The sequence below is a fragment of the Aneurinibacillus sp. XH2 genome, from assembly GCF_001439585.2.
Classification (GTDB): Bacteria; Bacillota; Bacilli; order Aneurinibacillales; family Aneurinibacillaceae; genus Aneurinibacillus; species Aneurinibacillus thermoaerophilus.
In genome coordinates this window covers 1,162,501-1,277,843 of record NZ_CP014140.1, presented here as the reverse complement: position 1 = coordinate 1,277,843, position 115,343 = coordinate 1,162,501, and the positions used below count along the sequence as shown (strand labels likewise).

The window sequence follows — 115,343 nt, the reverse complement described above, 5'->3', positions numbered from 1 at the left end:
CGCAAGCTTTTACATCACCTAAGCTGTTTCATCCACGCGCTTCTGCCGCTGAATACGATCCGACCGCTTCCGCTGCAACGAATGCAGCCGTAGCTTCTCCAGATTATATAAAAAGCATGAAGGAAACGGTAGATGCAATAAAAAAAGAAAATCCTTCTCTGCAGAATAAAATCCCTGCTGATCTTGTAACAACGTCTGGTTCAGGTTTTGATCCTGACCTATCACCGGAAGCTGCGAAAGCACAAGTACCACGCATCGCCAAAGCAACCGGGTTAAGCGAACAGCTGCTGCTTTCCTTGATCGACAAGCATACGAAAGGGCGGCAGCTTGGTATATTTGGAGAACCCCGCGTCAATGTATTCGAGTTAAATCGAGATTTACTTGCACAAAGCAAATAACTTACAACAAAGCCGCCTCTACTAATCTAGAAGCGGCTTTTGGAGGTTTTTATACCATGAAAACATCGGCTAAAAAAAGAAGGGAAACGCCAGAAGAACTTCTGAAACGGATTGAAAAAGAATCCAGAGGCTATTTAAAAATCTTTATCGGGGCAGCCCCTGGTGTTGGCAAAACCTATATGATGCTACGCGAAGGAAACGAATTACTAAAAAAGGGCGTCGATATTATTATTGGTGTTATTGAAACACATGGCCGAGCTGCAACTGCAGCACAAATCGAGAACCTTCCTATTTTCCCACTGAAGAAAGTGGATTATAAAAACAAACAGTTAAAAGAGTTCGATTTAGAAGGAATTTTAGAAAGGAAACCGCAGTATGTGATTGTCGATGAGCTTGCGCATACAAATGTACCAGGTTCAAAAAATCAAAAACGCTATGAAGATGTCATGGAATTGGTGAAAGCCGGCATAAATGTGATGACTGCGGTTAATATTCAGCACTTGGAGAGTTTAAATGATACTGTAGAGCAGTTAACGGGGATAAAGGTACGGGAACGTATTCCGGACTGGATGTTGAACGAGGCCAATGAAATCCAATTAATTGATACCCCACCGGAAACATTACGCGAACGCTTAAAAGCTGGTCTCATTTATCAACCAGAGAAAATAGAACAGTCACTGAAAAATTTCTTTCGTATTGGCAACTTGAACGCATTGCGAGAAATCGCGTTACGCGAAGTAGCAGATGACGTCGACGAACGTCTCGAATCATATAAACTTGAAAAAGGCATTAATGGAATGAAAGGGGCTAATGAAAAAATTCTCGTCTGTGTTAACTATAGGCCAAATGCAGAACGTCTCATTCGACGAGGATGGCGTATTGCGAGTCGCTTAAAATGTCAGTTATACATTTTAAATATTCCGCTTGTTCCCGTTCATAAAATGGATGAAGCAACAAGAAAGCAACATCGATTGCTTGAAAAACTTGCAAAAGATCTTGATGCCGAATTCCATATTCGCGCACCGGGTGGTCGAAAACCGGAGCAGCTTATTATTGAATTTGTAGAGGAAAAGGGTATTACACAGGTTGTTCTTGGTCAGTCAGCCCGCTCTCGCTGGGAAGAAATTATAAAAGGCTCCATCGTTATTAAAATTATGAAAGGTACAAAACATGTCGATATTTTAATCGTAGCCGATGGGGTTGATCATCGGGAATAAAATTTAGTGATGAACGAATCATTATACCAATGCCCAAGTTATTTTTGTTATCCGGGGAAAGTTTGCAAAAAATAGTATTTTTATTTGAAAATCCACTTCACCTTCCTATTTGGGAAATGTGAAAATTTGGGCTCAACTTATATTTGCCTACAGCATAATCTGAATCGTGACTGTTACACAAAATAAAAAAGGAGTTAGATAGTATGTATCCTCAATCCCCTTATCAAATGTAACCATACTATTCACAGCCTTACCATTCTATAAGTGCTTTAAAAAACGAGACATTAAGCATGATTGAACCCTTTGTAAGATATGGCTTACAGGAAGCGAAATTCACATCGCATGCTCATGCCTTAAGAGAAGTAGCAGCTATTAGCTATTTATTAGGAAAAGGATATGATCCAAGAACAGCTCACCGAATAGTCGAATCATGGGAAGTATCGGATTGAGAGCATACCATTGTCTTTTCGTCGAGTTTTACGCAATAGTTACTTTAAAAAATAAAGTATAATCAAATGCAGTATAGGTTCTTGTTTTTTCACCTTGGGTGAAATTACTATTTTGCAAAACGCTCAATTAAAAACCGGCATCATGGAATTATCCAAGATGCCGGTTTTCTTGTTGCTTTACTTACGAGCAACGGGAATAGCCGCATGCTTCGCAATGTTTGCAGCCTTCTTCCGCCACAAGCGCCGCGGCGCCGCACTCAGGGCAAAGATCAAGTCCTTCGCGATAGACATCGCCGTCTTCATCGCGCTCCGGTGCATTCATCGGTACATCATTTGTGGATGCAACTGATTCATCACTATTTTCTCCGTCAAGATAGAACTCAATCGCTTTCGCCACCGCGTCCGGAATCGAATCTACGCGGTTTGCACCAAAGCCAACCGCACCGGAACCCCCGATCCCTTTAAGGTGCTTAATCAGCAGACGCGCTTTGTTACCGTCCGGCAGTTCACCGAAACGCAAGAAGAGCGTAGACACGCGGCCAAGCGCTTCGGACATCGCAAATACGTCGCTTCCCGCTTTGCCTACATTTACGATTACTTCAAACGGCGCTCCGTCCACTTCATTTACCGTTATGTAGGCTTTACCGAGCGGAGTCTTCATTTTGTATGTCGCGCCTTTTAGCTTAAGCGGGCGGCGGCGGTAATCTTTCGTCGGCGGTACTTCATCTACGTCTTGAGCCGGAGCGGCTTTTTCTGCTTTTGATTCCCGAGCCGTTTCTTTCTTTCCTTCTTTGTTTTCATCTTTCGTTGTTAGAACTTGCACGTCACGGCTGCCGTCACGGTAGATAGTGACGCCTTTGCATCCGAGATCGAAAGCGAGCTCATACAATGCTTTTGTATCTTCAATCGTAAAGTTGGCCGGCGCATTTGCTGTTTTGCTGATGGAGCTGTCCACCCATTTCTGGATAGCGGCCTGCACCCGTACATGGTCTTCGGCAGATAGATCCATCGCGCTGACAAAGTAATCCGGTAGCGTATCGGAATTGTTTTCTTCCATCCATTTTTTCGCGATCGGTACATACTGTTTGTCGAAACCAAGGCGGCTTTGACGGTAATATTCGAAGGCATAGAAAGGCTCAATGCCTGTCGAAGTTCCTACCATCGTTCCTGTACTGCCGGTCGGAGCCTGTGTTAAAACTGTCACGTTGCGCATGCCACGCTCCCGTACCGCATTGCGTACTTCTTCATCAAATTGCTTCATGAAGCCGCTCTTAAGGAACAGCTCCGCGTCGAATGCCGGAAAACTTCCCTTTTCCGCCGCGATTTCTGTAGAAGCAAGGTACGCTTCGCGCGCGATAAAGTTATACAGCTTGTCCAAGAATTCGAGCGATTCCGGGCTGCCGTAGCGAATTTTTAAGTGGATGAGCATTTCTGCCAGCCCCATCGTGCCAAGACCGATACGTCGCTCTTTTTTCTGGTTCGCTTCATTTTCTGGGAAATGATACGGCGTTGCATCAACGACATTGTCAAGGAAACGTACAGAATGACGCACTGTTGTTCTGAGATTTTCCCAGTCTACATCGCCGTCTTTCGTGAATTTTGAAAGATTAATCGCAGATAAGTTACATACACCCCATGCAGGAAGTCCTTGTTCTCCACACGGATTTGTACAAATAATGGGGTTAAAGTACCAGCTGTTAGACATCTGGTTATAGTATTCCATAAATACAACGCCCGGTTCGGCTGATTTCCATGCCGACTCAATAATGGTGTGCCACATGTCGCGGGCGCGGACTTTTTTGTACACGCGTACCGGTTTTCCGAGTTCTTCCCACTTTTGCAGGTTTCCATCCCAAATTTCATCGTATTCCGGATCGGTCGTATCCGGGAATTTCAGCTCCCATTCCAAATCTTCTTTAACAGCTTTCATAAAACCGTTACTGATGCAAACCGACAGGTTAGCGTTTGTAATCAGGCCCATGTTCTGCTTGACTGTAATGAACTCAAGCACATCCGGGTGCCAGTCATTCATCATAAGCATTAAAGCCCCACGGCGCGAACCTCCCTGTTCAATTAACCCGGTCGTATAGCTAAACAGACCACCCCAGGACACGGAACCGCTCGAAGAACCGTTTACGCCTTTTACCTGGGCGCGACGCGGACGAAGCGAAGACAGGTTAATGCCGACGCCGCCCCCGCGGGACATAATTTCCGTCATCTGAGTGAGCGTCTCCATAATACCGCCCCTGCTGTCGTGCGGAGACGGAATCACGTAGCAGTTATACAGCGTTAGCTCATCATTCGCGCCAGCGCCCGCCGCGATCCGGCCACCCGGAACAAGCTTCCAGTCATCAAGAAGCGCGCGGAATTTCTTTGTCCATTCTTTTCTCTTCTCCGGTGTTGTTTCCACGGACGCGATCGTCTTCGCCAAGCGCTCCCACATCTCTTCTGGCGTACATTCCAACGTCCGCAGCGCTTTGTCCGCTTCTGTCACCACCATCTCCCCGTTACGCAGTCTAACATGAATGGTATCGCCTTCACGCTTTTCTACAACCCCGACTTCTTTTTTCGGGAACTTCGGATCATCTTTCGTCAAAACAAGTACAGTGTCGCCGACCTGTACATTGTCTGGATTCGGATCTTTTAACGCGTAGCGGTCGAGGAAAATTTTTTCACTTAACCCTTCAAGCTTCGTTTTTCCCGCTGTTTCGGTTGTTGCCTCCATTTTTTATCCTCCCATTATGTGAAATATAAATTGACCAAACTTCTCATGTCTGATACATTTGACTAGTGCCCTCTTAGTCTAAACCAACCTTTACTATTACGTCAATATATTGAGTTTATGTTTAGATTTTACCACAATATATAGTTAATTTCCTATCTTTTTGGTAAAAAGCGTTCGACAAATTTTTTTATGTAAAATCTTTTATAAATTTCTATTTCCTCCATTGTTTTACAAGAAACAGGGAGGGTTACAAAGCATACAAAGCATTTTTCCAGTGCATGCAAAAAGGCGAAAAAACAGCAGGGAGCGGTATGACGTTTCGCTATAATATAAACTGAGGCTTTCTCAAAAGGGGAAGTGAGGAAGTTTTCTATTACTCGAAACGCTATATTTAGATTTATTGGCAAAAATGAATATTTATATGTAGGTATTGTTTCATACTAAAGGGGCTGGCTCATGACTTTTGAGACAGCCCCTCCAAGCGGCCGTTACAGGCCGCTTTTTTCTAGCGTTTGAAATTCCATTCGTCACACCCGTATTTCTCGCGCGCCAGTTGTTCAGCAAGCTCCGCTTCCTCAGCCGTTAACGTATCGTCCACCAATTCTACACCAAACCCCTTGGCAAACCCTTCCCGAAACGCTTTCCGCGCCTCAGCAAGCGTCACCGGAGTCTTACGCACCTGATTAATCGCCACCGCCTTGTCGGCAAAATTTTTTTTAAGACGGTCTCGTACACGCTCATTCGGATGACGTATAATATCGAATAACATATCGATATCTATATCCAGCAAAATTGAGCCGTGCTGCAAAATAACCCCCTTTTGCCTTGTTTGCGCGCTTCCAGCCACTTTCCTCCCTTCCACGACCAATTCATAAGAAGAAGGGGAGTCAAAGCACGCAGCTGAAGATGGGATGGCAAACTTTGCATCGTCCGGATGAACCATATCTGCCTGAAGCCCTAGCAACCGAAACCCTTCCAGCAATCCTACGCTGATCACACGGTACGCGTCGGTTACGCTGGACGGCATGGCCGGGTGGGATTCAGACACTACGACACTGTATGTCAGCTCCTGATCGTGCAGCACGGTGCGACCGCCCGTCGCCCGGCGTACAAAGCCTAGACCATATTCGCGCACTTTATCCAAATCAATTTCCTTTTCTGCTTTTTGAAAATAACCAATCGATACGGTTGCCGGATTCCAGGTGTAAAACCGGAGCGACGGCTTCGTTTTGCCTTCGCTATGTACAATAAGCACCGCTTCATCAATCGCCATATTCATCGCAGGTGAATGTACCCCCGTATCAATAAAACGCCACTGTTCCATTTCTTTTGCCCCTTTCCGATGTTCCTCCTTACTTATTGTAGCATATTCCACAAATTCTCTCGCTTTGTTCTATTGTTTGGAAAACACCGGAAGCCGATTGAATAATTTCCCGTTTGAAAAAATAAAAGTTGAGGTAAGATATGTACATGAAAAAATTCCGAGAGTATCACAAAGGGGGAATTGCGCGATGAGGGATTTGTGTATTTATTGCGGCGAAGAGCTGGTACTCTGGGAACGAAACCGGAGCTATTGCTCCAAATGCCGGGAGGCGGCCGAAGTCGTATACGCCGATGATACGTATTATGATGACGATGAGTTACGTCATGACGACTACTACATTGATGAGTATGAAGAATTTCGCTACAAAAGATAAGCGACGATCGTTAGTGCAACAAAAAAGGAGGCCTGCTGGTCTCCTTTTTATTCTTTTACATATCCTTCATCTTCTGTATAGTCTTCCAGCAAATCTGGATTGCCTAATACAGATACGACGCGGGCGTCATCCAGCATATCTTCGTATTTTTCATGTAGCGGATCCTCTGTATTAACCCCGATATAGTTGCCCTCCATATCCGCAAGCAAAAAGCCTTCAATCTCTTCCACATAGCCGACCGATTCTTCCGATTCCACATACATATCATTATAATCCAGGCGCGCCTGTTCCCCGAAATCAGAAGGGGTATCCGAAGTACCGTATCTCGCCACTTCTTGCATCGCATCTTCCGCATCATAAAACGTGGCATCCCACGTATCATAGGCGTACGCGGCAAACGGCGGGGCAAGTATATCCTCCTCCGCCGGACGACGGCGCGATACATACTCCTCTTCTGCATGCTGCACGCAGCGCAGCGCGGTCGGCAGCACCTCCAGCCGCTCGTACGGGATATCGGCACCGCATACTTCACACATACCGTACGTCCCTTTATCCATTGCCGTAAGCGCTCGCTCTATGTCGTGTATTTCTTCCTCGCTATGTTCATGTAATGCAATGTCTTTGCCTCGCTCAAACGTTTCGCTACCATGATCGGCCGGATGGTTGTCATAGTTGGACAGATCACCCACTGTTTCCTTCATGGCCGCCCGTCCAATACCATATGCATCATCCGCTTCAAGGCGTTTTTTTATATCCTGAAGCTGGGTCTCGAGCATGGAACGAAAATGAGAAAGCTCCCGGTCTGTTAACATCCCAGAGCATCTCCTTCCTGTCTAGAAATGTAAGCCACCCAACCGCGGCCCTTCTGAATCATAGTATCTGCACTCCGACATACAAAATACCACCCGTGCCGCAAAGGCAGGGTGGTATTTCTTACATTACATATCCAGCAACCCATTTATTCCTTTGTGTACCGCAATACAGGCTTGCGCGCGGCGAGCACCTCATCCAAGCGACCGACCACCGTATTATGTGGCGCCTCTTGTACGATTTCCGGCGTCTCTTCCACCTCTTTTGCAATCTGAATCATCGCTTCAATAAATTCATCGAGCGTTTCCTTCGACTCCGTTTCCGTCGGCTCAATCATGAGGCATTCTTCTACGATAAGCGGAAAATAAATCGTTGGCGGGTGATAGCCGAAGTCAAGCAGACGTTTTGCAATATCAAGCGTACGCACGCCCAATTTTTTCTGCCGCTTGCCTGAAAGAACGAACTCATGCTTGCAGATATGATCAAATGGCAGGTCATAATATTTTGCCAATTTGCGCATCATATAATTTGCATTCAAAACCGCGTGTTCGGACACAAGACGCAGCCCTTCCGGCCCCATCGTGCGGATATACGTATACGCACGTACGTTAATGCCGAAATTTCCATAATACGCCTTAACGCGGCCGATCGATTGCGGGCGGTCAAAATCAAGGCGATACATATCGCCTTCCTTGACCACAAGCGGCTTCGGCAAGAACGGAATCAGCTCTTTTTTCACGCCAACTGGACCAGACCCCGGGCCGCCACCTCCATGCGGCGTAGTGAACGTTTTGTGCAAATTCAAATGCACAACGTCAAATCCCATATCGCCCGGACGTGCCTTGCTGAGAATAGCATTCGCATTCGCGCCGTCATAATACAGAAGGCCGCCTGCTTCATGCACAACTTCCGCGATCTCTACAATGTTTTTCTCGAAAAGACCGAGCGTGTTCGGATTCGTGAGCATCAGTGCTGCCGTATCCGGGCCGACCACCTGGCGCAACGCCTCAATATCCACGAATCCATTCTTATCGGAAGGAACGGTTACGGTCGTAAAACCTGCTACGCTTGCGGACGCCGGATTTGTGCCGTGTGCTGAGTCTGGAACAATGACTTTCGTCCGATTCTCACCCCGGCTTTCGTGATAGGCGCGGATAATCATCAAACCGGTCCACTCACCCTGCGCCCCCGCCGCCGACTGAAGCGTAACGGCATCCATACCGGTAATTGCCGCCAAATCCCGCTGTAGTTCATACATCAGCTGTAGCGCGCCCTGTACCGTCTCTTCCGGCTGATACGGATGGATACATGCAAACCCCGGATAACGGGCCACATCTTCATTAATTTTCGGATTGTATTTCATCGTGCAGGAACCGAGCGGATAAAATCCGGAGTCAACGCCATGATTGCGTCTGGAAAGCTCCGTATAGTGGCGCATGAGCTGCAATTCACTTACTTCCGGCAGTTCCGCCGGCTTCTCGCGCAAATATTCTCCCGGAATGGCAGACGCAACATCGACTTCCGGCACATCGCACGCTGGAAGCGAATAGCCCACACGACCCGGTTTGCTCATCTCGAAAATCAACGCTTTATCTTTCGCAAGCTCCGTTCTCGGCATTGTTTTAAGCATAGCGCCCTCCCTCCAATCCTTTCACCAGTCGGTCAATTTCTTCTTTCGTTCTTAATTCCGTTACAGCAATGAGCATATGCTGTCCAAGTTCCGGATAATCGCGCGACAAATCAAAACCGCCGATAATCCGTTCCTTCAACAACTCTTTATTGATCTCGCATACCGGACGCGGTGTTTTGATAACAAACTCATTAAATACCGGGGAGCTGTACGCCACTTCGTACCCTTCCAATTTTTCGATTTCCCTTTTCGCATATTGCGTTTTCTGTACATTCAAAAGGGCCATCTCCTGTACACCCTGCTTGCCGAGCGCGGTCATTGCCACCGCCGCCGCCAGCGCATTCAATGCCTGATTCGAGCAAATGTTAGATGTCGCTTTCTCCCGACGAATGTGCTGCTCGCGCGCCTGCAACGTCAATACAAAACCACGGCGCCCGCGTTCATCTTTCGTCTGGCCGACAATCCGACCCGGAATCTGACGCATCAACTCTTTTTTCACTGCGAAATAGCCGCAATGCGGTCCGCCGAAAGCCATCGGAATCCCGAACGGCTGTGCATCACCAACAACCACGTCAGCTCCGAACTCTCCCGGCGGCTTAAGGATGCCCAGCGCAAGTGGATTGGCGCTTACAACGAACAGCCCGCTATGTTTGTGTGCAATTTGCTCAATGCTTGCCAGCTCTTCGATTCCACCCAAAAAATTTGGATACTGTACAAGAACAGATGCCGTATTCTCATCAACCGCTTTCGCAAGCTCATCCAAATCAGTCAGTCCATTTTTCAAGCCAACTTCGACCACTTCCAGCCCCTGGCCTTTCGCGTATGTCCGCAAAATAGAACGGGCTTCCGGATGCACGGCGCGGGAAATGACAACTTTTTTGCGCTTCGTTTTACCGGCCGTCATCGCCGCTGCTTCCGCTAGCGCGGTCGCTCCGTCATACATGGACGAATTCGCTACTTCCATGCCAGTTAATTCGCAAATCATCGTCTGAAATTCAAAGATAGCCTGCAATTCACCCTGGCTAATCTCTGGCTGATACGGCGTATAAGCGGTATAAAACTCCGAGCGGGAAATCACATGGTTCACTACACTCGGAATATAATGGTCGTACGTGCCAGCGCCAAGGAAGCAGACGTAATCGAGCGCATTTACGTTTTTCCCTGCCAGTCGACTCATATATTTGGTTAGCTCCGCTTCCGGAATGGCTTCCGGAATGTCAAGCTCTCCTTTAAAACGCACCTCTTCCGGAATATCAGAGAAAAGCTCCGCCACATCTGAAATGCCGAGCTCCGCCAGCATTTCCTGACGATCGGCTTCCGTAGTTGGAAGGTATCGGTATTTCACGACTTACTCCTCCTCTTTGATAAACGCTTCGTACTGTTCTGCTGTCATCAATTGCTCAAGTTCTTCCGGATTGGACATTTTTACAATAACCATCCAGCCTGCGCTATACGCATCGTGATTGATTGTTTCTGGCGCTTCTTCCAGCGCACCATTTACTTCTACCACTTCTCCACTTATCGGCGAATAAATATCGGATACTGCTTTAACCGATTCGACGGTACCCATGCTCTTGTTCGCTTTCACAACAGCACCTTCTTCCGGCAGTTCGATAAATACGATATCGCCGAGCTGTTCTTGGGCAAAATGCGTGATGCCGACACGTACCCGTTCTTTATCGAGCACCTCTACCCATTCATGTTCGTTGCTGTATTTAAAAGCTGCTTTTACTTTGCTCATACTTACATCCTCCGGGTTTCTTTGTTTATTTTTTGTCTTATATTTTGGGCCGCTTATAAAACGGCGTGCTAACGACTTTAGCTTTGAGGCGTTTGCCGCGGATTTCTACGTCCACTTCCGCACCAAGATCGCTATACTCCCGCTTAATCAGCGCAAGTCCGACATTTTTCTTCAGCGTCGGCGACTGTGTACCGGTGGTTACTTCCCCGATTTTTTCTTCTCCCGCATACACCGGGTAGTGCGAGCGCGGAATCCCCCGTTCAATCATTTCGATGCCAACCAGCTTACGCGGTGCTCCGCTTTCTTTTTGCCGCTTCAACACCTCCTGGCCGATAAATGGAACCGGCTTGTCAACCTTAACCGCAAAACTGAGCCCAGCTTCAATCGGGCTAATGTCTTCGCTTAACTCCTGCCCGTACAGCGGCAAACGGGCTTCAAATCGCAGCGTGTCCCGCGCTCCAAGCCCGCACGGCAAAACGTCATCTCCGCCCACTTCCAGGATGTTCTTCCATAATACGCGCGCATCTTCCGGTTTGACATATATCTCGAAACCGTCCTCTCCTGTATATCCGGTGCGGGATACAAGCGCGCATACACCTGCTAGTTTCACCTCTGGCTTAAAGTGAAAGAAACGGATTTCAGATAAATTGGTATCTGTGAGTTTTTGGAGCACCTGTTCGGCCATGGGCCCCTGTAAAGCGAGCTGGGCCGTTTCATCTGATATATTACGCAAAATCATGTCGCCTTCCGCGTGCTGCTGCATCCAGGCTACGTCTTTCTCGATATTGGCCGCGTTAATGACCAGCAAATAATGATCTTCGCTCAACTTATATACCAGCAAATCGTCGACCGTACCACCGTTCGGATAACACATAATAGAGTACTGTGCTTGGCCTACGGCTAGCTTCGAAGCATCGTTTGTCGTGATTTTCTGTATGAATGCGAGCGTATCCTTCCCTTTCACTTCCACTTCGCCCATGTGCGACACATCAAACAGGCCCGCTTTTGTACGTACCGCTTCGTGTTCTTTTTGAATGCTAGAAAACTGGACAGGCAGTTCCCAACCACCGAAATCAATCGTTTTAGCCCCGTATTCCCGGTACAAGGGGTAAATAGGCGTTCGTTTTAAGGCTGACATCGTGTATAAGACCTCCCTTGTTTGTCGCTGGCTAATTAAGAAAAGCTCGCAGGCATTGCCACTCGCCCTTTTTCCATAAAAAAGGACAGAAATAGGGTATCATCCCCATCTCTGTCCTTTGTACCTGAGAGCTACCCGGCTTCTCAAAGCGCCGGTTTCCCCTTTGGTGGCCCGCTCAAAGCGCGAGCTCTCTCCAGAGGCGCGTCCCGCAGAGGTACTTTTGCCTGAGAGATTGATAAGGTGGGTTTGCTCCTTCGGCGACGCATCAAGCGCGTTCTCTCCCTCTGCTTTCATCCGCACGATATTTTATTATTGGCAAAAATCAAATATGTAATCCTTTTCTATGGTACCATGAATTTTAAAAAATGCAATGCTTTTTTTGATAAAATCTTAACAAAAAACAAAAAACAGCTATAAACATTTGTTTTTAAAACAAAAAAATAATATATCTCTTCTAAAAACATGAGAAAAGTGATGTAAACTCGAACATTATCATTCTTTCTTGTTCTCCGTTCCACACGCTTCTCTTCTTTGGAAATAAATAGGCAATGGAAACACCCCACGCGCCTTTCTCTTGTATTACGGTATAAACCGAAATTTGAAAAACTTACTTCTTCAACTCCCTCACCTAACAAAAAATGGAACGCACAAGCCCCGTTTCTTCTGGTGCATCTATTTCTTATTACGTCTCGGCTCGAAGACACATGTATATATAGGTTCCGTCTTGGTTAATACGATGCAATCGCCTTCCACCTCGATCTCAATCGTTCCATATCCCAGAATTTCTTGAATCTCCGGTGGCAGTACTAAATTCCCCTGTTCATCGATCCGGCCAAGCAACGGTTTTTTTTCCATTGATATGTGTGTCCCTCCTTATGGCCTGAAAGTTTCAACTGCTCCCACCCACGCTAATAGTAAAGGTAGGGAGAGCCTGTGCAATTTTAGTTATTCTACCTTTCTTATCCATTATTTCATCTCTTTCTTGCGGATTCAACACCTAAAATATAAGCCTTATATCCTGTTACTATAGAATTATTTTACTAAATCTCAGCGGAGAGCGGAGGAAAAAGTAAATAAAAAACCTTATTATAAAAGTATCCAAAAACCCTTTGTATAAGAAAAAGGAGGGGGGATAGACAGATGTTGTCAAACTGCGCCGCATGCGGCAAAGTATTTATGAAATTTTCAAAACCCGTATGTCCCGACTGCGCAAGCAAAGAGCTGGATACTGCGAAACGCATTCGCGATTATTTAAAGCAGAAAGAAAAACGGAATGCTCCCCTAATCCAGGTTTCTCAAGATCTTGACATTCCGGTTCGTTATATCGAGTACCTGATTCGCCAGAAATACTTTGATCTTGCACGCTACCCAAACTTACAATACCAATGTAAAAACTGTGATACGCTCATCTCATCCGGTGAATATTGTGCAGCATGTGCTGAAACATTGCGTAATCATTTGCTCAGCGTACAAAAAGACAAGACAAAATCCGATAAACAAAACGACGAGTCCCACGAAAATTTCTATAGATCACGGCTATAACTTTCTCGCTTCAGCATACACATGTACAAATACACTCTCTACTATGTGTATGTAACGGATGTGAGGAAATGAAATCGACAATCGCGGGACAGAAAACTTGGTATAATTTTTTATTATTATTTCTGCTCTATATGAATCTCGTGCTTTCTTTCGGTCTCGTGTACTGCGCGCTTGAATGGCTGGGACTTGGGTTTATTCTTGATCATTACGCCTCAGCAGCGCATCAAAACCAATGGTATGACCGGATTACCCGGTCCTTTTATTTTAGCGCGATAACACTTCTCTCCGTCGGGTATGGCGACTTAAGTCCTTTTGGTCTTGCGCGCGGCGTCGCAATGATCGAAGCGATGGTAGGATATGTGCTGCCGGCCGCCCTCGTCATTCGATATGTTATTCCTCCGATCGCTCCCCCTAAACGGTTTCGGCTTCCATCTCACCGCAAGCCGGAAAAGTAAAAAGACGAGGCATGCCAAAGCTTTTGCCCCGTCTTTTTGCTTTAATGAACGTTCAGCTTTTTAAAGTTTCCACCTTTTACGTTATGGATTGAGCCGACTGCAAGAAACGCCGCTTCATCTATATCTTCGATGATCGCTTTAAGCTTTGCTTCTTCCAGACGGGTAATTACGCAGAAAATGACTTTTTTATTGTCCCCTGTATATCCGCCTTCCCCATTCAAATACGTAACGCCCCGGCCCAAGCGCGCGAGCAAGGCCTCACCGATTTCTTCATATTTATCGCTAATAATCCACACCGAACGCGATTCATCCAACCCTTGGATTGTCACATCGATCATTTTAAACGCGATATAATACGCGATCAGCGAATACATAGCGCGATCCCAGCCAAATACAAATCCGGCGCTACCCAAGATAAAAATATTGAAAAACATAACCGTTTCCCCGACAGAAAACGGCATTTTTTTGTTAAACAAAATAGCGACAATTTCTGTACCATCAAGCGAACCACCGTAACGGATCACCATTCCCACACCGATGCCCAAGATGATTCCGCCAAACACAGCCGCAAGCAACGGATCAGCCGTCACTTTCTGAACCGGATGGAGAAGCGTTGTACCTAACGACATCACTGCAACGCCCAGCAATGTGGATATGGCAAACGTTTTTCCAATTTGTTTATATCCGACAAAAAGAAATGGAAGATTAAGAAAAAATAAGAAAATGCCCAGCTTAAGTCCTGTCAAATGTGAAAGAATAATAGAAACACCAACAATTCCTCCATCAATAATATTGTTCGGTACAAGGAAAATTTCCAGCCCGACCGATACGAGAGCAGCACCCAGTATGATAAACAGGGCACGTTTTAAAATTTTGGGTGTCGAAAGTCGTTTGTGCGTGCGCTTGTGTGCTTGAATATACTCCACGAATTTCCTCCTAATACGTAAATTTTTTCACTTATATTATACCAAAACTGCACTCAAAAAAGCACATAAAATACAGGCTTTACTCACATGGGTCTGACAAAAAGAAATGGAGGATGAGTGCCGGTAACTTGTATAAATGTTTGCCTTTTTGCGCATGCTACATTTGCGTATGCATCGGAAAAAAGAGGGTGGATTTCATATGACAGACATCCCTGTTTCTTTTCAAAGAGACTGGATTGACGGATTGAAGGCGAGAATGGCAGAAGACGGACCTTGGCACCATAGAGAATTGTACCGCCTGGCATGGGAAGCGGCGCGAGCAAGCGCGGTGCATGACTTCAATGAATTGCAGTGCCTGCGTCATCTGCCACATTTTACGCCCCTGCCGCATCAAATTGAGACGGCGCAAAAGGTCATCTGCGATATGCATGGCCGCGCCCTGCTTGCAGATGAAGTAGGTCTCGGAAAAACCATTGAAGCTGGTCTTGTATTGAAAGAATATATAGTACGCGGTCTGGTCAAAAAAGCGCTAATTCTCGTGCCTGCTTCGCTTGTCGTGCAGTGGGTGCGCGAACTAAATAACAAATTTTTGATCTCAGCGGCGGCGCAACGCAAAGAATACATGTGGACTCAATATGATATTCTTGTCGCTTCGATTGATACGGCAAAACGCCCGCCTCACCGCGATATCGTGCTCAATCAATCGTATGACCTGGTTATCGTGGATGAAGCGCATAAATTAAAGAATAAAAACACAAAAAACTACCAATTTATCCAGGAACTCAAAAAGAAATATTGTCTGTTGTTGACCGCCACTCCGATCCAAAATAAACTTGACGAATTGTACAACCTGATTACGCTCCTAAAGCCGGGTCATCTCGGGCAATCAGCGCAATTCCAGCAAAGCTACGTCCAAGGAAAACGTCAAGTAAAAAACAACGAGATGCTAAAAAAAGAGTTAAAAAAAGTGATGGTTCGCAACCGGCGCGCCGATGGCAAAGTCGAATTTACAGCCCGCCACGTCATCACCGTGCCTATCGAACTGTCGCCGGAAGAAAAGCATTTATACGACAGCGTAACCCGCTTTGTACAAGAACAGTATCATAGCGAAGGCAGCGGGTACAAAAACCCGCTCGCGCTTATTACGTTGCAGCGCGAAATTTGCAGCAGCCGGGACGCGGCGCTTGTCACGCTGGTTAATATGCACAACCGTGCGCCCGAAGATTCGCCATTGCGCCAGGAAATCCGCAGACTGCTGGATATTCTTAAGCAAGTGACCACCCATAGAAAAGCGGAAAAAGTCATCGAAATTATCAAGGAAGCGGATGATAAAATTATTATCTTTACCGAATATCGGGCAACTCAACAGTATTTGCAGCATATTCTCGCCCAGCATGGCGTAACGTCCGTTCTCTTCCGCGGCGGCTTTAAACGGAGCAAAAAGGATTGGATGAGCCAATTGTTTGAACACCGAGCTCAAGCGCTAATCGCTACAGAAGCGGGCAGTGAAGGCATTAACCTGCAATTCTGCAATCGGATTATCAATTATGATATGCCTTGGAATCCAATGCGTGTTGAACAGCGGATCGGCCGCGTACATCGCCTCGGGCAGACGAGAGATGTTTATATCTACAACTTGGCTACCCAAGGAACCATCGAGGAAAAAATTCTCCATCTGTTGTATGAAAAAATCAACCTATTCGAAATGGTGATCGGTGAACTGGAAACAATCATCGACCGTCTTCATTTACAGAAGTCATTCGAGAAAAATGTCATTGATATTCTTCTATCTTCACAATGCGAAGGAGAGTTGACAATTAAGATGGACAATTTAAGCCAGGTCATCCAATCGGTACGCGAATCGGTTCAACCGGCCGTGCCGACAACCGATGCATGGAAAGGAGGGGTGCTACCTTGAACCAAGCCCAGGTCCGTTCTTTTCTTGAGCGATATTTCGCCGCCCATCAAGCCCATTATGTCGAACAGCATCCTGCCTATTTCAAAGTAGAACTTCCAATCGAGGTTGATAAAGATCTGGGAAACCGTCCTTTCTATTGGACGTACGTGGAACGGCTAAACCTTGAGCCGCAGCCAATGTGCATGACGTTTATCTTCGATAATGCCTCGCTTCCTGAAGGGGTGAACGGGGAGGATATTACCTTCGGCTCACCGCGGTTGCAGCAATTCTTCGCCTCCGCACAACGCCATGGCCGTTATATCCGCCTGTATGAGCACACTGATCCTCCGAACGGCTCTAACTTACATTTTGCCCTAACTCCATGGCTCGGCATCAACTACAAAATTTCCTTTATTTGTGATCGAAAAAAAGATCGGCTCCTTTCGCTCGGAATAAACCTTATACACGGGCAAATCAAAGAAAACTTTTTCGACTATCTTGAGGCGCGTAACATCCTTCCCGTATTGCCGGATTACGCTTATACCATGCGTCCGATTTTCAGCATTGATTCAGCCGTCCAGCATCTTGAGCGGCACGTGCAAACAGCCATTGACGCAGAAGATAAAACATGGGCCTGCGAAGCCCGCTCACGTCTTGCGGCCGAACTTGCGCAAATCGAACACTTTTACGCAAGAAAAACAGCAACCGAAGATGAAAATGAAGAACCTGTATTGAATCATAAAGAAAAACGAGCGGAAGAACTACGCTGGCAATACGAGCCACGGATTGAGGTAGAAATTATTAACGGCGGAGTGTTTTATCTGTCCCATACACCCGCGCCCCCCGCATGAAAACCCGGGCGCGGCATAGTTACGCGCCCGGGTTTTTACCTCTGTCTTGCCTTCGCTTCCGGTGAAACAACATGCCAAACGCCAGCGGCAGCACTCCGAACCAGCGATACATCCACGCTTCTTTCGGCTTTTTTACCCGCTGCTCCTTCGGCGTCTCCAGATACTCGACAAAACGTTTGGTCAAATATCGCACATATTCCTGTGAAGACATGCGCACACGCCTCCTCAATATCACTTGTTACTTATAGCGTGTCCGTTTCCCCCCGTTTTCAATCGTTCTGCGTCAAAAATCGCCGAAACGCCGGATGTGCCCATAGTTCGTCCACAATCTGAGCCACGCTTTTTCCATCGGTCACAAGCTGGACAGGGGCAAAATCGTACAATCCTTCACGTTCCTGCATAATGCGCCTGACATTCCGCTCTACATCCCCCGCAAGCAACGGCCGGGTCGCATCCGCGTGCAACCGGGCTACAATCGTTTCCGGTGTCGCGCGCAAAGCAACAGCAAGACCATGGCGGACAATCAATTCCACATTTTGCTTCCGGGTTACTACCCCGCCTCCAGTCGTCACTACCTGCGGAATCGAACCGTTCAATACCTGGGCCAACATCTTCGTTTCCAGCGCTCGAAACCCTTCTTCGCCCTGCTCCCTGAAAATATCCCGGATTTCCTTTCCGGTAGCTTCCACGATGCAATGATCAACATCTACTTGCTTCCAGCCAAGCCGCTTGGCGATAGCCTGGCCAACTGTCGTTTTCCCGGTTCCCATAAACCCAATCAGGATAATCTGAGTCGTCAATCTTATACTCACTCCACTTCGTCATGATTCCTGTTTTTTTATCAACCGTACACCATAAACGTGTACGGTGCGCATAAGCAAATGGAGCGCTTCCTACCGCCAACAACCAAAGTTCTTTCGTTCCCCACGGTTCCATTAATACTTTCACAGTTACGTCTCCTATCTGATACTCGCGCTGCGAAAAATCCTGCAAATTCTGAAGCGCTTCCTCTATTCTCAAATACAGCCCTGCTTCTGTAGCATAATGCATCTTCATTCTTTCCTCATCGTTGCGCGGTATTTGCCGCAACGTGCTAAAGACAGACAAATGATGCAGTACAATCAAGCATAAAATCTGCGTATAAACAAGCACAATAAAAAAAGCGGAACCGCGCGAATTGCCGAAACTTTTCAGCATTATATCACTCCATTCCGGCAAATTCTACCCTTTTTCCGATAAAAATGCTTCCTTTCCACTCGGCTTCCCCATTTTTCAATTCGAGGTGAAAGCGGCACCCTTGCTGCTCTGCTTCAAAGTCAAACTTTTTCACATACTGAGCCAAAAAAATATACCCATCTTTCATTTTTCGGACGACTTTATTCCCGACCTGTTGATAAACAATATCGTTCCCCTTCTCGTCCTTAAACCATAACTGATTGTTCTTTTTGTGGAAACGATCGCAGCGCCGAATTTCTTCCTCCGCATAAGCGAAAAATCCGCGCGCTTCCGCCTCCAATATGGCCGCCGCTTTTGCTTTTGCAAACTGCCGCTGCGCTTCGACAAAAGACAAAGAGGCTGCGATCAAAACCAGGCAACAAACAACGGATGCAACCAGTGTTTCCATTAAGGTAATCCCCCGATTGTCGCGGACGGTGTTCCAGGCTTGACGGGCACGAAACGGTAACCAGTAAACCGAACATACCTTCTTCCTAAGCGTCTGCTTTCCCACCGTACTTCCACCTCACATTTTTCCACCCGGTTCGTTACCCTGCCCGGGATCAGTCGCATTTCGTAAAGTGTACCGCGAAACTCTTGGCTTGTTCCGGTTATCGTCAGCCCCGCCTTCCATTGTTCAACAAGCGAATACGCGAACAAATAACCTTGCGTTTCATACATTTTCTCTTCCCGTTCCCTCGCGGTGTAATACAGCGCTTCATGGACAAAGAGAATGACTGCGGACAGTAACGCCATTGCCAGCAGAGCTTCGATATACGTAAATCCTCTTTCGCGCACCTTCGCTTCTCCCTTACTTAACCGTGCTAACCGCAACACGACCGCTAGCCATATACACCGTAAGCCGTTTTTTCATACCATCTGGATAAACAAGATAAAAACTACCTGCCTGCCCTACGTGCCCCAGTTCATTAAAAACGATGGTTCCGTTATTAAAATTAGAGTATATCGTAAATCCCCGGGGCACATTAACGATCCTTCTTCCCATCTGCCAACTTCGCCTCACTACATACTGGTTGTAATCAATAGAAAACTCTATCTTGACCTTTCCCCGCTGGCTTAACGCCTCGTTTGCAGCATATATGATATCCACGCTCAACTTTTCCATAAAACACTGTCCTTGAAGTCGCTGTACCATCTGCAAAAATGAAGGCACGGCTAATGAAAGCAATACGGCCCAGATCGCAAACACGATCGTAACCTCGATAAGACTGAAACCTTGTTCATTTCGCCGTCCCGTGTTTATCACACGTCACCGTCACTTTCTTCTCAGCGGATGAAACCTCCACTTTATACTGCCCTTTAGCAGGACATTTTGGCTCCTCATGCAGATATCCTTTCGCCACCAATTCGCCCAGCGCGTTCGCAGCTGGCGGATATTCGTTTCCATTCTCAATCGCATAGGCTTCCAAAGCCGTAAGGATTAACCGTTGGTTTGCTTCGCAACTACGCGAATACGCATTGGCAACAGCGCTTTTGTAATTGGGAAACGCGACCATTAAAAACGCTCCGATAATCGCGACAACAATCAAAAGTTCAATTAAAGTAAACCCGGCTTCCTTCTTTTTTGCGCGTCCCGAAAGCACGGCTCTTTCCTCCTTTGGCTCTATTTCAGTTCGCCCATCATTTGCAACACCGGCAAAAAAAAGGACAAAACAACGATAAGCACAACTCCTCCGACCAACAATAGAATAAGTGGCTCTAACCATCGCATTGTTTTCTCTACCTGTTGTCTTATCTGCCTCTCCATTTGTTCACTATAAAACAATAAACATTCGGCTACCTTCCCCCCTTCTTCCCCGAGTTCAACATAACGCACCAGTTCTGAAGTGAAGCAGCTATGGAATTGCAGGGCACGGCTGAGAGGATGGCCGCGCTTTAGCTCTGCCTCAATCTGCTGCATGATGTTTCTAACGAATAGCCAGGGCGCTTTCGCCTGAAACAGCTGACAAACTTCCAGCACGGAAATGCCCGCCTCAAGCAAAAGCCCACCTTGCAATGCAAAATAGTGAGTGATTTTCAATTTGAGCCAATAACGCAAAATAGGCACACGCAACATGAAAAACATAAGTGACTCTCTCTTCCAAAACAGCCAAATGACGCCCGTCCCCAATGCCGCCCCTCCCATAACGGCTATGCCGGATGCCGGCAAAACGGAGAGCACGCGGATAAACCATCCTGTTAGCGGCGGAAGCGGAAGATGCATCGTATCGTATATGGAGAACAAATGAGGCAAAGTAATATGAAGCAAAAACCAAAGACATACGCAGGATAACACCAGCAAAAGCAAAGGATAGCTGACAAGTTGACACAGCTGATGTTTCCAGATAGCGCGCCGCCTGTAATAACGCGCAGCGAACGCTAAGCTAGAATCGTAGCGACCGTGTTGCTCCCCAGCAGCCACAAGGGAAAGAAATAAAGGCGGAACGTTTATTTGTTGCAAAGCGGCGGAGAGCGATGCACCACTTTCAAGCTTTTTTTGGACACGCAGCAATTCTTCTCGTTTTCTTGGAGTGAAATGATGCAGAATCAAAGAAAGGCTTTCAAGAAGCGGAATACCGGCCGCAAGCAAGTAAGACAAATGCTGGCTCAAATACGCAAGCGAATCATCGGGCCAGCGCGCCCGTCGGAACATACGCTTGATATTGCCCCTGCTCATCTCCCTCCGTCACCCCTTCCGCCAATTTCTGTTCCAGAAGGGATGAAAGAAATACGAATCCACTTTCCTCCAGATATCGACGCATTACGGCCGCAGAACAACGGTTTAAAATATACGGCTGAAACTCTTCATCAATTTGCAGCACTTCGTAGACGCCGACACGCCCCTGAAAGCCCGTGCTGTGGCAGGCCGTACAATCCACAGCTCGACCGTAGCAACGCAGGCATCGTTTGCGGATAAGACGCTGTGCAATCACCCCGGTAAGCGCCGAACTAACAAGGTAAGGTTCAATCCCCATATCCAACAACCTCAAAACAGTACCTACTGCGTCAAGCGTATGAATGGTGGAAAGAAGCAAGTGACCAGTTAACGCGGCTCGCACTGCCACTTCTGCGGTAGGCTTGTCCCTGATTTCGCCAACCAGAATCACGTCAGGATCCTGCCGCAGCACCGCCCGCAGCCCCTCATGAAAGGACAGACCGGCCCGCGGATGAATTTGCACCTGGTTAATACCCGGGATACGATATTCAACCGGCTGCTCCAAGGACACAATGTTCCGCCCACGCTGCTGCAATTCATGCAACATCGTATACATGGTCGTCGTCTTTCCGCTTCCTGTCGGACCTGCAATCAAAACCATTCCCTGCGCCTTCGCAAGCATCCGGCGCACTCGCAACACATCCGTTTCGTTCATGCCAAGCGAAGCCAACGAGCGATACTTCGTATCATGAGGCAAAAGGCGTAGCACGATCTTCTCCCCGTAAATCGTCGGTAATGTAGCTACCCGCACATCGATAGAGCTGCTTCTACCTTCCCGACTTTTTGTCTGAAATGCGAAGCCACCGTCCTGAGGCAATCTGCGTTCGCCAATGTCCATCCCACTCATTAATTTAATGCGCGAAACAAGCGGCGGTCCCCACCCTTCTTCCTTCCATTCCATCTCCTGCAAATAGCCATCGAGACGAAACCGAACCATGATCCCTTCAGGCACTGGTTCCAAATGGATATCGCTTGCGCCATATTCGATTCCTTTTTCGATCAGTTCTGTCACATATCCCGTTACATCTTCAACCATGATTCCAACCTCCTTTTTTTATAAATTATACCATATATTGGTAAATTTTAAATAACTTTCCTAAAATTTTACACAAAAAAAGCCGCCTTGCTTTTAAGACGGCTTACGTATCGCTTATTCAAGTGAATTTACATATTCAATAAGGGCAGAAATTTCTTCGTCGGACAACCCCTTAACATTTCCGTGCTTCCCTTCTTTATTACGCGTAACAAGCACATCGTAAATCGTTTTGGCGCTACCATCGTGCAAATATGGCGCAGTAGCCCATACTCCGCGCAATGTCGGCGTATCAAACAATTCCTTGCTCCGCGGATTGGTGTAGTTGGCGCGCGGATCGCCTGGTGTACCTTTATCAAGCTGGCTTGCTGTACCAACATCATGAAGGAATTGCGTATTAGCTGTCGTCAGCTTGCCTGTCGCATCCACCGCTTTTACGCTATCGGTCATCGTCTCTCCGGCATGGCACGTAATGCAGCCCGCTTTGCCTTCAAACAACACCTTACCCTGTTGCGCTTTCACAGTTAGTGTACCGTCAGGGTTACGGTACGGACTTTTCGGCACCGGAAACGAATCCGAGTACTCCAGATATGCTTTCAAAGCGGTAAACATTTCTTCAACTTTCGGGGGTAATGGTTTGCCCGGATCATACGCTGTCAAACCGCCCATCTCCCCCTGTACGGTCAACAGATAATCCGTAAAATCATCCCGGCTGCCGTCCCACATAAACAATCCGGTACGCATCGCCAGCACATTGCTCGGTACGTTACGCGGACCTTTCGGGGTCATTAGTGTTAATCCGTTAATGTCCCCGTCCGCATGGCAAGACGCGCAACTCATCCAGTTATTCCCCGTAATCGGTGCCGCAAATTTATCGCTATTCGCGCTAAAAAATATGGTTTTCCCTTTCCGGACAAGCGGCGGCAATGAATCTTTGGCAATCAACCGCAACGTTTCAGGCTTTGCTTTCGCTTCCGCATATGCCTCATTCCCGCCCGTTTCAATGCGAGCTAAACTGTGGCTCATTGCATTGTGCACATACAGTTCGTTTCCATCGTTCGACAGCACCATCCCCCGCGGGTTATCGCCCGGAATGCGCCGCACGATTTGAGTCGCCTTACCGCCCCGGACCAAGTCAAATACAACCAAATCTTCGCTGCCCGACATAAGCACGAACGCTTTGCTTGCATCCGGCATAAATGCTACATCGGCCGGATTAGACACGATTATCGTTTCATTTTTTACATCTCGCACATCCATTTTCTCAAATAATTGTTTACGTTCCTGCTTGATTTCTTCATCTTTTTCAAGATCGATAACCGAAATCGCCGGAAAAACAGTTTCCTCAAAATGAATCGGCGTATCTGTATTTGTTACAAGATGCGGTACCCAAGCGGTCTTACCGTCAGGCGCAATCACGAATTGCTCAACCGTATTTGGAAGCCCCTGGCTCTTTTTGCGATCCTCTTTATCCGGAGAAGGAGCTAAAGCGATTATTTTTCCCACTTTTTCTTTGGAAGTATCAACCACGCTAATATGCCCGGACAAATAGTGAACCGTATACAGTTTTTTTCCGTCCGTGGTTAACGCCAGCCCGCGCGGTCGTTCCTCAACTTTTATCGTTTTTGTTACTTCTCGTTTCTCAGGGTCAATGATAGACAATGTGGAAGAACGGTAATTACTAACATATATTTTTCCTCCGTCCGGACTCGTCACGATGCCAAACGGTTCGATACCGACCGGAATCGACGCCGTCACTTTTTTGACGGCGATATCAATAACATCAACTTTGTTGTCAAACATACACGTAACGTACAACGTTTTTTCATCCGGGCTTAACGCCAATTGACGCGGTTCACGGCCTACCGCAATCTCTGCGGTAACTTTGTTCTGCTTCACATCGATCACCGATACGGTGTTAACATCAATATTAGCCGTGTACAATACATCCCCGGCCCGATTTTTGACAATGCTATTGCTTGAAACCGGGGCATTGCGCGTCACCGTTTCTTGCGTTACAGTCTCTTTCTCGCTGCATCCGCTCAGCATCATTAACAGAACGAACACGGCGGCAATCCAAATTCTCCATTTCCTCATTTTTTCTGCTCCCGCATTTTCTTTTTCTATAATAATAAACAGCAAAAATAGGAGGATAGCCTCCTATTTGCTTTTCACCTCAACCGGAACAAGTACCGGCGCGATACCATATTTACCGTGACCAGCTTGAATCTGTGGCACGTTATCACCATCTGTATTACCGGACTTGTCGCCTTCTTTATAAAAGTCTCCAGTATCCCAGAATTCGCTCGTCTGCATGCCCTGGTCAAGCGCCGGGCCATCAATTACGCGATCGTAAAAATCGACGTAGCGCGAAATAATGGTCTTGCGATCAAGTGCCGGAATCTTTTCTTTATCGGTTTCTATGTTATGCAGGGAAGCAATACCCATACGTAATGCTCCAGAAACACCGCCTGCGACAACGGCATCATACTCGTATTGATCCCCTGACGTTTTATATGCTTTCACTTTATCGTCCCACATGTATTTATCCATAGCCGCGTAAATTTTCCGTGCTGCCTCACGATATTTTGGATCTTTAGTCGCTAGAAACGCAGCCGTCAAGCCACGGATGGCGCCGGTTTGTGCCTTCAGTGTCGGCGCATCTGCGTCTTTGCCTTTGCCCACTGTCCAACCGTTAGCCACCAATCCTTTTTCATCAATCATCTTGGAAATGATAAAGTCAGCCTGCTTGCGGATCATGTCAAGCGCGGCTTTTCCTTCTTTTGTCTCCAATCCTTTGGCATCGTCCCCGCTGGCGTAGCCAACCGGTAAGCCATCAAACGCACGTTGGAAAATGCGTAACGCTTCCATAGCATATGCGGCATCAAATGTATCCATATGCATGCCCTGCTGCTTACCATCATGTTCAGCAATAAACACGCCTTCCTTATCATTCCAGTGCATCATCTGAATATTTTTGAAGATTTGCAACAACAGGTCACGGTTAATGGAATACGGATCATCCGAGCGAATATCGTTATCTGCGCGGTTATCAATATTTTGCTTCGGCGCAGCCGGGAACGGCTTTCCGTCATATACGGCACGGAATGCCGGATTCGTGTTTGCATTAGCTTCCCGCTGATCTGTCATACCAAAGTATTCAGACAAAGCCCATAACATCAGCCACTGATCCTGTAGCAAGCTGCGCGGATCTTTCACTTCAAGCGACGTAGCTGCCGTATATTCCTTATCTCCGTTTTCCGTAACGGCAATGGCATGCGGCAGGTACACAAGCTGCTTCTTCGGATCATAAGAAGCGCCTTCCGCTTTGCCTAGTTTTCCGGTTTGTGGATTATAAAACAGGGAATCCCGGATATATGCAGCCTTGTTCCACATCTGCTCGGACATGATTAAACCTTGAAGACCATCAGTAGAGTCTCCGCCAAAGGCAATGTTCGGGTTTTCGTCATCTTTATCCGTTTTTGGTTCCACTTCCTCTTCCGTGTCTATCGTGTGCATTGCTCCTAAAAAGTCGCTCGCCCATAGCGCTTGTTTCAAAAAGACGGAGCCATACGCAGCCGGAACCAGCGTTTTATCCATCTTATCGCGATCCCACCGCAGCGTTTTAAAGTCGACCTGATATTTCGGAATGTATGTACCGTTCTCACCGTCGGCAAATTTCGATGTGTCCACAGGCTGAATATAGTGCGGATCGCCTTTGCTGTACTCAATAAACGTCGGATACATGTTGCGCGGAATTTCATCCGGCTTATGTCCTGCAGCATTCGCCAACTCAATAAAGCGCTGCGCCAACATTTCATTCTCTTTCTTGCCCGCCTTCTGCGCCAATTGTTTGATCATTGGCGCGTGAATCATATGAAGACCAAGGCCTGATTTTTCCACAACTTCGTACATCGCCTCTTCCGAATACTCATACGATTCAATTCCGGCCGTGTAATCAAAGACAGTCGGCTGATCAACTTTCGCCGCATCCAGCACATCCAGATCTAAGCCAAGCGCTTCTACCATCGGCTCGCCCGACAGTTCAAATTCCGTATAGGCAAACATATTGCCGGCCGTATCAAAAGTATAATCTTTAACCGGTACGGAAACGTTTTGTTTCGCTTCCTGTTTCTTCGCCTTAGTGTCTTCCCCTGTCATGGCTGCCTTTTCATTCGTACCGCAGCCGCTCATAAATGCAAGCACGGAAGCTAAGCTTATCGACATGACCGTGCGAAACGGGTATTTTTTCTTTCTCTCTTGCAAACCCCTTCACTCCTCTATCCTCTATTATGAAAATGATTCTCATTATCTAATTTTAAGTATAATTGTCTTCCTAAAAAAAGACAAGAAAAAATCATCCCCGCTAAAAAACAGGAATGATTTCCTTTTGCTTGCATTGTATTACTTCACAATCAACACCGGGCAGGTCGCTAGCTGCGACACTTTGTGGCTAACGCTGCCGAGCATCATTTCCTTAAAGCCACTCAGCCCGCGGCTGCCGATCACGATAAGCTGATATTTATTTTTATCCGCGTAATCCACGATTTGCCGTGCCGCATCTCCCTTTAGATAGACAGGCGTTGCCGCCACCCCTTTCGCCTCGGCTTTTGCTTTCGCCTTATTTAGCAATTCTTCGGCTTCTTTTCTCATCGCTTCATTAAAATCAATATCATAATGTTTAGAAATATAAGCCATTTCTCCGACCATATACGGCGAAACGACAACTTCTTTTCCCACATGAAGCAAGCTGAGTTCAACTTGCTCTTCTTTTGCGATGGCAAGCGCCACATCTAGCGCTTTTTCTCCCATTTCAGAGCCATCAATTGCTACTAAAATTTTTTGAAACATACATTACTTCCCCCATTCTGCAAAATCCCTTCCCTATTATTTTAAAACAATGTTACACTGTTTTCCAACAAACAAAAAGGGGAACTATAACAATTTTGTTACGAAACGGAATGCTGCCTGTTCTCTCATCTATCGTTCCATTGCTCCTCCCCTGGCGATAGACAAGATTTGCGATTCTTCCATTTTATAGTCGAATTCTTTCGCTTTATCTGGCTTTGCATTATCATAATGTACCGGAATTTCATGGCGGTAAGACTTCTCCACCTTAGTAACAAAGTCAAGCCGGGAAATTCTCTCAATCGTTTCTTCTAACGTATCTGCGGCGATATACATGGATACATAATTCAACCTACGGGATATGTAATGAATATTGCCAAACTTGCGCAAGTTACGAGCCACTTTGATATTCTTGACATACACCGCAAGCCCGACACGTCGCTCTCTCATTCTCCGACTCTCCTTTTTCGTATAGTATCCATCAGCGATGATTGTTATCAAACACTGAGGCTCTAAAAAATGACAACTTTATAAGTTCCCTTAGTTCTAACTTATACGCTATAAAACCTCACTTGCTTGTATCAAGAATATAATATCATCCACTCTGACATTCCTATCTCTGCCCGCAAAAGCGCGGACATATTAAATCAAATGTACATCAGGCCGCCTGATCTCTCAAGCGGCCCTTGCAAGACAGAAGGAGCAGCCTCCCATCTTTATATCCCCTTTTTAACAGTGCAGCCACAACTACCGCCCGTCCCGCACCCGCCGCTACCACAGCCACCACCCGCCAATTCATACAGCGGATTGTTACTCGGCACTTTAATGCTCGCAGAAACCGCGTCAGCGATGGTGCGGCTGATACGGTACAACAACTCATCCAGGTCATTTTCCGCTTTTTTGAAAGCGGCGACAGTTGCTACTTTTTCCATCTCTCTTTTTTTCTGCCGAATCTCGCGAGTGACTCTATCATAATCTGGATGGTATTTTCCGAATCGCTGCACTTCCTCATACGCTTCCTTCATGCGGTTGAAGGAAGCAATCTTCGCTTCCGCCTCCGGGTCCTGTTCCATCCGCCTGCGGAATTCCAGGTACCGTTTCATTTCCTCAGAGGCCACGAGCTGCTCTCCGATGCGATGCGCTCGTTCCATCACTTCATAAAAATCAAGCGGTGATACAGTCGCTGTCTGACCTGACATATTCTCACCTCGGTATCATTGTACCATGTTGCATATTCTCTGCCTAGTCCTCGTTCCAAAGGGCGGGCAGCTCTAATTTTATTCTCCCTACATTCTCCATATTTATGTTCTCCATCCGCCCTTCCGCATCAAGCGTCAGCCGATACGCTCCGCCTTCTGCGCGTATATCAAGCACGCGGGCGTTTTCTATAGGCCGGTTATTAATTTCCAGCTTTAGTCGGATGCCAAGCGAACGCGCAGTCATAAGCAACGTGCGAAGCGTTGAATGATGATATCGTTGGAAATTTTTGTGCCATATCGTCGGTACATCTTTTAATTCAGGCAAAACATCTTCAAAAGCAGGGAATACAGATTCAATCTTATATCCGTTCTCCGCAAGCCCAATAGAATGCGAGGCGTGCGATGGAAACCGTCCCGCTTCACTCGGCTCTTTTGCCGTGCTTTTTTGGTTTATATTTATCTCGCGGAGCGTGAAAGCCTCTCGCAACGCTGCTTCCTGCGACGCATCTACAATAAAATCTTTTTCGCCGATTCTCGCACGCCAATACGGAGCAAATTCCGGCAAAGCGGCTAGCTGTTGCGCCGTTTCTGCATCCGGACAGCGCACGAGCACTACTTGTTCGAGCATGACGCTTGGTTCGCTCCGCATCCATTGCTCTAGTTGCACGCGTACATTATCCGGAACCTCAAGCTGAATTTGCTCAAGCAAACGGATAAGCGCTTCGTTCTCTTCTTCCCCCTTCACCGCCCGCACTGATTGCCGTGTCAGGCGAAACACCCATACTTCCTGCTGCTCTACCAGTTCTGCATACCTGCCAAGACGCCAGCGCACCTCATATGATGCATGCGGCAGCAGAAGCACTTCAAACGTAGGTTGGACATACCCGATACCATAATTCGCTACGGCATTTTCCTCATTGGCTGTCAAATTCATATTCCAGCGCATAGACGCGTCCATTCCTTCTCCCGTCCTAGAAATAAATCCAAAAGCGGTAAGCAAAGCGCATATATTTTCGGCAAACACCTGCCAGTGTTTGGACTGATTGGCCTGGCTTTTCTCCCGCAAAAGCCTATTTTCCGCTGCCTGCAATTCATTCAGGGAAAACGTGTTCACACCTTTCGCTTCCATCCAATCCAAAATGACAGGATTACAAGGCCCCAGCCTGCCTAGCTTTTCTTTCACTTGCTGATAAACACGGCGCTGCACATCCGCTTCCGCGCCATGAAACAGCCGGGCCGCCGCCGTTTCATGGACAATATACTCCAGCCCGGTTTCTGACTCCCGCTCACGCAATAAATCCATCTCAGCAAGCAATTCCAGAAAAAATCGTTCCCGTGCCGCACCGTCTCCACACGCTTCTGGATACAGCGGGGCGAACCATTCTTCCGCATACGGGATAACTGCCTGCCAAACGCGACGCATTTTCATTGTCATCGTTTTCTTTTTAGTAAGCGCGATCGGTTTGTGGCGATGCGTTTGCAGCAGGCGGAAAAGCACATGAACAAGCGGCGTAACAGATTGGAACTCTGCATCTACGGATATTGCTTGCGTTTCTGACAGCACCCGCGGCAAAAGCCAAGCGCGCCATGCTCTCTGCACATCATACGGCGCCAAATATACTACTTCCCCCCACAGACGCCGCAGCGTATAAATAAGTCCGCGCCGTCGTAATCCGGTAAGACCCGCGTATGCAACAATCGGCGACACTGCTTTCGCATATTCCTCCATTTGCCTGTACGTCACAATATCTTCTCCAACGCGAAACAAAAAATGCAACCATACTTCTTTTTCCTCTCTGGATAGTACCTGCCAAGTCTTCTCAATGGTGCGCGCGTCCTTTATGTAAGCTGCTATTTCATCAAGCGGCGCCTCCGCCTCCCCGAATGTGAACGGCCATGCATTCTCTTCCGCGAGTCTCCACAACAGCCGCGTATTAAGCTGCTCAAAAACATCCCTTATCTTCATCGTTCCACCTTCGCTATTTATCATTTTTCCCTCTTGCGGGAAACAAATTGATTTGTTATAATTTCAACAACTTTTCCAAATTATTTATACTCTAATATTCAGAATAACCTGTGATGAGGACACGTGATTTCCTTTCCCGTTCCCCAGAGAGCTGACGGTAGCTGCGAGTCAGTGAACGGCAGGAACATCATATCCCCTCTGAGGTGTCATCCGAACATTGCAGTAGGAGCGACCGGCTTTCCTCCGTTATCGGGAACGGCGTATGATGGTACGCTGAATAAGGTGCCGCTGTATGTAAGTATACACATTTCTGGTATGGAGTTAAAACACAGCGGAATCAGGGTGGTAACGCGAGCAATCTCGTCCCTGTATGGGACGGGATTTTTTTATTATTATTGGAGGTGGTTTCCTTGGGAATTACGAAGTTCAACTTGCACAAGTACAGAAAGCTGGCGAACGTCTGAAAGGAGTGATCCATAAGACACCGCTTCACCTTTCGCAAACATTCAGCCGGATGTGCGGCTGCGAAGTATACTTAAAACTAGAAAACTTGCAGAAAACAGGGGCCTTTAAAATCCGCGGCGCCTATAATAAGCTCGTCAGTCTATCTTTAGAAGAAAGGAAACGCGGTCTGATTACCGCTTCTGCGGGTAACCATGCACAAGGTGTGGCGCTTGCCGCCCAAAAATACGGTATCCCTGCAACCGTCGTTATGCCAGCGCATGCTCCAAAGACAAAAATACAGGCAACAGAAGGATACGGTGCGCGCGTCGTGCTGCATGGCGCCACATATGACGATGCCTGCGCCAAAGCTAGGCAAATTGCAGCGGAAGAAGGGAGTACGTTCGTGCACGCGTTTGATGACCCGGATGTCATCGCCGGGCAGGGAACCATTGCGCTCGAAATATTTGAAGCGAATCCTGATTTGGATGTCATTGTCGTCCCGATCGGAGGCGGCGGTCTTATCAGCGGTATCGCCGCAGCGGCCAAGGCGCTCAAACCTTCCGTCAAGATCATCGGCGTTCAACCTGCAGAGGCAAATTCCGGCTACTTATCCTGGAAGGCAGGAAAACAGGTGCTGATTTCACATCCCGTTTCCATCGCAGACGGACTGTCTGTAAAAATGCCGGGAAAACTCCCGCTCGCCATGATGTGCAAATTCGTAGATGATATTATTCTTGTGACCGAAGAAGACATCAAGCAAACCATGCGCTTGCTGCTTGAGCGAAGCAAAGTGTTAGCCGAGGGCGCGGGCGCTGCTGCCCTGTCTGCACTTATTTCAGGCAAGCTTTCCCTGCCAAAGCAAAAAGTCGCTTTCGTAGTAAGCGGCGGCAACGTGGATCTCACCCGTCTATCTATGCTCGCCTCCCAGGCGCTCGTAGGATAGAGACTATCTCAAAAGGTCATTTGATCGCAAACGGAATGCAATATTTTCTATGCGTATATATGGTAACGCAAAAGGGTGCCCCATCATTTTTGGGACACCCTTCTTATTTTTTAGTTATAATAAAAAAAACATTCCACTATTAAGGAGATGATGCAAAATGCAGAAAGATCAGGAATCATTGCTAGAATTTATCAGAGATACATTGAAAAACGGTACGGAAGACGAACAGCAAATTCTCTACCTCGCGCGCCAAGCTATCGAATATATGCGTGATCGCAAACGCAAAACTGCTTATTTGTCCGGTTTTCTCGGATTGCAGGGAGAATATCTGGAAGATGGAACATATCGTTTTGAAGTGCCGATCACCCCGTTTATGCTCAACGGTTTAAACATTGTGCACGGCGGTATTACGGCTACATTGGCTGATGCAGTCATGGGCTCAGTTGCAAGCCGATCGACCGGATATAAAGTAGTAACAACCGAGATGAATGTTCACTATTTATCGCCAGGAACAGGGGATAAACTGATCGCTACCGCGTCCGTTCTCAGAAGGGGCAAAACATTGTGCGTGTGTGAATGCAAAATACATAATGACCAAAGCCGACTCGTTCTGGCAGGTACCGGGACGTTTTATCTCATCGAGCCAAGATAGCATTCTTTGCACTCATCCATTGCTGAGCCGTCCATGTAGGTACATGCGGTGTAGCACCGTAGAACAGATGAGGTGATGACACGCCCCTAAACTTGGGTGTTGTCCAAAACGGAAACGGCTCGCGGACGCTAATACCCCAGGTATCTGACCGCTTCAGCCGTGTGGAGTGTCTGTCAAACCGGAAAGTACAGATAGTCCCTGTCCAAATCCAGCGTAAAGGAATAAAATACTACAATTTATTGAGTTTGATAAATCAAGTTTCTAATCTCGTGATCGTTTTCTAATGTTATCGTGTGCTGTCCTTTACTTGTAACATAAAAAGCAATCTCTCTGGTATTACCAACTACTTGATTTTTTGTAATTTTCACCCCGGAACTATGACCTTTAACAACAAATGATTTGTCTTGAGAAATCGTATACGATTGGTTTACTACTATGTTTTTGAAATAGAAATTAAATACTGGCTTGTTTACTGTTACGCCGTTTACTAAAGTCGGCACTGATGATTCAACTCTTACTTCGTATGCATCGCTTAATGATAAAGGAATTACATCCTTTTGAGAAGACACAACTTGGGCAGAATCCTCTACTTTGACATCTGATTTTTCTATGGTCACTTTGTATGCATCACTTAACGACAAAGGAATAGGTGCCTTTTGATTTACAGCATTTGCATCTGGGGATGATGAAGGTGTAGCGATTTCATTAGCACTAACTGATTGACCGCCAAACATCAAAAAAACTGTAAATAATGAAGAAAACATTATCGTTTTTCTCATAAAACCTCCCCTTTTCAAAAATTGTATTTTTTTCAATTTTTATACAAAATATTATAATGTACAATTATATGTTTGTAAATAACTAAAAATGACCTTCCCCTCACTATACAAGTAAAGGAAAGGTCATGGAATCATTTGTATAAGCAAAAAGGCTTTCGGAAGACCGAACAGCCTTTTTGCTTTATTTTACGCGCTGTGCCGCCGACTCGGGCAGCATCTCTTTTTCCTGCTTTGGAAATTCCACGCCTTCTACTTTCACATTGACCTCGACTACGCGCAAACCTGTCATTGATTCAACCGCATCTTTTACATTTTGCTGTAGATTCCGGCATACTTCATCTATTTTCGAACCGTATGAAACAATAACGCGCAGGTCAATGGCCGCTTCAAATTCCCCGACTTCCACAGATACTCCCTTTTGCACATTCTTACCGCTGACCCTACGCGCCAGTCCCTCGGTAATTCCGCCTGACATCCCTGCGATACCCTCGGTTTCGCTTGCTGCGATTCCAGCGATTACGGCCACTACATCGTCCGCAATGCGTACAACTCCGTTTCCTTTTACATCATCAGTCATGGGAATTCCTCCTTTGTGTACCTAGTTAGTTTTCATTTTATTCTTTCAAATGGGCAATGACAACTTGTTTGCCGAAAGCGTCGTAAAATTTTCTAAAATGCGAGCAAGAATTTTGAAAGTTCCTCCATCTTCTCCCGCCGTACGCGGTAACACACAAACGTTCCGCGCTCCTCTGTTTCCACAAGTCCGCTATCTTTCAAGATTTTCAAATGGTGTGAAACGGTGGACTGGGCCATGCCAACAAGAGAAACGATATCACCGCAATAATATTCCTCCTGCTTTGCCAGCAAATCCAAAATGTTCAGGCGTATCGGATGACCGAGCGCCTTGCACACTTTTGCCATTTCCTCAAACTGATTATCCATAGTTCCCTTAACTCCAATCATTGCCTTTTTGTTCTCTTTTCATTATACACATGTTTTTCTTTCTTATCGTTCAAAATATGGATAACTACGCTCAAACTTTGTAAATGGAGGTTCCTATGAACAGAAAAAAGGGTGCATGGCTTGTCTGCCTTTGCGTGGCGTTCGTTTTGTTATACGCAAGTTTTCCCTGGATTCCACACCAGATTACACACGCTTTTAGCAAACAAACGGTGTATGTCGGCTCGTCTGGGCCAGACGTAAAGGAAATGCAAGGTCGGCTAAAGTTTCTTGGTTTCTATACAGGAAAAGTAGACGGCGTATTTTCATGGCGCACATATAACGCGCTGCGTAACTTCCAATACGAATTCGGTTTAAAAATTGACGGTATTCTCGGACCAAAAACGAAATTGAAGCTGTGGCAAGCGACGAAAAATTGGCGTCCTGGCCCGGGTGAAACCGCTGCTTCATCTCCGTCGCCGAAACCAAGCGAAAAGCTGCCAAAAACCAATATGGCCCTATCAAAAAACGAATTAAAAATTATGGCGAATGCCGTATACGGCGAAGCGCGCGGGGAACCGTACATAGGACAAGTCGCTGTAGCTGCGGTTATTTTGAACCGTACAAAGAGCCCATCATTCCCTGATTCCCCAAGCGCCGTCATTTTTGAACCTGGAGCTTTTACGGCAGTGGCGGACGGCCAAATCTGGCTGACGCCAAACAAAACGGCGGAAAAAGCGGTTCAGGATGCTCTTAACGGCTGGGATCCTACCGGTGGCGCTCTTTATTACTTCAACCCGGATACAGCCACATCACCATGGATTTGGACACGCCCGCAGATTAAAAAGATTGGAAAACACATTTTCTGCAAATAAAAAGCAAAGACAGACGTACCTCGCGAGTTTTTTGCTACTTACATGATAAGAAAAAACGTAGCGGGTGGGAACTTAGTTGCTCACCCGCCTGCTTTATTTTTATTCCTGCATTCTTGAATCAAAGCGGCCGGAATGCTTTTTCATGTCCGTCCGCCGCCATTCCCGCCAGATGGCCGGGAAGACATTGATCAAGTAACCCCAAAATGTAATAAACGATTCGCCCGTTTCTCTCACTTTGTATGGGATGTCTACTTCAGCGAGACGATAACCCTGGCGCACAATATTCATTGTCATTACCTGGGCGTAGTTATAATCATGAATAATGTCCATATCTCGCAACACCGGACGCGAAAAAGCGCGAAAGCCGGTTTGTCCGTCCGTAATCCATTTGCGCAGAAGCAACATCTGCAGCGCGGTAAAAAAGTAATTACCAAGCCGGCGATACAATTTCATGCCGCGCACGCGTCGACGAAAACGGGAAGCGAGCACATAATCTGCCTCGCCTTTCAAAATCGGCGCTACCACACGCGGGATATGATCAGCCGGGTATTCGTCGTCCGCGTCGATCATCACCGCAAGATCGGCACCCAGCCGATATGCTTCTTTCAACCCTTCGCGCACTGCAGCGCCTAATCCTCTGTTTTTGGAAAATGTCATAATATGTTCCGCGCCAGCGCGCTCCGCTGCTTCCACCGTACGGTCAGTCGAACCGTCATTGACAACCAGTATTTCCACTTTTACATCCGGATCAAATGCATGCGGCACTTTGGCAATAACCGTACCTACGGATGCTTCTTCATTGAATGCGGGAATAACGATGATAAGCTTCTTCATCTTCTATCGACTCCTCCGCTTTGAATGCTTCTTTTAGGATCGGTCCGCGCGCGTGATCGGGCAGCGGTACGCCTAGCAAAGCGCTAATGGTCGGGGCAAGCGATACAATGCTGCGAAATTCTTCCACCCGCTTCCCACGCTGAATCATTGGACCATGCATGAGAAACGGTACGAACCGCTCGCCAACATCCAGATGACCGTGTCCGCCAATCCCGTTTCCTTGGCCATGATCCGCCATAACAATAAACGCCGTTTCATCCATTTCGCCGCGCTTCGTCAGCCAGGCGTGAAAATCAGCGATAAGTTCATCCGCTTCTTTTATTTTCTCTAGATATTCCGGGTATAGCACACCCCGGCTATGTCCGGTCTGGTCTACAGCAATCATCTGTACAACAAACAAATCAGGATTTTCCCGCTCGTAAATGACTTTGGCCTGCTCCATAATCTTTCTATCAACAATATCGTTGTGCGAAACCGCAGTGAAACTTTCAACATAATCACCGAATGCATCGATCAGATGCGCGCACCCGAACAGCACTCCCTTTTTTCCCTGCTTTTTCAGTACGTCGAATATGCTTTCCACTTTCACTAATAAACTCCATACCATATTGGATTTAATGCCATGTTCGCTCGGATACGTTCCCGTAAACATAGAAGAAAAGCAGGTAACGGTGCGAGCTGGATAAATCGTTTCCATCGTTTCATACACGGTTCCTTCCTGCATCAAACGATGCAAAAACGGCGCATCCGCTTCATAAAGACGCTCTTTGCGGCAACCATCAATAACAACCACAACCACCTTTTTTGCCAGCGGCTTTTTCGGCAAATCAGCCGGATCGGTATATGTTGGGTATTCTACCGGCTTCCAATTAAATAAATATTTGTGAATCATGTATGAAGCTACAAGCAGCGCCGCTGAAAACACCACTAGCTTTCCCAGAAGTGCCGCTGGCTCTGGCGCATTATAAATCGCTGAAAAAACAAGAAGCTGAAGAAAAAACTTCGGCGCTTGCTCAAAGACATTACCACTGGTGGAGTCCGTATTTTTCAAGAATAGTTTCCAGATACGCAAGAAATTCCACCAGGTTGTACCGATCCGCAAATGATAATACAATGTTCCCCAGAAAAACACGGTGAAAAAAATATACATACCAAGACTAAACAGCAACAGCCCTATATCGAGCACACCAAACAGCCAGGTCGCGGCAAGCAGAGGCAGCCATAAAAACCATCGTAAATACAATGGAAAATCATACGCATAATAAATTACAAACAACGGCAATAAGCAGAGTAGAGCCACAAAAAATTTATCTGTCTGCCAGTCGGTTGCCACATAGTAAAGAAATGCAATGCCCGTTACATATACAGGAGTAAATGTCTTCCCTTCGTTCAACACATTCCAGCAGCGGGCCGCAATAATTTCAAACGCTGACGCTTTTTTCATTGTCGTTCTCCTCTCCCGCAAAGATAAAAGCCGGCTGCGCCGGCTCTCATGCTTCTTTAATCTTTGCCTGACTCTCCTTCGCATACTCCATCCCTTCCGCCGCGTCTTTCCGTTCATTTCTGCCGCGTAAAAGCAGATACAGCCCTAGGAAGTATCCCCAGTAAACCAGGCATTCTTCCAGCGAAGGGGAGGATGCATATCCAAACAACGCTTTAAGGAAAACACCTACATCTCCGGAAATAACAGGCGTATGTCCCGTATCGCGAATATAGTGCTGCTCATCAATCGGATGCTCTGGCATAAACCACGTTAAGTCATATACATGAGGCACGAGCGATCCGAGAATGTTCATATCCTGCAAAATTGAAATCGCCTGCACGATTAATCCAGCGGCAATCAACACAATAAATGCTCCGGTTACTTTGAAGAAAGTTTTAAGCGGAATGCGCATTGTTCCGCGGAAGAACAGAAAGGAGACAACCGCTGCAAGCACGATGCCGCCAAACGAGCCCCACGTTTGCATCGCTTTTCCAATATCGCCACCCGTAATCGCCGCGAAAAAAAATACCGTCTCAACCCCTTCGCGTAAGACGACGAGAAATGCGTGAACTACCATGCCAATCACGTTGCCCGTCGTAATAAACCTATCATATTTGCCCTTCATTTCGCTTGAAATATCCTTCGCTTGCGCCGCCATCCAAAACACCATTTGCGTGAGCAAAAGACCGGAAATGATCATAATCCCCACTTTCATGTAGGTCTGTGCGCCCATCGTAGCGAAGCCATCCAACACTACCTGGAAGACCAAGGCGAGACCAAGCGAAGCAATGATCGCAAGCGCTGCACCTAACCATACGTATTTGGTGAATTCAGGACGGTTGACCCTCTTTAAATAGGAGGTAATAATTCCGACAATGAGCAACGCTTCCAGAGCTTCGCGGAACGTAATTAAAAAAGCCTGCAACTCCATGCTCGCCACTCCCTCAAAATCACTAATCAATAATTATTTTCATTCTCATTATAAGTGGAAGAACGGGTGAAATCAATTATCCATTTCGGATACAATTGCGCCATTCCACTTTCCGATCTGGACGAATCTCATACAAAATAATGCGATGATACGTCGGGTACAGCCAAGGGTTTCCCGTAAAACGTGCGCGTTCCCTGACATATTGCCGCAAGATCGGTTTATGAAAGCCTTCCAAGACCGCATCGGTCATAAACACGGATTCAGGCTGCGCTCTCAGGCTAAGAACCGATGTTTGAAACACAGGCCAGCCGCGCAAACGAACCACCTGTAGCGACGGATGACGATAACGCATCACTCGTTCTTCTTCGTATGTGTACACCACACCTGAAGCCGGCAAATGTAGCGCGGCATAATCCGCAAGCTGCACCATCGGTGACGCCTGCGTCCGCTGATCATGAATCTGTGTCCAGCTCACCGCCGCCATACATGCGGCAAATGCCAGCAAAAAGACTCTCCCTGCTCTCCGCCAGCTTAGGAAACCAAACGCAAGTCCCTGAAGCAAAGGAACAAGCAACGGCAAAATATGGCGCGGTTTCTCTACATTCTGAGCAAAAAACGCCCACCAAAAATACGGAACAATCCACATAAAAAAAAGTCCGGCTTCACGCCAACGTGTACGCGCTGTCCGACGCACTTTCTTTTGCACCATCCACCATCCGACCAGAGCTACCGGCAAAAGAACAAGCACGCCCAGACTTATCCAGTGCTGTCCCGGCCATGGCGCGCCCAGCCCCGCCGCCAGCCACTGGCGTAACATCCAATAGCCAAAACGCTCCATGATATTTCCCCCGGTGTACGCGCCACCCCAATCGGAGAAATGACCGCCAGTAAAAGCGCGCGCAAGCTCCCACAGCCCTTGCATGCTTCCTACGTTCACCGCCATTGCATACACCCATAACAACGACACAAGAGCGGCTCCAAACGCAGCATTCGCCACGTCCATCCACCGCTTTGTATCCCGCCCATATACATATCCGGCCCAAAGCGGTACAGCTCCCAGCATGATATATGACACCCGTACACCGTACAAAAGTCCAAGCAAAATCCCGCTCACCAAAAGAGCCAGTGCTCGTCGCCGTTCGCCAAGCGTTCCATCCAGCGCACGAAGACTGCTTGCGACAAGCAATGTGGCCAGCAATGTACCAAAGCTGTCTGATAACGGCTGCGTCCCGAGCACAACCGAAAGCGGCGCTACAGCCCACAACAAGCAAGCGGCATCAGCCACCCGCTTTCCGCCGCAACGTAAAGAGATGCTATATAACGGGAAAACGGTAAGCGATGCCGCCACGGCGGATAGCGCGGACAGCGCAAGAAAGGGATTGTCAGTCAAACTGCCGAATAAAAACGCAACCAGCATATATATCGGGTAACCGGGAAAATGAGGCTGCATCGCTGCCAAATCATACTCTTGCAGCCCTAGCGCAAAATCCACATCATCCCATCCACCCGGTCCTTGCGCCAAAAACGGCAGACGGACAAGCAACGCCAAGAAGGTTATCAATGCTGCGCGCTTCATCGTTTATCCGCGCCGTTTGCGCATCGTCCGAAAAATAATGAATCCAAGTACGATCACGATCACCGCGAGCGGAACCCAGTTTTTCAAGTCACTGATACCAGTGGATGTTTTTTTCGCGTTTGCCGTATTGCCCGGTCCTTCGCCCGGTTTAAAGTGGCCAACTTCTATGTCTTTCAATTGAAACTTGTCCTGTAGCGTTTTATAAATCTCTTCTTTCTTTTCCTTGTATTTGGCCTGATCCGGCTCTTTTATCCCAACGCCGAACAAGCCCGGGTTGCCAAGCGAAGCAAGCGCTTCATCGAACGCAGCGCGCACTTTTTGGTCAAGCGCTTGGTTTTTTTCTTTCACGATCGGGGAAAGTGCTTCGTATGTAGCCCTTGCTTTTGCAAGCAAAAGTTTATTTTGTTCATAATTTTTAAAGTCTTTTTCTACACTCTCCATGCGACGTGCGATGTTCAGCACGAGCACTTGATGATACGCTTTCAGGGCCGCTTCTTTATCTTTATCCTCAAGCGCCTGAATCATCACTTTCGCCGGCTCAGGCCCCATGTGCATGTCCAGTTCTCCCTTAATAGACTGGAATACTTGAATCGCTCCGCTGTAATCCGGAGGATCCTGATTCAATTTTGCCGCCACTTGTTTGTAGTTTTCCGCTACGGCCTCTTCGTTTGGATTGCCGTATGAATACGCCCACGCCGGCACCGGCGCAAGCGTAAACATAAGCAAGCAAACAAAGAGGGCGGAAATGAACGCTGATTGTTTCATAACCATGCCCCCTGCTCTTTATGATATAATTTTTCAATTATTTACCGTAGGATGTAAGCTTGTCAAGCGCTGGTGTCATTTCTTTATAAATTGCTTCCGCTTTTTGCTTATCGCCTGCTTTCACGGCATTCAAATGTTGTTGCGCCTGTTCAAGCAGCTTATCCGCCTTCGCCTTATCTCCCAGCACTTTCGGTAAATCCAATTTTATCATATCGAGAAAAAGCGCACCTTCTAAAGAAGTAATCACCGCTTTGTCTTGTCCCCAATTTTTGAATGATTCGTCATATTCACTCTTGGCTGTAGCTGTAATTGCACGAATATACGCTGCATTTATTTTGCCACCTTTGATCGTTTTCGGATCGTTGGACAGATCAAACTGTTGGTTAATATAATCCGCAGATTCCTTATCATGCTTTGACAGGTATCCCTGAAGCGATTGGAAGAACGCCCACCCCTCAGCCTGCATCTCTTTCAACTTCTCCTGCTTCTCACCTTCTTGGACGCCTTTTTCAATTTTGTAAGCGTAGCCTTTTTCACCGCCAGAAGCGAGATAGAAACCTTTCATGAGCAATTTATCAACCATTTGTTTGCCGAGATTGTACGCCAGTTTATCACCTTTATCAATAGCGCTGTTCATTTCGGAAAATCCGGTATCAATGGCGCTCAACAGCTGAGTCTGATACGCGTTATCGCGCTTCTCCATCGTGCCTTTCAAAGAAGCTTCATAAACTTCTTTTGCGGTTGCTACCGCTTTTTTCGCTTCTTCTTTATTGTCAAATCTGTCGTCCGCCTGCTTAAACTCGTAACGTGCCGTCAAAAATGCCGTTTTCTGAAGCAGTTTATCGACGATTTGGCCCACTACTGACGCAGGCATCTGTCCCGCTTTACCGGCGGTAAGCGCTGCAGTCAGCTGCTCATCAACCTTTTCTTTATATTCTCCATCCAGCATCTGAACGTGCTGCTTCAGCTTTTCGTCGTATGCTTTCTGCGCCTTATCCCAATCTACCGGCGTTTTGTCTTCACCTTTCTTCACCAAGCTAACAAGTTCTTTTAACGCGGAAGTATAAGCGGTAGCATTAAATTGCCCTTCTTGCGGCTTGTTCGATTCTGTTTTCGTTTCCGTTGCCTGCGCCTGTTTACTCTCCGTCTGCGACTTAGCTGCTTCCTGTCCAGTACCGCATCCAGATAGTACAAACATCGTCGCGACTGCTATAGTGGTCAATACTTTCCATGCTTTCATTATCGAAATCCCTTCTCCCTCTAGGTGCTTATAAAGATAATACAGATAATACAGTAAAATTTATTATCATTTCATGTTCGCTATATAGTTTAGTGCGAATGATAACTATTGTCAATAAAAAGAAAGAAACTTATTCTCCGTTATAACATTTTTTATCGCCCCATCCCTCTGTACTGAAAACCAGCGCGTTCCCAGACGCTTCTGTTATACAAATTACGAAAATCAAACAACACTTTTTTCTTCATTACTCTACCCAGCTTTTCTGCATCAAGCGCAAGAAATTCGGGCCATTCAGTCAATACCAGCACCGCGCAGGCCCCCTTTGCTGTTTCATACGGATTCTTCCCGTATGCCAGCTGTTTCCTCCACCTCTTTTTCGCATTGATGAGCGCCTCCGGATCATACACCGAGACTTGTGCGCCTTCCTTAAGTAACTGTTCGATAATGGCAACAGCCGGTGATTCGCGCATATCGTCCGTTCCCGCTTTGAACGCGAGCCCAAAAACAGCAAGCCTAATGCCTCTTAAATCAGAAAATTCTTGTTTTACTTTTTCCGCCACATAAAGTTTATGCCGTTTATTGCTTTCGATTACCGCTTCTACAATCGTAAGCGGCGCTTCTGCTTCCCGCGCGGACAAGGCGAATGCTTCCGTATCTTTCGGCAGGCACGAACCTCCGTAGCCAGGTCCTGGCGACAGATACTGGTTCCCAATGCGCGGATCGGCTCCCAACGCCTTCACCACAGCTGTGACATCCGCCCCCATCGCATCGCACAGCCGCGCGATTTCATTTATAAAAGCAACTTTCATCGCCAAAAAGCTGTTGGCGCTGTATTTAATCATTTCCGCCGTTCTGAAATCCGTGATTAAAAACGGTACCCCGGCCTTTACTAGTGGAGCGTACAGCGCTCGCATCGTTTCTACCGCTCGTTCGCTTTCCGCGCCGATAACAATCCGAGCCGGATGGAAAAAGTCTCGCAGCGCTTGCCCTTCTCTTAAGAACTCTGGGTTAGCCACCACATCGCAGGACCATCGACCTTGTGCCGTTTTACGCAGCACATCCTGCACCTTTTCACATGTACCAAGCGGAACTGTACTTTTAATAACGACAACCGTATCCGTCCCGCTATGCCGCCCGATGGTTTCAGCCACTTCCAACACCGCTGATACGTCAGCGGCTCCTTTTTCCATCCCTGGTGTTCCTACCGCAATAAAAACGATATCCGCCCATGTGACACCTTCCACAACGTTTGTTTCAAATGAAAGCCTTCCCTCCGCCACCTGCTGGTGCAGCTCTTCTTCCATCTCCGGTTCGTAAAACGGAAGGTCTCCTTCGGAAAGCAATGCGATTTTCTTTTCATCTATATCGAAACAGCGAATTTTGTTGCCGAAATGAGCCAGACCAGTAGCTACGGCTAGCCCCGCATATCCCGCTCCGATTACAGCTATTTTTTTCATTTTCCGTTTCTCCTATCGATATGTGAAAAATTTTTGCTTTTTTCTTCTTCTTTGTTTTACACTATTGTTTAGGTTATTCATCCGCAAACCAAAAATCAAGGAATCGGTGAAGAAAGCGAGGGAATTTTTTGAATCAGAAAATGTTTTTTGCGCTCGTCATCGCGCTGACAGCGCTAAGCGGCTGGGCACATTACTTCACCCAATCATCCGGCCTGCAATTTGTCACAACCTCGGCGGCCATCATTATGCTGGCTTCGCTTCTCGGCCGCGCAACGGAGAATGTCGCCCATTACGCTGGCGAACGCATCGGCGGCTTTCTGAACGCTACGTTTGGCAACGCGGCTGAACTTATTATCGCCATTTTCCTTATTAAAGAAGGTTTGTTCGACATGGTGAAAGCGAGCATCACTGGCTCCATCATCGGGAACTTGCTGCTCGTCCTTGGACTCAGCGTTATCGCTGGTGGCCTAAAATTCAAAGAACAGCGCTTTAACCCGATTCTGGCCGGCCATAACGCGTCGCTCATGCTGCTTTCCGTAATCGCGCTGTTTATTCCGGCCGTATTTCTTAAACAGTTGAAGCCGGAGCGTATCGACACACTGAGTTTGATTATCGCTGGCCTTCTTATTATCGCTTACATACTGTGGCTCATCTTCTCTATGATTACGCATAAAGAAGAACTGGCCGATCAGGCGGTTGAAGAAGAAATCGAGGAAGGTCAGCGCTGGGGGAAAGGATTCTCTATTATTATGCTGGTAGTGGCTACCGTCTTCGTCGCGATTACAAGCGAGTGGCTGGTGCATAGTATTGAAGAGGTGGCACACGCCCTCGGCTGGTCCGAAATCTTCGTCGGTGCCTTCGTGATTGCGATTGTCGGTAACGCTGCCGAACACAGCGCAGCTATCTTCCTCGCATTGAAAAATAAAATCGGCGCGTCCGTGGAAATCGCGGTCGGCAGCAGCCTGCAAATCGCGCTATTCGTGGCACCAACGCTCGTTTTTGTTAGCCTTATCTTCGGCAAACAGATGGATCTTATATTCACGGCGTACGAATTAGCTGCCATCGGCGTAAGCGCGTTTATCGCGTCGTCCATCTCCCGCGACGGAAACACCAACTGGTACGAAGGCGTGCTGCTCATTGTCGTGTATGTTATCCTTGGCGCCGCGTTTTACTTTCTATAAAAGGAGTGAGAAAATATGGCAGACGTTATTACCATCAGCGGCAATGTAAAATACAGCATTACCCTTGATCCAAGCGTCTGGATTTTCGATGATCGGAAATTCAAATTAGAGGATTTCTTTGCGAACATCGGCCAAGAAAAAACTGAAGGTGCTGATGATTCTCTTATGAAAATCGGGCAACGGTGGGATCGCGAATTAACGCAAGGTGTCGCCCCAACGCAACAAAGCGAGAAACTGTTCGCAGAAAAGAAAAAAATCGTGGGCGATTACGGTATGAACCTTGGCCCATTCCTGAAAAACGCGGAACCGAACGAAACCGCTTCTACCCTGGTTTGTAAACGGGAAAGCGGTGAAGAAATACGTATTCCTTTAAGCGAGGCATATGAAGCGGTTGTCTGTTTCGCGATCGACGGCAAACCGATCCGCAAAGATGGTCCCGTTTACCTGTATTATGGGGATGGCCGCAACATGGACAATCCCATTAAAGGGATTACCGGATTCGAAATTATATAATCTATACACAAAAACCTGGAAGAAGCATTCCTTTCTCCGGGTTTTTGTGTATATGGAAAACATCTGTATATATCACACCTGTTAATATTTATTTTCTGAGGCAAACAAACTTCTTGTCGACAAAAAAAGACTCCGCAAAAGCGGAGCCAAAAAACAACAACTCTCAACCATTTGAATAAGTTGTCATAAAAAGAATAATATAAAATTCAGCAAGAAACAATAGAAAATTTAGGAAATCCACCTGTTTTTACGCAAAAATCGACAAAAAATTAGCGCTTTGCCTCTAAAATTTTATGCGGCACCCGATGACGTTCCAAAAGTGCAAGAAACGTTTCTTCTTTCTGGAAAGATAATCGACAACTCAACGTGCTAGCAAAATAAAGATGAATCCTTTCCTCTTCTCCAGCCAAAAAACGAAGACGATACACTTCATCCAAATCCTGAAGGCCGAAGAAGTAAGTAAGCCGTTCAGGCGTAAGCTTTGTCGTAAAGGTCCGGCTCAACAACACGCCGTCCTTCCGGTATTCGCGCTGTTCTGCTTTCTGCGCGCCCATCAGCGTCAAGAATGCCACCGCCCTCTCCATTCCGGCAAACTTAACGATTTCCGCGTCATTATATTCGATCTCTACGTCTGTCAATTCATCCTGTAATGCTTGCAACATACAGTAAAACAGCTTGCGAATCACCAGATTGCCGGGAGAAAGCCTGTGATCATCAAAGCGGTATACGTATTGTGCTTCCTGCTGTTTGTTATTCGTAATTCTGTGCAAGTATAAATACTGCACGACGCTTCCCCTCCGCGTTTTACTGCCGTTCTTTAATGCGCTTTAATGCCGCGTGATCCAGGCGCTTTAACAGCGCCAGCAAAAGCTGTTTAGCCGCCTCATAATCATCGCGATGAATAATGGCTGCGTGGCTGTGGATATAGCGGGCCGGAATGCCGATAACAGCCGATGGAACCCCTTTTCCCGTCAAGTGTACTCGTCCCGCATCCGTTCCGCCCGGAGAAACGAAAAATTGATAACGAATGCCTAACTCTTCAGCCGTATCAATCATAAAATCACGCAACCCTGGCAACGTTACCATCGTCCGGTCCATAATACGCATCAATAGCCCTTTCCCGAGCTTGCCCATCCCTTCCTTGAGACCCGGAATATCCCCGGCCGGACTTGCATCCAACGCAAAGAACACATCCGGTTCGATCATGTTTGCCGCCGTCCCGGCGCCACGCAAGCCAACTTCCTCCTGCACCGTCGCTCCGCCATAAATTATGTTCGGGTGCTTCGCATCTTTCATTTCCTGCATCATTTCCACGGCAAGCGCGCAACCATACCGATTATCCCATGCTTTAGCCATCATCTTCTTCGGATTTCCCATTACCGTGAACGGACAAACGGGCAAAATAGGCTGTCCGGGACGGACGCCAATTTCCTCTGCGTCTTCTTTATTATCCGCTCCGATATCGATGAACATATCTTTTATATCCATCGGTTTATTCTTTCTGCTTTCCGGCAACACATGCGGTGGAATGGAACTGATAACGCCCATGATCGGGCCGTTGTTCGTGATAATCTGTACGCGTTGCGCCAGCAGAACCTGGCTCCACCATCCGCCCAGCGGCTGAAACTGGATAAACCCTTGATCCGTAATGCGTGTTACCATAAAACCAACCTCATCCATATGACCAGCTACCATAATTTTCGGGCCGTTCTCGTCGCCGCGCAGCACACCAAAAATGCTTCCCAAATTATCAAAAACGATCTCATTTGTCGTTTCACTTATGTACTCCTTTATAATGGCACGAACTTCTCCTTCAAATCCAGGAGCACCGCACGCTTCTGTTAACCGTTTAAACAGCGTCATTTGTTTATCCATACAATCTTACCCCTTTACCCTTTTTCGTATCTTTCTTGAGCATACCAGAAAAAAACAAAAAGACCAATTAATCAGCCTTCTGTAAAACAGCCGCCCGGCATTTGCGGGCAATTTCCGGTACGGCAATTCCAAGCAAAATCACAGCTACGCCAAACCATTGCCAAGCGCTTACGCTTTCTTTCAACACCATATTCGACATAAATACGGCCATGGGAAGCTCTGCAGCACCTAAAATCGTAGCAAGCCCTCCACCGATATGAGGCACGCCGAGCGTAAAAAAAAGCGTCGGAATCACACCGCCGAACAGGGCCAAAAGCAGTGAATACACAAGCAGTCCTTCCGCAAACGCTCCATTAATAAGAAAGACAGGTGGGTAAACCAGAAACGTCACAAGTACCGAACCGGTAAGAATGACAGCGGAACGTGTGTAAGGATGAAGATCTTCTGAAGCTTTTCCGCTAAAAATAACAAACATCGCATACGTAAATGCGGAAAGAAGTCCGTATACCACCCCGATCAGCTTAAGCTCTCCGAATGTCGAGGAAAATATGCCACCAGCCAGTACCGTACCGATGGCAAGCAAAACGAGTGCCCCTATTTTTTCCCAGCCGGGCCGCCTCCGTTCCATTACAGCTTCTGCCAGCACACCGATCCAGGTGAACTGGAATAGCAGGACAATCGCAATCGAAGCCGGGACATATTGCAAAGATTGATAATAAAACACACCGGTCAGTCCGCTCATCACACCGATTCCCATTAGCACAGGCCAATGCTTTTTTTTCAATCTTGGCTTAGAAAATAAAAGCGCAACCGTCCACATGAATGTCATAGCCAAAAACATCTGGCTACCGCTGACTTCCGCTGGCACAAACCCCGCTTGATATGCGAGCTTAACGAATGTTGATAATATTCCGTAACTGCACGCACCGAGAAATACAAGCAGCACGGAACGCCAGTACACCATCTCTACGCCATCTCCTTTCTGCAATGTAGGCTTCTTGTCAACTCTCCACCTATGGCTAACGCTTATAGGTAGGGGGAGTCTGTGCGATTTTAGATAAAAAAACTGCCCTTTTATTGTACTACATTTCTATACAAACAATGACAAACATATCCCGTCCCCGATCAGGGAACCATGTTATCAGGAGGTGCTGGACTGATGAGAAAAGGGATTATCCCGATCGCGCTCGGAACGGCCGTTACGTTGACCGGGCTTAGCATGATGAACCGTCGCCATACGGATATTCAGCCTAACAATTCTTATGCTTGGGGACTGGCCGGCTTTGGGCTTGCTCACATCGTGCTCGGCGCTATCGACGCGGCGCGTGATAACCAAGATGAAGGGAAAGACTTTTTCTAATTGGTAACATCCTTTCTCAATCATTATACCTGTTCAAGCAAAAAAGCCAGCAAATGACTTGCTGGCTTCGCCAATTTCGACAAAAATAGTGTTAACTAAATACCGGTTCAGCAAATTTCGCCAATTTTTCAAAAGAGCTTTTGTCCACATCCGCATGCAAACTATTGCCATGCGAATCCATCGTAACAATGGCAGCAAACCCTTCTACCTGAAGGTGCCACATTGCCTCCGGAATACCAAATTCAAGGAAATCAACACCTTCTACTTTCTTCACGCAATCTGCATAGTACTGGGCTGCGCCTCCGATAGCATTGAGGTATACGCCGCCGTGTTCCTTAAGTCCCTGAAGTGTTTTCGAGCCCATACCGCCTTTGCCGATAACAACACGAATGCCGAATTTCTTCATAATATCCGCTTGATACGGCTCCTCACGGATGCTTGTCGTCGGACCAGCCGCTTTGACGTGCCATTCACCGTTCTCATCTTTCAACATAACCGGACCACAGTGATAAATAACGCCGCCATTCAAATCAACCGGACAGTCGTGATCCATCATGTACTTATGGAAAGCGTCACGCCCTGTGTGAATCAGACCGTTAATAATCACCACATCGCCCACTTTCAGGCTGCGCACTTGTTCTTCTGTAATTGGATATTGCAGGACAACCTGACGGCGCTCTTCCGCCTGCACTGGCTGCTCTTGCACACCCTCATTCAGGTCAATTTTTCCTTCTTCTTTATATAACCAGTCCTTAATTGCACCAGTTGCCGGGTCAATCGTTACCCCCTGACGGCGGAACGCCCAACAGTTGTAGGCCACGGATACGAAAAAACTTGCAGGCAGACGATTTATGGCGCCGATTTTACAGCCCAATAACGTTGTTTCACCGCCGAAGCCCATCGTACCGATGCCAAGTGCGTTCGCCTTTTCCATAATGTAGTCTTCCAGTTTCGCAAGTTCCGGGTTCGGATTCACATCATCCACTTTGCGGAAGAGCTGCTCTTTTGCAAGCGCATAACCGGTCGTCCGGTCACCGCCAATGCCCACACCAATAAAGCCGGCGCTACAGCCCTGTCCCTGCGCCTGGTATACGCTATGCAAAATGCATTTACGGATACCATCCAGGTCACGGCCTGCTTTGCCAAGCCCTTCAAGCTCAGTCGGAAGGCTATACTGGATGTTTTTGTTCTCACAGCCGCCGCCTTTCAAAATCAGCTTCACTTCAATTTCGTCTTTCTCCCATTGTTCGAAGTGAATCACCGGCGTTCCCGGTCCAAGGTTTGTGCCGCTGTTCTCACCGGTCAATGAATCGACGGAGTTCGGACGCAACTTGCCGTTCTTTGTTGCGAGTTCAATTGCTTCCTGAATGGCTTTCTTCATTTCAATCTGATTCGATCCTACTGGTGTATGCACTTCGAACGTTGGCATACCAGTGTCCTGACAGATAGGCGATACATTTGTTTCCGCCATTTCAATATTTTGTGCAATCGTAGCTAGAGAAAGAGCCGCACGAGTGCCCGCGTTTTCTTTTTGTCTTGCTTTTGCAATCGCTCTGCGCACATCCGGAGGCAGATTGGTGGATGTTTCGACGATCAGCTTGTATATGCTATCCTTAAACTGTTTCATACACTCCTACCCCTTTTTGTGAAAAATCACTTTCAATTGTTTATTATATCGGACATTTCCCGAAGGGGAAAGGAATTTATCTATGCTGAATCTTTTAGGCTTTTGGGAAAGAAAATATGAAAATCACAGTCCGCCTCGTTTCATTCCCCACCATATCAATACGGCAAGCAAGATAAAGGCTCCCGCTTTTATAAATGGATTCCCTTTTTTTCGAGGCAACCCAACAATCGCTGAAGCAAGAAAACCGCCGATAAGCCCCCCCAAGTGGGCATAATTATCGATAATCTGCGGTGATAAAAAACCGATAGCCAGGTTAATTCCAAGCACAACAAGAATATTTGTCCCAAGCGTTTGAAAAAACAAGGATTTATTCTGTGTGCCAAAATATAACAGCGCGCCAAACAAGCCAAATATTGCGCCAGACGCCCCTGCGGAAAGATTGGGAGAAAACGCAAAGCTCCCTACGACCCCACTGATGCCAGCAAGCATGTAAATGATAAAGTACCTGACCGAACCATATAACTGCTCAGTCAACGTTCCCAGAGAATATAATGCAAACCCGTTAAATAGAATATGCATCAAACCAATATGCAAAAACATCGGAGTAATAAAGCGCCACCATTCTCCTTCAAGAATCAGCGGTGTATATTTTGCCCCGAAAAAGAGAAGAACGCGAGGATTTTGGCTTCCTCCGCTCAGTTCCATCAAAATAAACAGCGCGATAATAATGACGAGGAAAAAATACGTAAAGCGCGGCCTGCCGTAAAAAAACGTTTCTCGCAGTTCCCGCTCCCGTTCCACTTCTGTCTGTTCGATGCGCTGCATCCAATACGAAGCCGGAGGATCATTTTCCGAAATCTCTGTTTCCGCAAACAAAGCCGAAGAATACAGCATATGATTTCCCGAGCTTTCCCCCTTGCTTATCCAGCGTCTCTCTAAAAGCGCATAAGCGGCAACATCGAGCGAAACTTGGAATTCGTCTATCCCTTGCTCGGCGCGTAGCGCTTCCCGCATACTATCCGCTACCGATTCATAACATACATATACGATCCTGCCTTTCATAGCCCGCACGCCGAACCGCCTGCGCAAATCTTCTAGGCGCGCGGCACTCTCCCGCACATCATATATCAGCGTGCCTTCCCATAAAAAGTCGGCGAGCCGAAGCTGGATGTAGTGGCACTCTTTTCCTTTCTGCCGCAACAAATGAACGATCCCTTCTTCTGAGTGAAGCACCGTATAATCTTCTTCTACCACAAGCCGATATGAAATTTTCCATATGTACTGATATGCAATGGTGTTGTTCAAAAAATTCTTCCTTTCTATGTAAATATCATTGATCCATCTCTTCCAACATCTCCCCATACTTATATATACTATACATGCATACTAAATGTAATTCCTACATATAAAGGAGGTGGTGGCCTTCATGGAAAAAAGAGCCATCATTGAGCTCTCTGATGTTTCAAAATCATATGCAACATCCGGGCATATTGCCATGCCACTATGCGGTATCACGGCTTCTGTCCCGCAAGGCGCCTTCATTACAATTACAGGCCCTTCCGGAACCGGAAAAAGCACGCTGTTCCGCCTGTTAACTCGCCTTGAAGAGCCTGACAAAGGACGTATCGTCTATCAGGGAAAACCGCTTTCTGACTGGAATCCTCCCGAACTGCGCCGAAACCTGCATTATGTCTTCCAAGTACCCATTTTGTTCCCTGGCACCGTAGCGGACAATCTCGATTATCCCGCAAAAATCAGGGGCGGCAAATTAGAAAAACAAGAGATGCAAAAATTGCTAGATCGTGTCAGCCTCCCCCGTGATTACTTATCACGCAACGTTGGAGAGCTATCCGGCGGTGAAAAACAACGAGTCAATATCGCCCGGTCACTGTCGCTTGCACCGGATGTGCTGCTACTGGATGAACCAACCTCTGCACTCGATAAAAAAACAACGGAACATATCGAACAGGAAATCCGCAATTACCACGCGAAAGGACACACTATACTATGGATTACCCATTCTCCGGAACAGGCAACACGCCTCGGAAACATCCAATGGCATCTTGAAGGTGGGCGATTGAAGGAGCGTACGATCAAATGAGTATACTGGCTACCATTATGACTGTTAGTTTCGTATTTATTGCCATACTTTTATCGCTCCAGCTTAGACTAAAGCTTGAACGTGACATGTTTATCGGCACGATCCGCGCGATCATTCAATTAGTCGCTGTGGGATATGTACTGGAATTCGTGTTTTCAAGCCGGCACTGGGCGTTTATTGCTTGCATGCTGTTCATGATGGTTCTTGTTGCAGCCCATAATTCGGCCAAACGAGGCAAAGGCGTTCCGCATGTATTTGCTCGTATTTTTTTCACCATCTCGGTTGTAACTGGATTCACAATTGGTATGATGCTGGCGCTTGATCTGATTCACTGGGAGCCGAAATCCATCATTCCAATCAGCGGTATGGTGATCGGCAACTGCATGATCGTCTCTTCCCTCCTGCTTAACCAAATGCGAGAACGAGCAGAATCAATGCGGGAAGAAATTCTCGTGGCGCTTTCGCTAGGAGCTACAAGCCGCCAGGCAAGCGAACGTATGACCCGCCAGGCAATTCGCGCCGGTATGATCCCGGTTATTGATTCTATGAAAACGATCGGGCTCGTCCAGCTTCCCGGCATGATGACCGGATTAATTATCGCGGGTACAAGTCCCATTGAAGCGGTTCGCTATCAACTATTGATTATGTTTTCGTTTACGGCCGCTTCCGCCCTGACAAGCATTATTCTCGGTTTTCTCGTCTACCCCACCCTTTTCAACCGCAACCATCAATACATAGGTTGGAAATAAGAAAAACAAAGGGGACGTGTTTGTCCCTACAAAAGAGGGACAAACACGCCTCGTTTTTTTGTATGCTATATTATCTCAGTAGCTGGAAGAGCTATCGTCACGCTTATCGTAGTGAGCGGTCGGATAGCACGAAGGCGACATTGGTTGCTGTGCCGAGGCAGTCGGGTATGGCATTGCATAATAGCCTTTTTTGTAATAATGTTCATACATTTTTCTGTGGTAACAATAACGTTTATAATACTTCTTGTAGTGCTTTTTATGATGCATATGCTTATGACACTTGTACTCGTAATACTTCATCTTCTCCATGTGATAGTAACACTTAACGATTTCCACATCCGTCGTCTGAACCATGCCCATGGGATAATGAGAATACACGTGTAACTTCCTCCATTCATGTATTTTTTTAATCTGCTACACTGTATTCACCCATGAGACGGTAAGACACGACACTTGCCCAGAGGCGGCAAATTAGGTGCCTGCCTACTTTAACTTTGTGGAGGTGAACACCATTTGCAAGCGAAAAAGACAAGCGAATCCCGCACGATTATGACCGATATTGTGCTACCCCCAGACACGAACTACCATGGCACAATTTTCGGGGGCAAAGTTATGGCATATATTGATAAAGTCGCTAGCATCACGGCTATGCGACACTGCCGCAGGCAAGTAGTGACCGCATCAAGTGACAGCCTCGATTTTTTGGCGCCGATCTGCACGAGTGAAGCCATCTGCTTAGAAGCCTATGTATCATGGACACACAACACATCCATGGAGGTTTATGTAAAAGTAGAAGCGGAAAATCTGCTTACAGGAGAACGCCGTTTAACTTCACAGGCTTATTTGACGTTCGTCGCCTTAGACGAGAACGGCAAACCAACGCCCGTTCCGCCTGTGCTTCCCGAAACAGAAGAAGAACGCTGGAACTACCGCACCGCCCCTGAGCGTTTCGAAATCCGCAACCGACGTCGCACTCTGGCAAAACAACAGTACACAACCGAGTAGGAAAGAAGAGTCATCCCCGTCCTCTCACCTATGAAAAAATGCAAGTTCTTGTTTGGTCGACACCCTTGTCTTAAGCTAATGGCTACTACTGCTTTCGCCATTCGGGACTTGAACCCTGGAGATGACGCCCATGCCAGGCGCATCACCAAAAATAGCCAAAGGAAGGACTTCCTTTGGCTATTTTATGTAATCAAATGGATTATTGCTTAATGGCATAAAGGCTCAGGTACGGTTCGTCTCCGCCTCCTGTATTCGTCCTATCAAAAATGCGGAAGCCATGCGAACGCAAAACATTCTGAATCTCCTCTTCTCCATACAATTGGTGAAAGATATTGTCAATAACCACATCTCCTTCACCCAGACGGTAAGAAGAAAAAAATACACCACCCGGCTTTAATACTCGATATACTTCATCTAAAGCCTTATGTAAATCCTCTTTTGTAAGATAAATGAGTGAAGCGTTCGCCCACACACCGTCATACCGTTCGCTTCCCGTCGGAATATGGCGGAAATCCCCTTGAATAAATTCCACACCCTGGACTTTTTGTTTGGCCTGCTCAAGCATAACTTCGCTAATATCAAGCCCTTGCACCTGCAGGTCATACCGCTTGAGCCGAAGCGCATCATGCCCCGCGCCGCAACCGAGATCCAACACGCAATTACCGCCCAGAAGCATTTGAAACGCTGAAATAAATTGTATCGTCAGTTCATGATGACGCCATTTCACCCCTGTCTGATTGGCCAGTTTATCAAAAGAAGCCCGATTCCGCTCTACGTAATCCATGCTTTCACCTCCCGCCCCTTTTCCTCAATTCTAGCTAATTAAGGAATAGAATGCTACATGCTGTGAATAGAAACGAGGGATGTAGGCTCATTCACGTGCCATAAGGCACGCCTGAGTCTAGCGTAAATTCCTCTCATGACTGAAGTCACGAGCATCCTTTACGCAAAACATGAAATTTGAAACGGCTGATATACACCTGAAGCACTTCTGCTTTCTTAAAAATAATCTACTTTTTGTTTTCGGTTGAAGAAAATAAAAGCCGTTCATACATGCTAAAAAAACGCTTCAATGTGTATTGATACTTTTCTAAGGCTTGAGACCACGTATCAAGGTATTCATTTCCTACATCAGTGATAGAGTACATCCTTTTGGGAGGTCCCCCGCTGGAAACTTCCCAACGTGATTGCACAAATTTTTCACTCTCTAACTGCCGCAAGATCCGGTATACATAACCAGGATCAATAGAAGAAAATCCGAATTCTACCAAATCATGAACAATTTGATATCCATAGTTACTCATCCGGCGGAGCAAAAGCAAGACACAGGGTATCAGTAAATTTTTCGGCGCGCTCGCGCTACAGACGTAAACTTTATCTTTACTATGTTCGTTTTTGCTATTCCCCATAACATACTTCTCCCCCTTATCGTGTCCTATTCATTTCACTATACGAACAACCAAACAGAAAAATAACATATATTTTTTAATTTTTTAAAGATTTTTGTTTGTATATTTTACCTACCATACGTAATATAAAAGTGAGAGATTAAAAACAGGAGGGATTCGCGTGGCATCCAATCAAACGTTCGATCCAGTGCAAATGTGGAAGAGTTGGTACGACCTTGTGGAAAAAACTTTCGGGAAAACGATAGACGATTTCATTAAGACAACAGAATACGCGTCTATGATCGGAGAATATCAAAAATGGTTTTTTTATTCCCAGGAGCAATACAAGAAGATGGTAGACCAAATTCTCAATGAAAATAACCTGCCCAGCAAAGAAGAAATTGCCCGCGTCGCCCAACTGGTCATCCAGTTGGAAGAAAAGGTGGAAAAACTGGACGAAAGATTGGATGATGAAATATTGTCAACACTGAACGAAATCAAAGAAACACTGAAAAAGAGTAAAAACGCAAACCAAAAAGCAACAATATAAATATTCAGTAAAATTTCAGTAAGATTCTATAAATAAGGCGAGAGGTCAGGAATAGGCAACAAAAAAGACACGAGCCTTTTCTGTTACGAGCCTGACCCCTCATTTCTTCTTTCTATACTTACTGCAAAACACGCCCATTTATTTCATGCCTTAAACATCGTTGCTTCCTTCTCTTCGGTACGCCCAATGGTTGGTTGGACCGTGGCCGTGTCCGATACCGAGCGGATGACTAATAGCGGCCGTAATGAAGACCTTTGCCTGCTTTACTGCCTCCCGAACGTTTTTTCCAGAGGCGAGCCCCGCCGCGATGGCGGCCGCAAACGTGCAGCCGGTACCGTGCGTATGCTGCGTATGGAATCGTTCAGCGGACAATTCTACAAACTCGCGCCCGTCATACAACAGGTCGGTCACAATGTCGTCTGTGCCGTGTCCACCTTTAATTACTACATGTTGCGCCCCCCAATCGTGAAGCAATTTAGCCGCTTCTTTCATCTCTTCTTTCGTTTCAATCTTTTCCATGCCTGTCAACACTTTCGCCTCCGGAAGATTAGGAGTAACGACCGTCGCAAGCGGCAGCAGATGTTCCTTGACGGCAGCCACCGCTTCCGTAACTAACAAAGGGGCACCTCCTTTGGCAACCATGACCGGATCGAGCACATAATTACGCACATTATATTCCTTGAGTTTTTTTGCGACCGTTTCAATAATGATGCTATTAAATAGCATCCCCGTTTTTACTGCGTCCGTCCCGATATCCGAAAGCACCGCATCCATTTGCTGCGCGATAAACTCAGGAGGAACTGGAAACACGCCGTGTACCCCCTGCGTATTCTGTGCCGTAAGTGCGGTAAGTACGGACATGCCGTATACACCAAGCTCCTGAAATGTCTTTAAGTCCGCCTGAATACCGGCGCCGCCGCCGCTATCAGACCCTGCTACTGTTAGTGCTTTATGCACTGTCATTATACACACCTCTCTTCGCTGTCTGCTTCCTGCATTTTCCCTTCATATACAAAAAACGCCCCCCGGTGGAGTGGCGTGTGAGATGCATATATAAGCGCAGCTACGCGGCATCACCCGTCCACTTCCCTCCGCCGGCATTATCCGGATCAGGTTCTAAGGGTCGAAGCAAGCGCTTCTCTCAGCCCAAGAGCTCCCCTAGTGGCGGTTTTCGTATTGAGTTCATTCCAATGGTACTCCTTCTACGCCAAAGCGTCAAGAAGAACCAGAAAAGAATCATCCTCTCTTTTTGACTCTTTTACTCTTCCATAGTCGACAGATCACCAGTCGGCAGACCAAGCTCCCACGCTTTTAGCACACGACGCATAATTTTGCCAGAACGCGTCTTTGGAAGCTTGTCGCGAAATTCGATCTGGCGCGGTGCCGCATGTGCAGCAAGACGCTCTTTAACGAAAAGACGAATTTCTTCTTTTAGAGCGTCACTCGCCTCATATCCTGCACGAAGCGTAATAAACGCCTTAATAATCTCTCCACGCACCGGATCCGGTACCCCGATTACGCCGGCTTCTGCCACCGCCGGATGCTCTACCAGTTTGCTTTCAACCTCAAATGGACCAACACGTTCGCCGGACGTATTAATGACATCATCCACGCGCCCTTCAAACCAGAAATAGCCGTCTTCATCCATATACGCAGAATCACCAGAAATATACCAACCAGTTCTAAAGTATTCTTCATACTTAGCCGGATTGTTCCAGATTTGGCGCATCATAGCCGGCCATGGTGGCATAATCGCGAGGTTCCCCATTGTATTCGGCGGCAATTCATTGCCTTCGTCATCAACAACCGCCATCTTAATGCCGGGCAACGGCTTCCCCATCGAACCCGGACGAATCGGCATGGAACGGTAGTTTGCGCAGATGGTCGAACCCGTTTCTGTCATCCACCAGTTATCATGAATACGTAGGTTCAGCACATCCAATCCCCAGCGGATAACTTCCGGGTTAAGCGGCTCTCCCGCTGAAAGAATATGCCTCAAATGGGAAAGGTTATACCGTTTCGGCAATTCATCCCCTTCACCCATCAGCATACGAAATGCGGTCGGCGCACTGAACCACACGTTCACTTTATATTTCTCCAGCGTAGCGTACCAATCGGCTGGCTTAAAGCGTCCACCGCGCAGCACAACCGTCACACCGTTCAACCACGGCGCCCACATACCCGCTGATGTTCCGGTTACCCATCCCGGATCCGCCGTACACCAGTAAACATCACCTTCGCGCAGGTCGTATACCCATTTTCCGGACAGGTATTGATGCACCATGGCATCATGCACCTGATAAACGCCTTTCGGCTTACCGGTGGAGCCCGATGTGTAATGCAACAGCATGCCTGATTCACGCTCTACCCACTCGATTATATATTCATCGGATATGGACATTAGTTCCTGATACAACGTTTGATTTTCTGCTGTTTTTCCTTCGGCTCCGACAAGAATCACGTGTTTTAATTCCGGCAATTCCTCCACAGGAATGCGATACAGCAAGGACTGTGTCGTTACGACAGCCACGGAACCGCTGTCCAGCAAACGATCGCGCACCGCATCCTCCATAAACGCTTCAAACAGCGGACCCGCGATGGCACCGATGCGTACAATTCCAAGCAAAGCAATATACAGCTCGGGACTGCGCGGCATAAAAATAAAGACCCTGTCACCTTTTTTTACACCTTTCGCCTTCAATCCATTAGCGAATCGGCAGGACAACTGACGCAACTCCGCGTACGTGTATCGTTCTTCCCGCTCTCCATCCATATAAAGCAACGCGATCTTATCGCCATTTCCTGTATCTACATGCCTATCAATCGCCTCGTATACAATGTTTACGTTTCCTGTTTCATGCCAGGAAAAATTCTTCTCCACTTCTTTCCAATCCATGGTACGAACGGCTTCCTCGTAATTTTTTAAATTTGCCGTTTCGTCAAGCATCATAATATCCTGTAGTCCTTCTTTTGTAGCCATGATTTCTACCCCCATCCCCAAACGAATGCAATTTTCCCCAAGCCCTTATCGTTCTATCTATATGTCTTGGTGTTTGTATACATCTTGTTATATAACAATGTACTACATGTATTCGACAAAATAAAGCGTTTACCTTTTTAAAATTATGATTTTTTATATTTATTTTAGTTTTCATTGATGTTTCCTTTACGCTTAATATGCTGTTAAAAGCAGCTGTTAAAATTCACCGTTCATACGATCGAGGTGCCAGCCAAACGCTATACCTAACCGCACGCTTGCGGAAAGGAGGATAGCTATGAGAAACTTTACTCGATACGCGGTAGGCGGGCTGGCTGTCATTTTTGCGGGTGCTTGCTTTCTTCTGGCCCAGCCAGAACAAAGCGAAGCCCCTCCAAAGAAACCGGACACTTCATCTGTTTCACAACAGACAAAACCACATAAATTTTACCGCATTAACTACATCAGCGGACTGAATGAAACACGCACCAGGCTGAACAATAGTGAACACGTCATCACAATTCATCACAACAGCAATGAAACAAGCCACTACATGAAACGCGAAGTGACCGTAAAATTCAAGCGTCCGCCTTCTCCCACCGAGCTCAAACAAATGATACAGGCAATTAACGGCTGGGAAAAAGCGCGATTCGGCAGCATGTATATTTTCAAATCGCGAACCATGTCTGCCGACGAACTGATCGCATATTTCAACAAGCGGCCAAACGTGCAGTTTGCGGAGCCAAACTATCTTTTGCTTCCCAACGCAACGCCAAACGATATGCTTTATCCACGCTACCAATGGAATATGCCTGCCATTAACATGGAACAAGCTTGGGACATTAGCAAAGGGCGAGAAAACGTCATCATCGCGGTCATCGATACAGGGGTCGATCTGACGCACCCCGAATTCCAGGGCAAGCTTGTCAAAGGCCATAATGTGCTCAACGACTCCGATCGCCCTCAGGACGATAACGGCCACGGCACGCATGTCGCCGGAATTATCGCTGCCAAAACAAACAACCGTGAAGGAATTGCAGGCATTGCTTGGAACAATAAAATTATGCCTATTAAAGGTATTGGAAGCGACGGAAGCGGCTCATCGTTCGATATTGCCCGCGGTATCATTTGGGCAGCCGATCACGGAGCCAGCGTAATTAATATGAGTGTGGGCAATTATCACCCGTCTAACGTACTACATGATGCGATCAAATACGCATTTAGTAAAAACGTTGTCATGGTGGCGGCCAGCGGAAACGATCACACCTCCCAACCGAGTTTTCCCGCCGCATATCCGGAAGTTATCAGCGTCGCTGCGATTGATTGGCAAGGAAATCAGGCGAATTTTTCGAATTACGGTTCCTACATCGACGTAGCGGCGCCAGGCGTGGATATTCCAAGCACATATGTGCAGGGTGACTACGCCTCCCTTTCCGGTACTTCCATGGCGTGCCCACATGTCGCCGGGTTAGCCGGGCTTATTCGTTCGCTAAACCCGGAACTAAACAATAGCGAAGTTATGAAAATTATACGTGCAGCTACCTGGGACGCGGGTCAGCCTGGCTGGGATCATTATTACGGATACGGCATTGTAAACGTACCCCACGCCCTGCAGTTGGCCGGCACCCACACGCAAAATACCACGCCTTCAGCCACTAAACCTACACAAAAAAATACATTCTGGGAACAGCTTCAGAAATTGTTTCCATGAGAAAAGCGCGCGGGCAAACGTTTCGTAACTTTTTCTTCTCTAAACTATAAAAAAAGAAAGTATATTACTTTTTACACTTTAAAGCAAAATATACTTTTTTAAGTAATAAAAACCTCCGTCATCCCGAAAGCGGATAACGGAGGTTTTCATTTAACTGTTTAATGTGTTGCACTCATACGCTTCATAGTTACGTAATCTGTCTCATAATATTGAAGCTCGTCACGCAAATATTCGAATACCTTGGACATTCCTAACGTCAGCGCTTTCAATTCCGGCGTCACTTCTTTGTGGAAGATAATCGCATCGCGACCTGTGTACGAATTGCGTCCATCTTCCTCATACACTTCCCCTTTAGGATAGAAAAATAAGTTCACACACGTATGGTACACCAAGTAGAGGGCCTCTTCCGCAAATTCTTTGTTGAAACGGGCACGTCGCAAACAAATACCTAATTTTTCATACGCATTCTCACAATTGACGAGTAAATGGCGGAGATCTGACAGGTAATCCCGGTAATATGACTCATACTGTTCAGGGTCTGAAGACGCTTGCACAAGCTGATTTAATGTTGTGGTGTTCAAAAATTTCTCCAATTCCATACAAACCTTTTTCAGCCTGTTGTAGGACTCCTCACAGATTTCTTTCAACTGAGTCTCTGGCATAAGACACCCTCCAATCTTATAAGATTTCTCTTCCCTCTTACATTGAATTGTAACAAATTTGTTACAACTAACCTAGCATTATTTCGCTAAAAAATAATGTTTAAAAATTCTTAATTGTTTATCCCGATCACTAGAATAGCTGCCGATCTTCTTTCCGTCCGCTTCTAATAATTTGCAGAATAAACAATCAATTACGAATTCATCTTCTATACTTTATTTATAAATTAAATATGTTATGATAAATAAGTCGTTCGATAAAGAACGACAAAAAATTCTGTTATTTCTGTTATCTTTTCCAAGGAGGCACTATGAAACAAGCTTTATCATTTAAAGAATTATTTGCGATCGGATTAATGACATTCTCGCTTTTCTTGGGAGCGGGTAACATTATTTTCCCCCCAACACTCGGACATGATGCAGGCTCTAAGATGTGGGAGGCTGTTTTAGGGTTTTTGATAACAGGCGTAGGCCTGCCTCTGCTCGGGGTGGCTGCCGTCGCGCGCGCTGGCGGTAATATCCAGCACATAGGACATCGTATCCATCCGATGTTCGCTACTATTTTTTCTGTACTAACCTACCTATCGATCGGGCCACTTTTAGCAATTCCACGGACAAGTGCAGTCGCGTTTGAAATCGGAGTGGCGCCGTTTTTGCCAGAAGCAGCCAAAACGTCTGCCTGGAGTCTTTTCGTATACTCTGTTGTATTTTTCGGAATTACGTACTGGCTGTGCTTGAACCCAAGTAAATTGGTAAACCGTTTTGGAAAAGTCATCACACCGTTTATGATTGCGCTGCTGGCTATTTTGCTTATCCGTGGTGCGCTGGCGCCGCTTGGCGATTACACGCCGACTACACTGGAAAAACCGTTTTCAAAAGGTTTCCTGGAAGGATATAATACGATGGATACACTGGCAGCACTCGTATTCGGCATCGTAATTGCTAACGCGGTACGTGAACGTGGTATAAGTGAGCAAAAGGCACAGGCAAAGGTAATCATGCAATCCGGTTTCATTGCGGCTATCGGCCTCAGTCTGCTCTATATCGGCCTGACCTATCTCGGAGCTACCAGCGGCCCCGCAGTTGGAGCGTATGAAAACGGGGGACAATTGATTACGCTTCTTTCCAAGCACCTACTTGGACAAACCGGGTTAACCTTGCTCGGGTTTGCGGTTACATTTGCCTGCTTAACGACAGCGGTCGGTTTAATTATAAGCTGCGCGGCATTTTTCTCAAAAATAACAGGCAATCGTTTGTCCTATCGTGCGATCATGACAATGCTTATATTATCTAGCCTGACGATCTCCAATTTTGGTCTATCTACTATTCTAAAGATTTCTGTGCCGCTGCTTGTTACGCTCTATCCAATTGCCATTGTGCTGATTGTGCTAACACTTTGCGGCCGAGCATTCCAAGAACACCGTTCTGTTTATACGGGCGGCGTTATCGGAGCGGCTCTCATCTCGGTGCTTGATGGGCTGACTGTCACCGGCGTGAAAACGGAGCGTATAACCGAAGCGCTAAGTAAGTTACCGTTAATGAGCGACCTAATGAGTCAAGGTATGGGCTGGATCATTCCCGCTCTCCTTGGGATAATCATCGGGGGAATTGTTTCGCTTTCTTCTTTCCGCAAAACAGTCACACAATAAATAGTGTGAAGCTGATGGACATGTGCAAAAACGAGCATTTGCCAGAAGCATATGCTCGTTTTTGTATCCATCTAGAAATCAGGATTCTTAAGCGATCCATTTTCATGTAAACCTGATTTTTCCAGTTCTTCCGGAGACATCATTCCTCCCTCTGCTTTGAATTCAAACCGTTTCGTCACCTTCTCCGATCCTCTCTTTACTTTTACGTACGCAATCCAGTCTCCTCCCATCGGCAGCACAGCTTGTCCCTTATACACGCCCGATTCGGTCATTTTGCCCCGAAACCCGTTTAAACCATGGTCCATATCCGCCATTTCAAGATGCACGATGACTTCTGCATCAGCAACGGGATTTCCATTTCGCGAAACATGTACCGTATATTCCGTCTTTTTTCCTGCTTCCACTTTTTTCGGCGTTGTAAAAGTAACTTGCAATCCGCCATCATTTTGCGAAACTGATTGTTCTTTCTCGTTCGCGCTACAAGCGACGAGAACAAACAAAGAAAGCAGAACAGACCAGCCTATTTTTTTCACACCCAACATATTTCCCATCCTCTTTCGCCCTTTTATTTCCTTTTTATCATAGCCGTTTCCAAATAATAATAAAAGTTTCCGACCATTATATACGGTCGGAAACTTTCGTTCGCTTTCCTTAAAACACAGGACGGACGCCGCTACGCGCTTGGCACTCCTCAGCGCTGGCATCACGGATGTTAATTTCTATCTTATCCATTTTCAAGTGCTGGGCCACTTCATTCAAAATCTCCCGTGAACGATCCACATAACGCTTTTCGATCTCTTTGTTAAAATCAAGTCCTTCATGATACTTGGCTCCAGAGATCATAACATCAGTCACCTTCACCATGCAGTTGCTGCGTTCAATTTCCCCGGATGTAGCGCGCGTAAAAATACGCAAATACACATAATCGCCGATTTTGGATGTCATAAGTGGATAATCATATGCTGCCCAATCATAGTCAAACATGCCGCCGCGATTAAACCCAATGTCATGCAATACCGTGTCAACTAAATCAAACGAAAATTCCTGGCCGATTAAGTTCGTTTCGACAATTTTCATCCGGCATTCACCCACCATACTCTTTTTTCTGTCTTCTTACGCTTTTTATTTATTATAGTAAAAAAAACATAGGGTGACGAGGGATGATTTACTTTTCTTTTACATTTATTTCTTTTTCAACAAGCATCAACATGCTATTTACCTGATTCCGGCGATCCATAAGACCTTCGATATTGATCTTCATACCAAGCACAGCGAAAAGCCCGGCGAAATACTCTTCCACCTCGGTCACCGCTCTCGCTTGCGCCGCGGCAATCTCTTCTTTAAAGGCAGGAACATAGTGACTGCGAAGCACCTCTTCGCCTTGTGCAGTGTATGCCTGCACAGGGATCTGGTATTTTCGCTCAAGATCGGCCTTCATCTTTTCCTGCCCCCCCTGCTCAAAAAACTGCTTCGGATTTTTAAAGAAATTCAATGAGCTTCTCAATTCATCAGTGGTACCTTCCGGGAAATCGGCGCTGAAATCTGGTGTATTGTAAGTTGGATGTTCCCAGGCACGCAATGTAAAATGTTCAAGTTGCATCCGATTCATTAGCTTTTCACGGATTTTTTCGCCTGTTTGTGCCATAAACCTTTCGACGCGCAGCGCAGTCGCACGCATCTCCTGTGCCAGATCAAACGCCAGAAAACGTGACAACTCTTCCAAGCTCAGCTGCAATGTCTTTTGTATCCCGCGCCCATCATCCTTAAGTGAAGCCGGGTTAAACGAATAGCGGAACGCTTCATTGAACCGAAGCATAACACGCTGTTTGACATAATAAACAAGCTCCTGAATTTCCTTTTCCAGCGCCTGAATATCAGCCGCCGTGTCCAGCTCGTGTATTGTTTGCAGCGCTTGTTCCCTGCGCGCTTCCGCCGCTTTTAATTGCTGATCACGCAAAGAAGCGTCCTGACGGGCTGTGGCGATTAAATCGTCCATCGTCTGAAGCACGCGGCGCACCTCAGCAAATGCTTCGTTCAGAGCAATCCTCGTTAGCTCTTCCAACGTAAACGCGATAAACTCATTTTCAAAATGAGAAAGGCCAGAGAAGTGGAGCGCTTCCGCCACGGACGGCAACGGCGCTTCCGCTGCGACGCCAAGTCGCTTGCGAAGAATTCCGGCAGCCGACTCGTTCAACTTCCCATGCGCCCCCATTCGTGCAAGCAACGCTGTCTGGCTGGATACGGGATAAATGCGCGGGCGCACAATACCACAAGTGGCAAGATTTTGCACGACGTGCTCCACCACACCTTCAAGTTCTTCCTGCGAACGGGCCAGATCGGCTGCATTAACGATAAAGAACATTTTATCCATCGCAAACGTATCTTTTACACGCCCAAGCTGGATTAAAAACTCCCTGTCCGCATGGGAAAACGCGTGGTTATAATATGTCACGAACAAAACAGCATCTGCATTCTTAATGTATTCAAACGCTACCCCGGTATGGCGAGCGTTGATCGAATCGGCGCCTGGCGTATCCACGAGAATAATGCCCTGTCGGGTAAGCGGGCAATCGTAATATAATTCAATCCATTCTACAAAGCACGCCTTATGCTCCTGCGCCACGAACTCCCGAAACTCTTCTAGTCCGATTATTAAATCTTGGCCAAGCTGCGACTCGATTTCGCTGTATCCTTTTTGCACTGCGCGCAAGAAACTATAGTGCGGCTTCGCGGTTGGATGCACATCTTTCGCATCCAGCGCTGACGAGCATTCAACTGCTTGTTCGATCGTTTCAGCGCTTATACCGAATACCTCAAGCGAATGCAACACATCATTTGTAATGTCTTCACGTGTTTTCAAACGTACCCGGACACTGCCGTGTGGATTGTTTTCATCCGGCGGCAAAATTTTATTAATTGCTGCCGTCGTTGGGTTCGGCGATACCGGCAGAATCAAATCACCCATCAATGCGTTCGCAAACGACGATTTGCCCGCGCTGAACGCACCGAACAGCGCGACGGTGAAACGGTTTTTCTCGAGGCGTTCAGCCCGCTGTTCCATCGCGCACGCACTTCCCGCAAGCCCTGGAATATCCTGAATAACTTGCGCGCTCCGGCGCAGCATATCAGCCATTTTTAACATGAAAGACTTATAATCTTTTTTAATTGGGGAAGAATAAGAAGCGGATGATTCTGCTTCTTCTTTTTTCACCGCTAAATGAACTGGCCTTTTTACCGTGGCCCTATCGTCTGGAGCTTGCGGCACTTCAACCCGTTCCGCCTTCTGTTGTTCATACGCTTGAAGCGGCGGAGCCTGCTCTTCGCCCGGAATTCCATTGATAAGCACATCGGTCAGGCGCGCTTCTGCCTCGCTTTCTCTTCGATTGAGCGCAACCAGCGCGTCTTGTGCTTCCTTCAACCCGCGGATTTCCTCCAATTCGCGCTTGATATCCTGCGCCTGCTCCTCCGCTTGACGACGTAGCGCCTGCGCCGCGCCTTCGATCATGGTCAGCGCCGCACGGCGGTACAGACTTTTGACCGCGTCTGCAATATCTTTTGAATAGTTCAAAACGGCTTCACCGCCTGTAAGCGCACCCGGTTTTACGGCATGTACCAGCAAGTCTTCGTCAAACTTGACACTGAACTCCATAGCATGTTTCTGATATTCGCTATCATCATATCCATACTTTTCCGGCAGCGTACGAAGCAACTCCTTAATATGCCACTCCAAGTGCGCGGAAGTGTTCTGCGACAATTCCACGTACAAATCGTTCAGCCGTTTGGCCTTTTCTTCTTTTGTTTTGCTTGCCGAAAATAGAAAACCAACTTTAAACCCCGGCTGGCGACTCTCCAAGAACAAGCGGGCCAGTTCCCGGGTTGAAAACGGAATGAGCGGCGCGTTGTCCAAGATGCTCTGCAATTCCCGCTTTCCCTCTTTTTCAAACTTCTCTGCTGTTTCAAAAAGTGAAGCAAGACGAGTAGATAATGCGGCGTATCGCGCCTGTATATTCTCCCCATCCGCTTTTTCTTCAAGCAAGCGCTCAAAAGGCTCGCGCTTAAGCGCGTGCTTTTCATGCAAAAACTTACGATGTTCAGCAATAAGATATAACGTGGCGCGAAAAATACTCGGAATGAGTAACCTTTCCTTCCCTTTGAACATCCGACCTAGTTGCGCGAGCAGCTCCTGCCATTGGTTTTCGGAATGAAACGGATCTTTTAAAGAAGTAAAGAAAACACCATCTGGCTCAATGTCCCAGTGGCGAAAAGCGTCCATTACGCTCTCGCGGTACTGGGTAAAGCTAAGCTCAAAGTCGACATGCTTATCAATCTGGTTAATAACAAGATAAACCGGCACGCCCCGATCTTTTAGTTCCTTCGTAAATTGGAAATTAACTTCTGATTGGACGTGGTTGTAGTCCATCACATAAAACACCGCGTCAGATAAATGAAGCGACGATTCGGTCGAAACTTTGTGGGCATCATCTGTCGAATCGATGCCCGGAGTATCCATAATACTAATGACCTCGCCGAGCAAATTGGACGGATGGTACAGTTCGATCGTCTCGACTTCATCCCCGTTCACCGCGTACGTTTTTAGCTCATTGATGTCATATTCCGGGCCAAAATCGATCGTTTTACCGTGCTTAAAAAAAATGCGAGCCGCTTTTTTTCCGGTTTTGATGCTGACGACGTTGGCGCTGGTCGGAATCGGACTGGAAGGCAGTACCTGACTTCCCATAATCGCATTAATCATACTTGATTTACCAGCGGAAAAATGCCCGCAAAAAGCGACGGTAAATTCTTTCTTTAGCAACTTTTCAAGCAACTGCCCTGCCTTTTTAGCATTTTTTTCGTCTCCCGCGGCAGAAAAATCTTCCTTTACTTTCTCAATACGGTAATACAATACTTCAGCAGGAACCGAAATCTGTTCCTCCTGAACCTGTGTCAGGCGTTCAATTGTCTCAATCATTCCACTCACCGTTGTTCTTCTTATTTGTGTACATTTTATGTCACTAATCTATCATCCCCTCACGCACAACGCAACCTTTGCCCCGCTTATTTTTGCCGTTTGGGATAAGTTTTCCCCCTTTTTCCTACATCATAAAAAAAATCCCTATCCGTATACCCGGATAAGGATTGGTACATGGTTATGAAACTTCTCTTACGCAGAATATGTTAAAAATCGCAGCTACTCGACTGATCCAATTGCCATTCTAGCGACGCGCGGCGCAACGGAAAATTCAGAAAGTCAAGCACAAACAACACGAATGGCAACTTGCCATCGTGTTTATCATGCAAGCGCTTCAATGTCTGTTCATCCAGCTGTTCATCAAGAAATTTCTTCATTTTTCGATATGCATCTTCTTCGTGATCACGAAACCAGCGAAGCGTCGTCGGCCCGGATTGTGCAAGACCATATTTATCCACATATTCGCGGACATCTTCAGGCACATACGTATATGCATATTGACGCGCGGCATCATACAACTCCTGTTTTTCCTCCACTGCCGACAAGCCGTCCGTCAGATAGCTGTACTTACCGCAGTGATAGCACTTCACTTCATATCGATGATTTCCTGTAACTTGTTTTCCGCAATACGGGCATGCGATTTGTTTCATCGAGTTCTCCTTTCTTCGTACCTGACACTATATAACCATTAGATTCTCCCTATACTATAATTTGCCACGTATGAGCGAGCAGATGTTTCGTGACAATATACTTACAAGGATAAATATCCTTGACAAAACTTCTCGTAAGGAGATGAACAAACCATGGCTCAAAACCAACGCACTTCCAACACCAACACTCTTGTTGTACCCAGTGCAGCGCGTGCGCTTGACCAAATGAAGTACGAAATCGCATCCGAGTTCGGTGTACAACTTGGACCGGATACAACATCTCGTCAAAATGGCTCTGTTGGCGGCGAAATTACAAAGCGTTTGGTGCAAATGGCTGAGCAACAACTTGGCGGTCGTTTTTAATCTTCCCTCTCACATAGCATTCCAATACCTTCATGGATGAAAAACAAGCCAGATCATGCAATGGTCTGGCTTTCGTCTGGAGCTTGTCCTACATCCATCTTTCTCCCCAATGCTGGATTGCCTCAATTACTTGCTTTAAGTCCCGTCCCTTTTCTGTTAATTCATATTCAATTCGTACCGGTGTTTCCGGATAAACTTTGCGCTCCAGAATCCCTGCTTCCTCAAACTCCTTCATCCGTTCGGTCAACATCCGATCACTCATCTCAGGAATTTGGGCTTTAATATCTTTAAAGCGTCTTGGACCGCCAAGCAACACGCGAATAATTAATCCTGACCATTTCTTGCCGAGAAGCTCAATGGCCGATTCATACTTCGGACACATTTTGCTGTAATCCACGACACACACCTCCTTTATCATTTTATCATGAATAAGTAACGATACAAATAAATTGACATCAAACGATGATCCATTATTTCTCCTTATGACAACGACCATAAAGGATCATGCGAGTTCCTTCTTTGGAGTACGGCCTAAAATCATAATCGCCATACACGCCCCGTACTTCGAGTCCAGCACGGGAAAGCATTTCCTCCATTTCTTCTCGCCTATACATGCGCACCCGCTCCCAGAACCGGCGCTCGTCTCCATTCTCTGTAATAATGATTTCCTTTATGACAAATCCATCTTCGATTTTGCGTCTCTCTATAATATGCTTGCCACCTACGTTTCGCTCAGATTCAGGCACAAGATGTTCTTGAATATACAACGGATTTAAATAGTCGATAACGAAATGTCCCCTTGGCTTAAGCGCTTGCGCCATTTTTTGCAGCACTTTTTCGTTTTCACTATCTTCTGCAAAATAGCCGAAGCTTGTAAACAAATTAAATAGCACATCAAACTCACTTGTAAACGGAATTTCGCGCATATCATAACGATAATATATAATGTTTCCATCTTTCGTTTTTCGACGGGCTTCTGCAAGCAAATAATCGGATAAATCGAATCCGACAACTTCATACCCGCGCTTGGCAAGCGCCCGGGAGTGCCGCCCATCGCCACAGCAAAAATCCAGCACTTTCCCCGTTTTCGGCAGCGGTAGGTTTTCAAGCAAGCTGTTAATTTCACGCTGCGCCGATGCTTCATCGCGGTGCCGATACAAAGTGGCATAATCTTCCTGAAATGATCTTACAAACCATGCAGTATCCATCACTTCGTCCCTCCGTTCCATTATCCTAAGTATAATCATACCCCAGTTATTCTGTACATTTGTGAATGTGCTTTTTTCTAAGCGCATAATGTATAAAGACCGATAAAAAATGAAGCGAGGCTGCTTCCGTATGAAAGATGTATTTCTTATTTACGCACATCGCGGCTCTTCTATCAACTATCCGGAAAATACACTTCCCGCTTTTGCGCATGCGATAAAAGAGGGGGCAAACGGCATTGAATTGGATGTTCAGCTTACAAAAGACGGACACGTTGTCGTGTTTCATGACTGGATATTGCAGCGCATTACTGGTCAAAAGGGAAAAATCAGCGACTATACGCTAACCCAGCTGCGAAAAATGGACTTTGGCGCTTGGAAACACCCCCGGTTCGCTGGCACCCCTATTCCGACACTGGAACAAGTGCTTACACGCATTGCTGGAAAAAACATTATACTAAACATTGAATTAAAAAACTTTTTCGCGATGAAAAACGGACTCGAACAAAAGGTCATCCAGCTTGTTCACAGTCATAAAATGGCCAGGCAAGTGATCATCTCTACTTTTAACCCGTTCAGCCTCGAACTGTTGCGTAAACACGACTGCAAAACCGACATCGCGTTCCTTTATTTTGGCCAGCTCCGCGAGCCATGGCGCTATGCCTTGGAATACAAGTGTGCGTATATTCACCCACCCGTTCGCGGAGTTAACGCACAACTGTTGGAAATCTGCCGTAGCCATGGACTAAAGATTGTCCCCTACCAGGTAGATACACTCGCCGAGATTAAGCAAATGATTGAACTTGGTACCGACGGAATTATCACGCCCCGTCCTGCTCTCGCCCATCGCCTGCTATACGGGACACAAACGAAAAGAAAAAGGCGAAAGCGCTAGGTACCGAATGGTTATTGCATTTCGCTTCCCGCTTATGCGAGAATAGACACGATTATATGAGCGGCTTTGCCGCCTCTTCCATTCGGGCCGCCAATGATTGTTCAACTCTCAAACCATAAATCATATTCGTACAATAAAGCAGGTGAAAACGATGAAAAAAGCTTGGCTCGCCTTCGCCATCGTTCTTGCACTTATCGGCTATTCGCTCTATAGCATCTCTGGCTCCAAAAAAGAAGAAAAAGCGAAAGTTGGCTTCCACGCTCCCAATTTCAGCCTGATCGGACTTGATGGAAAAACATACCACCTTTCTGAAATAAACAAACCGGTGCTCATCAACTTCTGGGCTTCATGGTGTGGACCATGCCGGGCAGAAACACCAGTTCTTATCCGCCTTTACAAAAAGTATAACGGAAAGTTTGAAATCCTGGCGGTCAATGTCACAGCAAACGATAAACAAGAAAACGCGAAAAAATTCGCTGCTTTCTTCCAAATTCCTTTCCCAGTACTGTTCGACAAAAATGGCGACATCACCGAAAAATATCAGGTCGCGCACTTTCCAACCAACGTATTTATAAATGAAGACGGGGAAATTATCCACATTGCGGACGGCATACTTCCTCCGGAAACACTTGAAAACATCATCCAAAAAATGGTTGGTGAATAAACCTATCCGCCTACATTGTCATCAGCTTGTCTTTCCTTCTCATAGGCGCAAATATACATAATATGGTATAATGGAAGAGCGGAGGTGAGTAAAATGACGAAGCCTAACCCTGACCTGAACCTAGACCCAAACCAAAATGATATCGTGGATTCTTCTATTGGATTCGGTGCTTCATTCGGTATTTTCATGCTCATTTTTATCGGCATGATGATCGCAGAGTATATGATGAAATAATGATTGTTTATTCAGAACTCCGTCATACATGCAGAAAAGGAAGCGCGGGTATTTCTCCGCGCTTCCTTTTCTGTTCGCAAATAAAAAGAACACTTGCATGTTCACTATAAGTGTTCTTAGCTTTTCTTAATTAAAACCCCGCCTATGCCGTTTCATCCTCATGTTTCAAAACCCGCTCTCGCAGGTGGGTGTCCGCAAAGTCATTTCCACTGTCTCATCAATGTGAGCATAGTGTCCATGGCTTAATATAAGACTCCCTTTTTATTGTTACGGTTCGAAACAAAGAAAATGAATCGAACATCGCAGGCATATCATTCACTTTACTAATAATATAATAGCCGATTGGGAAAAGCTTTGCAAGAAGAAGTTTTCGTTTGCTTTTTTACCGCTCTCCTAAAGCGCATCACTTGCATAAATAAAAATAAGTATCATAAAACATTTCATCCACGATAATGATCGTAATTTTTTACCACATTTCAATTCCGTCTAAAACTTTATTATAATGAAAAGAAATAGACATATTGGGGGATATTATGAACGCTGACACACTTGTAACACTTATCGGGCAATACGGTTACGCTGCCTTATTTTTTTGCTTATGGCTTGGAATTATCGGCATGCCGATTCCCGATGAAGCGGTGGTCATGGCCGGAGGATTCGCAGCCTCTCTTGGTCTGCTTCACCCGGTTACCGCTTTTTGTATTACGTATCTCGGAGTCATCTCCGGCCTTTCTATCGGCTATGGTCTTGGCCGAATAATGGGCCCACCGATGCTGAATAAACTCAAGAAAAAGAAAAATATAGATAAATATCTCTCAAAATCGTACGGCTTAGTCCAACGTTACGGTTCTTACTCGCTATGCATCAGCTATGCACTCCCGATTGTCCGCCATCTTGTCCCTTACCTAGTGGGGATCGGGCGCATGCCATTCATCCGTTACGCATTTTTTTCCTATACAATCGGGTTTATCTGGACGCTTGCCTTTTTTATTATCGGCCGGTTGTTTGGCAAATACATCGACAAAATTGGAATGATTGTCCATAATTACGGTCTTTTGGCTTTAGGCGTGTTGCTGGCGGGCATCGTGCTGCTCTGGGTGGCTATCCGGATGCGCAGTAAACCCGCATCCTAAGAATGAGCATATTTTAGAAAGTCCTAAGGAGATTTTGACATGATTTCGATCGTTGTCGCTATGGATCAAAACAGAGTTATTGGAAAGGAAAACAAGCTGCCCTGGCACTTGCCGGCAGATCTCGCTCATTTTAAAAGCCTTACAATGGGGCATGTCATTGTAATGGGCAGAAAAACATACGAATCGATCGGCCGGCCGTTGCCAGGACGTACAAATGTGATTTTGACAAAAAATCCGGACTACCAGGCGGAAGGTTGCGTGGTTCTACATTCCGTAGAGGAAGTGCTGTCCCGCTTTTCCGGAGATCCGATCGATGTTATCGGAGGAACGCAAATCATCACATTATTCCTTCCACTGGCTGATACGCTTTACCTCACGCTTATTAAAGCTAGCTTTCCGGGCGACACCTATCTTCCAACAATCGATATGTCAGAATGGGAACTTATCTCTAAGCGAAAAGGTGTCAAAGATGCAAAAAATCCGTATGATTACTACTTCCTTACTTATAAAAAGAGGTTGCGTCAGTAGCCTCTTTCTTCTTTCTTTGATTTATCTCCTGTAGAATGCGAGGTGAATCAATATAAGCAAGCGTTTATCAACATGCTGAAAATAGAAACTACCCCCTAAGAAGCCGCAGACCGTTTAAAATCACAAGAATCGTGCTGCCTTCATGTCCGATAACGCCGAGCGGCAATGTAAGGGACTGCGCAAAGTTGGAAAGAATCAAAAGAATAATGATGCTCAGCGAAAACGCAATGTTTTGCTTGATCACGCGACCCGCTTTTTTACCAAGACGAATTGCCATAGGAATTTTTTTCAAATCATCGTTCATCAGCACTAAGTCAGCCGTGTCAAGCGCCACGTCACTGCCCGCGTTTCCCATTGCGATGCCGACCGAAGCGGTAGCCAGCGCTGGTGCATCATTCACTCCATCGCCAATCATCGCCACTTTACCATACCGCTCACGCAGCGCTTTAATTCTTTCTACTTTTTGTTGCGGCAACAACTCCGCATATACCTCGTCCACGCCCGCTTCAGCGGCGATGGCTTCAGCGGCCGCCCGTTTATCACCGGTTAGCATGACAACAGTAATCCCAAGGTTCTTCAGCCATGCCACCGTTTCTTTCGCCTCTGGACGAAGCGTATCCTGCACCGCAAGCAGCCCAGCGAGTCCGCTCTCATTTTGTGCAAAGATGACTGTTTTTCCTTCACCCTCAAGGCGGTTTACGATTCCTGTTAGATGTGTAATATCTTCATCGTCTTCGACAAACGCTTCCTTGCCGATTTTCCACCTTTGTCCTTCAAATTCAGCCACAACTCCGAATCCGGTCACCGCCTGCATTCGCTGCGGGCGATGCAATGGTCGTCCGGCTTCTTCCGCCTTCTCAGTCACTGCGCGACCGATCGGATGTTCCGACAAGCTTTCTATAGAACCAACGATCCAAAGAAGTTCTTCCTTACTATATTCTTGCAATGGGATAACATCGGTTACCTGAGGACGTCCTATCGTTAATGTCCCCGTCTTGTCAAACGCTACCGCACGGACACCAGCCAGATTTTCCAAATGAGCCCCGCCTTTGAAAAGTACACCTTTGCGGGCGCTATTGGAAATAGCGGACAACATCGCGGGCATAATAGAAGCTACAAGCGCACATGGGGAAGCAACAACAAGAAAGACCATCGCACGATATAATGCTTCAGACCAACTCCAGCCCAGCACATAGTACGGAATGAGCATAAGCAGCAGCGTAATTCCGACCACCACTTTTGCGTATATGCCTTCAAAGCGCTCAATGAATCGCTGGGACGGCGGCATTTCACTCTGCGCTTCCTGCACAAGCCGGATAATTTTCGAAAACAGACTTGATTCGCTCTCGCTCGTTACCTCAATCACAAGTGAGCCTTCCCCGTTCAGTGTTCCGGCGTATACCGTATCCTCCACATTTTTTTCTACCGGAAGCGACTCTCCCGTAATCGAAGACTGGTTTATAGAAGACGTTCCTTCTCTAATAACGCCGTCCGCTGGAATGCGTTCACCTGGTTTCACGATAATCTTATCGCCTACCCGTAGTTCTTCAATTTTTACCTGTTTTTCCGTTCCATCTTTATACAAACGTGCCGTTTCTGGCTTTAAATCCATAAGCGAAGCGATATCCCGGTAACTGCGCATCATCGTATAGCTTTCCAGCGCGCCACTCAGTGCAAAGATAAAGATGAGAATGGCGCCCTCGAACCAGTATCCGATGCTGGCCGCGCCTACCGCCGCAAGCAACATAAGCAAATTTACGTCAAGTTCCCGTTCATTGATTAGCGTCAAAATTCCCTCTTTCGTTTTCATATATCCGCCGACACAGTATGCCAAAATATACAAAATAAAAGACCATGTGTAAGCATTGTGCTGTATTATCCAAGCTGCAAATGTAAATACGCCACACACAACTGCAGCGATTCCTTCACCATGCCGCTTAAGCGACCGTATCCAGTCTTTTTGTTTCATATCAGATTGTACGAACATAGATGATGTACATGTCGGTTTTGCTTCATTCATCTTCGTTTCCCCCCTGATAATAAATCTCAATTTTTCTGCAGAAAGCACGAATGCTGCTGTCAGGAACGACAGCAGCATAATTCTGCGTTTAGTTAAGAATGATTTTCATTTTTGTCTTAGGCTAATTTTTTTGCTTATAGGCAATTAATTTATAATTATTATAATCTAATTTTCTCCTGCTGAAAAGCAAAAAAAAACAAAAATAGGCTATTTTTTATTGACTAAGTTCCAGCACAGCTTTATAATTGAAGATAATAATTATTTTCAATTAAGGAGTGGAGAATTTATGGACATTTATACAATTGAAGCTGCATTATTTATCGTGCTGCTTATCTCATCTCCGTTCCTTCTGTATTCATTTGCAAACGTGACAAGCGGGAAGGAAAGATAATAACATATATACATATCTTTAAAAAACGCTCTGGAACCAAAAGGTTTCCAGAGCGTTCTTCGTTTTCTACCTAGCTATCTTCATCTTTGAATCGCCAACGTATTCTTAGCCTGTCGTCCACTACCCAAGGAAAGAAGTTAGCATCCAGATATGCTTTTCAAGCGAAGAATGGATGGCAAGTAACATATCGCCTGTTACTTCATCATTTTCTTTTTCTGCCAGTTCCATACCTTCTTTCAATTCCTTGTTTATTTGCTCAAAATCGTTTACAAGCGTCTGCACCATTTCACTTGCGTCTTCCTGGTTTGTTGCTTCTTTCACGGAAGCAAGTTCAAGACATTCACGCATTGTTGCAACCGGGGCGCCTTTCAAGGCAAGCAAACGCTCCGCGAGCTCGTCAATATAACCTGCTGCTTCTGTATAAAACTCTTCAAATTTTGCATGCAAGGTGAAGAATTGGCTTCCTTTCACGTACCAATGATAATTGTGCAATTTTACGTACAATACAGTCCAGTTAGCAATTTGTCGATTCAATACCTCTGTCACATTTTTCATTGTTCTTTCCTCCTTTAATTTAATAACAATAATTATTTATTTGAAACTATTACAATTAAATATATAATCATTATACTCTTTTGTGTAAAAATGTCAACACCTTATAGCTATTATGTTCAACTTTCAATTTCGTTATTTATTTGAAGCTTCATATTCGGAGCAGGCGGCTTCCCCGATGCAGGATAGCCCTTTGTTGAGCAAAACGGAAGCCAGATCCCAAACTTCACCTAGAGCCTAACGGCGGTTCACAAAATCCTCCCCGTGCGCTTTCTCCATCTAACTCTTTTCCTTCCATGACGGCCTGATTTAAACGTTGCAACATATAGCCAATCCCTTTGCAATCGCTAAGCGGAAAACGGTATGTATACCCATCACCGAACACCGCAGTGACCACTCTGCGGTGTTTTTTGCCACCGAGCACGACAATTTCCGAAACCGTATCCAATTCTTTTGCTTTCATCTGTGCCTGTAACTGTCTTGTACTAATAATGCCCGGACGTTTCGAATCAAACGCAAGATCATAATTTTCTGGAACAATGTCATCCGGCAACAAAAAACCATATTTAGCCGATAAAATCACCCACCGATCAAAAAAGCGTGCCGCATATCGTCGGCATGCCTTGCCGAATGGACTAATATATGCTTCATCGGCCCGGGTCGGGCCAGCGTCTGGATATTTATCCCATATTTTTCTTGCCCCGCAGGGAACAATACATAATCTTTTCATTCTCCTGTCCCTTTCTGGAATGATCTATCTTTGGTATGAATATCGAAATTGCAAAGGAAGTGTATTATAACCTACACATGTTTTTCTTTTTTGCTATACTCAAAGTAAAGTGAGAAAAATAATCATTCTTCCGTCAGAGTAAAGTTAAACAAGGAGAAGGTGGCAACTATATGAATATTAAAACACAAGCATTAGAACTGCTCAAAGCAGAAGCCAATAAAATCGAACGTTTGATCGAGGTCCAGCGCAATAATCTAACAATGCCAAAATGTCCGCTTTATGAAGAAGTGCTCGATACCCAGTTGTTTGGCCTGTCGCGCGTCATCGATTTTCTGACACGGCTTGACCTGCTAAGCAAAGAAGAAGGAAGAGAAATTCTAGACGGATTGGAGAAGCGGATTTCAGAAAAAATAGGACAGAGCCAGTAATTAAACCGTTGCATGCTTTTTTCCGCTTTCCACACGGCTTCGGGCTTTACTGGAACGAAAAAAAAACAAAAGCCCAGGAAGAAGGAGAAATTTTCATCTATCACAGATGCGATGAAGCACGGATAGATAATACGCCCTTCTTCCTGTGCGCCTTTTTCTATGAAGAGCCCTAACTTGAATACTGCTTCTTTCACACCAAACGAGTACGAGCCTTTATTTATTATCGCGAAACAGACGAAAGCGAAAGAATATACGCTTCACGTAAACCTGTCATGCTGCATAACATACCGGTAAAGAACAGTGCAAACCGTTTGGTCAGAAGCGAAGCTATGATTCTGTCTGAAGAGAACGAAATATCTCTCCAGCATGTTGCAATATAAACGAAAGACACCTCGTTTCACAAAGATAAGAAGCCACTATTTCATATATATCCGAAACTACCTGCACTTTCATGCTTGTCCTTCAAAAAGATAATGATAATCAATTTCAATTATAAAACATACTTTTTCCCTTCTCAACCTAACCTGCGCATTCGGATTCGATAAAAGCTGAAAGACGACATCAACCATATTATACCATACCCAGCTTAAGTAAACATCGAAGACCTATTTTCCCCCTGTAAAAACAAGGTTTTATATTTTCACCCGGTGGTAAAAGAAACAAGGACACCTTTGTTGGCATCCTTGTTTCTTCGTGTAACGCTAGCGCTGTATGTTGCGGTTGACCGCCTCAAGAACTTCTTCCGCCGTCATTCCCTGCGCGTTGATAACGGAGGCTTTCGTTAGCATGTCTGCCATACCCATTAGATTTATATCCTGTCCGGAAACAACGCAACAATCACAGCCCGCGATGTTTGCCTCGTTCATGGCCACCACCTGATGTCCCTGGCTCTCTAGATATTGCTTCACATCTGTTAACGTATTTTCCACTGCAATTTTTGCCATGCGATTCACTCCTTTCATTGCTCCCTCCTTTATTTTGAATTGATCATTAGCAAAATATTCCCTTTTCCAGAAAAATCATCATCTCTTTCAAAAGAGTATACCAACTAGACTTGCCGCGCCAAAGCCGCAGTCCCTCAAGAAGAGTAGAACGTCCTGTAAAAATGCAGAAGACAGCAGTAAAAGAAAGCAATAACTATAAACGAACAGGAGCCGGGAAAACAGTTTTCGTTGGAAGCGCCTCCTGCTTCAACAGCAGACCATACGTTTCCGGACGACGATCACGTAAAAATTGAAGTAGATTACGCGCAAAGTCAATTTCCTTCTTGTCAATTTCCTGAATTAAAATTCCCTCTTCATCATCCAGCGACTGCATAATCTCACCCAGCGGGTTGCTGACAAAGCTTCCACCATAAAACGTCATATTCTTTTCGCGACCCACACGATTTACCGCCGCTACAAACAAACCGTTCGAAATGCCATGCGCAGAAATTGCCTTCTCCCAGGCCCGGCGGGTGCAAAGCTCCGGATGATCCGGTTCGGAACCGATCGCGGAAGGATAGAACAAAATCTCCGCACCTTGTAGCGCCAGAATTCTGGCCACTTCCGGGAACCATTCATCCCAGCAAATCCCAATACCGATTGTTCCATAACGTGTCTTATACACCGGATAACCTGTGTTTCCAGGAATGAAATAATATTTCTCATGGTACTGCGGCCCATCCGGAATATGATTTTTTCGTGTGGTACCAAGGTAAGAGCCATCCGCATCGAATACGACCGCACTGTTAAAGTATACACCGCGCCCTGCCTTCTCATAGAATGGCACAATAAGAACAACCCCTAAGCGCCCTGCCAATTCGCCCATCTTCCGCAATGTTGGGCTATCTACAGGCTCCGCAAGGTCATACCCTTTCACAGAAACCGTTTGGCCGCAATATTGCACATTGAACAATTCCTGTAAGCAAATAATTTGCGCACCTTTCATAGCTGCTTCTTCTATTTTTTCAATCGTATAGGCTACGTTTTGCTCAATATCTTCTCCGCATTTTACTTGAATCAATCCAAGGGTCACTTTTTCACTCATCTTTGTTGCCTCCTGAAATATATTGTCTATGACAAAAATGTTATACAAAAGATTATTTCAAATATTATTCCAATATTGAGAAAATATCTTCTTGCATGCAAAGATCGCTTCCCACAGTTCCTGTGTAACCGGTCGCTCTGGAACGGAATGCGGGTCACGGAAGTCTGCTTCGCAATCCATTAGCCCTTCGATTACACCTAATGTAGCAATGGGTAAGTACGGTAGGCTATATCCGCCCTCCTGAAGGATTACCAAGCGCCCATCGCATATTCTTTCAGCTAACTCCCGCACCACTTTCGCCATATAACGGAATCCCTCACGCGTGACCACCATACGGGAAAGCGGATCCATACAGTTTGGATCTTGTCCAGCGGAAATGAGCAGCAACTGCGGCTCGTATTTCTCAAGAATCGGAAGCACAAGTTGCTCAAATGCGTATTGATATCCCGCATTCCCTGTCCCGGAAGGAAGGGGAATGTTAACGTTATAACCCTCTCCCTCTCCCTCGCCAACTTCTTCAATTTTTCCTGTATTCGCCGGAAAATAGCTATCTTCATGTACAGAGATAAATAGCACGTTTTTATCATGGTAGAAAATATCCTGCGTTCCGTTTCCATGGTGTACATCCCAATCCACAATCGCCACCCGTTCCAGGCCGTATACGTCCAGCGCATACCGGGCTGCAATCGCGACATTGTTGTACAGACAAAATCCCATTGCTTGATCGCTTGTGGCATGGTGTCCCGGTGGACGAATGAGTGCATACGCCTGTTTCACTTCATTATCCATCGCAATATCAACCGCTTTCATCGCACCCCCAGCAGATAGACGGGCAATCTCTTCTGAAACAGGGCAACCATACGCTTCCGGGCCGAACACACGGAGACCTTTACGAGCTGTTTCCTTCATATTGTCGATATGACGCTGTGTATGCACACGCAGCAAATCCCTATCGGTAGCCGGTTCCGGCACAAACGTTTTCATTTTTGCCAGCAGCCCACTTTTCTCCAACATCTCCTTGATGTAGCGAACGCGAAAATGGTTTTCAAATTCCAGACCAACATTCAGCGTTTCGTTTCCTCCTACAACATACACTTGCTCACCTGTATCATGCTTTACATAATCTTCGTGGAAAACAAAACCGATTGATTTCATCCCTGTTCTCTCCTCTAGCGTAGTAACTCAGGAAACAATGGACTGATCTTCTGTTGAATCAACAGAAGATTCAACCTCTTCAAAATGGAGTTGCGGCGGCTGTTTGGTAAAAAACTTCGTTAAATACAGCAGATACACAATTCCTGCTATAATCCAGGCGCTTCCCAGCATAATCGAATGTTTGTCCAGGTTCGTCCAAAGCCAAATAGTAAACCCGGAACCAATCAGCGGCAGTAATACATACAGAAAAGCCCCTTTTATACCGCGCTGTTTATTGCGAATATAATAGTGAAAAATAACGGACAGATTGACAAATGTGAACGCTACTAGCGCACCGAAATTAATAAAAGAAGCGGCTGTCGCTAAATCAACAACAAGCGCTGATAATGAAAATAAGCTAATTAGAAAAATATTGCGGGATGGCGTTTTATATTTCGGGTGTACATAGCCAAATAGTTTCTCTGGCAGTACGCCTTCCCGCCCCATAGCAAATAGCAGTCGCGCTGCACTTGCGTGCGATGACATGCCAGATGCAATCGTCGAAGTAATCATTCCTGCCAGAAACAAAGAAGCAAATAACGCTCCCCCAATGTATTGAGCAATTTCAAAAGCAGCAGAATCTACAACTTTAAACGAAGTAAAATCCGGATACACCACTTGTGTAATGTAAGATACAAAAGTAAAAAGTGCTCCTCCAATGAATGTCACTAGGAAAATAGCTCTTGGTACTGTTTTCTTAGGTTCAATCGTCTCTTCTGAAAGCGTTGTCACCGCATCAAATCCGAGAAACGACAAGCATAGAATCGAAGCTCCGGCCAGCACAAAAGAAAACGAAACATCCTGATTATAAAAAGGTAACACAGAAAACAGCGTGCCCAGCCCCATTCCATTTGTAATTCCTTTTACGGCTAAGGCCACAAAAATTACGGTCACAAGAAATTGAAATAAAACAAGCACTCCGTTGACTTTTGCCGTCATTCGAATCCCCAAAATGTTGATCCCCGTAATCATGGCGATAAACAAAATAATCCAGATCCACGATGGAACTGAAGGAAAGGCAGCCGATAAGAAAATGCCAGATAGCAGAAAATTAATCATCGGCAAGAAAAGATAATCCATCAATACAGACCAGCCAACCAGAAATCCAAGATGAGGGCTGATCGTTTTCTGTGTATACGTATAAGCTGAACCTGCAACAGGATATGCTTTTACCATCTTTCCGTAGCTATATGCAGTAAATAGCATAGCAAGAAGGGCTACTATATAAGCAGCTGGAACCATGCCATGTGTCGTCTGCGCCGCAACTCCATACGTGGAAAACACGGTCATCGGAGCCATGTAAGCGAGACCGAGAATAACAAGCGGAAACAACGTTAATGTTCTACGAAAATGAGGTGCCTGCTTGTTAGACATACACATCCCCCCATCTTTTATTCCTTTTCATATAAACCCTCCTCTCAATTTTTACATAATTTCTTAAATACAAATTTTATGCCAATATAAAATTTATTGAAAATAATAAAAACAGGCTGTACAATGAAGAAAATCAATGAAAAAAATCATTATATATTCAAAATTAAAGAGGGAATCTCGTTAAAAAATAGTTAAAAATCACAGGATAATGAAAAAAATCATCAGATGAATTTTTTCATTATTGTGTATAGTAGGAGGATTTTCAAAAATGATAGAAAATATGAAAGTTAATTATCATTGGAGACTACATACTATAACAAAATCAAATGAACCTCTTTTCAGCTTAAATCAGCTGGAACTTTTGCGTACATTTTTTAATGAAGAAACGCTCCATCTTCTGAAAAACATCATTCAGCAACAAGTAAACACACTGCATGAAAATGAAATTGTACAATTGAAAATATCCTCCTTTGAATTTCTGATTATAAAAGAAAAAGATAAAATATTACTGGCAATATCAAAGGACAAAGAAACAGTGCAGTATGCCAGCACAGAAAACGAAATTTCAACGATAGAAACTTCTTTTATTGCCCATTCAGCAAAAATGAAACAAATAATGGAAATTATCAAAAAAGTCTCCTACGTTGATTCCACCATCCTGCTGCTTGGTAAATCCGGGGTAGGAAAAAGTATGATCGCTAAACTCATCCACAAGTACAGCAGCCGTTCAGACAAAAACTTTGTTTCTGTGAACTGTGGTGCTATCCCTGAACCACTAATGGAAGCAGAATTGTTCGGGTATACGCATGGTAGCTTTACGGGGGGACAGCGGGGAGGAAAAAAAGGAATCTTTGAATCAGCAAATGAAGGTACTGTTTTCCTTGACGAAATTGGTGAACTTCCTTTGAATCTTCAAGTGAAGTTGCTTGAAGTTCTACAAGAAAACTGTATTCGCCCTATTGGCTCAGCTAAATTAGTCCCCATCAATGTCCGTGTTATCGCTGCTACGAATCAAAATTTATTGGAACTTGTCCAACAAAAAAAATTCCGGGAAGACCTGTATTATCGGCTTAATGTCGTTCCAATTGAAATTCCTTCATTGAAAGAAAGAAAGGAAGACATTGTATATTTAGCGCGTCATTTTCTGAACAAACTGGTGAAAAAATACGGCATTTTTAAAACGTTTCATCCAGATGTTGAAGACGTTTTTACACAATATGAATGGCCAGGGAATGTAAGGGAATTAGAAAACATAATCGAAAGAATCTTTATTACAACCGAGGACAATGAAATCCAGCTTACACATTTACCTCCATTCTTTCATTCTTTAAGTACAAAATATACTGAGCCATATCAGAAAAGCGAAATTATACCTTTAAAGGAAGCAAAAAAAAGGCTGGAAAAAGATTTAATTACAAGAGCGTACGAACTTTACAAAAGCACATACAAAGCGGCACAAGCATTAGGGGTCGATCAATCAACGATCGCCAAAAAGCTAAAAGAATTTCGTAATGAAGGAAGGTAAAACAATATCATGCTAACGATTGCACTGGCACAGTTAAAAGGAATTCCATTCGATAAAAAATCCAACCTTACCCGTACCATTTCAACAATACAAATGTGCAAAGAAAAAGGCGTGGATTATGTTCTATTTCCAGAATTGTTTCTGTCAGGGTACTTCATCCAAGATCAGATTCAAAAGTTAGCGGAAACAGCAGAGGGAGAAAGCATTCAAATCATTCAAGAAAAAGCAAAAGAAGCCGGTATCGGTGTGATTATTGGTTTCCCCGAATTTTATAAAAATCAATATTACAATTCTGCCGCCTTTATCGGGAAAGATGGGAGCTTGAAAGGGGTATATCGAAAAGTTCATCTCTTCGATAAGGAAAAAGAATTTTTCACCCCTGGTGAAGAGTTCCCTGTTTTCCGCACAGAAGCCGGAAACATCGCCATCATGATGACTTTTGATGTGGAGTTTCCTGAGATGGCAAGAATTTATGCAATGAATGGAGTAGAGATGATTATGGTGCTAAACGCGCACAGCGTTCCTTATGAGCCGCACCAAGAAGTCTTTTTACGGGCCCGGGCATTAGAAAACCAAATATTTATCGCGGCAGCCAACAAAGTAGGTCTTGAAGGAATGACGCTGTATTTCGGGGAAAGCGCCGTAATCTCTCCTGAAGGCAACTTCTTGACTAGAGGCGGAAACAACGAAGAACTTCTCATCACATCCGTTAATCTGAACGATGTGTATAAAGTAAGAGATGAGCAGCCTATGAAGTATCTTGATAATCGAAAAAATGCATTATATCGAGCTCATGGTCTATTATGAAAAGCACGTTGCTTTTATCCAGAAATTCTTTATACTACACAGGGGGATATTTTTATATCTTTAAAAACTCACTGGGTAAAAAACGAGGAGAATTTCATAGAAAGAAAGGAAGAGATTTTTTTGCATAAAGTTCGTCGTAATGTTACAGGTGCTCTGTTGCTTGCCGGAGCGATAACCCTATTCGCCGGGTGCAGTGAACAAACAGCGGCTACGTCTTCTGAAACACCAAAAACGCCACCCACCTCTTCAGCGTCCAAGTCCAGCGGCTATTCTTCAGAACCTGCCGCTTCAAAAAATCCAGCAAAAAATGAAACTGTAAATGCAAACAACAAGGCTGTGCAAGTCGTCGCCAATCCAGACAATATCGCCGTGTTGGTCAACAAACAATGGATGCTTCCAGACGGCTATAAACCTTCCGATTTGGTAGAACCAAATGTTCCGTTTATTTTTAAAGAAAAACTAGAAAAGCGGCTCATGCGTAAAGAGGCGGCGCAAGCTTTAGAAAAGCTATTCGCCGGTGCGAAGAAAGACGGAATCCACCTGAGCGGCGTCTCCGGCTACCGTTCCTATAAGACGCAAACAGCACTGTTCAACCGCTATATCAAAACCCACGGAGAAGAAGCAGCGCGAAAATTCAGCGCGGCGCCGGGTCACAGTGAACATGAAACAGGGCTTGCCATTGACGTCTCTGGCAGCACCGGCAAATGTGCGGCCGAAGATTGCTTCGCTAATACTCCCGAAGCAAAATGGTTGGCCAAACATGCCCCAGAATACGGCTTTATCATTCGTTATCCAAAAGGTAAAGAAGCAATCACCGGATATAAATACGAACCCTGGCACATCCGTTATGTAGGGATAAACATTGCCAAGGAAATCGCAAGCAAAAATATAACGTTAGAAGAATACGTACAACATATGATACTCGTATCAAAATGATGGAATACAAGGCTGTTGATGAATCATGGTGTCAACACAAAAATCTTGAATAATCAACAGCCTGACTTATCCATCAAAACGATCCCGTCTTTCCCCTTCTTGTCACAAGCGCAGTCATTATCCTGCTTCCACCCTAAACGCTTCATAAAAACGCTTACTTACTGACTTTTTTGAAAAATCCGCAGAATCAATCGCCCTTCTTCGTCCGTATAAACATCAAATGTACTTCCGATAACCCCATATAATTCCGGCGGAATAATAATATAGCCATCTTTTGTTGTCTCCCCGATAAACATCTTTTCACTCATCATATCGCACCTCCCGATACTTTGATAATTAGTCATGAAGTAACGATTTACCTGCAATTTCACGAAAAATCTTACAAAAAAATTTAAAAAATAACAAGGAAAAGCGAAAATTTGCCAAACACTTATATAACAAACTGAATCAGAAAGGTTGTGAACTACCCACCACTTAAAACCTTACGGTTTTTGAAGTGGGGGCTTCTCGACTTATCGTTGCTTTTAGTAGCCAACGAAAACTGACCGAGCTATCCCTCTCGTTCCAAGAGTTCTTTTTGCTATGCTAACGCTAATAAGCGCAATCCTTCATGTTTGATGTTGATAGAAGCGTTCCAGTCTCTGTCTGCCATAAAACCACAATCACAGCGAAAGGTGCGCTCAGAAAGAGATAGAGACTCCTTTACTTGACCACAACATGAACAAGTTTTTGATGATGGAAACCCCTTATCTATTTTGATAAACTTTTTCCCTTGCTCCTCTAACTTGTATTGGAGAAGTGTCGTGAACATGCCCCATGCATTATCAGCAACGCTTTTACCGAAATTGAGGGCTTGTGACATTCCTTTCATGTTGAGGTCTTCGATAACCACACAATCATACCGTTTCGCTAATTTATGTGATTCCTTATGAAGAAAGTCCTTACATTGGTTTGCAATCCTTTCATGTAGCTTCGCTACTTTCAGACGTTGTTTGTGCCAACGATTAGAGCCTTTCTTTCTGCGTGATAGAATACGCTGTTCCTTCGCTAATTTTTCCAAGGCTTGGCGATAGAAACGAGGGTAATTGGCTGTCTTACCCTCTTCGCTATCAACAAATAAGCCATTCATAGAAAAATCTAAGCCAACAACAGCATGATATGATGTGACGGAATTTCCCGATGTTGCTTCATTTTCACAAGTTTTAGTTTCGGTAATTTGATATAGCCATCAAAAAGCATAATGTTTCCGTTCACCACATTGGTTGTGTAGGACTGTCTCGACTTACGGTTTTTGAACTTCGGAAATTCAGCACGACCAGAAAAGAAGTTTTTGTATGCCTTTTGTAAGTTGAGTTGAGCATTTGCCAATGCAAGGCTGTCTACTTCCTTTAGCCATACAAACTCCTTTTTGTACTTTGCAGGAGTAGGGAATTTTTTCTTTTTTAGCGTTTCTTTGTCATCCTTGAATTGTTCATATGTTTCCTTCCATTCAGCCAACATTTTGTTGTAGACGAAGCGGACACAACCGAAGGTTTTTGCAAGAAGTTGCTCTTGTTCTTGCGTTGGGTACAGACGAAATTTATATGCTTTGTTTGCCATATCGAATCACCTCACTTCATCCCTTGATTTTCTATATACTGCTTTATCACTTCAATGGGCGCACCACCCGTTGTAAGCAAGCAAAAGCTTCTTGACCAAAAATACTCTTTCCAAAGTTTTCTTTTTACTTGTGGAAAATGCTTTTTGATAAGTCGAGAACTTGCGCTTTTATAAGCGTTGATGAACTTTGACATTTCAGTATTTGGATGTGCTTTGAACAAAATATGCACATGGTCAATATCATGATTCCATTCAACTAAGGAAATATTATAATTTTCACCCAATCGAACAACCATATCTTTCGCATAGTCAGATATGGTATCGTCAATCACTTTTCTACGATATTTCACGACCAGAACAAGATGATAATATAATGAGAACATCGAATGATTATTATTAATTTCATTGATACAACAGCCTTTTATTTATCTAAGACTGATTATATCACAACAAAATAAGGAACCAACTTTAGGCTACGCCTAACCGAAATTCATCTCCCACTTTCACTGGTGACGAAAGCACCTTCACGTTTAGAAATGGGAGACTTCTTTCGGAGGAAAGTTAAAAATGTATAAAAATAAAAGCTATCTGCTCATACTATGAAAGGTGCTTTCACGCACAAATTTAATTATGAAAGGAGTATTCTTTATGCCTAACCAGCAACAAAATAATCAACAAGCTCAAAATGCGGCTACGAATCAGGCGGCGCAAAACGCGGTTACACAGGCCCAAAATGCAGTTACGCAAGCTCAGAGTGCATTAGCACAGGCTCAGGCCGCTGCAAACCCGCAGGCCGTTCAACAAGCACAACAGCAGCTTGAGCAGGCGCAACAACAGCTAGCCCAAGCACAGGCTACAGCTTCAGCTAGCGCAACAAACCAAACACAAGGATAAAATCCTTGTAACCTTCCCCTGCCTGGGGCCGTTTCTCAATGGCTCCAAGCAGGGTACAGGATTATTCATAGCACCTGCTCTTTGAAGATATCATAAAACAGCAGAGCCCGGACAATTTGATAAAATATGAAAATATTCTGGAGCAGGCCAAGCAATTAAATTTTGTGATGTTAAAGACAGGTGTCAGTGGTGGAATCATTACTAATAGAAAAATGATACACGATATTATTAGTGGCGCTTGGTAAGCAAAAAAGAAGGGAAGTGCACAAAGTGGCATGTGGCATGCCACTTTGTGCAAAATATTTAGAAATATATATATATTGTACTCTTCTAAGTAAATGAACGATCAGGACGAACGACAAACCATAGTCCAATAGCAAAGAGAATAGGAACAATACTGATTAATAATGTACCTTCCCACCCAATCGTTTCTGCAAGCCAGCCACAGAGAATAGGTGACAAAAATGCCCCGATGTTTCCCCATAGATTCATCCAACCGGATACAGAACCCGAATACTCATTTCCTAAATCAACTGCAGCTGCCCACGAAGTTACGACAGGGAATCCAAGAGAACCAAGTGCAAGCGTTAGCCATAGTACATTCATCCAGGGAATAGTGACATAAGCAGCTAAATACATAGTAACTGCAAAAATCACCAATCCACCAATGGCTAGAGAGCCGCGAGCAACCATCTTTGATTTCCCTTTTTTCACTAACCAATCCGAGATTGTACCACCTGTCATTACCGTTATAAAAATACATAGCCAAGGTAAACTAGCCGCAAATCCCATGTTTTGAAGGGAGAAACTCCTTGCTTCCATTAAGTACGTAGGCAACCAAACAAGGAAGAAAGTGACGATATAGAGGACGACACAATACTGTAAGCCAAGGGCCCAGAAACGACCATTTTTTAAAAATTGCCCCCACGGTGCAATTTCTTTTTTCTCCTCTTTTACTGTTCTATTCTTGACAATTAATTCAAGCTCTTCTTTACTAACCATCGGGTGCTCTTCCGGTTTATCACGGCCAATCAAGTACCAGATAAAAGCTACGAATATACCGATAAGTCCGAAAATATAAAATACTGCTTGCCATCCCCATGCTTGAAAAATAGCCACCGTGAGTATAGGAGCTATAACCGGACCAAAATACGAGCCTGCTAATAAGGCACTTGCTGCCCGCCCTTTTTCTTCTTTCTGAAACCAATACGTATTAAAAACAGCATTACCTGGATACATTGGTCCCTCTCCTACACCAAAGAGAAAGCGGACTAAAGCCAATAGACCATGAGATTTCACTATAGCTGTAAGGCCAGTGAAAACAGACCACCAAACCAATGCGAGGAATACAATCCGCCGTGCACCGAAACGTTCTGCCAATATCCCTGCCGGAACTTGAGCCAGGGCATAACCCAGGGAAAATATGGAGGCTAAAAAGCCAAATTGCACCTTATCCATATTTAAATCTTCCATCATTGGCTTTGCAATTATCGAAATATTGGAACGATCCATATACGCTATAAGACCAATCACAAAGAAAAGAAATGCTAGCCACCAGCGTATACGGGAAGCTGGTTTTACTTGTACTTGTTTCACTTCATTTACTTCAGGCACTAATCGATTCATAAAATCTTCCCCTTTATCCCTGTTATATATTTAATGTTAAGAAGGCTACAAGAACATTCTTTTAATATAAATCCAATCGTTGATCTGTCAAAACAGGAATATGTTTTCGTGTATCATCAACTTTGCTTAAGTCGATTTCTGCATAATAGATCTGCTCTGAAGAATCTCCTTGTAAAAGGATTTCACCTAACGGATCAATCACCATAGAGCTTCCGGGGAACGATGTGTTTCGACTTTCACCACATCGATTGACAGCCACAACAAAAGATTGATTCTCAATGGCTCGAGCGACCAGCAGCTTTCTCCAATGATCCACTCGTGACGTTGGCCATTGTGCTGCATTAATCAATATTTTCGCTCCTTGATTAACAAGCTTTCGGGAAAGTTGCGGAAACCGTAAATCATAACAAATCATAGTTCCGATGGTTTCGCCCTGATGTTCAAACAATCCAAAGGTATTTCCTGCCGTAAGGAACTTGTCTTCATCCATTAAACGAAATAAATGGATTTTATCGTAACGGAGAACTTGTTCTCCGTGTTCATTAAACACAAACATTGTGTTGGTGACGTTTCCACTCTGTGAATCACGGTACAATACACTTCCTCCTACAATTGCAACGTTGTTTTCTTTAGCAAAGGAGGAGAAAAGTTCTTTTGTCCTCTGACCATCAATATCTGCGATTTGCTCGGCGATTTCTAAAGCGTACCCCGTATTCCACATTTCAGGCAAAACAATAATGTCAGGCGCTTGTTCCATGGCTTGCTTCATTAATCGATGTGCTTTTTCAAAGTTTACATCCGGCTCACCAATCGTTACATCCATTTGAATAAGAGCTATTTTCATAATGCTGACACCTCTTCCACAACAATAGAATATTCATCTCGAATTACTCGGTTTAAAACAGGGTCCTCAAGTTCGTATTCAAACTTACTCCCATACACAAAACCCTCTAAAGTAGGAACAGTACCTGAAAAAATAATCGTATTGGAAAGGTTTTCATATCCGAATTCACGCAACTTATCTAGTAATTCATGTACGGGAAGTAAAGCGGTGAGGTTATTTTCCTGGTACATTCTCCTTCCTGTATTGTCCGTAATCCACGATCTTAGAATCAATTCATCCCAGTGTTGTTCAACATCTTTCAATTTCCAAAAAAGAGTAGCTAAAGGCTTGGGACACGCTTCTTTTGACTTTTGGATATCTTCTTTTTCAATCAAACGATCGGTGTGATCGCTTCCAACAGTGACGAACCACTCGTTTCCATCATTAAAAAGAACATATTCAGCTTCCCCAGAAGTTTCTCCCCCATTTACCCTGATAGAGTCATTAAATGTTAGGCTGGAAAGCTTTTGTGGATAGATTGCGGGGATAGTAGAAGGTGGCGAGACACCAATTTGTTCTAATTCATGAATATGTTCCATCACTTTTTCAATATTTCTTCCCCCATATCCAACTACGATAACATTGCTTACTTGAAAATTTTCCTGCCTTTTGTCCCCATTCCCTAAATCGATGGTCACTGAAATTTCTTTCATGGTTTCTCCCCCTTTTTTATTTTTAAGCTAGAAAGCACAGCCATTCGTGTACACTCAATGTGATCAAGGACAGCTTTCTTCGCTTTTTCAACATCTTTGTTTTTTAAACATTCAATAATTAAGGCGTGTTCCTTTAGAGTCTGTTCTGTTCTATTAGGAGAATGTAAAGCGCTAACACCAAACCATCGTATTTGATCACTTATTGTTTGCATTAATTGTACAAGTCTTCGATTACCACTTAATTCAGCGAGGTAGATGTGGAAATCCTTATCTGTAGAAATAAATGATTTATTATCCTGTTTCTCCTCTACCTGTTTACTATAAAGCTGTTCAAGTTTTTGGATATGATTTGGTGAAATGATGGGAATGAGCAATTCTATAACCAGTACTTCTATTGCTCGGCGAATCTGTATAACCTCTTCTACATCTCGCTCAGTAATGGTACTGACAAATGTTCCTTTCCTAGGTATAGAAGTTACCCATCCTTCTAACTCCAATAGTGGGATAGCTTCACGAATTGGAGTGCGACTTATACCGAGATTTTCACTCAAACTACGCTCATACAAAACTTCTCCAGGGAGAATGATATGGTTAATAATCGCATTCTTAATTCCCTCATAGGCTTGCTGTTTTAGTGATAATGGCTGTTGTACTTTAAATAAACTCATAAAATACTCCTAAATTTTAATATAATGTGTGGTATGTGGCATGCCACAAAAATATTATTAATATTTATTATATTCGTGACAAATCTCATGTCAACATCATCTTACTCTTTCTTACATAAATCTATAGTTCGTAAAAATACGCTTTAGGGAGCACTTTTCGATACAGTAAGGACGCGTGTCACATGCCCATCAAGCAAAGAAAATCGAAAAAATATCTTTTGGCTTAGCCCCTCCGTTCAGTGCAGCTCAGGCTAAGGTTGTTAATAAATCAAGAACTTGCAAAGTAGAAAAAAATCTACCTTCAAAAAAATAGCCGGAGATTTTCTCGTCTCCAGCTCCTTTCTCTTGATTACATTATTTGCGTTTGCGATACACCTTCTTCTTCCCGATTCATATTAACTTTTACTGAGTCCGGAAAGAGATACGAGAATAACACAATGGTAATGCCGCTTGTTGCCAATCCGTACAAAATGGGAACAATTGATGTTGTACCTTCTAACGCCAAACTAACCAAAATGACCACGGAGCTCGCCATAATGGAATAAAACACAGCGCGTGCGCTCACTCGCTTCCAAAAGAATCCGAGAATAATAGGGAAGAACAATGCACCGGAAAGCACCGCAAAAGCAATGTCTAATGCGACTAAAATATCTTGAATCCATAAGGCACAAATCATCGCAAAAATACCGACTGATAACGTTGTAATCCGCGAAACCACCAGGAACTTTTTTTCATTCATTTGCCGCAGAAAAAATCGTCCGATAATATCGTTTACTAGCAAAGTAGAGGATGCAATAAGCGTTCCCGAAGCGGTCGACATGAGAGCAGAAAGCACACCAGCCAACACAACCCCTAACACCCCAGCCGGAAGCGTATGAATCGCCATGCTGGCAAACGCATTTTGTGGATCCTGTAAACCCGGAAGCGCTACAAATGCGCACATCCCAATTAATGCAACCGTAATAGCATACAAAAACGAGTATCCACCTGCTGCAATCATACCGTAACGGGATGTTTTTAGGCTGCGTGCCGTAAACACTCGCTGCCACACGTCTTGTCCAACTACGATACCGAGCGCATACAATAACAAGCTTTTAAAAACATCCGTCCCGCCCATGACACTGAGATCAAAATAGGTAGATGGCAGCTTCTCCTGTAACCCAGCTAATCCACCTACTTTTGATAAACTCATTGGAAGCATAATCACGAAAATACCGATGCTCATGACGATAAATTGGACAATGTCTGTCATTGTAACTGACCACATTCCTCCCAGCACCGTGTACAACAATACAATGCCACCCGCTACTACAATCGAAAGTGTAAAATTCCAACCTAGCCATACTTTTAGAACGCTTCCGATTCCAATGATTTGTGTAACCGTAAGCATCGTCGTATACGTAGCCGCTACCAGCGAACTAATAAGCCTTGCTTCTACACTAAAACGTTTTTCTAGCATCTCGCTAATCGTCAATACCCGTAAGTTAAATATTTTTTTTGCAAGAAAAATGCTAAGTAAAATGAGACCAATCCCTTGCGAGGTGACAAACCATATGCCGGATATTCCTGACTGATACCCTAATTTGGCTGTGCCAATTGTTGCAGCTCCCCCCAATGTTAATGCGGCGATACAGCCAAAATACATCGAGAAATTTAAATTCCGACCCGCCACAATATAATCCTCTGATGTTTTCGCTCTTCTCGCTCCTAACACACCGACTAATGCGATGATAAGTAAATACAAAACGATAACTGATACATCTATACCATTCATGTAAATCTCCCCTCAAAAGCAAATTTCACGTGGCGAACACGAACTCCCCCCTGAATTTTTTATATACAACGTGTAATACATTCCATTTGTATTCCTCTTTACCACTTTCATACAGGCGTTTATTCCAGAAGTATACAGTACATACTCTCCCTTCCTGATACCGCTTTCAATTACGATAAAAACTCTGCTCCTGCTCCTGAAATAACCATGTGTATGAATCACTATATAATATCTGGAATTACTCGTAGTGATTTTTTCTACTTATCTGAATATTAACTCGTCATATTTAGACACATAAGTGTTCTTTTTTTATGATATTGTGTATTTTCTTATGCTAAAGGCTACCAATTAAGAAAAATCGGGCAGAGAACCTGCCCAGTTTCACTTTTCATTCATCCGAATTTAGTAAGCAACTCGATTTTTAACATAACTTCCCGTCAAAAACAACAATGTTTCCATTTTTTATAACTGTATTAACATGATTAATCCCAAAATGATACGGAAGATATGCAAGATTAGAAGCATTAAAAATAACCAGGTCTGCTTGTTTTCCCGCTTCAAGACTGCCAATAGTATTCGCTTTTCCAATAGCATGGGCGGCATTAATGGTGACAGCCGTTATCACTTCTTCCGGGGTCATTCCTAAATTCAGGCATCCTAATGTCATAACCAGTTGTATAGATTCAGTAGGTGAGCTACCAGGGTTATAATCTGTGGATAAGGCAACAGGTATGCCCATCTCAATCATTGTTCGTGCCCGCGCATGTTTTTTTAATCGTAAATTAAAAGAAGTGGCAGGTAAGCATACCGCAACTGTGCCCGCCCGCTGCATCGCTTCAAACCCTTCATCGCTTGCAGCAAGCAAGTGTTCTGCTGAAATGCATCCAAGTTCACCTGCAAGCTGTGCGCCTCCCATTGGCTCAATCTCATCTGCATGAATTTTAATCCCAAAACCTAATTCTTTGGCAGCAATTAAAATCTGGCGCGATTGTTCAACAGTAAATACGCCATGTTCGCAAAATACATCACAAAACTCCGCTAATCCTTGACGTTTAACCTCTGGAAGCATCTCCTGAATCACTACATCTAAATAGCCTGATGGTCGTTCTTTATATTCCAAAGGTACGGCATGGGCTCCCATAAACGTAGAAACCAGATCAACTGGATGTGATTCATTCAACTTTTTTGCCACGCGCAGTTGCTTTATTTCATCTTCTAAAGTTAAGCCATATCCACTTTTTGCTTCCACAGTGGTCGTTCCATGAAGCAGCATAATATCCAGGCTTCCCTTGGCCTTTGTAAACAGTTCTTCTTCTGTTGCCTGACGGGTAGCACGAACCGTACTTAAAATCCCGCCGCCTTGAGCCAGAATATCCAAATAAGAAACACCCTTTAATTTCAAATCTAATTCATGTTCACGTGAACCACCGTGAACCAAATGGGTATGCGGATCAATAAGACCTGGGGTAACCAACTTGCCTTTTGCATCCAGTTCTTCCTCTATTGCCAATCCTGCGATTTGGGCTCTGACCTCTTCTTCTCGGCCAACGGCAACAATCTTTCCATCTCGAACCGCTACAGCCCCCTTTTCAATTGCCCCTACATTGGACATCTCTTTACCTGTTCGAGCTTCCTGCTTTCCTTGCATCGTTACCAGCAGGCCAATATTATGAACCAATAAATCAATTGTATTTTTCTCCATTTTTACCCTCCCATGAAAATCAAGTGCCCGAAGAATTCCCCGGGCAAACTTTCGTTTACACTATGGCACTGTTTTAGATGCCGAGCATTGGTACGCGAACACCGCGCTCCTTAGCTGTTTGAATCGCAAGTTCATAACCAGCATCAGCATGGCGAATGACTCCCATCCCCGGATCTGTGTTAAGCACACGGGAAAGCCTCTCCTCTGCTTCCTTAGAGCCGTCTGCTACAACAACCATACCTGCATGAAGAGAATATCCCATTCCTACCCCACCACCATGGTGAACAGATACCCAGCTTGCGCCTGAAGCTGTATTTACAAGAGCATTTAAAATTGCCCAGTCACCTACTACATCACTTCCATCCTTCATCGCTTCCGTTTCACGATTCGGTGATGCAACAGAACCACAGTCAAGATGGTCACGGCCAATAACAATCGGAGCAGAAATTTCCCCATTACGAACCATTTCATTAATGGCCAGACCCATTTTTACACGCTCACCATATCCTAACCAGCAGATGCGTGCAGGCAATCCCTGGAACGCAACTTTTTCTTTAGCCATTGTAATCCAACGGCGCAGATGCTCATTTTCAGGGAAAAGTTTTAATACGAGTTCATCTGTTTTATAAATGTCCTCCGGATCTCCAGATAGTGCAGCCCAGCGAAACGGTCCTTTGCCTTCACAGAAGAGAGGACGAATATAGGCAGGAACGAACCCCGGAAAATCGAAAGCATCCTTTACACCTTCGTCCAGAGCTACCTGACGGATATTATTACCATAGTCAAATACTACAGACCCCATTTTTTGAAGATCAAGCATAGCCTGTACGTGAGTTGCCATTGATTTTTTCGAAAGCTTTACATACTCTTCCGGATCATTTTTACGTAATTCCGCCGCAGCTTCAAGTGAGTATCCAGCAGGAACGTACCCATTCAGCGGGTCATGTGCAGACGTTTGATCTGTCACAAAATCAGGAATAATTCTTCGTTTTACGAATTCTGGGAAAATTTCAGCTGCATTGCCAACCAATCCGATAGCAAGAGGCTGGCCTTTCGTCTGTGCGTCCTGAGCCAGCTTCAAGGCTTCATCCAAATCATAAACCATTACATCACAGTAACGTGTATCAATACGACGTTGGATACGTGTAGGATCTACATCAACGCCAATAACAACTCCTTCGTTCATCGTAACGGCTAGCGGCTGTGCCCCACCCATTCCACCGAGCCCTGCCGTTAGTGTTAATGTTCCTTTCAGTGTTCCACCTGAATGCTGGCGGGCTGCTTCTGCAAATGTTTCATATGTTCCTTGTAAAATTCCCTGTGTTCCAATGTAAATCCAGCTTCCAGCTGTCATCTGTCCATACATCATAAGTCCTTTTTTGTCCAATTCATGGAACGTATCCCAATTCGCAAAAGCCGGAACTAAAACAGAGTTCGAGATAAGTACGCGCGGTGCCTGTGTATGCGTTTTAAAAATTCCAACCGGTTTACCTGATTGCACAAGCAATGTTTCGTCAGCTTCTAAATCCATTAAGCATTCGACAATTTTATCAAAACACTCCCAATTTCGAGCGGCTTTTCCGATCCCGCCATATACTACAAGATCCTCCGGACGTTCGGCTACCTCCGGATCAAGATTGTTCATTAACATCCGAAGGACAGCTTCTTGTTGCCATCCTTTTGCATTCAGCTTTGTCCCACGAGGGGCGCGAATTGTACGTCCTGATACCTTTTTCATATTCCCTTCCCCTTTCATTATGTTTTTAGCTTCGTTTCATATATCCAGCAAGAAAACTTAATATCACATATAATGTTGTTCTAACGGTAGCTCTGCGTGGATCCTGCATAGGATCTACACAAACGATATCGAATCCTTTTACTTTTGGATTCTGACCTAGCATGAATACAGCGTCAAACAACTGCCAGGATGTCATTCCCGCCGGTACCATCGCTGGTACTCCAGGTGCATACGCTTGATCCAAAACATCCATATCTACCGTTACATAAATCGCATCCGTTCCATTTCCTGCCACTTCCATCGCTTTTTCTACTAAAGGTTCAATTCCTTCTTGAAAAACTTGACGTGCTGTAAATTGTGTAATCCCCTTTGATAAAGCGTATTCCCGATAAGGCTTAGAATTTGCGAAGCTATGAATCCCAATTTGAGCGATATGGCGACCATCCACTGTCCCTGATTCAATTAATCCTCGAATGGGTGTACCATTGGAGGGCCCGCCATCCTCCAAATTTCTTACATCCATGTGGGAATCAATTTGAACAATCCCCACTTTTCCAGAAAACCTTTTCTTAAAGGCTTTGACTGAGGGGCATGTAATCGAGTGATCACCACCTGTAATGATAGGAAACAAATCGGGCAATGCTTCGTATACATTGGTTAGTCCCTGTTCAATATTTGCGTGGCAGCGCTGTAAATCAGTCACATGCATCTGAATATCGCCCATATCACGTGCCTGTAACTCCTGTAAATCAACATCATGATCTATACTATATGTCGTTACATTTGCAAATAATTCACGCAACGCGTTTGGAGTCATCGAAGCTCCTGAAATACTTATCGATGTTTTGGACAAAGGAATTCCAATAAAGCCAATATCTATCGGTTCCTCTCCATCCCATGGAGTTAACCATTGAGAAACCTTTGTCTCAAAACGATCACGCCAGTTGGAACGACGAATAATCTCAGGCGGGTTGAGTAAATCAATTTTTTTCAATTAGATTTCCCCTCTCCTATATCCCTTATATTTAAAATCAACAGTTTTTAGGCCCCCACTCAACTTATTATATTATTTAGAATAATAATTATTTTCCGTATTTAAATGATGTCTTTATCTTACTAGAAAGCCTTTTCATTTTATCTAGCATAACTTGTGTGAATTTAGCACAATCTTGCTGAACGATATTTTGTAGGACTATGCTGGGTGTATTTTTTAAACGTTCGACTAAAGTAATTCGCATCTGGAAATCCAACTTTGTCTGCGATTTGCTGGATAGACAAATCTGTTGTTTCTAAGTAATATATTGCTTTTTCGATTCTAATTTTATTTAAAAAATCAATAACACTTACCCCTATCTCTTTCTTAAACAAATGACTCAAATGGTACTTACTCAAGCAACAATATTGTGCTATGTCTTCTAAAGAGATCTTTTTTCGAAGATTTTCTTTCATATATCGAATCGCTTGCCGAATCACCGGAGAGACCTCCAATGTTTGGGTTAATGCTACCTGCTCTGTTAACCAGCGTACATACTCACATACTTTTTTAATAAACTTGTCATACCGAATGGTTTGATATAAATCTTGGATAAAATGGGCATTTTCCGACAGAATCGTCTCAGCACTGAATCCTGCCTCCAAAACCAATCTGGAAATCATCATGACTAAGTCCACCACTTCAGACTTGAACATGTTCACATTAAACTTATTGGCCTCTGCTAATCCTTCCAATATAATTTGTAAGATGGGAACAGTCCCATCTACATCTCCAATCCGCACCCGCGCTAATAGCTCTATTCTCTCTTTCTCTATTTTCTCTTTAAGAGAAAAATAATTTTGCCCTGACTCTTCTCTATTTTTCTCCTTTTCAAATTGAAAAATCATTCGATTCCCTTGGAAAAACCGGTTAATCATCGATTTTCTGGCTTCCTTATAAGAATGCTGAAGCATATAAGGATCGTCATAATAAGTTCCAATTCCAATGGAGACAGAAACAGGCATTTCATCTGCTGATTTTTGTATTTTTTTTGCAATCTGAAGAGTTTCTTCATTCAAGTCCTTTGTTATCCGATGTTCTGATGTAAATTCCAAAAGTAATGCCAGTACACCTTCCTCAATCCAAACCCATACAAAGGGAATGGTTACCGCCTTATATATTGCTTCTACTAACCTTTGACCGATCTCTATCCTCCAGTTTAAAGGTTTCTCTATGGATAAATCTGGATAGCGATCAATAGAAATAGCCATAACTAGATGAGGGTGAATATAGATTCCATACGTTTGCTGCATCTCAGAAAAAGACGCTTCATGTACAAACGTTCCAGAAAGCAATAGATGGGAAAAAGCTGCTTCGGCAGGATTTTGTTTCATCTTCCTTTCTCCTTAAAATTATGCCGAACGAAATTGTATTCCGTTTACTACACTTATCATAATGAGGAGTAAAATAAATAAAAAGAGTGATATAACAACCAATAAACTAATGATTGCAACCAGAAATTTTTTCATAATTATCCCTCCTATTCCGAAAGTTTACGCTGTATTTGCAATATGATCCATATGTATATACATATCCGCATAAGTAGTCGTACCTGATTTGATCATTTCTGCAATGCCAAGTAATAAGCCTCAGTAAATATCTTCTACTGTCATTCGATCTTCAGCACATTTTCTTTTCCGGCCAGTCCATTAATCTAAGATCATCATAAAACGAAATCAAAATATTCCTTGTAAAAGTTGACGGCATTTCTTCCGTCATAAGTAAAATGATTGCATTTTTAATCAGAATACTCATTCCACTTCCTATCAAACATATGTTTTTATATTATGATCAAAGTTTATTTCTATATTTCCTGGATAAAGTAAAAAAAGGGAAATCATAAAAATTACATTACTAAATTATTATCCAAACAAATAGCAATGTAAAGGATTTGGCGTAAGTAAGCCGGATAATCAGCGAAAAAGATAAAACAAAAAGCATCCCTCGTTCTAGGAGATGCTTTAAAAATAAAATGAAAATTTTCGTATTTAGTACACAAACATAATAAGAATGCTGGTCACAACTCCTACCCATATACTAAGTAAAACACAATACCCCATAATATCGCGAATACTTAATCCAACAACCCCGAGTATTGGTAATGCCCAGAATGGCTGAATTAAATTAGTCCAAGCGTCTCCCCATGCAACAGCCATCGCAATCTTTCCAGGTTCTACTCCTAATTGCATTCCTGCAGGTATCTGAAGTGGTCCTTGTAGGGCCCATTGCCCACCACCCGAAGGGGCAAAAAGATTAACCAAACCAGCTGTCCAATACGTAAATATAGTAAATGTATCTTTACTTGCCACCGAACTCATCCAATTAATAATCGCTTCCCCCATTCCTGAACTAGTAAGAATGGCGATAATTCCAGCGTAGAAGGGAAACTGAAGAATGATGGAGGAAATAGAAGTCGCAGCTTCTTTAAACGCTGCTGCAAACCGCCCCAATGATCGATGAAAAAATAAACCAGCACTCAAAAAAGTAAGATTAATAATATCAAGATTCAAATCTAGCCCTTCAAAAAACTTATAAACAACATATACAAAACCACATGCTCCCATGATTGTTCCTAACCACGGATTCATCTCTAATTTTTCTGCCGGTGTTAAAGGCTGTTCTATCGTTGCAGCCGTTTCGGTTGTAGCTACCGTATTTTTTTGCAACGGTTTATAACTAATAATATTCGTTTTCGGAGCCATGAAAGCGATAACAATCGGCATCGTAATAAACAGAGCTAGAAAAATGATGATTGTTCCAGGGTGAAAAATAGTCTCCGATGTCGGAACAACTCCCATGATCTTAGCTAAAAAATGATCCGGTGTGGCAATGGTTAACCCAATCGAGCTCGACAATCCAGCAGCATATAAAGCAGTAGGGGAATAAGCAGAAGCCACCAGCAGTGGAAAATGCGCTTTTTCATTTCTTTTCGCTACCTCTTTTGCAAAAATCGCCCCTACTACTACCGCGAGTCCCCAGTTAATGTAATAAGATATAGCAGAAATAATGAATGTCATAACATATGCCTGTGTAGGCGTCTTAGGAATGCTTGCGACTTTCTGTAATGCCTTATTAATAAATGGAACGGAAGCAAGCACCATACCTGTCATCAGTACAAGAACCATTTGCATGGTAAAGGCTAGATACTTCCAAAAACCATCTCCCCAAGCTTTAAAAATAGTCATAGGATCAGACAAGTTCATAAGAATGGCAATAATAAATACAAACAATGTCATAAGTATTGCAATGACAAAAGCATCAGGAAGATAGCGTCTAACCACTTTTGAAAATATATCCGCTATTTTTACTAGCATCTCTGTCCTCCTTGGTAGTATATTTTACTAAAAGATATCAGTCTGCAATGAGAAAATCATTGTGATGTATTTATAAAAATATGTTATTAATTTATACACTATGTATAAATTACAAATAGATTCTAAACATTATCAAACGTTGCCATCTCCGCCCAACGCCTATGAGAAAACAAAAAATAAAAGAGCTGTTGAAATTCTGACATCAACAGCTCTTTGGTTTGCGCTAGGCAAAGGCCAGAAGAAGTCCTCTTACCTCGATGTTTCCGCCTCAATTTGAATAGTTTTTTATATTATCCTCATTGCTTTTCCTACCTTTTCAAAACAAGTAAGTACCTGATGAATCTCCGATTGCGTATGCGTAGCCATCAACGTTACTCGAATTCGGCTGGAGCCTTGCGGTACCGTCGGCGGGCGTATAGCAGGAGCAAACACTCCTTCTTCTTCTAGGCGTGCGGAAAAACGCACCGCCTTTTCCGCTTCGCCAATCATCACCGCAACAATTGGCGTAATACCTTCTACTAAAGTAAATCCCAGTTTCGTGAGACCATCACGTAAAAGCCGGGCATTTTTCAGCAAACGGCGTCTTCGTTCCGGTTCCTCCCGGATAATGCGGATTCCCTCCAGGGCAGAAGCGACAACACCCGGTGAAAGGGATGTCTGAAAAATAAACGACCGGGCATGATTGCGCAAATAATCCACCACTGTCCGTGAAGCGGCTACATATCCCCCTTCTGCTCCGACAGACTTGCTTAATGTGCCCATCAGAAGTTGAATGCGATCGCTTACGCCAAAATATTCGGCCGTACCGGCCCCTGTTTCTCCCAGCACGCCGGTTGCGTGCGCGTCATCCACCATAACCCATGCGCCATGCGTTTGCGCTACTTCCACAATGTCGGGCAAAGGCGCAATATCCCCATCCATACTAAATACCCCATCGGTGACGATAAGCTTCTTCGTCTCCTGTGCGGAACGAATTTTATTTCGTAAATCGTCCATATCGGCATGGCGATATACCACTATTCGCGCTTTGCTTAAGCGACAGCCGTCAATAATGCTTGCATGATTCAGCTCATCGCTAAAAATAACATCACCCGGCCCCATCAGCGCAGAAATAACGCCCAGATTGGCCAGGTATCCGCTGCTAAAAACAATGGCGCTCTCTTTTTGTTTAAATGAAGCAAGGCTAGCTTCCAGCCTTTCATGAAGCAAAAAATTTCCTGTCGTCAGCCGCGCCCCTCCGCTTCCTGTTCCGTATGTTTCAATCGCTTGTATGGCCGCCTTTTTCAATCGTTCATCGCGCGCAAGCCCCAAATAATTATTGGAAGAGAACACACTCTTCTCTTGCTTCCAATCGATCGGGTGCAATGTTCGCAGCAACCCTTTTTCTTTCTTTGCAGATAAGGAATCGAGAAGTGAACGTTCAAACCCATCCATCATGTTTCCCCCTCATCCAATCCAAACCGGCATTTTTTCCAGGTATTCAATGTAGTCTGCAATGTTTGTCTCGGCTGTAACGAAAAAAATACGGCCGCCCGATAACTCTCCCTCTTCTTTTAAATGGAAAATACGGCAATAGCCTTTCGTCGGACTGCTAACATAACCGGTACTATATTCAGGGTCATCAGACCAGCAAAGTTCAGCGACCGTCCCTGCGGCGGAAGCGACCTTGGTCGCCAGGGCTACCGCTTCCGAAACACGGACAGATTCTAACAAGGGTTGCCGTTTTTTCCAGATCGCATGGGACATTCTCTCCCAATCCATGCGGGAAACCCGTACACCTTTTGTCCCTCTCGTATCCATACGTTCTCCGCTCTGGCTATCTAACAATACCGCTCCCCGCAAATTGTAGCTGGATGTTAAGATTTCAAATCCTCTTTCAATGGCCGCATCCGATACGGAAGACTGGCGAAGTAAATCCGCAGCCTGCTTTCTCCCTGCTTGCACGCTCGTTGTGCAATATGTAGAAATGGGAAGCGGAGCAAGCACCGGTATTTCTTCTTGTGCTACCTTTTCAATAGCAATGTTGATAAAATCTGCCGTTCCGCGGCTATGATGAAGAGCTTTACGCAGCAGTGCGCTGACCGCTTCTTCCAGCTCCTCTCTCGTGCTCAACCGCTCTCCACCAGAAATATGAAGTCCCCCATCCTCATGCGCTCTTCCTTCCGCCGCACGCATGCGCAAACTATACAGAGGTTCGTTTACCATTGAACAATACACCTTCTTCCGCCTTTCGCAATATTTTCGTTATGGGCCAGACGGTAAGAGCCGTAAATATCATGCCAGGCAAGGCAGCCACAAGCAAAGGAATAGCCGGAACGTCTAGTGTCAGCGCTAACACCCAGCGAGCAGCCGCCGATCCAATCGGTCCCGCTATAAGAAGGACAGGTAAAGAGGGGCCCAGTAAAGCTACCATCCCACCCGCCACCAGTCGAAATACCATCGAAATTTCTACATTTAAAAGATTGTGCATTCCCAATAAAAACATAATGACACTTGCCAACACACCGGCAATAATGTAGCGCTGAAATCCGAACACGGCGGCAATGGCAACCGCAATCGGAGCGGAAAGCTGAAACTCAGCCCCTGGAATGCCCAAAGGAATTTTAAACGCACCCGTAATGGCGATAATGCTCGTTAACAAAGCCAGCAACGTAATTTCTTTTGTTCTTTTTTTCATCTCTCCCTCCTATTTTGTAAACCTATTTATAAAATTAGTTAACATTTAAGATGTATTTAACCACATACGTATGCTAAACGTCAATCATGGTTCACAATATTGAAGCGAAAATACAATAAACTTTATCATTATACGTAATGTTTGAGCAGTCATAAGAAGGTGTTGCAGATTACCATCTATTCTTTTTACCTTAAAAAAGCAAACGCCACTTTATTTTTGGTGTTGTCTATCCTTATATAACGAGTCATTGTAGCGTTGTATAAATAAAAAAATAAGGCCCGCTAAAGGCTCTTTGGTATGTCCAAAGTTTCTGCTAGGCCATAAAATCCCTTGGATTTTTATTTTGTTAGCCTGATGGCGATAGGAAAATCCCCATCAACACTATCTTCCACGACGTTTTTCTTTTGCTTTTTTAAGTTTAACTTCCCTCTTATATTCTTTGATTTCTTTCCGTCTGTTTCGACTAAGGATTTGTTTCTCTTTTTTTCTTTTTTCGTACTCTAACTGGAGTGCCGCTTGAGCGTAAGTCGATATCCCTTTCGTTTTAATTTCCCGAGAAATTTGTCTTGCTAAACGTTTCGGGTTAATCTTTCTAACTTCATGGTTTTCGATAGCGACTTCTTCCGACAACCCATTAATAAAGTCCAATAATCTTCTGTTCACAAATTCAAATACTTCTTGGTCTCGTGGCTCTGGACCAAATACATACCTACCTGCTCTTAATTTTCCATCATGAATCTCTTCAACAATACCTACCCAAAACTGACCGTTAAAATAAACAGTAAACTTCATCTTAATTCCCCCTCTAAACTCATAGCTGGAACGATGGACATCCCGAGGGGGGAAGATTACTGACATTGATGATATGTAAATCCAAATCACCAATGCGCCTGGACTACCAACCAGACCGTGTTTTTACGTTCCATTGTTTATTATATTACATATCCTATATGTCTTCAACCATTTTGCCCGTTCGTTCATGAATGAGAAGCTCAACACAACTCCTGCCATCATTTCACCTCCAACCTTGGGTTGACCCAAAAAACGCATAAATTATCTTATAGAATAACAAAAGTTTTAATTTTTCTTAGCACTCGTCTGGTGAAAAAAGCCACCGATCAAAGAATGGATTTTAATTACGCTCATTTCATTTTATATAATCTCGTTATGATGACGGTTAGATATGAAGAATATTGCTATTGTAGCTATAATTCCGGCGACAACGAACGTATAAAAGCTAAATAATTCATTAAATCCCATGGATATAAACAGGCCAATCAATATCGGTCCGGATATGGCACCAATTCGACCGACACCAAGCCCCCATCCTAATCCTGTACCTCTTACAGTGGCAGGAAAGTATTTCGAAAGATAAGCATGCAATAATTGCGTATTTGCTATTGTACCAATCCCTGTTATACCAATACAACAATATACCAGTATTTCAGATTTAGTTATGGTAACAAACCACATTCCTAAAGCAGCCAGGAAATAAGAGAGACCTATAACCTTCTTTGACCCCCATTTGTCAGCTATTGCACCGCCTAAAATGACCCCTATCGCCGCAGTAAGATTGAGCGTAAGCAAGAATGATAGACTTGAACCAAGCGAGTGGCCTAATTGACGCATGATTTGCGGCAACCATGTATTTAATCCATAAATTAAGTAAAAGCTCATTACATAAGTAATCCAAAATAATATCGTAGTCCTTGCAAATTTTTTGGAAAACAAAGTTGATAACCCATACATAAGGCTCTTATAATTTTGCTTTTCAGAATCATTATTTGTATACTCTTCAGAGAAATCCATCTGGTAACGCTTACAAATATCTTCGGCTTCTTGGACACGACGATGTGAAAGCAAGAAACTTACTGATTCAGGCAAGTACCGGATAATAAACGGAACGGCCAAAATAGGTATAGCCCCTATCCAAAACAAAATTCTCCAACCGAATGCTGTAAGTAATACTAGTGACAATAATACAGCGATGACAGTTCCTATAGCATATCCTGAAAACATTATTGCATAATTTAAGGATCGACGATGCTTAGAAGAATATTCGATCGTTAACGCCGATGCTGTTGGGATAATTCCGCCGAGACCAATTCCTCCAATGAAACGAAAGACACCAAACATTTCTGCGGATGTTGCTATTGCTGATAAAGCCATAGTAATCGAGAACAGAGCGATACTCCATATAAATGTCCATTTTCGTCCAATTAAATCCGTAATTGTACCTACCGCTATAGCTCCAACTAACATTCCAATAAGGGCGTAGCTACCAATCGCCCCCGCTTGTGCAGGTGTAATCCCCCATTCTTTGCTTTCCAATAACTTAGGAAGAACAGCGCCGTAAATTCCTAAATCATAGCCTTCTGCCATAATTCCGAAGAAACAGATGGCCAAGACAAGATATGTTAATTTGGCTGGTACAGTATTGTTTCGTATATCTATTGCGTTTGCATTTTTCTTTAACTCGATTTGATTCGTGCCTATGAATTGTTCACTCATATCTCCCATCCTCCTCAGATCAGGTCTATAAATTTAAAACAGTCAATAATATCATTTTTGGTATGCAAATGATACTGCCGACTTTTTCAAGATATGAAGTGAGCATCAAACCAATTTGTGTTCCAGATGATACCCCTTTGCTTTTAAAATTAAGAAGTAACTATGTGACTATTTTCCGTTACAACACTTTTTCGTTTGATGGTATCATTTTTAAACGCAGGCATCACTTCTTTAGCCACTATTTCTATAGATTTCAACACTTCTTTATGTGGCAGCCCTCCAAAGTTCATGAGCATCATAATATGGTCACAGCCAGCTTCTTGATATTTCCTGAGTCTGTTTATGACATCTTCAGGGGTGCCAATGAGTAAATGTTCGCGTTTTTCAAGATCTTCAAATGTAGCGTTTCTTCCATACTGGCGGGTATCTAAATACAGATTTACATGTTTTTTAGACACTCGTTCCGCTTCTTCGCGTGTTTCGGCTACAAACGTGTGAACTGCTAAAGGAATATTTATTTCACTTTCGTCATGTCCGGCCTGATGATATGCTTCTTTATAGTTATCAATTATCTCTTTTAACTCTGATAAAGAGTTACTGGCGACATAAGGGACTCCCATAATGTTATATCCCATTTTAGCGACAAATTCTGCCCCCCTGCGGCTTAGTGTACCGATCCAAATCGGCACTTTTTTCTGTTTTGGCAGTACCTCTAATTTAATGTTAGAAAATTGATAATAGTCTCCTGAATGGGAAAATTTTTCCCCAGTCCAAGCTTTTTCAATAACAGCTAGAGCATCATTGAATCGAAGCGCCTTATCAGCGGGATCGACGTTGAATCCGGCAAATTCGTGAGGAAGATAGCCGCTCCCAAACCCCAAATTTATTCGACCATTGCTCAATACATCTAATAAAGCGTAATCTTCGGCTACTTGAATAGGATTTTTGAATGGCAAAGTAACTATAGAAATACCAAGGCGAATATTTTTTGTTCGCTGTGCCGCTACAGCGAGTAAAATTTGCGGAGTGGTTAAAATTCCGTATTCACTAAAATGATGTTCGGCAAACCATACTGAATTGTAACCCAATTGGTCTGCATATTCTGTTTGTTCTAAGACTTCATGAAAAAATTGTTCAGGGGTACGATTGAACATTTTTTTGTAGTTGTCAAATACTGTGAATAAACCAAATTCCATAATGATTCTCCTCTCGTTTTATTGTAAAAATAAAAGCCAGTAGCAACTAAAGTCCATAAGAAACCTATCGTTTCCAGAACCTTCGTTTCTACTGGCTACCAATTTGCTTTATTGAGACTGGGTTCATGCCCCGTCCTCGGCAAATCGCCCAGTTAACAACGTAAATATAAAGATTATACTTTAAATAAATTATATAAAAATTTTCTGTAAATTGCAATCCCTTACATCTTTGTTTTAATTAATTTTTTACATTTTCTTTATCTAATTCAATATATCGGTTATACCCTGAAAGAATGGCCTGTATGACGGCTTTTTTTGGCGGAACGATAAATCTGCGTTCGACTGTATTAATAATTTCATCGATGTCTCGTGTAATAGATTTTCCACGAAGTAGCGCCGAAATAAAGTCATTAGTAATATCTCGAATAAAAGTAAAAGTACAGTCTACGATAATATCTGTTTCTGTATCAATAACAAGAATACACCCGATTGATTTTTGCACTTCAAAAATTGGAGTCCCTTTAGGGAGCTGAGCAAATCCGGCCACTAAGACAAAACTGTCCCTTATTTCCATTTTGAATATTTACACCTCACCCTTACACAATAATTTTATCTATGCCCATCATCATAGTTGAAAAATATGTAATTCTTTTATCATGGCGATTCTACTATTAATATTATTTTACCATGGCACGCGAGAAATCCCCTTCCTCCAGAATTTATACTATATTTTGTTTATTAAGGATTTGATTTCCTTTATAATTACTATTAAAGTAACTTTTGATATTATGGGCGGTGAATACACAATGTTAGTACAAAAAAGCAAGTTTGTTATACGTACCTTTAAAATCACTGAAAATGGACTATTATATGGTTATAAACGCTTTTTCTTTAAGCATGACAAACTTATTAAATTCGAAGATATTCCTGAAAATCAGGTATCTTTCTCGGTATTCCCTAAAAAATCCTTTATTGCAGCTATCATTTTTACGTTAATAAGTGCCATGATGGCATGGGACTATTTGTTTGCAAGTTCTAACACTGATAAAGCAGAAGCGCTAGACTCTTTGACTTTTTATTCACCTATCTCATGTTTTTTTTGGATAATGTTTTGGTTTAATTATAATACTTATACTTCTTTATCTGATCATAAAACAGACATTGTCTTTTTTGAAAATATTCCTTCGTCAGAAAAAGTACATGATTTCATAAAAGAATTACAGCAAGCAAAAGAGAAATATATTAATCAAAAATACTACAACCATATTCACTATCATAATTTAGAACCTTCTTCTATTTCCGCAGAAATATTTAGGCTATCACAGCTTAAAGAACAAAATATAATCTCGGAAGAAGAATTTAATGAAATAAAGAAAGAGTTAATACAATCTAAGAAAAATGAAGAAAAGACAATTGGCTTTATGCGTTAATCCATCCATTGAAACCTAAGAATCTAAAGCCCCTCCACCTAAACGGGAGAGCACCGAAAAAGTACCCGACTTTTTTCCGTAAAGCGGAAGATGGGTGCTTTTTCTTGTATTTCCTAATAAGCAATTAAATCCCCTAGCTTTATGTCACTAAGGAAACATTTATGAGTTTAACCATTCGTTATAAATGAATCCGTATGTTAACAAAGTGAATAGTTAAAGTTAACAAAAATAAAGAATGCCACTGGAAATAATCCAGCAACACTCAGTTCACAGAAAATGCAATCGTTTTTCAGTGCTCTCTCTTTTAAAGAAAAGTGATTTATAAACTAAAAGTATCTGCGTACCTGTGCAAAGTGGCTTTGGCACCATGACGAACTTAGATCGGTGATTTGTACACCTCTACCTGGAGCAGGTGCATGAATCATCTGATTGTTTCCGATATATATTCCTTCGTGATAGCCGCTACGTGATCCCGAATGGAAAAAGACAATATCACCAGGCTGCATATCGGATTTGCTTACTTGGTAGCCTTGTTTCAGTTGTCCGATAGGACCAGTTGATATCGAGATGCCGAAATGCTTGTACACATATGAAGTAAATCCTGAACAATCGAATCCGGTTTGCGGGGATCTTCCTCCATGTACATACGGTATACCGATAAACTGTTTGGCATAATTAGCGATCTGAAGTCCTGTTGCTGACCCAGTAGTTAAATTAGCACTTTGCGTTGGCCTATTGTTTGTAAATGGATCTGTCTGTTGTTTGGTGCTCACCTGGTGAGGCCATGTATATGCTTCGCCTTGCTGTGATTCAACTTGCTGTGCTTGAGCTTGTTGAGGTACCAAGTTACTCATTCCGGTAAGCAAAACCCCAGTCATTCCTGCAATAGTAATCATGCGTTTTAACAAATTATTACACTCTCCCTTTCCCATGCCTCCGAGGTTAGCTGACGGGTTCGGTTGAAAGGTGCCCGATCGTATACACGATTTCACCCCATAAAATGATTCCCCCGTTCCAATTGATGGACTAGGCATTCATTGAATCCTTTCTTACCTTACCGTATAAAGACGAGCGGTACATTAGTAAAGGGATGGGTGTGTCCCCATGTATTTCCGACAATAATGAGTCCCGGTATATGCACATTAAGTTAATATATTAGACTTGCCCAAAAATAAAAAGAACCGAAGATCTTCCTAATTTTTGATAAAATCAAGCTCTGCTCCTGCTTTCGCTTCATATATGTAGTAAAATTTTTTATCAACACAAATCAATTTTCTTGAGGGAATAAAGTGTGTATCATATACTTATAGAGGTGATATTTTCTGGATGGCAGATACACAACGTGAAAAGTTGTTAAGCATAGGAGGAGATTTGATTGAACGTACGCGAGTACCTCAAACGTATTGGTGTTGATATTGAAGACATTCACGCCGATTACCAGTCGCTTCAATTCATTCAAATGCGTCACATGCTGTCCGTCCCGTTTGAAAACTTGGACATCATAAACTCCCGTCCTATTGAAATAAACCTTGAAGCAATTTACCAAAAAATTGTTGTAAGTAAACGAGGAGGATATTGTTATGAATTGAACGGACTGTTAGGTTGGCTTCTACAAAATGTGGGTTTCTCTGTGTCACTGGTTTCTGGCCGGGTTCATCACGGTGATGGTACATATGGCCCTGAGTTCGACCACATGGCTCTTTTAGTACACCTCGAAAAAGACTATATCGTCGATGTCGGGTTTGGTGATTCCGTGCGTAGCCCTCTTCAGCTTTCGGGAGACATTGTCACCGATGTCAGTGGTTCGTACCGTATCACGAGTGAGTCAAATTCCGAGACCTTATGTTTCCAGAAATTAGTGCAGAATGAATGGATTACAGAATTTAAATTCACGAAAAAACCTCGTAAACTTGACGAGTTTTATGAAATGAATCAGTACCAGCAAACTTCTTCGGAGTCTCATTTCACGAAAAAACTTATCTGTTCTCTTGCTACACCTAATGGTCGAATCACTATTTCGGGTGATTCACTAATCGAGACAATTAACTCCATAAAAACTAAACGGATGATTTTGTCTTCCGAAGAAAGAAACGAAATCTTGAAGCAGCGATTCGGAATAATATTATAACCTGATTCCATATGCAGTGGAAAATAATTCTTCCACTACTTCTCCCTTATCTCTCACCTGTTCTCAAAGTGTATCAACATCATCTACATAGAAATTAAAGCATCCAGGGGGAGGATAATTTTCATGCTCCATGATGGCAAACATGGCTCCACTTTCATTTAGTAGCCACCAAAAATAACCCGGCGCAAGGCCAGGTTATTTTTGGTGAAAATTATGTGGCACAAGTGTGTTGTAAATCATACAAACGGGTTGTTTCTGGAAGACCTGTAGCAACGAATCCCGCCACCCATTTAGATAGCGAGATTTTTCTTTAAGACTCTATCTACCATAAACCAAGTAGTTTCCACCAAAGGGAGCCAACTCCTAGCCAAATAATAATATTAATAATTGAGATGGCTAATCCTATAGCCCACCATTTTCCCTCTGATACATAACCAGGACCAAAGAGAATGGGGGCTGGACCAAAACCGTAATGAGTTATAGAACCAAACAGATTACTGAAAAACGCGAGCATTAATGCCGTAAACATTCCCGGTGCTCCTACAGTAAGAGATACCGCAAGAAATGCAGCATACATTGCACTTACATGTGCAGTTGCACTAGCAAATAAATAGTGACTATAAAAATAAGCCATACCTAATACTAACAAGGCTACCATTGGAGACATACCTGATACTAATCCCTGAATTTCCTTACTAAACCAAGAGATTAACCCAAGATTATTTAGTTGCCCTGCCATCATAACAAGTGCGGCAAACCATACAAGTGTATCCCATGCCATCTTCTCACCTTTAACATCTGTCCAGGTTAATACTTGAGTAAGAAGAAGTAAAGACACACCGACAAGCGCAGCTGTAGTAGCATCCACGCCAATCTTTTCACCAAAAATCCACAACCCTAAGACCGTTACAAATACAAAAACCATTCTCTTTTCTGCTTTGCTCATCGGCCCCATTTCTTTTAATTTTTCTATCGCAAATTTTGCCGCGTTTGGTGTTTCTTTAATTTCTGGCGGATAAATCTTGTAGATGAACCAAGGAATAATAAGTAAGCTAATGAGACCAGGGACAATAGCTGCGAGCATCCAACCACTCCAACTGATTTGTATGCCGGCTTCTTTAGCCATTGATACAATAAGTGGATTAGCTGCCATCGCCGTCATAAACATAGCGGATGTCACTACGTTGACCTGAAATGCAGTCTTTATCAAAAACGAGCCGATTTTCCGCTCTGTCCCGTCTTCAGGTTTTGAATGAAATGAATGAGCCAAAGCGGAAATAATCGGAAATACGATACCACCTGCACGAGCAGAGTTACTGGGCATGGCTGGAGAAAGTATAAGGTCAGTGAACGCCAGCGCATATGAAAGACCTAGTGTTTTCTTTCCGAATTTATTCACAAATATATAAGCAATACGAGAACCTAATCCCGTTTTTGTAACACCGCGAGAAATAATAATTGCACATACAATGATCCAAATGGTACCATTACCAAATCCTGATAGTGCAGTTTTAAGAGGTACTATATCTGTTATAACTGTCATAGTAATAGCAATGATAGAAAGACTTCCCATCGGCATCGGTTTAATAATAAAACCAACGATGGTTGCTACAAAAATAGCAAGTAAATGCCACGCATCAGGTTTTATCCCTTCCGGCGGTGTGATAAACCAGATAATTAAACCGATGGCGATAATTATGGCCAAAGGAATAAATTTAATTTCCCCTGATGTTTTGTCTGCAATGTTCTTTCCCACAATTTTTTCCTCCTATTTTACAAATCAACATTTTCTTGGTATATGTTCATCTTCATTCATGAACATATTTACAATTCATTATCTAACCCCTTTCATATTTTATTTATTCCTAAATTAATATAACGGCGGAATGGGATACTATATTAAGTTAAAACCATTCTATATATTGACAAATCATTGAACATATTGTAGCAAATGGATGGCAGAGCAATCATCTTTCATCCCACGATTGAAGCCGCGAGTTTTCATATGGAATTTTCTTCAAAAAAAACTCCACTGACCGTTTGGATGACTGCTGAAATAATGTGCACCTTCACTCACCCCTAAAAAATTCTTCTTTGACTAATTAACATAATTTCTAATCATTAAAGTTTCATTTCTTTTTTAAATCATTAAAATATTCTATAATCCCACTTTATATAAAAAAGCTAACCAATGCAGGCTAGCTTTTCCCATTTAATATCTGCATGAGGTAAATATCAATTAAAGCACCAGTTATGATTGCTAAAAAAGTTCGTCTAAGTAAAAACAAATGTTTGTCCATATCACTTCTTAGCCTGTCTTCATATGATAGTAGGAGCAGAAGGAGTAGGATTGTACCAGATCGCCTATTCTTATTATGGTTTTCTCCTCACCTTTATTTCTGGAGGCTTTCCGACCGCTCTTGCTTTTATGACGGCAAAGAATCAAAAACAGGGAAAAGTTCTTTTAAAAGCAACCACGTTTCTTTTAATGATTATCGGGGCAGCTATCGGCAGCGCATCGTATATGCTTGCACCGGCCATCGCTGATTTTATGGGAGACAGTCATCTTACTGTGCCCATCCAATATATCGCACCGGCATTATTCATTGTCCCACTCCTTAGTTTGATGAGAGGATTTCTGCAAGGGGTGGAACATTATGGTTCTATTGCCGCTTCGGAAGTGGTGGAACAGATCACTCGTGTGGTCACCATGCTGGCGCTTACGACGCTTTGGATAGGATATGGAAATGACTTTGCTGTAGGAGGAGCGGTATTTGGTGCGTTTACGGGGGCCGCAAGCGCGTTGGTATTTTTGCTTGTCATGTTTCGATTCCGTGTTTGGCAAACATATGGAAGCGAGGAAAATTTTGGGTCGCAGAGGCTTACTATACTACCTGATATATCATGTTATTTGAAAATGGCCATGGCTATTTTGGTTACCCGCCTGATTGTACCATTATCCGAATTTCTGGATGCGCTTATTATTCCGCATCGGCTACAGGATGCTGGGCTAAGCATATCACAAGCTACCAGAATCTTTGGAGAGATTTCCGGAATGGCAACCATAATCGTGTACCTTCCAACTTTAGTTACAGACGCCTTATCTCATACGCTGGTATCCAAAATTGCAGAAGAGTGGAAAGAGAAACAAAGCGCGGCAGTTTTCAGACGTATTCGGTTAGCAATCCAACTAACATGGATGTGGGGGCTGAGCTCATCTTTATTCTTATTTTTTTATGGGTATGAACTCGGGATGCTTTTGTTTGGCAACTCTTCTGTAGGAGGAGCTATTCGTTATCTTTCCCTTATTCCTCTGATTACGGGAATAAGGGAGATAACCACAACCGTTTTATGGGCGCAAGATAAAAAAAAAGAACCGATGATAGGACTTGTTGCCGGCACCGTTTGTTCGATATTGCTCAGTTACGCTCTTGTGGGCATTCCTGGCTTTGGCTACGAAGGTGTAATAATTAGCATATTGTCATTGGAATATATTGCAATGACTTGGAACTTCAGAATGGTAAGAAAGCAGAATAAAGAAATGTCCCTATCTTTCTCCATAGCAAAAGAAACGATTAGGTTGCTTTTAATCGGAATAGGTTATTTTCAACTTCTGCATCATTTAAGTGAAATGTATCTTATACATGCACCCGGATACTTACAAGAAGCTGCGGAAATGGCAGCATTTTATATTGGGATAACGATTTACACCATTTTACGTTTTGTAAAAACAAACAAAATGAAACTGTTTTTATAATGTCCTTGATCAGAACGTGTGCTGTCATGCATTTTTTCTATTTCGTGGAATCTACATTCCTGTCTTTGTAAGCGAGTAGTTGGGAAACTGTTACAAACGTGTATCCTTCTTTTGATAATTTGTTTAAAATGATATCCAGAGCCTGCACCGTTTGCGTTCGATTTCCTCCTGCGTCATGAAATAAAACGATATTGCCTGGCTTTGCGTTTTTGCAGACTTTGTCCACGATTTTTTGAATGCCCGGGTTTTTCCAATCTTTCGTGTCTTGTGTCCATGACCACATCACCAACAGATGATTTCCCTGCTTTGCGGCTTCAACAACCTTTTCGTTATATACTCCGCCTGGTGGACGAAAAAAAGTAGGGGACACTCCGGTGATAGCATAAATAATACTGTCTGTATCTTCAATTTCCTTTTT

At 44.4% G+C, this 115,343-nt stretch carries 113 protein-coding genes, 1 other RNA gene, 3 pseudogenes, 4 riboswitches and 1 other annotated feature (2 of these 122 only partly in view); of the genes and pseudogenes, 34 read left to right on the top strand and 83 right to left on the bottom strand.

The genetic code is table 11. From position 1 onward, the window contains the following. On the top strand, positions 1–398 hold the 3' portion of the coding sequence (kdpC, locus tag ACH33_RS06225) for a potassium-transporting ATPase subunit KdpC (RefSeq protein WP_236781979.1). 172 nt of this gene lie to the left of the window's left edge; the window shows 398 of its 570 coding nt (coding positions 173–570); its start codon lies off the left edge, out of view; its stop codon occupies positions 396–398. A 56-nt stretch (positions 399–454) separates the two neighbouring features. Continuing rightward, positions 455–1,615 carry a universal stress protein gene (locus tag ACH33_RS06220; protein ID WP_057898224.1) on the top strand — a complete coding sequence of 387 codons (1,161 nt, stop codon included), beginning with the start codon at positions 455–457 and terminating at the stop codon, positions 1,613–1,615. A gap of 630 nt (positions 1,616–2,245) precedes the next feature. On the opposite strand, the gene ACH33_RS06215 is transcribed toward ACH33_RS06220, so the two are convergent. Both ACH33_RS06215 and ACH33_RS06210 read right to left on the bottom strand, forming a co-directional pair. Then, the gene (locus ACH33_RS06215) at positions 2,246–4,789 is read right to left on the bottom strand and encodes an adenosylcobalamin-dependent ribonucleoside-diphosphate reductase (protein WP_057898223.1); all 2,544 of its coding nucleotides are present in this window, start codon (positions 4,787–4,789) and stop codon (positions 2,246–2,248) included. Positions 4,790–5,294: 505 nt separating this feature from the next. After that, positions 5,295–6,113, bottom strand: coding sequence for a lipoate--protein ligase family protein (locus ACH33_RS06210; protein WP_057898222.1), 819 nt, complete (start codon positions 6,111–6,113; stop codon positions 5,295–5,297). A gap of 187 nt (positions 6,114–6,300) precedes the next feature. Here ACH33_RS06210 and ACH33_RS06205 point away from each other — a divergent pair, with 187 nt between their 5' ends. Further along, positions 6,301–6,486: a hypothetical protein gene (locus ACH33_RS06205; RefSeq protein ID WP_057898221.1), complete on the top strand. Its 186-nt coding sequence runs from the start codon at positions 6,301–6,303 to the stop codon at positions 6,484–6,486. Between the two features lie 47 nt (positions 6,487–6,533). Here the strand turns inward: ACH33_RS06205 and ACH33_RS06200 are convergent, their stop codons facing one another. From ACH33_RS06200 to ACH33_RS06175, 6 genes are all read right to left on the bottom strand, one after another. Further along, positions 6,534–7,298: a TraR/DksA C4-type zinc finger protein gene (locus ACH33_RS06200; RefSeq protein WP_057898220.1), complete on the bottom strand. Its 765-nt coding sequence runs from the start codon at positions 7,296–7,298 to the stop codon at positions 6,534–6,536. 146 nt (positions 7,299–7,444) lie between these two features. Next, entirely contained in the window at positions 7,445–8,926 is a 1,482-nt protein-coding gene (gcvPB, locus tag ACH33_RS06195) for an aminomethyl-transferring glycine dehydrogenase subunit GcvPB (RefSeq protein ID WP_236781978.1), read from the bottom strand. Next, on the bottom strand, positions 8,919–10,271 hold the full coding sequence (gene gcvPA / locus ACH33_RS06190; protein WP_057898219.1) for an aminomethyl-transferring glycine dehydrogenase subunit GcvPA: 1,353 nt from the start codon (positions 10,269–10,271) through the stop codon (positions 8,919–8,921). Before gcvPA ends, gcvPB begins: the two co-directional genes overlap by 8 nt. A 3-nt stretch (positions 10,272–10,274) precedes the next feature. After that, positions 10,275–10,667 (bottom strand): glycine cleavage system protein GcvH, encoded by a 393-nt coding sequence (gene gcvH, locus ACH33_RS06185; RefSeq protein ID WP_057898218.1) that lies wholly within the window; start codon positions 10,665–10,667, stop codon positions 10,275–10,277. A 37-nt stretch (positions 10,668–10,704) separates the two neighbouring features. Further along, positions 10,705–11,805 (bottom strand): glycine cleavage system aminomethyltransferase GcvT, encoded by a 1,101-nt coding sequence (gene gcvT / locus ACH33_RS06180; RefSeq protein WP_057898217.1) that lies wholly within the window; start codon positions 11,803–11,805, stop codon positions 10,705–10,707. Between the two features lie 104 nt (positions 11,806–11,909). After that, positions 11,910–12,007, bottom strand: a riboswitch (glycine riboswitch). Beyond that, positions 12,008–12,099: riboswitch (glycine riboswitch) on the bottom strand. 378 nt (positions 12,100–12,477) lie between these two features. After that, the gene (locus ACH33_RS06175; RefSeq protein WP_057898215.1) at positions 12,478–12,660 is read right to left on the bottom strand and encodes a hypothetical protein; all 183 of its coding nucleotides are present in this window, start codon (positions 12,658–12,660) and stop codon (positions 12,478–12,480) included. Positions 12,661–12,945: 285 nt separating this feature from the next. Here ACH33_RS06175 and ACH33_RS06170 point away from each other — a divergent pair, with 285 nt between their 5' ends. Together ACH33_RS06170 and ACH33_RS06165 are read left to right on the top strand one after the other, a co-directional pair. Next, complete coding sequence (locus ACH33_RS06170) at positions 12,946–13,347, top strand: hypothetical protein (RefSeq protein ID WP_057898214.1); 402 nt, start codon at positions 12,946–12,948, stop codon at positions 13,345–13,347. A gap of 68 nt (positions 13,348–13,415) precedes the next feature. Then, positions 13,416–13,802 (top strand): potassium channel family protein, encoded by a 387-nt coding sequence (locus ACH33_RS06165; RefSeq protein WP_057898213.1) that lies wholly within the window; start codon positions 13,416–13,418, stop codon positions 13,800–13,802. A gap of 41 nt (positions 13,803–13,843) precedes the next feature. On the opposite strand, the gene ACH33_RS06160 is transcribed toward ACH33_RS06165, so the two are convergent. After that, positions 13,844–14,728 carry a YitT family protein gene (locus ACH33_RS06160; protein ID WP_057898212.1) on the bottom strand — a complete coding sequence of 295 codons (885 nt, stop codon included), beginning with the start codon at positions 14,726–14,728 and terminating at the stop codon, positions 13,844–13,846. A 199-nt stretch (positions 14,729–14,927) separates the two neighbouring features. Between ACH33_RS06160 and ACH33_RS06155 the strand changes: the two genes are divergently transcribed. Then, the gene (locus tag ACH33_RS06155; protein ID WP_057900263.1) at positions 14,928–16,646 is read left to right on the top strand and encodes a DEAD/DEAH box helicase; all 1,719 of its coding nucleotides are present in this window, start codon (positions 14,928–14,930) and stop codon (positions 16,644–16,646) included. Continuing rightward, positions 16,643–17,476: a YqhG family protein gene (locus tag ACH33_RS06150; RefSeq protein ID WP_057898211.1), complete on the top strand. Its 834-nt coding sequence runs from the start codon at positions 16,643–16,645 to the stop codon at positions 17,474–17,476. The genes ACH33_RS06155 and ACH33_RS06150 overlap by 4 nt, the downstream gene beginning before the upstream one ends. A 19-nt stretch (positions 17,477–17,495) precedes the next feature. Here the strand turns inward: ACH33_RS06150 and ACH33_RS06145 are convergent, their stop codons facing one another. From ACH33_RS06145 to ACH33_RS06075, 15 genes are all read right to left on the bottom strand, one after another. Next, positions 17,496–17,687 (bottom strand): YqzE family protein, encoded by a 192-nt coding sequence (locus ACH33_RS06145; protein ID WP_057898210.1) that lies wholly within the window; start codon positions 17,685–17,687, stop codon positions 17,496–17,498. 58 nt (positions 17,688–17,745) lie between these two features. Further along, positions 17,746–18,276 (bottom strand): shikimate kinase, encoded by a 531-nt coding sequence (locus ACH33_RS06140; RefSeq protein WP_236781977.1) that lies wholly within the window; start codon positions 18,274–18,276, stop codon positions 17,746–17,748. Then, positions 18,176–18,673 carry a hypothetical protein gene (locus tag ACH33_RS06135; protein ID WP_057898208.1) on the bottom strand — a complete coding sequence of 166 codons (498 nt, stop codon included), beginning with the start codon at positions 18,671–18,673 and terminating at the stop codon, positions 18,176–18,178. Before ACH33_RS06135 ends, ACH33_RS06140 begins: the two co-directional genes overlap by 101 nt. Positions 18,674–18,677: 4 nt before the next feature. Next, positions 18,678–19,100, bottom strand: coding sequence for a ComGF family competence protein (locus tag ACH33_RS06130; RefSeq protein WP_057898207.1), 423 nt, complete (start codon positions 19,098–19,100; stop codon positions 18,678–18,680). Beyond that, positions 19,100–19,489: a hypothetical protein gene (locus ACH33_RS06125; protein WP_057898206.1), complete on the bottom strand. Its 390-nt coding sequence runs from the start codon at positions 19,487–19,489 to the stop codon at positions 19,100–19,102. The genes ACH33_RS06130 and ACH33_RS06125 overlap by 1 nt, the downstream gene beginning before the upstream one ends. Before the next feature lie 13 nt (positions 19,490–19,502). Then, complete coding sequence (locus ACH33_RS06120; RefSeq protein ID WP_057898205.1) at positions 19,503–19,958, bottom strand: prepilin-type N-terminal cleavage/methylation domain-containing protein; 456 nt, start codon at positions 19,956–19,958, stop codon at positions 19,503–19,505. Next, entirely contained in the window at positions 19,933–20,295 is a 363-nt protein-coding gene (locus ACH33_RS06115; RefSeq protein WP_057898204.1) for a competence type IV pilus major pilin ComGC, read from the bottom strand. The genes ACH33_RS06120 and ACH33_RS06115 overlap by 26 nt, the downstream gene beginning before the upstream one ends. A 20-nt stretch (positions 20,296–20,315) precedes the next feature. Next, the gene (locus ACH33_RS06110; protein WP_057898203.1) at positions 20,316–21,344 is read right to left on the bottom strand and encodes a type II secretion system F family protein; all 1,029 of its coding nucleotides are present in this window, start codon (positions 21,342–21,344) and stop codon (positions 20,316–20,318) included. After that, positions 21,316–22,443, bottom strand: coding sequence for a GspE/PulE family protein (locus ACH33_RS06105; protein ID WP_057898202.1), 1,128 nt, complete (start codon positions 22,441–22,443; stop codon positions 21,316–21,318). Before ACH33_RS06105 ends, ACH33_RS06110 begins: the two co-directional genes overlap by 29 nt. 114 nt (positions 22,444–22,557) lie before the next feature. After that, positions 22,558–24,537, bottom strand: coding sequence for a beta-propeller fold lactonase family protein (locus ACH33_RS06100; protein ID WP_057900262.1), 1,980 nt, complete (start codon positions 24,535–24,537; stop codon positions 22,558–22,560). Positions 24,538–24,600: 63 nt separating this feature from the next. After that, on the bottom strand, positions 24,601–26,667 hold the full coding sequence (locus ACH33_RS06095) for a hypothetical protein (RefSeq protein ID WP_057900261.1): 2,067 nt from the start codon (positions 26,665–26,667) through the stop codon (positions 24,601–24,603). Positions 26,668–26,844: 177 nt separating this feature from the next. Next, a complete protein-coding gene (locus ACH33_RS06090; protein WP_057898201.1) occupies positions 26,845–27,291 on the bottom strand; it encodes a universal stress protein in 447 nt (148 codons plus the stop codon). Between the two features lie 129 nt (positions 27,292–27,420). Further along, on the bottom strand, positions 27,421–27,738 hold the full coding sequence (locus tag ACH33_RS06085) for a YlbG family protein (RefSeq protein ID WP_057898200.1): 318 nt from the start codon (positions 27,736–27,738) through the stop codon (positions 27,421–27,423). 266 nt (positions 27,739–28,004) lie between these two features. Next, the gene (locus ACH33_RS06080) at positions 28,005–28,487 is read right to left on the bottom strand and encodes a YlbF/YmcA family competence regulator (protein WP_057898199.1); all 483 of its coding nucleotides are present in this window, start codon (positions 28,485–28,487) and stop codon (positions 28,005–28,007) included. 43 nt (positions 28,488–28,530) lie between these two features. Continuing rightward, the gene (locus ACH33_RS06075) at positions 28,531–30,477 is read right to left on the bottom strand and encodes a helicase-associated domain-containing protein (RefSeq protein ID WP_057898198.1); all 1,947 of its coding nucleotides are present in this window, start codon (positions 30,475–30,477) and stop codon (positions 28,531–28,533) included. A gap of 77 nt (positions 30,478–30,554) precedes the next feature. Further along, positions 30,555–30,824 (top strand) — a binding site (T-box leader). Here ACH33_RS06075 and ilvA point away from each other — a divergent pair. Together ilvA and ACH33_RS06065 are read left to right on the top strand one after the other, a co-directional pair. Further along, positions 30,824–31,840, top strand: coding sequence for a threonine ammonia-lyase (ilvA, locus tag ACH33_RS06070; RefSeq protein WP_057898197.1), 1,017 nt, complete (start codon positions 30,824–30,826; stop codon positions 31,838–31,840). It overlaps the preceding feature by 1 nt. A gap of 157 nt (positions 31,841–31,997) precedes the next feature. Next, entirely contained in the window at positions 31,998–32,492 is a 495-nt protein-coding gene (locus tag ACH33_RS06065) for a PaaI family thioesterase (RefSeq protein WP_057898196.1), read from the top strand. A gap of 236 nt (positions 32,493–32,728) precedes the next feature. Here ACH33_RS06065 and ACH33_RS06060 read toward each other — a convergent pair whose 3' ends face one another. From ACH33_RS06060 to ACH33_RS06050, 3 genes are all read right to left on the bottom strand, one after another. Further along, positions 32,729–33,271: a hypothetical protein gene (locus ACH33_RS06060; RefSeq protein WP_057898195.1), complete on the bottom strand. Its 543-nt coding sequence runs from the start codon at positions 33,269–33,271 to the stop codon at positions 32,729–32,731. A 181-nt stretch (positions 33,272–33,452) separates the two neighbouring features. Beyond that, a complete protein-coding gene (locus ACH33_RS06055) occupies positions 33,453–33,848 on the bottom strand; it encodes an Asp23/Gls24 family envelope stress response protein (RefSeq protein WP_057898194.1) in 396 nt (131 codons plus the stop codon). Positions 33,849–33,940: 92 nt separating this feature from the next. Then, on the bottom strand, positions 33,941–34,213 hold the full coding sequence (locus tag ACH33_RS06050) for an ArsR/SmtB family transcription factor (RefSeq protein ID WP_162265004.1): 273 nt from the start codon (positions 34,211–34,213) through the stop codon (positions 33,941–33,943). A gap of 116 nt (positions 34,214–34,329) precedes the next feature. Here ACH33_RS06050 and sleB point away from each other — a divergent pair, with 116 nt between their 5' ends. Next, complete coding sequence (gene sleB, locus ACH33_RS06045) at positions 34,330–35,085, top strand: spore cortex-lytic enzyme (protein ID WP_091260368.1); 756 nt, start codon at positions 34,330–34,332, stop codon at positions 35,083–35,085. A 99-nt stretch (positions 35,086–35,184) separates the two neighbouring features. Here sleB and ACH33_RS06040 read toward each other — a convergent pair whose 3' ends face one another. From ACH33_RS06040 to ACH33_RS06010, 7 genes are all read right to left on the bottom strand, one after another. Then, the gene (locus tag ACH33_RS06040; protein ID WP_057898191.1) at positions 35,185–35,919 is read right to left on the bottom strand and encodes a glycosyltransferase family 2 protein; all 735 of its coding nucleotides are present in this window, start codon (positions 35,917–35,919) and stop codon (positions 35,185–35,187) included. Beyond that, on the bottom strand, positions 35,882–37,363 hold the full coding sequence (locus ACH33_RS06035) for an alkaline phosphatase family protein (RefSeq protein WP_057898190.1): 1,482 nt from the start codon (positions 37,361–37,363) through the stop codon (positions 35,882–35,884). Before ACH33_RS06035 ends, ACH33_RS06040 begins: the two co-directional genes overlap by 38 nt. Positions 37,364–37,409: 46 nt before the next feature. Continuing rightward, entirely contained in the window at positions 37,410–38,333 is a 924-nt protein-coding gene (locus ACH33_RS06030) for an FTR1 family iron permease (RefSeq protein WP_057898189.1), read from the bottom strand. Positions 38,334–38,409: 76 nt separating this feature from the next. Beyond that, entirely contained in the window at positions 38,410–39,909 is a 1,500-nt protein-coding gene (locus tag ACH33_RS06025) for a glycosyltransferase family 39 protein (protein ID WP_057898188.1), read from the bottom strand. 3 nt (positions 39,910–39,912) lie between these two features. Next, positions 39,913–40,674 carry a hypothetical protein gene (locus tag ACH33_RS06020; protein WP_057898187.1) on the bottom strand — a complete coding sequence of 254 codons (762 nt, stop codon included), beginning with the start codon at positions 40,672–40,674 and terminating at the stop codon, positions 39,913–39,915. A gap of 37 nt (positions 40,675–40,711) precedes the next feature. After that, positions 40,712–41,914, bottom strand: coding sequence for a hypothetical protein (locus tag ACH33_RS06015; protein ID WP_057898186.1), 1,203 nt, complete (start codon positions 41,912–41,914; stop codon positions 40,712–40,714). 152 nt (positions 41,915–42,066) lie between these two features. Beyond that, the gene (locus ACH33_RS06010; RefSeq protein ID WP_057898185.1) at positions 42,067–43,371 is read right to left on the bottom strand and encodes a UDP-glucose dehydrogenase family protein; all 1,305 of its coding nucleotides are present in this window, start codon (positions 43,369–43,371) and stop codon (positions 42,067–42,069) included. A gap of 128 nt (positions 43,372–43,499) precedes the next feature. Between ACH33_RS06010 and cax the strand changes: the two genes are divergently transcribed. Both cax and ACH33_RS06000 read left to right on the top strand, forming a co-directional pair. Next, positions 43,500–44,552 carry a calcium/proton exchanger gene (gene cax / locus ACH33_RS06005; RefSeq protein ID WP_057898184.1) on the top strand — a complete coding sequence of 351 codons (1,053 nt, stop codon included), beginning with the start codon at positions 43,500–43,502 and terminating at the stop codon, positions 44,550–44,552. A 15-nt stretch (positions 44,553–44,567) separates the two neighbouring features. Beyond that, on the top strand, positions 44,568–45,065 hold the full coding sequence (locus ACH33_RS06000; RefSeq protein ID WP_057898183.1) for a hypothetical protein: 498 nt from the start codon (positions 44,568–44,570) through the stop codon (positions 45,063–45,065). 269 nt (positions 45,066–45,334) lie between these two features. Here ACH33_RS06000 and ACH33_RS05995 read toward each other — a convergent pair whose 3' ends face one another. From ACH33_RS05995 to ACH33_RS05985, 3 genes are all read right to left on the bottom strand, one after another. Then, entirely contained in the window at positions 45,335–45,850 is a 516-nt protein-coding gene (locus tag ACH33_RS05995) for a hypothetical protein (protein WP_057898182.1), read from the bottom strand. Between the two features lie 19 nt (positions 45,851–45,869). Continuing rightward, positions 45,870–46,940 (bottom strand): M42 family metallopeptidase, encoded by a 1,071-nt coding sequence (locus tag ACH33_RS05990; RefSeq protein ID WP_057898181.1) that lies wholly within the window; start codon positions 46,938–46,940, stop codon positions 45,870–45,872. A gap of 67 nt (positions 46,941–47,007) precedes the next feature. Continuing rightward, positions 47,008–47,928, bottom strand: a complete 921-nt coding sequence (locus ACH33_RS05985; RefSeq protein ID WP_335338944.1) for an EamA family transporter — start codon at positions 47,926–47,928, stop codon at positions 47,008–47,010. A gap of 171 nt (positions 47,929–48,099) precedes the next feature. Between ACH33_RS05985 and ACH33_RS05980 the strand changes: the two genes are divergently transcribed. Beyond that, positions 48,100–48,300 (top strand): hypothetical protein, encoded by a 201-nt coding sequence (locus tag ACH33_RS05980; protein WP_057898179.1) that lies wholly within the window; start codon positions 48,100–48,102, stop codon positions 48,298–48,300. Between the two features lie 91 nt (positions 48,301–48,391). Here the strand turns inward: ACH33_RS05980 and ACH33_RS05975 are convergent, their stop codons facing one another. Both ACH33_RS05975 and ACH33_RS05970 read right to left on the bottom strand, forming a co-directional pair. After that, on the bottom strand, positions 48,392–49,927 hold the full coding sequence (locus ACH33_RS05975) for a fumarate hydratase (protein ID WP_057898178.1): 1,536 nt from the start codon (positions 49,925–49,927) through the stop codon (positions 48,392–48,394). Between the two features lie 123 nt (positions 49,928–50,050). Then, positions 50,051–51,232: a rhomboid family intramembrane serine protease gene (locus ACH33_RS05970; protein ID WP_057898177.1), complete on the bottom strand. Its 1,182-nt coding sequence runs from the start codon at positions 51,230–51,232 to the stop codon at positions 50,051–50,053. A gap of 121 nt (positions 51,233–51,353) precedes the next feature. On the opposite strand from ACH33_RS05970, the gene ACH33_RS05965 reads away from it, so the two are divergent. Together ACH33_RS05965 and ACH33_RS05960 are read left to right on the top strand one after the other, a co-directional pair. Continuing rightward, positions 51,354–52,028, top strand: coding sequence for an ABC transporter ATP-binding protein (locus tag ACH33_RS05965; protein WP_057898176.1), 675 nt, complete (start codon positions 51,354–51,356; stop codon positions 52,026–52,028). Further along, the gene (locus ACH33_RS05960; protein WP_057898175.1) at positions 52,025–52,777 is read left to right on the top strand and encodes an ABC transporter permease; all 753 of its coding nucleotides are present in this window, start codon (positions 52,025–52,027) and stop codon (positions 52,775–52,777) included. The genes ACH33_RS05965 and ACH33_RS05960 overlap by 4 nt, the downstream gene beginning before the upstream one ends. A gap of 75 nt (positions 52,778–52,852) precedes the next feature. Here ACH33_RS05960 and ACH33_RS19105 read toward each other — a convergent pair whose 3' ends face one another. Then, complete coding sequence (locus ACH33_RS19105) at positions 52,853–53,155, bottom strand: hypothetical protein (RefSeq protein WP_139184944.1); 303 nt, start codon at positions 53,153–53,155, stop codon at positions 52,853–52,855. Between the two features lie 171 nt (positions 53,156–53,326). Between ACH33_RS19105 and ACH33_RS05955 the strand changes: the two genes are divergently transcribed. Further along, positions 53,327–53,782: an acyl-CoA thioesterase gene (locus ACH33_RS05955; RefSeq protein WP_057900260.1), complete on the top strand. Its 456-nt coding sequence runs from the start codon at positions 53,327–53,329 to the stop codon at positions 53,780–53,782. A gap of 199 nt (positions 53,783–53,981) precedes the next feature. Here ACH33_RS05955 and ACH33_RS05945 read toward each other — a convergent pair whose 3' ends face one another. Next, positions 53,982–54,566: a class I SAM-dependent methyltransferase gene (locus ACH33_RS05945; protein ID WP_057898173.1), complete on the bottom strand. Its 585-nt coding sequence runs from the start codon at positions 54,564–54,566 to the stop codon at positions 53,982–53,984. A gap of 226 nt (positions 54,567–54,792) precedes the next feature. Then, a complete protein-coding gene (locus ACH33_RS05940) occupies positions 54,793–55,191 on the bottom strand; it encodes a helix-turn-helix transcriptional regulator (protein ID WP_057898172.1) in 399 nt (132 codons plus the stop codon). 160 nt (positions 55,192–55,351) lie between these two features. Between ACH33_RS05940 and ACH33_RS05935 the strand changes: the two genes are divergently transcribed. Then, entirely contained in the window at positions 55,352–55,720 is a 369-nt protein-coding gene (locus tag ACH33_RS05935; protein WP_057898171.1) for a restriction endonuclease subunit S domain-containing protein, read from the top strand. Positions 55,721–55,870: 150 nt separating this feature from the next. Here ACH33_RS05935 and thiD read toward each other — a convergent pair whose 3' ends face one another. Further along, positions 55,871–56,683: a bifunctional hydroxymethylpyrimidine kinase/phosphomethylpyrimidine kinase gene (gene thiD, locus ACH33_RS05930; RefSeq protein ID WP_057898170.1), complete on the bottom strand. Its 813-nt coding sequence runs from the start codon at positions 56,681–56,683 to the stop codon at positions 55,871–55,873. A gap of 106 nt (positions 56,684–56,789) precedes the next feature. Further along, positions 56,790–56,890: riboswitch (TPP riboswitch) on the bottom strand. Positions 56,891–56,978: 88 nt separating this feature from the next. Next, positions 56,979–58,700 (bottom strand): acetate--CoA ligase, encoded by a 1,722-nt coding sequence (gene acsA, locus ACH33_RS05925; RefSeq protein ID WP_057898169.1) that lies wholly within the window; start codon positions 58,698–58,700, stop codon positions 56,979–56,981. Positions 58,701–58,995: 295 nt separating this feature from the next. Between acsA and ACH33_RS05920 the strand changes: the two genes are divergently transcribed. Next, positions 58,996–60,408, top strand: a complete 1,413-nt coding sequence (locus ACH33_RS05920; protein ID WP_057898168.1) for a S8 family peptidase — start codon at positions 58,996–58,998, stop codon at positions 60,406–60,408. 158 nt (positions 60,409–60,566) lie between these two features. Here ACH33_RS05920 and ACH33_RS05915 read toward each other — a convergent pair whose 3' ends face one another. Further along, positions 60,567–61,070 (bottom strand): DUF3907 family protein, encoded by a 504-nt coding sequence (locus tag ACH33_RS05915; RefSeq protein WP_057898167.1) that lies wholly within the window; start codon positions 61,068–61,070, stop codon positions 60,567–60,569. A gap of 308 nt (positions 61,071–61,378) precedes the next feature. On the opposite strand from ACH33_RS05915, the gene brnQ reads away from it, so the two are divergent. After that, positions 61,379–62,716, top strand: coding sequence for a branched-chain amino acid transport system II carrier protein (gene brnQ / locus ACH33_RS05910; RefSeq protein WP_057898166.1), 1,338 nt, complete (start codon positions 61,379–61,381; stop codon positions 62,714–62,716). Between the two features lie 71 nt (positions 62,717–62,787). Here brnQ and ACH33_RS05905 read toward each other — a convergent pair whose 3' ends face one another. The 4 genes from ACH33_RS05905 to ACH33_RS05890 all read right to left on the bottom strand — a co-directional run bounded on the left by ACH33_RS05905 (position 62,788) and on the right by ACH33_RS05890 (position 68,335). Continuing rightward, complete coding sequence (locus tag ACH33_RS05905; protein WP_162265003.1) at positions 62,788–63,267, bottom strand: FixH family protein; 480 nt, start codon at positions 63,265–63,267, stop codon at positions 62,788–62,790. Positions 63,268–63,367: 100 nt separating this feature from the next. After that, on the bottom strand, positions 63,368–63,793 hold the full coding sequence (locus ACH33_RS05900) for a YugN family protein (protein WP_057898164.1): 426 nt from the start codon (positions 63,791–63,793) through the stop codon (positions 63,368–63,370). Between the two features lie 88 nt (positions 63,794–63,881). After that, positions 63,882–67,685, bottom strand: coding sequence for a dynamin family protein (locus tag ACH33_RS05895; protein ID WP_236782013.1), 3,804 nt, complete (start codon positions 67,683–67,685; stop codon positions 63,882–63,884). Between the two features lie 206 nt (positions 67,686–67,891). Next, positions 67,892–68,335: a hypothetical protein gene (locus ACH33_RS05890; protein ID WP_057898162.1), complete on the bottom strand. Its 444-nt coding sequence runs from the start codon at positions 68,333–68,335 to the stop codon at positions 67,892–67,894. A gap of 153 nt (positions 68,336–68,488) precedes the next feature. Between ACH33_RS05890 and ACH33_RS05885 the strand changes: the two genes are divergently transcribed. After that, a complete protein-coding gene (locus ACH33_RS05885) occupies positions 68,489–68,698 on the top strand; it encodes an alpha/beta-type small acid-soluble spore protein (RefSeq protein ID WP_057898161.1) in 210 nt (69 codons plus the stop codon). An 88-nt stretch (positions 68,699–68,786) separates the two neighbouring features. On the opposite strand, the gene ACH33_RS05880 is transcribed toward ACH33_RS05885, so the two are convergent. Together ACH33_RS05880 and ACH33_RS05875 are read right to left on the bottom strand one after the other, a co-directional pair. Beyond that, complete coding sequence (locus ACH33_RS05880; RefSeq protein ID WP_057898160.1) at positions 68,787–69,095, bottom strand: winged helix-turn-helix transcriptional regulator; 309 nt, start codon at positions 69,093–69,095, stop codon at positions 68,787–68,789. Positions 69,096–69,168: 73 nt separating this feature from the next. Beyond that, positions 69,169–69,906: a class I SAM-dependent methyltransferase gene (locus ACH33_RS05875; RefSeq protein ID WP_057898159.1), complete on the bottom strand. Its 738-nt coding sequence runs from the start codon at positions 69,904–69,906 to the stop codon at positions 69,169–69,171. A gap of 130 nt (positions 69,907–70,036) precedes the next feature. Between ACH33_RS05875 and ACH33_RS05870 the strand changes: the two genes are divergently transcribed. From ACH33_RS05870 to ACH33_RS18610, 3 genes are all read left to right on the top strand, one after another. Beyond that, on the top strand, positions 70,037–70,798 hold the full coding sequence (locus ACH33_RS05870; RefSeq protein ID WP_057898158.1) for a glycerophosphodiester phosphodiesterase: 762 nt from the start codon (positions 70,037–70,039) through the stop codon (positions 70,796–70,798). 151 nt (positions 70,799–70,949) lie between these two features. Further along, complete coding sequence (locus ACH33_RS05865) at positions 70,950–71,462, top strand: TlpA family protein disulfide reductase (protein ID WP_057898157.1); 513 nt, start codon at positions 70,950–70,952, stop codon at positions 71,460–71,462. Between the two features lie 93 nt (positions 71,463–71,555). Continuing rightward, a complete protein-coding gene (locus tag ACH33_RS18610) occupies positions 71,556–71,696 on the top strand; it encodes a YqzM family protein (protein ID WP_082705921.1) in 141 nt (46 codons plus the stop codon). Positions 71,697–71,827: 131 nt separating this feature from the next. Here ACH33_RS18610 and ssrS read toward each other — a convergent pair. After that, a non-coding RNA gene (gene ssrS / locus ACH33_RS05860) (6S RNA) lies at positions 71,828–72,008 on the bottom strand. A gap of 221 nt (positions 72,009–72,229) precedes the next feature. On the opposite strand from ssrS, the gene ACH33_RS05855 reads away from it, so the two are divergent. Further along, positions 72,230–72,829, top strand: a complete 600-nt coding sequence (locus ACH33_RS05855) for a DedA family protein (RefSeq protein WP_057898156.1) — start codon at positions 72,230–72,232, stop codon at positions 72,827–72,829. Between the two features lie 39 nt (positions 72,830–72,868). Then, complete coding sequence (locus tag ACH33_RS05850) at positions 72,869–73,357, top strand: dihydrofolate reductase (protein ID WP_057898155.1); 489 nt, start codon at positions 72,869–72,871, stop codon at positions 73,355–73,357. Between the two features lie 88 nt (positions 73,358–73,445). Here ACH33_RS05850 and ACH33_RS05845 read toward each other — a convergent pair whose 3' ends face one another. The 3 genes from ACH33_RS05845 to ACH33_RS05835 all read right to left on the bottom strand — a co-directional run bounded on the left by ACH33_RS05845 (position 73,446) and on the right by ACH33_RS05835 (position 77,050). Next, positions 73,446–75,377 (bottom strand): heavy metal translocating P-type ATPase, encoded by a 1,932-nt coding sequence (locus ACH33_RS05845; RefSeq protein WP_057898154.1) that lies wholly within the window; start codon positions 75,375–75,377, stop codon positions 73,446–73,448. A gap of 511 nt (positions 75,378–75,888) precedes the next feature. Then, positions 75,889–76,323, bottom strand: a complete 435-nt coding sequence (locus ACH33_RS05840) for a Dps family protein (protein WP_057898153.1) — start codon at positions 76,321–76,323, stop codon at positions 75,889–75,891. Between the two features lie 223 nt (positions 76,324–76,546). Continuing rightward, positions 76,547–77,050 (bottom strand): DUF6884 domain-containing protein, encoded by a 504-nt coding sequence (locus ACH33_RS05835; RefSeq protein WP_057898152.1) that lies wholly within the window; start codon positions 77,048–77,050, stop codon positions 76,547–76,549. A 170-nt stretch (positions 77,051–77,220) separates the two neighbouring features. On the opposite strand from ACH33_RS05835, the gene ACH33_RS05830 reads away from it, so the two are divergent. Beyond that, positions 77,221–77,478, top strand: a complete 258-nt coding sequence (locus ACH33_RS05830) for a DUF1507 family protein (protein ID WP_057898151.1) — start codon at positions 77,221–77,223, stop codon at positions 77,476–77,478. A 701-nt stretch (positions 77,479–78,179) separates the two neighbouring features. On the opposite strand, the gene ACH33_RS05825 is transcribed toward ACH33_RS05830, so the two are convergent. From ACH33_RS05825 to ACH33_RS05810, 4 genes are all read right to left on the bottom strand, one after another. Next, positions 78,180–78,422 (bottom strand): YkuS family protein, encoded by a 243-nt coding sequence (locus ACH33_RS05825; RefSeq protein WP_057900259.1) that lies wholly within the window; start codon positions 78,420–78,422, stop codon positions 78,180–78,182. Positions 78,423–78,615: 193 nt separating this feature from the next. Further along, positions 78,616–79,506, bottom strand: a complete 891-nt coding sequence (locus ACH33_RS05820; protein ID WP_057898150.1) for a carbon-nitrogen hydrolase — start codon at positions 79,504–79,506, stop codon at positions 78,616–78,618. Positions 79,507–79,563: 57 nt separating this feature from the next. Next, on the bottom strand, positions 79,564–80,661 hold the full coding sequence (locus tag ACH33_RS05815; protein ID WP_057898149.1) for a class II histone deacetylase: 1,098 nt from the start codon (positions 80,659–80,661) through the stop codon (positions 79,564–79,566). A gap of 27 nt (positions 80,662–80,688) precedes the next feature. Beyond that, positions 80,689–82,074: an APC family permease gene (locus ACH33_RS05810; RefSeq protein ID WP_057898148.1), complete on the bottom strand. Its 1,386-nt coding sequence runs from the start codon at positions 82,072–82,074 to the stop codon at positions 80,689–80,691. 268 nt (positions 82,075–82,342) lie between these two features. Between ACH33_RS05810 and ACH33_RS05805 the strand changes: the two genes are divergently transcribed. The 3 genes from ACH33_RS05805 (at position 82,343) to ACH33_RS05795 (ending at position 85,342) form a co-directional block, all read left to right on the top strand. Next, positions 82,343–83,599 carry a sigma-54 interaction domain-containing protein gene (locus ACH33_RS05805; RefSeq protein WP_057898147.1) on the top strand — a complete coding sequence of 419 codons (1,257 nt, stop codon included), beginning with the start codon at positions 82,343–82,345 and terminating at the stop codon, positions 83,597–83,599. A 9-nt stretch (positions 83,600–83,608) separates the two neighbouring features. Further along, positions 83,609–84,406 (top strand): nitrilase-related carbon-nitrogen hydrolase, encoded by a 798-nt coding sequence (locus ACH33_RS05800; protein WP_057898146.1) that lies wholly within the window; start codon positions 83,609–83,611, stop codon positions 84,404–84,406. 120 nt (positions 84,407–84,526) lie between these two features. After that, complete coding sequence (locus ACH33_RS05795; protein ID WP_057898145.1) at positions 84,527–85,342, top strand: M15 family metallopeptidase; 816 nt, start codon at positions 84,527–84,529, stop codon at positions 85,340–85,342. Positions 85,343–85,500: 158 nt separating this feature from the next. On the opposite strand, the gene ACH33_RS19100 is transcribed toward ACH33_RS05795, so the two are convergent. The 3 genes and pseudogenes from ACH33_RS19100 to tnpA form a co-directional block, all read right to left on the bottom strand. Beyond that, positions 85,501–85,653: a hypothetical protein gene (locus tag ACH33_RS19100; RefSeq protein WP_156424002.1), complete on the bottom strand. Its 153-nt coding sequence runs from the start codon at positions 85,651–85,653 to the stop codon at positions 85,501–85,503. A gap of 269 nt (positions 85,654–85,922) precedes the next feature. Then, positions 85,923–86,941 (bottom strand): annotated as a pseudogene (locus tag ACH33_RS05790) (RNA-guided endonuclease TnpB family protein). Between the two features lie 11 nt (positions 86,942–86,952). Continuing rightward, positions 86,953–87,351, bottom strand: coding sequence for an IS200/IS605 family transposase (gene tnpA / locus ACH33_RS05785; RefSeq protein WP_156424001.1), 399 nt, complete (start codon positions 87,349–87,351; stop codon positions 86,953–86,955). A gap of 238 nt (positions 87,352–87,589) precedes the next feature. Here tnpA and ACH33_RS05780 point away from each other — a divergent pair, with 238 nt between their 5' ends. After that, positions 87,590–87,835, top strand: coding sequence for a hypothetical protein (locus ACH33_RS05780; protein ID WP_057898143.1), 246 nt, complete (start codon positions 87,590–87,592; stop codon positions 87,833–87,835). Positions 87,836–88,165: 330 nt separating this feature from the next. Here ACH33_RS05780 and ACH33_RS05775 read toward each other — a convergent pair whose 3' ends face one another. The 11 genes and pseudogenes from ACH33_RS05775 to ACH33_RS05730 form a co-directional block, all read right to left on the bottom strand. Beyond that, positions 88,166–89,461 (bottom strand): MFS transporter, encoded by a 1,296-nt coding sequence (locus tag ACH33_RS05775; RefSeq protein ID WP_057898142.1) that lies wholly within the window; start codon positions 89,459–89,461, stop codon positions 88,166–88,168. Between the two features lie 61 nt (positions 89,462–89,522). After that, positions 89,523–90,305 carry a carbon-nitrogen family hydrolase gene (locus tag ACH33_RS05770; RefSeq protein ID WP_057898141.1) on the bottom strand — a complete coding sequence of 261 codons (783 nt, stop codon included), beginning with the start codon at positions 90,303–90,305 and terminating at the stop codon, positions 89,523–89,525. Continuing rightward, positions 90,302–90,997 (bottom strand): DUF2848 family protein, encoded by a 696-nt coding sequence (locus ACH33_RS05765; RefSeq protein WP_057898140.1) that lies wholly within the window; start codon positions 90,995–90,997, stop codon positions 90,302–90,304. Before ACH33_RS05765 ends, ACH33_RS05770 begins: the two co-directional genes overlap by 4 nt. Further along, positions 90,994–91,665 carry a GntR family transcriptional regulator gene (locus tag ACH33_RS05760; RefSeq protein WP_057898139.1) on the bottom strand — a complete coding sequence of 224 codons (672 nt, stop codon included), beginning with the start codon at positions 91,663–91,665 and terminating at the stop codon, positions 90,994–90,996. Before ACH33_RS05760 ends, ACH33_RS05765 begins: the two co-directional genes overlap by 4 nt. A 349-nt stretch (positions 91,666–92,014) precedes the next feature. Continuing rightward, positions 92,015–93,439: a sodium:solute symporter family protein gene (locus ACH33_RS05755; protein ID WP_057898138.1), complete on the bottom strand. Its 1,425-nt coding sequence runs from the start codon at positions 93,437–93,439 to the stop codon at positions 92,015–92,017. A 421-nt stretch (positions 93,440–93,860) separates the two neighbouring features. Further along, the gene (gene hutI / locus ACH33_RS05750; protein WP_057898137.1) at positions 93,861–95,141 is read right to left on the bottom strand and encodes an imidazolonepropionase; all 1,281 of its coding nucleotides are present in this window, start codon (positions 95,139–95,141) and stop codon (positions 93,861–93,863) included. 73 nt (positions 95,142–95,214) lie between these two features. Further along, positions 95,215–96,879, bottom strand: coding sequence for a urocanate hydratase (gene hutU / locus ACH33_RS05745; RefSeq protein WP_057898136.1), 1,665 nt, complete (start codon positions 96,877–96,879; stop codon positions 95,215–95,217). 25 nt (positions 96,880–96,904) lie between these two features. After that, the gene (locus ACH33_RS05740; protein ID WP_057898135.1) at positions 96,905–97,873 is read right to left on the bottom strand and encodes an agmatinase family protein; all 969 of its coding nucleotides are present in this window, start codon (positions 97,871–97,873) and stop codon (positions 96,905–96,907) included. 164 nt (positions 97,874–98,037) lie between these two features. Next, a complete protein-coding gene (locus ACH33_RS05735) occupies positions 98,038–99,246 on the bottom strand; it encodes a helix-turn-helix domain-containing protein (protein ID WP_057898134.1) in 1,209 nt (402 codons plus the stop codon). 171 nt (positions 99,247–99,417) lie between these two features. Continuing rightward, a pseudogene (locus tag ACH33_RS20045) lies at positions 99,418–99,586 on the bottom strand (amidohydrolase family protein); the annotation flags it as partial. Positions 99,587–99,900: 314 nt separating this feature from the next. Continuing rightward, the gene (locus ACH33_RS05730) at positions 99,901–101,226 is read right to left on the bottom strand and encodes a short-chain fatty acid transporter (RefSeq protein WP_057898133.1); all 1,326 of its coding nucleotides are present in this window, start codon (positions 101,224–101,226) and stop codon (positions 99,901–99,903) included. 100 nt (positions 101,227–101,326) lie between these two features. Between ACH33_RS05730 and ACH33_RS19655 the strand changes: the two genes are divergently transcribed. Continuing rightward, positions 101,327–101,503: a hypothetical protein gene (locus ACH33_RS19655; RefSeq protein ID WP_162265002.1), complete on the top strand. Its 177-nt coding sequence runs from the start codon at positions 101,327–101,329 to the stop codon at positions 101,501–101,503. An 8-nt stretch (positions 101,504–101,511) separates the two neighbouring features. On the opposite strand, the gene bioF is transcribed toward ACH33_RS19655, so the two are convergent. The 7 genes from bioF to ACH33_RS05695 all read right to left on the bottom strand — a co-directional run bounded on the left by bioF (position 101,512) and on the right by ACH33_RS05695 (position 108,184). Further along, a complete protein-coding gene (bioF, locus tag ACH33_RS05725) occupies positions 101,512–102,663 on the bottom strand; it encodes an 8-amino-7-oxononanoate synthase (RefSeq protein WP_236781975.1) in 1,152 nt (383 codons plus the stop codon). Positions 102,664–102,672: 9 nt separating this feature from the next. After that, on the bottom strand, positions 102,673–103,431 hold the full coding sequence (locus ACH33_RS05720; protein WP_057898131.1) for a 6-carboxyhexanoate--CoA ligase: 759 nt from the start codon (positions 103,429–103,431) through the stop codon (positions 102,673–102,675). Beyond that, complete coding sequence (locus ACH33_RS05715) at positions 103,409–103,903, bottom strand: hypothetical protein (RefSeq protein WP_057898130.1); 495 nt, start codon at positions 103,901–103,903, stop codon at positions 103,409–103,411. The genes ACH33_RS05720 and ACH33_RS05715 overlap by 23 nt, the downstream gene beginning before the upstream one ends. Before the next feature lie 381 nt (positions 103,904–104,284). Next, complete coding sequence (locus ACH33_RS05710; protein WP_057898129.1) at positions 104,285–104,695, bottom strand: YjdF family protein; 411 nt, start codon at positions 104,693–104,695, stop codon at positions 104,285–104,287. Positions 104,696–105,055: 360 nt separating this feature from the next. Beyond that, positions 105,056–106,414: an MFS transporter gene (locus ACH33_RS05705; RefSeq protein WP_082705920.1), complete on the bottom strand. Its 1,359-nt coding sequence runs from the start codon at positions 106,412–106,414 to the stop codon at positions 105,056–105,058. Between the two features lie 149 nt (positions 106,415–106,563). After that, on the bottom strand, positions 106,564–107,610 hold the full coding sequence (locus tag ACH33_RS05700) for an LLM class flavin-dependent oxidoreductase (protein WP_057898128.1): 1,047 nt from the start codon (positions 107,608–107,610) through the stop codon (positions 106,564–106,566). 238 nt (positions 107,611–107,848) lie between these two features. Continuing rightward, complete coding sequence (locus ACH33_RS05695) at positions 107,849–108,184, bottom strand: DUF3870 domain-containing protein (RefSeq protein ID WP_057898127.1); 336 nt, start codon at positions 108,182–108,184, stop codon at positions 107,849–107,851. 232 nt (positions 108,185–108,416) lie between these two features. On the opposite strand from ACH33_RS05695, the gene ACH33_RS05690 reads away from it, so the two are divergent. Next, complete coding sequence (locus tag ACH33_RS05690; RefSeq protein ID WP_057898126.1) at positions 108,417–109,040, top strand: SHOCT domain-containing protein; 624 nt, start codon at positions 108,417–108,419, stop codon at positions 109,038–109,040. A gap of 326 nt (positions 109,041–109,366) precedes the next feature. Here the strand turns inward: ACH33_RS05690 and ACH33_RS05685 are convergent, their stop codons facing one another. Beyond that, positions 109,367–109,936, bottom strand: coding sequence for a C40 family peptidase (locus ACH33_RS05685; RefSeq protein ID WP_162265001.1), 570 nt, complete (start codon positions 109,934–109,936; stop codon positions 109,367–109,369). 20 nt (positions 109,937–109,956) lie between these two features. Then, positions 109,957–110,083, bottom strand: a riboswitch (cyclic di-AMP (ydaO/yuaA leader). 332 nt (positions 110,084–110,415) lie between these two features. On the opposite strand from ACH33_RS05685, the gene ACH33_RS05680 reads away from it, so the two are divergent. Continuing rightward, complete coding sequence (locus ACH33_RS05680) at positions 110,416–111,168, top strand: arylamine N-acetyltransferase family protein (RefSeq protein WP_082705918.1); 753 nt, start codon at positions 110,416–110,418, stop codon at positions 111,166–111,168. Between the two features lie 322 nt (positions 111,169–111,490). On the opposite strand, the gene ACH33_RS05675 is transcribed toward ACH33_RS05680, so the two are convergent. Beyond that, complete coding sequence (locus ACH33_RS05675) at positions 111,491–112,924, bottom strand: anion permease (RefSeq protein ID WP_236781974.1); 1,434 nt, start codon at positions 112,922–112,924, stop codon at positions 111,491–111,493. 552 nt (positions 112,925–113,476) lie between these two features. Between ACH33_RS05675 and ACH33_RS05670 the strand changes: the two are divergent. Continuing rightward, positions 113,477–114,925 (top strand): annotated as a pseudogene (locus tag ACH33_RS05670) (oligosaccharide flippase family protein); the annotation flags it as partial. Between the two features lie 37 nt (positions 114,926–114,962). Here the strand turns inward: ACH33_RS05670 and ACH33_RS05665 are convergent. Beyond that, positions 114,963–115,343 carry the 3' portion of a polysaccharide deacetylase family protein gene (locus ACH33_RS05665; protein ID WP_057898123.1) on the bottom strand. The gene runs 360 nt beyond the window's last position, so only the last 381 of its 741 coding nucleotides appear in the window; its start codon lies off the right edge, out of view; it ends in the stop codon at positions 114,963–114,965.

What these genes read in the sequence shown, in the direction of transcription:
- ACH33_RS06145 (WP_057898210.1), bottom strand. Translation starts at nt 17,687, where the DNA reads ATGTCTTCACAGGAATATGTGCGATATTTGACCAAACGTTTTGTCGAG.
- ACH33_RS06065 (WP_057898196.1), top strand. Translation starts at nt 31,998, where the DNA reads ATGCAGAAAGATCAGGAATCATTGCTAGAATTTATCAGAGATACATTG.
- gcvH (WP_057898218.1), bottom strand. Translation starts at nt 10,667, where the DNA reads ATGAGCAAAGTAAAAGCAGCTTTTAAATACAGCAACGAACATGAATGG.
- gcvPB (WP_236781978.1), bottom strand. Translation starts at nt 8,926, where the DNA reads ATGCTTAAAACAATGCCGAGAACGGAGCTTGCGAAAGATAAAGCGTTG.
- ACH33_RS06050 (WP_162265004.1), bottom strand. Translation starts at nt 34,213, where the DNA reads ATGGATAATCAGTTTGAGGAAATGGCAAAAGTGTGCAAGGCGCTCGGT.
- ACH33_RS18610 (WP_082705921.1), top strand. Translation starts at nt 71,556, where the DNA reads ATGACGAAGCCTAACCCTGACCTGAACCTAGACCCAAACCAAAATGAT.
- ilvA (WP_057898197.1), top strand. Translation starts at nt 30,824, where the DNA reads ATGGGACGGGATTTTTTTATTATTATTGGAGGTGGTTTCCTTGGGAAT.
- ACH33_RS05920 (WP_057898168.1), top strand. Translation starts at nt 58,996, where the DNA reads ATGAGAAACTTTACTCGATACGCGGTAGGCGGGCTGGCTGTCATTTTT.
- ACH33_RS06040 (WP_057898191.1), bottom strand. Translation starts at nt 35,919, where the DNA reads ATGAAGAAGCTTATCATCGTTATTCCCGCATTCAATGAAGAAGCATCC.
- ACH33_RS05760 (WP_057898139.1), bottom strand. Translation starts at nt 91,665, where the DNA reads ATGAGTTTATTTAAAGTACAACAGCCATTATCACTAAAACAGCAAGCC.
- sleB (WP_091260368.1), top strand. Translation starts at nt 34,330, where the DNA reads ATGAACAGAAAAAAGGGTGCATGGCTTGTCTGCCTTTGCGTGGCGTTC.
- ACH33_RS05770 (WP_057898141.1), bottom strand. Translation starts at nt 90,305, where the DNA reads ATGAAAATAGCTCTTATTCAAATGGATGTAACGATTGGTGAGCCGGAT.
- ACH33_RS05775 (WP_057898142.1), bottom strand. Translation starts at nt 89,461, where the DNA reads ATGAATCGATTAGTGCCTGAAGTAAATGAAGTGAAACAAGTACAAGTA.
- ACH33_RS05855 (WP_057898156.1), top strand. Translation starts at nt 72,230, where the DNA reads ATGAACGCTGACACACTTGTAACACTTATCGGGCAATACGGTTACGCT.
- ACH33_RS05780 (WP_057898143.1), top strand. Translation starts at nt 87,590, where the DNA reads ATGCCTAACCAGCAACAAAATAATCAACAAGCTCAAAATGCGGCTACG.
- ACH33_RS06220 (WP_057898224.1), top strand. Translation starts at nt 455, where the DNA reads ATGAAAACATCGGCTAAAAAAAGAAGGGAAACGCCAGAAGAACTTCTG.
- ACH33_RS05850 (WP_057898155.1), top strand. Translation starts at nt 72,869, where the DNA reads ATGATTTCGATCGTTGTCGCTATGGATCAAAACAGAGTTATTGGAAAG.
- ACH33_RS05885 (WP_057898161.1), top strand. Translation starts at nt 68,489, where the DNA reads ATGGCTCAAAACCAACGCACTTCCAACACCAACACTCTTGTTGTACCC.
- ACH33_RS06035 (WP_057898190.1), bottom strand. Translation starts at nt 37,363, where the DNA reads ATGAAAAAAGCGTCAGCGTTTGAAATTATTGCGGCCCGCTGCTGGAAT.
- brnQ (WP_057898166.1), top strand. Translation starts at nt 61,379, where the DNA reads ATGAAACAAGCTTTATCATTTAAAGAATTATTTGCGATCGGATTAATG.
- ACH33_RS05685 (WP_162265001.1), bottom strand. Translation starts at nt 109,936, where the DNA reads ATGATTACTATTGCAGGAATGACTGGGGTTTTGCTTACCGGAATGAGT.
- ACH33_RS06015 (WP_057898186.1), bottom strand. Translation starts at nt 41,914, where the DNA reads ATGAAAGCATGGAAAGTATTGACCACTATAGCAGTCGCGACGATGTTT.
- ACH33_RS05895 (WP_236782013.1), bottom strand. Translation starts at nt 67,685, where the DNA reads ATGATTGAGACAATTGAACGCCTGACACAGGTTCAGGAGGAACAGATT.
- ACH33_RS05965 (WP_057898176.1), top strand. Translation starts at nt 51,354, where the DNA reads ATGGAAAAAAGAGCCATCATTGAGCTCTCTGATGTTTCAAAATCATAT.
- ACH33_RS19100 (WP_156424002.1), bottom strand. Translation starts at nt 85,653, where the DNA reads ATGATGAGTGAAAAGATGTTTATCGGGGAGACAACAAAAGATGGCTAT.
- ACH33_RS05870 (WP_057898158.1), top strand. Translation starts at nt 70,037, where the DNA reads ATGAAAGATGTATTTCTTATTTACGCACATCGCGGCTCTTCTATCAAC.
- ACH33_RS06200 (WP_057898220.1), bottom strand. Translation starts at nt 7,298, where the DNA reads ATGTTAACAGACCGGGAGCTTTCTCATTTTCGTTCCATGCTCGAGACC.
- ACH33_RS05800 (WP_057898146.1), top strand. Translation starts at nt 83,609, where the DNA reads ATGCTAACGATTGCACTGGCACAGTTAAAAGGAATTCCATTCGATAAA.
- ACH33_RS05755 (WP_057898138.1), bottom strand. Translation starts at nt 93,439, where the DNA reads ATGAATGGTATAGATGTATCAGTTATCGTTTTGTATTTACTTATCATC.
- ACH33_RS05840 (WP_057898153.1), bottom strand. Translation starts at nt 76,323, where the DNA reads ATGAAAAATGTGACAGAGGTATTGAATCGACAAATTGCTAACTGGACT.
- ACH33_RS05900 (WP_057898164.1), bottom strand. Translation starts at nt 63,793, where the DNA reads ATGAAAATTGTCGAAACGAACTTAATCGGCCAGGAATTTTCGTTTGAT.
- ACH33_RS06080 (WP_057898199.1), bottom strand. Translation starts at nt 28,487, where the DNA reads ATGTCAGGTCAGACAGCGACTGTATCACCGCTTGATTTTTATGAAGTG.
- ACH33_RS05820 (WP_057898150.1), bottom strand. Translation starts at nt 79,506, where the DNA reads ATGAGTGAAAAAGTGACCCTTGGATTGATTCAAGTAAAATGCGGAGAA.
- ACH33_RS06175 (WP_057898215.1), bottom strand. Translation starts at nt 12,660, where the DNA reads ATGGAAAAAAAACCGTTGCTTGGCCGGATCGATGAACAGGGGAATTTA.
- ACH33_RS05980 (WP_057898179.1), top strand. Translation starts at nt 48,100, where the DNA reads ATGAGAAAAGGGATTATCCCGATCGCGCTCGGAACGGCCGTTACGTTG.
- ACH33_RS05940 (WP_057898172.1), bottom strand. Translation starts at nt 55,191, where the DNA reads ATGGGGAATAGCAAAAACGAACATAGTAAAGATAAAGTTTACGTCTGT.
- ACH33_RS05890 (WP_057898162.1), bottom strand. Translation starts at nt 68,335, where the DNA reads ATGAAACAAATCGCATGCCCGTATTGCGGAAAACAAGTTACAGGAAAT.
- ACH33_RS05865 (WP_057898157.1), top strand. Translation starts at nt 70,950, where the DNA reads ATGAAAAAAGCTTGGCTCGCCTTCGCCATCGTTCTTGCACTTATCGGC.
- ACH33_RS06000 (WP_057898183.1), top strand. Translation starts at nt 44,568, where the DNA reads ATGGCAGACGTTATTACCATCAGCGGCAATGTAAAATACAGCATTACC.
- ACH33_RS05705 (WP_082705920.1), bottom strand. Translation starts at nt 106,414, where the DNA reads ATGAGTGAACAATTCATAGGCACGAATCAAATCGAGTTAAAGAAAAAT.
- ACH33_RS06020 (WP_057898187.1), bottom strand. Translation starts at nt 40,674, where the DNA reads ATGAAACAATCAGCGTTCATTTCCGCCCTCTTTGTTTGCTTGCTTATG.
- gcvT (WP_057898217.1), bottom strand. Translation starts at nt 11,805, where the DNA reads ATGTCAGCCTTAAAACGAACGCCTATTTACCCCTTGTACCGGGAATAC.
- ACH33_RS05945 (WP_057898173.1), bottom strand. Translation starts at nt 54,566, where the DNA reads ATGGATTACGTAGAGCGGAATCGGGCTTCTTTTGATAAACTGGCCAAT.
- ACH33_RS05915 (WP_057898167.1), bottom strand. Translation starts at nt 61,070, where the DNA reads ATGCCAGAGACTCAGTTGAAAGAAATCTGTGAGGAGTCCTACAACAGG.
- ACH33_RS05720 (WP_057898131.1), bottom strand. Translation starts at nt 103,431, where the DNA reads ATGGTAAACGAACCTCTGTATAGTTTGCGCATGCGTGCGGCGGAAGGA.
- ACH33_RS06135 (WP_057898208.1), bottom strand. Translation starts at nt 18,673, where the DNA reads ATGCTGAAAAGTTTCGGCAATTCGCGCGGTTCCGCTTTTTTTATTGTG.
- ACH33_RS06215 (WP_057898223.1), bottom strand. Translation starts at nt 4,789, where the DNA reads ATGGAGGCAACAACCGAAACAGCGGGAAAAACGAAGCTTGAAGGGTTA.
- ACH33_RS05955 (WP_057900260.1), top strand. Translation starts at nt 53,327, where the DNA reads ATGACCGATATTGTGCTACCCCCAGACACGAACTACCATGGCACAATT.
- ACH33_RS05815 (WP_057898149.1), bottom strand. Translation starts at nt 80,661, where the DNA reads ATGAAATCAATCGGTTTTGTTTTCCACGAAGATTATGTAAAGCATGAT.
- ACH33_RS05700 (WP_057898128.1), bottom strand. Translation starts at nt 107,610, where the DNA reads ATGGAATTTGGTTTATTCACAGTATTTGACAACTACAAAAAAATGTTC.
- ACH33_RS05805 (WP_057898147.1), top strand. Translation starts at nt 82,343, where the DNA reads ATGATAGAAAATATGAAAGTTAATTATCATTGGAGACTACATACTATA.
- ACH33_RS06075 (WP_057898198.1), bottom strand. Translation starts at nt 30,477, where the DNA reads ATGATAAATAGCGAAGGTGGAACGATGAAGATAAGGGATGTTTTTGAG.
- ACH33_RS05695 (WP_057898127.1), bottom strand. Translation starts at nt 108,184, where the DNA reads ATGGAAATAAGGGACAGTTTTGTCTTAGTGGCCGGATTTGCTCAGCTC.
- ACH33_RS05765 (WP_057898140.1), bottom strand. Translation starts at nt 90,997, where the DNA reads ATGAAAGAAATTTCAGTGACCATCGATTTAGGGAATGGGGACAAAAGG.
- ACH33_RS06155 (WP_057900263.1), top strand. Translation starts at nt 14,928, where the DNA reads ATGACAGACATCCCTGTTTCTTTTCAAAGAGACTGGATTGACGGATTG.
- ACH33_RS05730 (WP_057898133.1), bottom strand. Translation starts at nt 101,226, where the DNA reads ATGCTAGTAAAAATAGCGGATATATTTTCAAAAGTGGTTAGACGCTAT.
- acsA (WP_057898169.1), bottom strand. Translation starts at nt 58,700, where the DNA reads ATGGCTACAAAAGAAGGACTACAGGATATTATGATGCTTGACGAAACG.
- ACH33_RS06100 (WP_057900262.1), bottom strand. Translation starts at nt 24,537, where the DNA reads ATGAGGAAATGGAGAATTTGGATTGCCGCCGTGTTCGTTCTGTTAATG.
- ACH33_RS05975 (WP_057898178.1), bottom strand. Translation starts at nt 49,927, where the DNA reads ATGAAACAGTTTAAGGATAGCATATACAAGCTGATCGTCGAAACATCC.
- bioF (WP_236781975.1), bottom strand. Translation starts at nt 102,663, where the DNA reads ATGATGGATGGGTTTGAACGTTCACTTCTCGATTCCTTATCTGCAAAG.
- ACH33_RS06095 (WP_057900261.1), bottom strand. Translation starts at nt 26,667, where the DNA reads ATGTCGATAAGCTTAGCTTCCGTGCTTGCATTTATGAGCGGCTGCGGT.
- ACH33_RS06205 (WP_057898221.1), top strand. Translation starts at nt 6,301, where the DNA reads ATGAGGGATTTGTGTATTTATTGCGGCGAAGAGCTGGTACTCTGGGAA.
- ACH33_RS19655 (WP_162265002.1), top strand. Translation starts at nt 101,327, where the DNA reads ATGTATAAATTACAAATAGATTCTAAACATTATCAAACGTTGCCATCT.
- ACH33_RS06105 (WP_057898202.1), bottom strand. Translation starts at nt 22,443, where the DNA reads ATGGTTGAAGATGTAACGGGATATGTGACAGAACTGATCGAAAAAGGA.
- ACH33_RS05710 (WP_057898129.1), bottom strand. Translation starts at nt 104,695, where the DNA reads ATGAAGTTTACTGTTTATTTTAACGGTCAGTTTTGGGTAGGTATTGTT.
- ACH33_RS06090 (WP_057898201.1), bottom strand. Translation starts at nt 27,291, where the DNA reads ATGTTTCAAAAAATTTTAGTAGCAATTGATGGCTCTGAAATGGGAGAA.
- ACH33_RS05905 (WP_162265003.1), bottom strand. Translation starts at nt 63,267, where the DNA reads ATGGGAAATATGTTGGGTGTGAAAAAAATAGGCTGGTCTGTTCTGCTT.
- ACH33_RS06170 (WP_057898214.1), top strand. Translation starts at nt 12,946, where the DNA reads ATGTTGTCAAACTGCGCCGCATGCGGCAAAGTATTTATGAAATTTTCA.
- ACH33_RS05810 (WP_057898148.1), bottom strand. Translation starts at nt 82,074, where the DNA reads ATGTCTAACAAGCAGGCACCTCATTTTCGTAGAACATTAACGTTGTTT.
- ACH33_RS06060 (WP_057898195.1), bottom strand. Translation starts at nt 33,271, where the DNA reads ATGAGAAAAACGATAATGTTTTCTTCATTATTTACAGTTTTTTTGATG.
- ACH33_RS05715 (WP_057898130.1), bottom strand. Translation starts at nt 103,903, where the DNA reads ATGAAAAAAAGAACAAAAGAAATTACGTTGCTGGCTTTGTTAACGAGC.
- hutI (WP_057898137.1), bottom strand. Translation starts at nt 95,141, where the DNA reads ATGGAGAAAAATACAATTGATTTATTGGTTCATAATATTGGCCTGCTG.
- ACH33_RS06130 (WP_057898207.1), bottom strand. Translation starts at nt 19,100, where the DNA reads ATGGAAACACTGGTTGCATCCGTTGTTTGTTGCCTGGTTTTGATCGCA.
- ACH33_RS06010 (WP_057898185.1), bottom strand. Translation starts at nt 43,371, where the DNA reads ATGAAAAAAATAGCTGTAATCGGAGCGGGATATGCGGGGCTAGCCGTA.
- ACH33_RS06055 (WP_057898194.1), bottom strand. Translation starts at nt 33,848, where the DNA reads ATGACTGATGATGTAAAAGGAAACGGAGTTGTACGCATTGCGGACGAT.
- ACH33_RS06085 (WP_057898200.1), bottom strand. Translation starts at nt 27,738, where the DNA reads ATGAGAGAGCGACGTGTCGGGCTTGCGGTGTATGTCAAGAATATCAAA.
- thiD (WP_057898170.1), bottom strand. Translation starts at nt 56,683, where the DNA reads ATGACAGTGCATAAAGCACTAACAGTAGCAGGGTCTGATAGCGGCGGC.
- ACH33_RS05960 (WP_057898175.1), top strand. Translation starts at nt 52,025, where the DNA reads ATGAGTATACTGGCTACCATTATGACTGTTAGTTTCGTATTTATTGCC.
- ACH33_RS05875 (WP_057898159.1), bottom strand. Translation starts at nt 69,906, where the DNA reads ATGGATACTGCATGGTTTGTAAGATCATTTCAGGAAGATTATGCCACT.
- ACH33_RS05825 (WP_057900259.1), bottom strand. Translation starts at nt 78,422, where the DNA reads ATGGCAAAAATTGCAGTGGAAAATACGTTAACAGATGTGAAGCAATAT.
- ACH33_RS05690 (WP_057898126.1), top strand. Translation starts at nt 108,417, where the DNA reads ATGTTAGTACAAAAAAGCAAGTTTGTTATACGTACCTTTAAAATCACT.
- ACH33_RS06210 (WP_057898222.1), bottom strand. Translation starts at nt 6,113, where the DNA reads ATGGAACAGTGGCGTTTTATTGATACGGGGGTACATTCACCTGCGATG.
- ACH33_RS06165 (WP_057898213.1), top strand. Translation starts at nt 13,416, where the DNA reads ATGAAATCGACAATCGCGGGACAGAAAACTTGGTATAATTTTTTATTA.
- ACH33_RS06025 (WP_057898188.1), bottom strand. Translation starts at nt 39,909, where the DNA reads ATGAAGCGCGCAGCATTGATAACCTTCTTGGCGTTGCTTGTCCGTCTG.
- hutU (WP_057898136.1), bottom strand. Translation starts at nt 96,879, where the DNA reads ATGAAAAAGGTATCAGGACGTACAATTCGCGCCCCTCGTGGGACAAAG.
- ACH33_RS05990 (WP_057898181.1), bottom strand. Translation starts at nt 46,940, where the DNA reads ATGGATAAACAAATGACGCTGTTTAAACGGTTAACAGAAGCGTGCGGT.
- ACH33_RS05845 (WP_057898154.1), bottom strand. Translation starts at nt 75,377, where the DNA reads ATGAATGAAGCAAAACCGACATGTACATCATCTATGTTCGTACAATCT.
- ACH33_RS06030 (WP_057898189.1), bottom strand. Translation starts at nt 38,333, where the DNA reads ATGGAGTTGCAGGCTTTTTTAATTACGTTCCGCGAAGCTCTGGAAGCG.
- ACH33_RS05835 (WP_057898152.1), bottom strand. Translation starts at nt 77,050, where the DNA reads ATGAAAAGATTATGTATTGTTCCCTGCGGGGCAAGAAAAATATGGGAT.
- ACH33_RS06110 (WP_057898203.1), bottom strand. Translation starts at nt 21,344, where the DNA reads ATGTTCCGACGGGCGCGCTGGCCCGATGATTCGCTTGCGTATTTGAGC.
- ACH33_RS05735 (WP_057898134.1), bottom strand. Translation starts at nt 99,246, where the DNA reads ATGAAACAAAATCCTGCCGAAGCAGCTTTTTCCCATCTATTGCTTTCT.
- ACH33_RS05830 (WP_057898151.1), top strand. Translation starts at nt 77,221, where the DNA reads ATGAATATTAAAACACAAGCATTAGAACTGCTCAAAGCAGAAGCCAAT.